Here is a 113471-nt window from a genome sequence, read left to right as displayed (position 1 = left end):
GGAGGCCGCGGAAATGCTGGAATCTATCGTGCTTGCGCACGGCGGCGAAACGTTCGGCGTGGTCGGTTCATCGCTGGGCGGGTACTACGCCACCTGGCTCTCGCAATGCTTCATGCTGCCCGCCGTGGTGGTGAATCCGGCGGTACGGCCATTTGAGCTGCTGCGGGACTTTCTTGGCGAAAACGAGAACCCCTACACCGGCCAGCAATATGTGCTAGAGTCACGCCATATTTACGATCTCAAAGTTATGCAGGTCGACCCGCTTGAGGCGCCGGATCTCATCTGGCTGCTGCAGCAGACGGGTGATGAAGTGCTGGATTACCGCCAGGCAGTGGCGTATTACGCCTCCTGCCGCCAGACTATAGAAGAGGGCGGAAACCATGCTTTCACGGGCTTTGAGAATCATTTCACCCAGATTGTCGATTTTCTTGGACTGCACAGCCACTGACAATCAATGCGAATTGCTAGTTTAAATCATGACGCAAACCTATAACGCTGATGCCATTGAGGTCCTCACCGGGCTTGAGCCGGTTCGCCGCCGCCCGGGGATGTACACCGATACGACGCGCCCAAACCATCTGGGCCAGGAAGTTATTGATAACAGTGTGGACGAAGCGCTGGCGGGACACGCCAAACGCGTCGACGTTATCCTGCACGCCGATCAGTCGCTGGAAGTTATCGACGACGGGCGCGGCATGCCGGTGGATATCCACCCGGAAGAGGGCGTCCCGGCCGTTGAGCTGATCCTCTGTCGTCTGCACGCGGGCGGTAAGTTCTCCAACAAGAACTACCAGTTCTCCGGAGGCCTGCACGGCGTGGGCATTTCCGTGGTGAATGCCCTGTCCAAACGCGTGGAAGTGAACGTCCGTCGCGATGGTCAGATCTATAACATCGCGTTTGAAAACGGCGAGAAGGTGCAGGATCTGCAGGTTGTCGGCACGTGCGGCAAACGCAACACCGGCACCAGCGTCCACTTCTGGCCTGACGAGAGCTTCTTCGACAGCCCGCGTTTTTCCGTTTCTCGTCTGACGCACCTGCTGAAAGCGAAAGCGGTGCTGTGTCCGGGCGTGGAAATCACCTTTAAAGACCACGTTAATAACACTGAACAAAGCTGGTGCTACGCCGATGGTCTGAACGACTACCTTTGCGAAGCGGTCAACGGCCTGCCGACGCTGCCGGAAAAACCGTTCGTGGGTAACTTTAGCGGCGACACCGAAGCGGTTGACTGGGCGCTGCTGTGGCTGCCGGAAGTCGGCGAGCTGCTGACGGAAAGCTACGTTAACCTGATCCCCACCATGCTCGGCGGTACTCACGTCAACGGCCTGCGCCAGGGGCTGCTCGACGCGATGCGCGAGTTCTGTGAATACCGCAACATTCTGCCGCGCGGCGTGAAGCTGTCGGCGGAAGATATCTGGGACCGCTGCGCCTACGTGCTCTCCGTGAAGATGCAGGACCCGCAGTTTGCCGGCCAGACCAAAGAGCGCCTGTCGTCACGCCAGTGCGCGGCGTTCGTCTCCGGCGTGGTGAAAGATGCGTTTACGCTGTGGCTGAACCAGAACGTTCAGGCGGCGGAGATGCTGGCCGAAATGGCGATCTCCAGCGCCCAGCGTCGTCTGCGTGCCGCCAAGAAAGTGGTGCGTAAAAAGCTGACCAGCGGCCCCGCGCTGCCGGGCAAGCTGGCGGACTGTACCGCGCAGGATCTCAACCGTACCGAGCTGTTCCTCGTGGAAGGGGACTCGGCGGGCGGATCGGCCAAGCAGGCGCGCGATCGTGAATATCAGGCGATCATGCCGCTCAAGGGTAAGATCCTGAACACCTGGGAAGTCTCTTCTGATGAAGTGCTGGCCTCGCAGGAAGTGCACGATATCTCTGTCGCGATCGGCATCGATCCGGACAGCGACGATCTCAGCCAGCTGCGCTACGGCAAGATCTGTATCCTCGCGGATGCGGACTCCGACGGTCTGCACATCGCCACGCTGCTGTGCGCGCTGTTTGTGAAGCACTTCCGCACGCTGGTGAAAAACGGTCACGTCCACGTGGCGCTGCCGCCGCTGTACCGTATCGACCTCGGCAAAGAGGTTTACTACGCGCTGACCGAAGAAGAGAAAGCGGGCGTGCTGGAGCAGCTGAAGCGTAAGAAGGGCAAGCCTAACGTGCAGCGCTTTAAAGGGCTGGGCGAGATGAACCCGATGCAGCTGCGCGAAACGACGCTGGATCCGAATACCCGCCGTCTGGTGCAGCTGACCATCAGCGACGAAGATGAACAGCAGACCAACGCCATGATGGATATGCTCCTTGCCAAGAAACGTTCGGAAGACCGACGTAACTGGCTGCAGGAGAAGGGCGATATGGCGGATATTGAGGCCTGATGCCCTCACCCTAACCCTCTCCCACAGGGAGAGGGAATGGATCGTAGGCCCGGTAAGCGTGAGCGCCACCGGGCTTTTTTACATCAAAACTCCATCTTCACCGTAAACTGCACTTCGCGTGGGTCGCCAATCTGGTTGCCCAAATTATTGGTCGCGATAGATGACGTGTAATAGGTCTTATCAAACAGGTTCTTCACGTTGACCTGCAGCGTTACCGGATACTGCAGCTTCATCTTATACGCCGCAAACGCATCCGCCACGAAATAGCCCGGCAGATAATAATCCGCGCCGTTGGTCGCTGAGCGACGGCTCACGCCGTGCCCGCCGCCGCCCAGCGTCAGGGTATTCCCGGCAAACGCATTATGAATATCGTAGGTGAGGAACAGCGAGCCGGTATGGCGCGGCACGTTCGGCAGCGGTTTGCCCGCGTAGTCCGGGTCTTCCAGCACCTTCGCGTCGGTATAGCCGTAGCTGGCGATGATGTTGGTGTTCTCGGTCAACGATCCGGCAAGATCGACCTCCACGCCCTGAGAGCGCACGCGGCCCGCGGTTTTAGCGACGGTTTCATCGCCTACGCTCTCCGTGTACAGCACGTTGCGCTTGTGGATATCAAACAGCGCGATGTTGGCGGTAATGCCGTCGAATAGGTCAAACTTTGCGCCTATTTCATACGCGTTCGACGTTTCCGGCGGCAGGTCGCCGATGTAGCTCGCAATGGACGACTGCGGCATAAACGTCTGGGAGTAGTTGGCAAACAGCGAGACCGCCGGGGTGAGCTTATAGACCAGCCCCAGCTTTGGCGTCCACTGGTCGTCGCGGCTGTCGGTGTTCACGTTAAACGGACGGCCTTTCCCCGCGTACTGGGTGTAATACTGATAGCGCAGCCCGGCGACGGCGATCCACTTATCGGTCAGGTACAGCGCGTCCTGCGCGTAGGCGGAGTAGCTCTCCTGCTTGATGGTTTGATCGCTGTCGGATGCCGAGACGGTAGTGCACTTGCCGAGGCTGCCGTAGCTCGGGTTGTAAATATTGAAGTCCTTCACGTTCTTGCAGCGGATCATGTCCGTGCGCAGCAGATCGTAATTCTCATACGACACGCCGGTCAGGATCTCATTGTAAAAGCCCGCGATGTCCACGTTCCCCTGCAGATCCGCTCGCGTCGAGTGCATGCGCTGGGTCGACCCCTGGGTGGCATCCACGCGGCGGGTCAGGTTGCCGGTTTTTGAGTCATAGGCCATCACGCGGGCCTGATTATCGCTGTACTTGTCCTGGCTGTAGCTGTAGTCGAACTTCGCGGTCCACTGGCTGTTAAGGCGGTATTCCGCGTTAAGCTGGGCGAGATCGGACTGCCCGTCGGTGATGTTAAACGGCTCGTCAAAGCGGGTTTTGCGATCCACGTTCACCGGCTGTTTGGTGTTGAGGTCGAAGATCGTGCCGCGATCGAACGGCGTTTTATAGTCGCGATGCGAATAGAGCACGGTCACGGTGGCATCGTCGCCGAACCAGGTGAGCGACGGGGCAATAAAGGTGCTGCGCTCGTTGCCAAAATTACGCGAGTAATCCTCGTCCTGATACTCGCCCGTCAGGCGATACGCCAGTCGCGTGCCGTCAATCGGGCCGGTGACGTCAACCTGTCCGGTACCGCCGCCAAAGCTGGAGGAGGTGGCGGATATCGAGCCGCCGAAGGCCTTCTCCGGGCGCTTGGTGACGACGTTAATCAGGCCGCCCGGATCGAGAATGCCGTACAGCGTTGAGGCCGGGCCCTTCAGCACCTCCACGCGCTCGGTGGCGGCGTTAAAGCTGCGCGGCAGGACGGTGCGCAGACCGTTGGTCATGATCGAGCCGTCGCGGTTCGCGCCAAACCCGCGACGCACGAAGGCATCCTGCGTGCCGCCCAGGGTGTTGGTCTGCACCACGTTGCTAACGTTATAGAGCGCTTCATCCAGCGTGGTGGCGTGCTGATCCTCCAGCACTTTATCGCTAACGGTATTTACCACCTGCGGGATATCCAGCATCGGCATGGTGGTCAGCGTCGCGGTGGAGGTATTCAGCGGCTGATAGCCGTTGGTGGCCTCCACCGTCGTATTTGGATTGGTGGTGACGGTAAGCGTTTCGCCGTCCTTAGCGGCATTGGCGTCTGCTGCCTGCGCCAGCGGCGCCATAAACAGCAGTGAAAAGAGCGCGCGCCCTTTTACCCCAGAGAGTGAAGGTGTGAACGTAGCCATTACATCTGTTATCCCGAAATATCCCGCGAATGACGTTTCGCAGAAAAATGTGTGAGTCATTGCCCTTAATGGTCTGCTCGTTAGCCAAAATCGGCATCGAACATGTAATTGAGAATCATTCAATCATGTGCGAATGTAGTAGTAAATGGAAAAAAGAAAAAATCGGCTACAGGATTAAGTCGTGAATATAAGCGCAACGGCATGACGTTTAACTTATTAAAAATAATGCATTTTTAAGCGTTACTTTGTCCCTCTTCCTTCTGGCTTATCCCTGGTTTTTTCAGGGTGTTTCTTCTCTTGACTACTACATGGCGGGGCGTCAAACTCTCAAAAGAGAATGATTTTTATTTATATTTATTGCTGTTTTTTATTACGTTGGCGTTCACGTGGCTCACAACACCCAAAAACCGGGACTGGTTCTGGAGAACCTCTCTGCGGGCTATCAAAAAAAAATCATCGTTGATGATATCTCTCTTGCCATCCCTCAGCAGAAAATGACGGTGCTGGTAGGGGCGAACGGCTGCGGCAAATCCACGCTGTTGAGCACTATCGCGCGCTTGCTCCAGCCGCTGGGGGGAGCCGCGCTGCTTGATGGCAAAGTCATTCATGCGCAGCCGACCAAAGCGGTCGCCCGTCAGCTTGGCATTCTCCCGCAGTCTCCGCTGCTGCCGGAAGGGTTAACCGTTTTTGAACTGGTCTCGCGCGGGCGTTTTCCCTGGCAAAATTTCATGCGCCAGTGGAGCGACGAGGACGAGCGGGCCGTGGAAGAGGCGCTGCGTCTCACCGGCACGGCGGAGTTTGCCCATATGCCGGTGGAAAGCCTGTCCGGCGGCCAGCGTCAGCGCTGCTGGATCGCCATGGCGCTGGCGCAGCAGACGCCCTATATCCTGCTGGATGAACCGACAACCTTCCTCGATCTCCGCTACCAGGTGGAGATCCTGGAACTGCTGCATACCCTGACCCGCCAGCACGGGCGTACCGTCGTGGTGGTGCTGCACGACCTTAACTTCGCCGTGAACTACGGCGATTCGCTGGTCTTTTTACGTCAGGGGAAAGTGGAAGGCGTCTTGCATGAGGGCGACGTCTGCACGCCTGAGTTGATTAAAGCGGTATTTGATGTCGACGTGCATATGTCCATTAACCCGTTGACCGGCAAGCCGTTCTTTATGCCGTTTCGCCAGGGCACCGTTCAGCCATGATGCGCTCCTCTCTGGCCTTCCTGCTCTTCGCCTTGCTGCTGGCACTGGGTGCGATTCTGCATCTTGGGATCGGCGCACGCTTTATCGCCCCGCAGACGGTGGTAGAGGCACTCTTTCATTTCGACCCGCGCAATTTCGACCATAACGTCATTATCAAATTAAGGCTGCTGCGCCTCTGCGCCGCGACGGTGACGGGCGCCGCGCTCGGCGTCGCGGGCGTCCTGCTGCAGTCCGTGATTCGCAACCCGCTCGGCGAGCCGCATATTCTGGGGCTCAACGCCGGGGCGGCGCTGGCGGTGGTACTGACGAGCGCGCTTGGGCTGTCGCTGCCGTATGGCCGCCCGCTCGTTGCCGCCGCCGGTGCCGCCGCGCTGTTTCTGCTGGTGCTGACGTTCTCCTCGTCCGGCCGCACCGGGCTTACGCCGATGAAGATTACCCTGTGCGGCGTGGCGATGTCGGCGTTTGCCTCGTCGATTACCGCCGCGGTATTAATCCTTGATGAGCAGACGCTGCTCGCCATGCGCACCTGGCTGGCGGGGGATCTGGCCGGGGTCAGCGTGCAGACGCTTCAGGGGGCGCTTTGGTCTGCAGCCGCCGGGTTTGTTCTCGCTATCGGGCTGTCGCCCTCGCTCAACATGCTGGCGCTGGGAGACCGAATGGCGCAGGGGCTCGGCGTGTCGCTGCTGAAAACCCGCCTGCTCGCCCTGCTGGCCATCGCGCTGCTCTGCGGTGCGGCCGTCTCAATCGCCGGGCCGATTGGCTTTATCGGCCTGGTCGTGCCGCAGTTTATTCGCCGTCTGGCGTCGGTCGATTTACGCGTGATGGTGCCGCTGTCCGCCCTGTGCGGCGCGCTGGTTCTGCTGCTGGCGGATATCGCCGCCCGCACGCTGTTTACGCCCTGGGAGCTGGCAACCGGCATCATGACGGCCCTGGTCGGTGCCCCCGTGTTCATCCTGATGGCCGCGAGGATGTTCAAATGAACCGGGCCGGACTGCGTGCGTTACGCGTGGGTGCCTGCTCGACGCTGGTTCGTCCAAAAGCGCTGGCGTGTCTGGCCGTGCTGATGCTGGCGGCCTGCGTGCTGACCGCTTTTGGCCTGACGCACGGCTCATTACCCCTTCCCGCCTCTGCCATCGGGCGCGCGCTTTTTTCGCCTGAAAGTCTGACGGCGGAGACGCGCTACATCGTGATGGATATCCGCCTGCCGCGCCTGCTGATGGCGGTGCTGTGCGGCGCGATGCTCGGCATGGCGGGGGCGGCAATGCAGTCAATCACCCGCAATGGCCTGGCCGATCCGGGGCTAATCGGCGTGAAGGAGGGCTGCAGCGCGGCGGTACTGCTGCTGATTTTTCAGTTTCCGGCGCTGGGCCTGGCCTGGCGACCGCTGGTCGGCATGGCCGGCGGGCTGCTCACCGCGCTGCTGGTGATTGCCCTGGCGCGCGACATCTCGCGCCCGCGGTTCATCCTGATCGGCATCGGCGTGTCCTGGGCCTTCGCTGCGGCAATGGGCGTTTTTATGACCACCGCCGACGTGCGCGACGTGCAGACGGCGATGCTGTGGCTGGCGGGAAGCCTGCACGCGGCGAGCTGGACGCTGGTGGGCCTGGCCGCACTCTGGGCAGCCCCCGCGTTTGCGCTGCTGCTCTTTACCGCCCGGGCCGCAGACGTGGCGCTGCTCGGCAACCACGCCGCGGCGGGCCTCGGCGTGCGCACAACCCGGCTGGCGCTGCTGCGGGTTCTCGCCCCGGTGGTGCTGACGGCGGCCTGCGTCTCCTGCGTGGGCAGCATTGGCTTCGTGGGGCTGATTGCCCCGCACATGGCGCGCCTGCTGCTGCGCGGCGGGCAAACCGCGCTCCTGACGGGAAGCGCCGTGCTGGGCGCGCTGCTGGTGCTGCTGGCGGATAACGTCGGACGCCTGGCATTCCTCCCGCTGCAGCTGCCGGCGGGGATTGTGATTTCACTGATTGGCGGACCTTTTTTCCTGCTGCTGCTCTGGCAGCGTCGGGACAGATTTTAGGGGACTATGATGCGCGTACTGTTTTCGATGCTGTTGCTGGTGGGCTTTGCGGCGAGCGCGGCGGAGCCGACCCGGACGTTTACCGACGATCTTAACCGCAAGGTGGTGGTGCCGGAGCACCCGAAGCGGATCGTCTCGTTACACGATCTGGATATCACCATTCCGCTGATTGAGCTTGGCGTGCCGCCGGTGGCGAGCCATGGCCGCACGCGGCCGGACGGCAGCCACTTTCTGCGCTCCAGCGGCATGCTGACCGGCGTCGACTTTGATAATTCCGACATCAAATTTATCGGCACGGCGGATATCGACATAGAGGCCATCGCCGCCGCAAAGCCTGACCTGATTATCACCGAGCCGACGCGCAACACCCCGGTGGAACAGCTGGCGAAAATTGCCCCGACGGTGAGCATCGATCATCTCGACGGCGGCGCGCCGGAGATCTACCGCAAGCTGGCGCAGCTCACGGGCACGCAGGCAAGGCTAAAAATCCTGGAGCGCCGCTATCAGGAGCAGATCAAGGCGCTGAAGGCGACCCTCGACACGCGCAAAATTTCCGTGTCGGTGATTCAGGCCAATCAGGGGAAAATCAACGCCATGCACAGCTACCACTCGCTGGGCCGCGTCCTGCGCGACGCCGGATTCAAATTCCCGCCGCTGATTGAGTCCATTACGGAGGGCGGACGGATTGACGTCAGCGCCGAGCGCCTGCCGGAGCTGGACGCCGATTTCGTCTTCGCCACCTGGCGCGGGGATACGGGCGGTAAACCGCAGGACGAGCTGGCGGCGATGGATGCGGTCATGCCGGGCTGGTGCCAGTTCCTGAACGCCTGCCGCACCGGGCATTACGTGCTGATCTCGCGTGAAGAGGCGATCTCGAATTCGTTCGCGTCTTTAGGGCTGATGGCCGCGCAGGTGCAGTCGCAGATTGCCGGGCGTCCGCTGCCGGAGGCATCACGGTGAGTCGAAAAGTCGACGTCTTTGGCGACCGCCTCCGCTCGCGAGCGCACCAGCTGACGCCGCGGGTGCTGCAGGTGGCGAGCTACATCAACGAGAATCGTGAAGCGGTAATGGAGCAGACGGCGATGGAGATCGCGACGTTGCTGAAAACCTCCGATGCCACCGTCGTTCGCGCCATTCAGGCGCTGGGCTTCGCCGGGCTGCGCGATCTCAAGCAGACGCTGGAGCAGTGGTTTGGTCCGGTGGTCACCTCCAGTGAAAAGATCTCCACTACGGTGAACACGCTCGCCAGCGACGTGAACGCGAGCATTGATTTTGTGCTGGAGGGGCATCAGCACACCTGCGAGGTGTTATCCGAGCCCCACAACCGCTTCGCGATGGCGCAGGCGGTCTCGCTGCTGGCGCAGGCGAGGCAGGTTGCCATCTTTGGCATTGGCGCCTCCGGCATTCTGGCCGAGTACACCGCCAGGCTGTTCAGCCGCATGGGGTTACCCGCCACGCCGCTTAACCGGACCGGAATCGGGCTTGCCGAGCAGCTGATTGCGCTTCAGCGCGGCGACGTGCTGGTGATGATGGCGCAGAAATCCGCGCATCGGGAAGGGCAAACCACGCTCCGTGAAGCAAAACGTCTGGGGATCCCCACCATCCTGCTGACCAATGCCCTCGATTCGCGCTTCAGCAAGGAGGCCAGCGTGGTCATCCACGTTCCGCGCGGCGGCGAAAAGGGCAAAATCCCGCTCCACGGCACGGTGCTGCTGTGTCTGGAGATGATTATTTTATCCGTCGCCTCCACCGAGCCGCAGCGCACCATCAAGTCGATGAAGCGCATCAACGAGCTACATCGCGGATTAAAGCCGGGGAAGAAGAGCAGCTAAAAGAAAGCCCGGTGGCGCGAGCGCTTACCGGGCCTGGATTTGTTCTCCCTCTCCCTTCGGGAGAGGGCTGGGGTGAGGGGAAACTTACGCCCCTTGCTCCAGAATGCGAATATGGGTTTCCAGCACGTCACCTTTCACCGCGTCGCTCCACGCTTTCATGTGAGGGGTCTGCAGGTGCGCTTCAAGATGCGCGACGGTTTCCCACTGCTCAACCATGATGATCGAGTCCGGCGCGGTCGCCTGGAAGCTGGCGTCAGTGGCGGCATCCACCATCGGCGCGTAGCCGTGGCAGCCTTCTTCTTTCAGTACGGTCGGGATAATTTTCGCGAACTGATCCAGCACCGCCTGACGGTGATGTTGACCTGGACGAGTACGGATTTCTGCGATTACGGTAAGCATGTTGACTACTCCTTTAATTCCAGGCTACCAGTTAAGCAAAAATTTCCGCGAGATGCTTGCGATATTCTGCGATATAGCGCGGGACGTCAGGCATTTTAATCACGTCGTTGACGATAAAGGTCGGAAGCGGATCCATGCCCAGGAACTGATTCGCCTTGTGGAACGGCAGGTATGCGCCGTCCACGCCCACGCCTTCGAAGAACTGGTCTTTCTCGGTAAAGGCTTCCAGCGGGGCGTTCCAGGTCAGGGAGAGCATATATTTTTTACCCTGGATCAGGCCGCCGGAACCGTATTTCCTGGACGCGTCGGAGCGGGTGCGGCCATCGCTGGCATACAGTGAGCCATGGCCTTCGGTGAACACGTCGTCCATGTATTTTTTCACGGTCCACGGCGCGCCCATCCACCAGCCCGGCATCTGCCAAATCACCACGTCGGCCCACAGGAAGTTCTGCACTTCGGCCTTCACGTCATACTCGCTGTCCGCACGCACGACCTTAACATCATGCCCGGCGTCGCGCAGGAAACCGTCCGCGACCTCGGTCAGGGTGTCATTCAGCTGGCCTTTAGAGTGCGCAAATTCTTTTGCGCCGTTAATAATCAGAATGTTGCTCATTTTTTGTCCTCGACGATGAGAGTATGGCGGGTATTCTACGCGCGAGGACGGAGCGGAAAAATGAGCAAAATGTGCAAAGTCTTTTGCGCTAGATGCAATAATCCCTCACCAGCTGACCTTCACTTCAAAACCGCCTTCAGGAGCATTGCCCAGCGCGACGTGCATCCCGTGCAGGGCGGCGATGCGTTTCACAATGGATAACCCCAGCCCGCTGCCTGTGGCATCCTGGCCCGGCGGACGGTAAAAGCGCTCGCCGATGCGCGCCAGCGCGTCGGACGAAATGCCCGGGCCGTTGTCGCGCACGGTAAAGCGATGCGCGTCCAGCGTCACGTCCACCACGCTGCCGCGCGGGCTGTAGCGAATCGCGTTATCCAGCAGGTTGCGCACCAGCAGGCTCAGGAGCAGCTGCTGTCCCGTGCGCGTCACCCCGGGCGCGTTGAGGTTCAGACGCATATCAATGCCCGCCTGCTGCGCCGGAGGGTAGATATCCATTACCGCGGACTGGAGCAAATCGGCCATCGCGATCTGTTCCACACCGTCGAGGCTATCGAGCGATTCCAGACGCGACAGGGTGAGGAGCTGGTCCACCAGACGGGAAGCGCGGTCAATCCCCGCGTGCAGCTGTATCAGCGCCTTTTCCCGCGCCTGCGGATCGTCATGAGAAAGCTGCGCCACGTCGGTTTGCACCTTCAGGGCCGCCAGCGGGCTGCGCAGCTCGTGGGCGGCATCAGAGGTGAAGCGGCGCTCGCGGGTCATCATCTCCTGGGTACGCGCGAAGAGATGATTCAGCGCGTCGAGCAGGGGGCGCACTTCCGTGGGAACGCCCTCAAGGGGCAGCGCATCGGTGGCGTCCGGCGAGCGGGAGCGCAGGGTCTGCGCCAGCTTTTTCAGCGGCTTCAGCTCCCGGCTGAGGAGGAGAACCAGCAGGAGCAACATCACGGGCAGCGCCACCAGCCACGGCGTGAGCTGCGAGCTGACCACGTCGAGCGCCATGTCCTGGCGGTACTCCCACTCCTGGCCGACCACCACGCGGTATTTCCCGTCTGGCGAGGTCAGCCATAAAAAGCGCCATTCGTCGTTATCATCCTGAAGCCGTCCGTCGTCAAAGCCGTCACGGCGATAGTGATACGGGATATCGCGGCCGTTTTCCCCGTCGTTCAGGAGCATCCTGCCGTCGACGGCGTAAATGGCGAAAGCCAGCGCGTCATCATCCAGACGACCGTGCTTCACTTTTTTGGGGATCTCACGCATGCGTTCGGGGGCGCGGATCTCGTTAAGATCCATCGTCAGCAGCCGTTTAGCAAACAGCATCTGCTGGGTATCGAACAGCTTATCGAGCTTGTGGGTCGTTTGCTGCCAGGCCACCAGGCTGGCGGCAAACCAGGCCGTCAGCGAGAGCAGCAGGAAGAGAAGCGTCAGGCGCAGCTTCAGGCTCAGTTTCATGCATCCCCCAGCGTATAGCCGATGCCGTGCACGGTGCGGATAAACTCGCTGCCGAGCTTGCGGCGCAGGTGATGAACGTGGACTTCTACCGCGTTGCTGGAGACGTCGTCGTCCCAGGTATAGAGTTTTTCCTCGATCAGCTTGCGCGGCAGCACCCGGCCCGCGTTGCGCATCAACAGCTCCAGCAGGGCGAACTCTTTCGGCTTGAGCGTCAGCGGCTCGCCGTCCAGCGTGGCGATGAGACGGGTCGGATCGAGCGTCACCTTCCCGTGGTGCAGCTCGCTGCGCGCCTGGCCGTGGCTGCGGCGGACCAGCGCTTCGAGGCGGGCACCCACTTCGATCAGCGCGAACGGCTTACAGAGATAATCATCCGCGCCGAGACGCAGCCCCTCGACGCGCTGGCTAAGCGCATCCCGTGCCGTCAGAATCAGTACCGGCTCGCTGCGCCCGCTCTCGCGCCAGGCGCGCAGGATCTCCAGCCCGTCAATTTCCGGCAGCGTCAGATCCAGCACCACGGCATCATAGGGCGCAGACGAAAGCGCAGCCTGACCGGTTTTGCCGTCGGTAAACCAGTCCACGCTAAAGCCCATTTTGCCTAAACCCGCCCTGATACCGTCGCCGATTAACCTGTCGTCTTCTACCAGTAAAATGCGCATATTCCCTCCTTGATGCCGCCAGTAAACCTCCTGCGCCCGTGCGCTGTACAGAAAAAATAAATAAATTTTCCCCTTAAGAAGTTGTTAAGGATTACCCTGTTAAATGGACCGCGAAACCATATTAAAGGGAGAGATTAAGATGAAAAAATTCGCTGCACTTGCTGCCATCATGATGATGACCACTGCCCCCGTTTTTGCCGCGCAGGGCGGATTTAACGGCCCGTCTGCCGCACAGACCCAGACCCAAACGCAGGCAGGCGGTTTTGTCGATAACGACGCCAACCTCACCACCGCGGTGAAGGTAAAAGAGATGAAGGACGACAGCTGGGTGAAGCTGCGCGGGAACATCACCGAGCGCCTGTCCGATGACCGCTACACCTTCCGCGATGAAACCGGAACGGTGGTGGTTGAGATTGACCACAAGCGCTGGAACGGCGTGACCGTCAGCCCGCAGGATAAGGTCGAACTCCAGGGTAAAGTCGATAAAGACTGGAACGAGTTTGAAATCGACGTGAAGCAGGTCATCAAGCTGAACAAATAACCCGAAAAGGGCCGCCTGTGCGGCCCTTTTTCTTTGTGACTCAATTCGTCAGATGAGGTAGTATCTGCGGCAATATTGCCTGAAACCCTTCGGTTTCTGAGTTGAGGAATCACACGTAATGAGCGATATGGCAGAGCGCCTCGCGCTACATGAATTCACGGAAAACGCCTACCTGAACTACTCCATGTACGTCATCATGGACAGGGCGTTGCCGTTTATCGGAGATGGCCTGAAGCCCGTTCAGCGCCGCATCGTCTATGCGATGTCCGAGCTGGGGCTGAACGCCACCGCCAAGTTCAAGAAATCCGCCCGTACCGTCGGTGACGTGCTGGGTAAATACCATCCGCACGGCGACAGCGCCTGTTATGAAGCGATGGTGCTGATGGCGCAGCCGTTCTCTTACCGCTATCCGCTGGTGGACGGGCAGGGGAACTGGGGCGCGCCGGACGATCCTAAATCCTTCGCGGCGATGCGTTATACCGAATCCCGCCTGTCTAAATATGCCGAAGTGCTGCTGGGCGAGCTGGGTCAGGGAACCGTTGACTGGGTGCCAAACTTCGACGGTACGCTGCAGGAGCCGAAGATGCTGCCTGCGCGTCTGCCGAACATCCTGCTGAACGGCACCACCGGTATCGCGGTCGGTATGGCGACGGACATTCCGCCGCACAACCTGCGTGAAGTGGCGAAAGCCGCCATCACCCTGATTGAACAGCCGAAAACCTCGCTGGACGAGCTGCTGGATATCGTGCAGGGGCCGGACTACCCGACCGAAGCCGAGATCATCACCTCGCGCGCGGAAATCCGTAAAATCTACCAGAACGGCCGTGGCTCCGTGCGCATGCGCGCGGTGTGGAATAAAGAGGACGGCGCCGTGGTCATCACCGCGCTGCCGCATCAGGTTTCCGGTGCCAAAGTGCTGGAGCAGATCGCCGCCCAGATGCGCAATAAAAAGCTGCCGATGGTGGACGACCTGCGCGACGAATCCGACCACGAGAACCCGACCCGTCTGGTGATCGTGCCGCGTTCTAACCGCGTGGACATGGAGCAGGTGATGAACCACCTGTTCGCCACCACCGATCTGGAAAAAAGCTACCGCATCAACCTGAACATGATCGGCCTCGACGGACGCCCGGCGGTGAAAAACCTGCTGGAGATCCTCACCGAATGGCTGACGTTCCGCCGCGATACGGTCCGCCGTCGTCTGAACCATCGTCTGGAGAAAGTGCTTAAGCGCCTGCATATCCTCGAAGGTTTGCTGGTGGCGTTCCTCAATATCGACGAGGTGATTGAGATCATCCGTACAGAGGACGAGCCGAAGCCCGCCCTGATGTCGCGTTTTGGCATCAGCGAAACCCAGGCCGAAGCGATCCTCGAGCTGAAGCTGCGCCATCTCGCCAAACTGGAAGAGATGAAGATCCGCGGCGAGCAGAACGAGCTGGAAAAAGAGCGCGATCAGCTGCAGGCGATCCTCGCGTCCGAGCGCAAGATGAACACCCTGCTGAAGAAAGAGCTGCAGGCCGATGCCGACGCGTTTGGCGACGACCGTCGTTCTCCGCTGCACGAGCGTGAAGAAGCGAAGGCGATGAACGAACACGACATGCAGCCGTCCGAGCCGGTGACCATTGTCCTGTCGCAGAGCGGCTGGGTGCGCAGCGCCAAAGGCCACGATATCGACGCCCCGGGGCTCAGCTACAAGGCGGGCGACAGCTTCAAAGCGGCGGTGAAAGGCAAGAGCAACCAGCCGGTGGCGTTCATTGACTCCACCGGCCGCAGCTACGCCATTGACCCGATCACGCTGCCTTCCGCGCGCGGGCAGGGCGAACCGCTCACCGGCAAGCTGACGCTGCCGCCGGGCGCGACGGTTGACCATATGCTGATGGAAGCCGATGACCAGAAGCTGCTGCTGGCGTCCGATGCGGGCTACGGGTTTATCTGTACCTTTAACGATCTGGTTTCCCGTAACCGTGCGGGTAAGGCGCTGATTAGCCTGCCGGACAACGCCCGCGTGATGGCACCGCTGGTGATTGAGAACGAAAGCGACATGCTGCTGGCGATCACCACCGCCGGTCGTATGCTGATGTTCCCGGTCAGCGATCTGCCGGAGCTGTCGAAAGGCAAGGGCAACAAGATCGTCAACATCCCGTCGGCGGAAGCCGCGAAAGGCGAAGATGGCCTGGCGCACCTCTTCCTCCTCCCGCCGCAGAGCACGCTGACCATTCACGTCGGCAAGCGCAAAATCAAGCTTCGTCCGGAAGAGCTGCAGAAGGTGGTGGGCGAGCGCGGTCGCCGCGGCTCGCTGATGCGCGGCCTGCAGCGCATCGACCGCGTGGAGATTGACTCTCCTGCACGCGGCGCGGCGGGTGACAGCGAAGAGTAATGTCGTGATATCCCCCTCTGCCCGGAGGGGGAATTTCAAGAAAATTTCCCGTAAAATCGTTGTTAATTCGTGCGTTGCGATTAACAATACGCGCTCGTAATAAAGTCCTTACCTGGCCACAGGTGAAGTATAATTGTCAGCTGTTGGGGCTTCAGAGGTCGCTATGCTATATCTTGTTCGTCTTATTCTTACCGTTATCTACTGTATTCTGGTCTGTATTTTCGGCTCTATTTATTGCCTGTTCAGCCCGCGAAACCCGAAGCATGTCGCCACCTTTGGCCATATGTTCGGTCGTCTTGCGCCGCTGTTTGGCCTGAAGGTTGAAAAACGTCTGCCGGAAGGGGCGGAGAACTTCGGTAACGCCATCTATATCGCCAACCATCAGAACAACTACGATATGGTCACGGCCTCTAATATCGTGCTTCCACCGACCGTGACGGTGGGCAAAAAAAGCCTGCTGTGGATCCCGTTTTTTGGCCAGCTGTACTGGCTGACCGGTAACCTGCTGATCGACCGTAACAATCGTGCAAAAGCGCACAGCACCATTGCGGAAGTGGTGAACCATTTTAAAAAGCGCAAAATCTCCATCTGGATGTTCCCGGAAGGAACGCGCAGCCGCGGTCGCGGCCTGCTGCCGTTTAAAACCGGTGCGTTTCATGCCGCAATTGCGGCAGGTGTTCCAATTATTCCTGTGTGCGTTTCGAATACTTCGAATAAGATTAATCTTAACCGCCTGAATAACGGGCTGGTGATTGTCGAAATGCTGCCGCCCGTCGATACCAGCAAATACGGTAAAGATCAGGTGCGCGAGCTGGCCGCGCACTGCCGCGATCTGATGGCTGAGCATATTGCGCTGCTCGATAAAGAAGTCGCAGAGAGAGAAGCCGCCGGTAAAATTTAACCCGGCGCTGAAGGGAAAACGAATTCCCGCGTTGTTAGTCGTTTCAGATGGAGCTTATATGTCACTCAGTCGGCGTCAGTTTATTCAGGCTTCAGGGATCGCCCTCTGTGCGGGTGCGATGCCGCTGACAGCCAGCGCCGCCGGGCAGCAACAGCCGCTGCCCATTCCGCCATTAATTGAATCCCGTCGCGGTCAGCCGCTTTTCCTGACGCTGCAGCGCAGCCACTGGTCCTTCACCCAGGGGACGCGTGCGCCGGTCTGGGGGATTAACGGACGTTATCTTGGGCCGACCATCCGCGTGTGGAATGGCGATGACGTAAAGCTTATCTACAGTAACCGCACCCCTGAAAACGTCGCCATGACCATCAGCGGTTTACAGGTACCCGGCCCGCTGATTGGCGGCGCGGCGCGAATGATGTCACCCAGCGCCGACTGGGCGCCCGTGCTGCCCATTCGCCAGAGCGCGGCCACCCTGTGGTATCACGCCAACACGCCTAACCGCACGGCGCAGCAGGTCTATAACGGCCTGGCCGGCATGTGGCTGGTGGAAGATGAGGTCAGCAAATCCCTGCCGATTCCCAACCATTACGGCGTGGATGACTTCCCGATTATCATCCAGGACAAACGTCTGGATAATTTCGGTACGCCGGAATACAGCGAGCCGGGCAGCGGCGGCTTCGTCGGCGATACGCTGCTGGTTAACGGCGCGCAAAGCCCGTATGTGGAAGTGTCTCGCGGCTGGGTGCGCCTGCGCCTGCTGAATGCCTCCAACTCGCGCCGCTACCAGCTCCAGATGAGCGATGGCCGTCCGCTGCACGTGATCTCCGGCGATCAGGGCTTTTTACCGGCGCCGGTCTCCGTGAAGCAGCTGGCGCTCTCGCCGGGTGAGCGTCGCGAAGTTCTCATTGATATGACCAACGGGGATGAAGTTTCTGTCACCTGCGGCGAAGCGGCCAGCATCGTTGACCGTATTCGCGGGTTCTTTGAACCGTCGAGCATTCTGGTCTCAACCCTGGTGCTGACCCTGCGCCCAACCGGCCTGCTGCCGCTGGTGACCGATAGCCTGCCCATGCGCCTGCTGCCGCAGGAGATCGTGAGCGGCTCGCCGGTGCGCAGCCGTGATATCAGCCTGGGCGACGATCCTGGCATCAACGGCGCGCTGTGGGACGTCAACCGCATCGACATCACCGCCCAGCAGGGCACCTGGGAGCGCTGGACCGTGCGTTCAGACATGCCGCAGTCGTTCCATATTGAAGGGGTGTCATTCCTGATCCGCAACGTTAACGGCGCGATGCCGTTCCCGGAAGATCGCGGCTGGAAAGATACCGTCTGGGTGGACGGCCAGGTGGAGCTGCTTGTCTACTACGGCCAGCCTTCGTGGCCGCACTTCCCGTTCCTGTTCCACAGCCAGACGCTGGAGATGATGGACAGGGGCTCCGTGGGGCAGATGCTGATCAACCCTGCGCCATAATCCTGACATTCCCGGTTCGCCGGGAATGGTTTATGCCCGCCAGAAAAAGCGCGAAAACAGAATCAGCACCGGGTAAATTTCCAGACGCCCTAAGATCATCGCCGCGCACATCAGCAGTTTTGCCCCTTCGGTTAAGGTACCAAACGTTGAGGCCGTCTCGCCAAACCCTAGCCCCATGTTGTTTATGCAGGCGGCAACCGTGGCGAATGACGTAAACAGGTCGTAGCCCATCAGATTGAGCGACCAGACAAAAAAGCCGGTAATCATCACGTAGAGAAAAAAGAAGCTCCATACCGAACGCAGGACGCGTTCATTCACCACGCTTTTGCCAACCTTAATACTCAGCAGCGCGCGCGGATGGGCCAGCTGATTCATCTCCTGAATACTCTGCTTGAACATAATGAGAAAACGCAGGGCTTTGATCCCGCCGCAGGTCGAGCCGACGCAGCCGCCAAAAAAGCTGGCGCTCAACAGCAGGAAGATAGTGTGGGTGGGCCATTGGGCGTAGTCGGCCGTCGCGAGACCGTTATCGGTCATCATTGAGCTGGCAAGGAAGAAGGCGTGCACCAGGCTATCCGTGGGGTTGTACATTCCCGCATGCCAGACCTGCCAGGCGGTGATGAGGATAATCACCGCGGCGGCACCGAGAAAGAATTTGACCTCCGGGCTGCTAAGGATCGGTTTCAGCGTGCGTCTGACAATGGCGACGTACCAGAGGGTAAAGTTAAAGGCAGAAAGCAGCGAAAAGGCCCCGGCAACCAGCTCTATTGCGTGGCTGTCATAAAAACCAATGCTCTCGCTGCGGGTGGAGAACCCGCCCAGCGACACTGTCGAAAGCCCGTGACAGAGGGCGTCAAAAAAGGACATTCCCGCCAGCCAGTAGGCCAGGGTGCAGGCCACGCCCAGCGCGAAATAGGTCAACCACAGCGTGCGCGCGGTATCGGCAAGGCGGGGCGTAAGACGCTCCTCCTTGAACGGCCCCGGCATTTCTGACTGATAGAGCTTCATGCCCCCGATGCCCAGCAGCGGCAGGACCGCGACGGCCAGCACGATAACGCCTAACCCGCCAATGAAATTGAGCTGAGCGCGGTAATAAAGGTAAGATTTAGGCAGGGCGCTGACGTCCCCGATCACCGTTGCCCCGGTGGTGGTGATCCCGGAAACCCCTTCAAAGAGCGCGTCGGCAAAGGAGAGCTGTAACCCGTCATCCATCCAAAGCGGCATGGCGCTTATTACTGAAAACAGTAGCCAGAACAGCACAATAATCACGAAACCGTCACGGGTGCGCAGCTGTATCCCGGCGTGACGGGTCGCCCGCCAGGCTAACCCCCCGAGAGTAAAAAAGGTTAAAAAGGTGGTCAGGAAGGCAAAGTAGGTCCGCTCTTTATTCAGTAGGGCGACAACCATCGGCGGCAGCATGGAAAGGCTGTACAGCAGAACCAGAAAACCGCAGAGGTGAAGGACAACCCGCAGCTGGGATACATGTAACGAATCGTTGGACGTCACAACAGAACTCCGCGCAATAACACGTTCCGGGGCAAATCACCGGAAAATATAGTGAATATTATGATTCAAAATTTTCAGGGCGCCGTATTTTAACGGCTTCCACGAATATCTGCCTGCTTCCTGCATCCTTTTCTTCAAATTGGACGGATGAACAGCGTATAATCCCGCTCCTTTTGTCTATTTTTTCTTCGGAAGCATTATGAGCGCAATTTCCCTGATCCAGCCGGATCGTGACCTCTTCTCCTGGCCCCAGTACTGGGCGGCCTGCTTTGGACCGGCGCCGTTCCTGCCGATGTCCCGGGAAGAGATGGACCAGCTGGGCTGGGACAGCTGCGACATCATTCTGGTTACGGGCGACGCGTACGTTGACCATCCGAGCTTCGGCATGGCCATCTGTGGCCGTATGCTTGAGGCGCAGGGCTTCCGTGTGGGGATCATCTCCCAGCCTGACTGGAACAGCAAAGACGACTTTATGCGTCTGGGTAAACCGAACCTGTTCTTCGGCGTGACCGCAGGCAACATGGACTCAATGATCAACCGCTACACCGCCGACCGTAAGCTGCGTCATGACGATGCCTACACGCCCGATAACGTGGCGGGTAAACGCCCTGACCGCGCGACCCTGGTGTATACCCAGCGCTGCAAAGAAGCCTGGAAAGACGTGCCGGTGATCCTGGGCGGCATCGAAGCGAGCCTGCGCCGTACCGCGCATTACGACTACTGGTCTGATACCGTGCGCCGCTCGGTGCTGGTGGATTCCAAAGCCGACATGCTGATTTACGGCAACGGCGAGCGTCCGCTGGTGGAAGTGGCGCACCGTCTGTCGCAGGGCGAGCCGGTGAGCAGCATCCGCGACGTGCGCAATACCGCCATCATGGTGAAAGAGGCGCTGCCGGGCTGGCGCGGGGTGGATTCCCGCATCATCGATATGCCGGGCAAAATCGACCCGATCCCACACCCGTACGGCGACGATCTGCCGTGTGCCGATAACAAGCCGGTAGAGCCAAAGAAAGCGGAAGCGAAGGCTATCGTCGTGCAGCCGCCGCGCCCGAAGCCGTGGGAAAAGACCTACGTGCTGCTGCCGTCCTACGAGAAGGTGAAAGCCGACAAGGTGCTCTACGCCCATGCCTCCCGAATTCTGCACCACGAAACCAACCCGGGCTGCGCCCGCGCGCTGATGCAGAAGCACGGCGAGCGCTTTATCTGGATCAACCCGCCGGCCATCCCGCTCTCCACCGAAGAGATGGACAGCGTCTTCGCGCTGCCGTACAAGCGCGTGCCGCACCCGGCGTACGGCAACGCCCGTATTCCGGCGTATGAGATGATCCGCTTCTCGATCAACATCATGCGCGGCTGCTTCGGCGGCTGCTCGTTCTGCTCTATTACCGAGCACGAGGGGCGTATTATCCAGAGCCGATCTGAAGATTCGATCATCAACGAGATCGAAGCGATTCGCGACTCGGTACCGGGCTTTACCGGCGTGATCTCCGATCTTGGCGGCCCAACTGCGAACATGTACATGCTGCGCTGCAAGTCGCCGCGCGCGGAGCAAACCTGCCGCCGTCTCTCCTGCGTCTATCCGAGCATTTGCGAGCACATGGACACCAACCACGAGCCGACGATCAACCTCTACCGCCGCGCGCGCGATCTCAAGGGCATCAAGAAGATCCTCATCGCTTCCGGGGTACGTTACGACATCGCCGTGGAAGATCCGCGCTACATTAAAGAGCTGGCGACCCACCACGTTGGCGGCTACCTGAAGATTGCGCCGGAGCACACCGAGGAAGGCCCGCTGTCGAAGATGATGAAGCCGGGCATGGGGAGCTACGATCGCTTTAAAGAGCTGTTCGACACCTACTCAAAGCAGGCGGGTAAAGAGCAGTACCTGATCCCGTACTTTATCTCTGCGCACCCGGGCACGCGTGATGAGGACATGGTGAACCTGGCGCTGTGGCTGAAGCAGCGTCGCTTCCGTCTGGATCAGGTGCAGAACTTCTATCCGTCACCGCTCGCCAACTCGACGACCATGTATTACACCGGCAAGAACCCGCTGAGTAAGATTGGCTACAAGAGTGAAGAGGTGGTGGTGCCGAAAGGGGATAAACAGCGTCGTCTGCACAAGGCGCTGCTGCGCTATCACGATCCGAAAAACTGGCCGCTGATCCGCCAGGCGCTGGAAGAGATGGGTAAAAAACACCTGATCGGCTCGCGCCGCGACTGCCTGGTTCCGGCCCCGACGCTGGATGAGATGCGCGAAGCGCGCCGCCAAAACCGCAATACGCGCCCGGCGCTGACCAAGCACACCCCGATTGTGCATCAGCGTTCGAACGGTGGAGCGGGAATGAAGAAGAACGTAAAACGTAAGATCGGTTAAACCTGTAACAAAGCCCGGTGGCGCTAGCGCTTACCGGGCCTACAGGTCAGCGCGTAGGCCGGGTAAGGCGCAGCCGCCACCCGGCTTTTTTCTGCATAAGGGTAGGAGGCCCAAAATGAAAATTAGGAAGTTAACAGGAGCGATGCTGATTGGCCTTACGTTATGCGGTTGTGTAATGCACCGCCAGACACAGCCAGAAGTGGAAGGACGTCTAATCGACAGCGCAGGTAAGCCAGTCCCGGGCGCTAAAATAACATTAGAGAGGGAGCAAACGCTTTCTGACGACAACGGTCGTTTTGCTTTTCAGAGCCAGCATGAGTGGATCTTTTTTCTGCCAATAGGTCCGATGGACTGGATTTATCACACCCCGCTCCAGATAAGCGTCAACGGAAAGGAATATGGTGCAGAAGTAGGCGGCGGTCTCGGTGGGCCACATAAACTGGAAGGGAAAGCGTACAACGTTATTTGCACATTACCTGATCTTCCCGGAGAAGCGAGATGTCAGTCCGGTTTATAAATTAAAACGAGCCCGGCGGAAGACCGGGCTCGTTTTAAGTATTATCCGCCAAACTGATCCGGGTCTGGCCCAAGCCGCACGCCCTTATCCAGCTTCGCAATCTCGCCCAGCTCATCTTTGTCCAGCCGGAAATCCCAGACGTCGAAATTCTCGGCGATGCGCGATGGCGTGACCGATTTCGGGATCACCACCAGGCCGTTGTCCAGATGCCAGCGAATGACGATTTGCGCCGGGCTTTTGCCGTATTTATCCGCCAGTTCACGGATAATTTTTTGATCGAACACGCCCTGGCCACCCTGCGCCAGCGGACTCCAGGACTCGGTCTGGATTTTATGCGTGGCGTTCCAGGCGTGAAGCTGACGCTGCTGCATCAGCGGGTGCAGCTCGATCTGGTTAATGACGGGCGCGACGCCGGTCTCGTCAATCAGCCGCTGCAGGTGATGAACCTGGAAGTTACAGACGCCGATGCTTTTCACCAGCCCCTCTTTTTGCAGCGCAATCATCCCTTTCCAGGCCTCGACATAATGGTCGATGGCCGGAACCGGCCAGTGCATGAGATACAGGTCGACGAAGTCGAGCTGGAGTTTTTCCAGACTCTCCTGCAGGGCTTCGCGGGGGCGCTTTTGATCGTCATTCCACAGCTTCGTGGTGATGAATAGCTCATCGCGAGGAACGCCGGCGCTGGCCAGTGCCTTACCCACGCCGTCCTCATTTTTGTAGGCGGCGGCGGTATCAATCGACCGGTAGCCGACTTCCAGGGCTTTATGAATGGCGGAGACGACCTCGTCGTTACCGGCTTTCCATACACCTAGCCCCAGCTGGGGCATCACGTTGCCGTCCTGCAGCTTGATTACGGTTTGGTTTGCCATTTTTCCTCCTTCAGGTGCGCATCGCCGGAGGGGAACTCCGGCGATGGGGTGTGCATTAAGTCTGGACGAAATGTCAAAAAACGAAAGGCGAGAGGCAAAAAGGCTTAGCGTGCCGCCTCGTAAATACGACGGCTAACGTCCAGCGTAATGTCGCCGTGCTCGCCCAGCTGGGTCATGCCGTGCTCTTCGAGTTTCGCCAGCAGAGCAGGGATGGAGCTACCGTCCAGACCATAGCCAGACAGGCGCGTTGGCACGCCCAGGCTTTCAAAGAAGCTGCGCGTCGCTTCGATAGCCGCGTCAATACGCGCGTCGTCAGAACCCTCGGTGATATTCCACACGCGCTCGGCGTACTGCAGCAGCTTGCCGCGTTTGGTATCCCGTTTTTCGTTCCACAGCGCGGGCAGCACGACCGCCAGCGTCTGGGCGTGATCCAGACCGTGCATCGCCGTCAGCTCGTGGCCCAGCATGTGGGTCGCCCAGTCCTGCGGCACGCCAGCGCCGATCAGGCCGTTCAGCGCCTGCGTTGCGGCCCACATGACGTTGGCGCGAACGTCATAATTTTCCGGCTCTTTCAGCGCTTTCGGACCTTCTTCAATCAGCGTCAGCAGAATGCCTTCCGCGAAGCGATCCTGAATTTTGGCATTTACCGGGTAGGTTACGTACTGCTCAACGGTATGAACAAAGGCATCGACCACGCCGTTCGCCACCTGACGCGCAGGGAGAGTGTAGGTGTAAACCGGATCCAGGACCGCGAAGACCGGCTGAACGTGTTCGTTCATGAAGGCCTGTTTGTCGCCGGTGGTTTTACGGGAGATCACCGCGCCCTTGTTGGATTCAGAACCGGTCGCTGGCAGGGTCAGCACGGAGCCCATCGGGATAGCGCTTTTGATGTCGCTGCCGCGGGTTTCCAGAATGTGCCACGGATCGATGCCGTCAGCGTAGTGCGCTGCCGCCGCGATGAATTTGGTGCCGTCCAGCACGGAACCGCCGCCGACCGCCAGCAGGAAGGTGATGTTGTCTTCGCGGGCGATTTTCACCGCGTTCATCAGCGTCTCATAAGACGGGTTTGGCTCGATGCCGCCGAACTCGCGCACGTCCAGACCGTCCAGGGCGCTGTAAACCTGATCCAGCACGCCGGTTTTTTTCACGCTGCCGCCACCGTAGGTGATCAGCACGCGGGCGTCAGCGGGGATCTGCGCGCGCAGGTCAGCGATAGCGTCTTTACCAAACAGAATGCGGGTGGGGGTGTGAAGATTAAAGTTGTTCATTGCTCGTTCCCTTTAGTGGGTGAAAAACCGTGGCGGCACTGATGGCTACCTGATGCTGCACATTGTGGCGGTCCGGGGCTATGCCCTCAATGCACATTCCTGCCGATGTCTTGCCCATTTCTACAGAGCGCTGGAGAAAGCGCGGAAAAGCACGCACACTGTCAGCGTCGAAAACCGTACCCGGAGTAACGCAAGATGAACCGTGAGGCTATCTGCCAGCAGCTCACTGCGCAGATTAAGAGATTGATTGATAATGAAAATCGTGCAGGCGATCTGCTGCCGGACATTCGCCTGCTCTACGGCACGCAGCCCGGGACGCGCACGCCGGTTATGTACCAGCCGGGGATCGTTTTTCTCTTCTCGGGCCATAAAATTGGCTATATCAACGAGCGCGTGTTCCGCTACGACACCAATGAATATCTGCTCCTGACAGTACCTTTACCCTTTGAATGTGAAACTTTCGCGACAGAGGCCGTTCCGCTGGCGGGAATTCGCGTCAACGTCGACATCCTTCAGCTGCAGGAGCTGCTGATGGAGATTGGCGAAGATGAGCTCTTCCAGCCGTCGATGGCGTCGAGCGGAATCAACTCGGCGACGCTGTCGGAAGAGATCCTCTGCGCCATCGAGCGTCTGCTGGACGTAATGGAGAGGCCGCTGGACGCGCGCATTCTCGGCAAGCAGATCGTCCGCGAAATTCTCTACCACGTGCTGCTGGGGCCGGGCGGCGGGGCGCTGCTGGCCCTGGTGAGCCGTCAGACCCACTTCAGCCTGATAAGCCGCGTGCTCAAGCGTATCGAAAGCCAGTACACGGAAAACCTCAGCGTCGACCAGCTGGCGGCGGAAGCGAATATGAGCGTCTCGGCCTTTCACCATAATTTTAAGTCGGTGACCAGCACCTCGCCGCTGCAGTACCTCAAAACCTACCGGCTGCACAAGGCGCGGATGCTGATGATCCACGACGGCATGAAGGCCAGCGCGGCGGCGATGCGGGTGGGTTACGAAAGTGCCTCGCAGTTCAGTCGGGAGTTTAAGCGCTATTTCGGCGTTACGCCGGGAGAGGATGCGTCACGTATCAGAACGATGCAGGGAGCTTAGGCTTTTTTCCCTCTCCCCTATGGGGAGAGGGTCAGGGTGAGGGGATCACGCGCTGCAGTACTTCTTCTTAATCACCACCGCAATGGTTCCCACCAGACCCGCCACCAGCAGGAACATCGGCAGCACCATCAGGAAGGTCATCACCTGATCTTCGTGGTGTTTCACAAAGGGGATCATATTCAGCGCGTAGCCGAGCGTCGTTACCACGCCAACCCACAGCAGGGCGCTCAGCCAGTTGAAGAACTGGAAGCGGCGGTTCGACAGGCCGGAAATGCCCGCCATCGTCGGCAGAAGAGTGCGAACGAACGCGAGGAAACGCCCCGCCAGCAGTGCCAGCAGGCCGTGTCGGTCGAACATGCAGGTCGCACGCTGATGGTATTTATGCGGTAACTGCGCCAGCCAGCCCTTCACGACGCGGGTATTCCCCAGCCAGCGGCCCTGCAGATAGCTCAGCCAGCAGCCGAGGCTGGCGGCGGAGGTGAGAATCACCATCGTGGGCGTGAAGTCCATGACGCCTTTACCGATTAACGCCCCGGCAAGTAAAAGGAGGCTGTCACCGGGTAAAAAAGAGGCTGGCAGTAATCCATTTTCCAGAAACAGCGTTGCGAACATCACCAGATAGACGATACCGACGACGTGAGGATCCGCCAGCGCGGCAAAGTCGTGTTGCCAGAGCGCCGCGATAATATCTTGAATAACAGCCATGGACTTTCCTGTGGAACAGCAGATATGAAGCTATTGTACTCCCTAATTCGCCCGTTGGGTTTGATCCCGGGCGCAACTCATACAGACTTTTCTGCTTGCGGTGTTCACAAAAGCGTCCAGGGAGTACATTTCAGCCTGCACTCTACACGATACGTTCAAACCCTGCTGACAAATCCGCAATTAAATCGTCAACATTTTCTAAACCGATATGCAGTCGAATCAGGGTGCCGGTAAAGTCCACCTCGCCGCCGGGGCGCAAAGCCGCAACCTGTTCCGGCTGGTTGGGCAGAATCAGGGATTCAAAACCGCCCCAGGAGTAGGCCATGCTGAAAAGGGTAAAATTATCCAGATAGCTCGCCAGCTCGTCGTTATTCAGCCGTTTTTTCAGCACGAACGAGAACAACCCGCTGCTGCCCGTAAAGTCACGCTGCCAGAATTCGTGCCCTTTGCTGCCCGGTAACGCGGGGTGATTCACGCGCTCAACCTGCGGATGCTGCGCCAGCCACTCCGCCACCTTCAGGCTGCTTTCATGGTGCTGACGCAGGCGAACGCCCAGCGTGCGGAGTCCGCGGCTGGTCATGTAGGCCGTGTCGGCATCCACCATCTGGCCCATCAGGTAGGCATTCTCACGCAGCCGATCCCAGCAGCGCGCGTTGGAGACCGCCGTGCCAATCATGCCGTCAGAGTGGCCAATCAGGTATTTCGTCGCCGCCTGAATCGAGATATCAATGTCGAATTCCAGCGCCTTAAACAGCACGCCCGCCGCCCAGGTGTTGTCAATCATGATGATGGCTTCCGGCGCTTTGCTGCGCACGGCCTTTACGATTGCGGGCACGTCGTGCACTTCCATGGTGAGCGACCCCGGCGATTCCAGGAACACAATGCGCGTGTTTGGCTGAATAAGTTCAGAAATACCTTCACCAATCAGCGGGTCGAACCAGCCCGTCGTCACGCCGAGCTTGCTGAGGATTTTGGTGCAGAAGTCCTGGCTGGGTTCATAGGCGGTGTTGGTCATCAGGATATGGTCGCCCTGTTCCACAAACGCCAGAATGGTGTTGGCGACCGCCGCCGCCCCGCACGGGAACAGCGCGCAGCCTGCGCCGCCTTCCAGCTCGCACATCGCTTCCTGCAGAGAAAAATGGGTTAGCGTGCCGCGACGGCCATAAAACAGCCCGCCTTTTGCGCGGTTGCGCGTGGCGATTTTTTTCTCCTCAACGGTGTCAAACACCAGCGAGGAAGCGCGTTGAATCACGCTGTTAACCGATCCTTGCGTATATTTTTTGCTGCGTCCTGCCTGTACCAGCGTGGTATCGAGATGCTTCTTAGTCATGTTCGCCAACCCTGTTTTTATACGTCTGGACGTCCAGACTACCACGATTGCAAAAAACTGCACCCGCAGGCTTATCGAATAAGCAGAAAATATTAGCAAAAATCCGCATAAGAAATTTTTACTGCGTAAGCGCAAGGAAAGTGAGCGAAAATTACGGCACCATGCAAATACTAATGAGAACTACTATCAATTCGACGACGTTTTGATATTATTACGTTCAGATTTTGTGATTTGCGTCCTGGAGATACAGAGTGGGTAATAATTTGATGCAGACGGATCTCTCCGTTTGGGGCATGTATCAGCATGCTGACATCGTGGTTAAGATTGTGATGATCGGCCTGATTCTGGCGTCCGTTGTCACCTGGGCTATCTTCTTCAGCAAAAGCGCCGAGCTGCTTTCGCAGAAGCGTCGCCTCAAGCGTGAGCAGCAGCAGCTGGCTGAAGCCCGCTCTCTGGATCAGGCTTCAGACATGACCTCATCTTTCCACGCGAAAAGCCTGACGACCCTGCTAGTGAATGAAGCCCAAAACGAGCTGGAACTCTCCGCGGGCAGTGAAGATAACGAAGGCATCAAAGAACGTACCGGTTTCCGCCTGGAGCGTCGCGTCGCGGCCGTTGGCCGACACATGGGACGCGGCAACGGTTATCTGGCAACCATCGGCGCGATCTCACCGTTCGTGGGTCTCTTCGGTACGGTGTGGGGCATCATGAACAGCTTTATCGGTATTGCGCAGACCCAAACCACCAACCTGGCGGTCGTGGCGCCGGGTATCGCAGAAGCGTTGCTGGCGACGGCAATCGGCCTGGTTGCCGCTATCCCGGCGGTGGTTATCTACAACATCTTCGCGCGCATGATTGGCAGCTATAAAGCGACGCTCGGTGACGTTGCCGCGCAGGTCCTGCTGCTGCAAAGCCGCGATCTCGACCTGAATGCCAGCTCGGTTAAGCCGGTGCACGCGGCGTCCAAACTGCGCGTGGGTTGATACTATGGCGATGCGTCTAAACGAAAATCTGGACGATAACGGCGAAATGCATGAGATCAACGTGACGCCGTTTATCGACGTCATGCTGGTTCTGCTGATTATCTTTATGGTTGCCGCGCCGCTGGCGACGGTTGATGTGAAGGTGAATCTGCCAGCCTCATCGAGCCAGCCGCAGCCGCGTCCGGAAAAGCCTATTTATCTTTCCGTGAAAGCCGATAAATCGATGTTCCTGGGCAACGACCCGGTAACGGACGCTTCGGTTATTCCAGCCCTGGATCAGCTTACCGGCGGCAAGAAGGACACCACCGTCTTCTTCCGTGCGGATAAAACCGTTGATTATGAAACCATGATGAAGGTAATGGACACGCTGCATCAGGCGGGGTACCTGAAGATTGGGCTGGTCGGCGAAGAGAAAGCGGCCTCAAAATGATAAAGAAGCTGGCGAAAGCCGGCTTTTTTTATGCCTGGCGGATTATGGGTTTTGGTTACCCGTCGGTGCTGTAGAGGACGTTGCCAGCGCGTCCTCATCAAGCGCAACGCAGGTGACGTTTGACGTACGGTACTCACCGTCTGACAGCTTGCGGGTCAGACGAAGGGTGGCGATTTCTCTGGCAAGCAGATACTGATAGTTGGCCTCGAGGCGCCCGAGAAGCTTCTCTTTCAGTTCTGGCCGCTGTTCGATGATGGCGTTCATCACCGCACCGTAAATTTCTTCTTTGACCTGTAGCGGATAAATTTCACGGCGATTCTGCCACTTTAGCCGCACCAGCGTCGCCGGGATCGATACCAGGTCTTGCGTTATACGCGTCATCTCGTCATTTTTTGTGTTTCGTAGCGCATCGAGATTTTGCTTTAAGATAAATTCATCACTTTTTTTATCATCTAAAGTCAAATAAACGTCATTATTGTTAATTTCTTTCACGTTAATCTTCCCCCAGGCTATAAAAAATGGGATTGTTTTTTTCGCGCGTAATTAAGTTAAGCCAAATTTCATTGCCCGCTTCGTTTATTTCTTTGGTTTTTTCGGCCAATATTTGACTTAGTTTCTGGGCATCTATTTCGCCTTCGGCCTGCAGATCATTCAGCAGGTGAACGAAGGCCTCAATTTTTATGGCGCGAAATAAGCGGTCTTTTATATGGCGATCGTGCTCTTCCAGCAACATATTACGGGATTTGCCGGTACGGGAAACACCAATTAATATATCAGGCTCAAAATCGGAGAGCTTTCTTTTCCCCTGAGTGAAACTGACCTCTTTTTCTACTTCCGTCGGTTGCTGTTCCACAGGCGTAATGTGGTACTTAGCCGGGACGAGATAGTCGGGCAGCATTTTTAATTTCCTTTAATTTCAACAGGGTGGGGTTGGTAAAGGCGTGAGATTCGTTGACAATATCATGAGGCAAATTTAAAATCAAAAAAAATGGAGCCTACCCATGAACAGCATCTTTTTTACGGTCATCACATTACTATTTCTGACCGCTGGTGTGCTTTTATTGATGCAGGAGTTCAATAAAACGAAAGTGTCGAAAGACACCAGTGAACCGCCGTTACCGGAACTCATGACCAAAGAGGAAGGGGAAGACCATTTCTCTGTATTGATGAACTCCGTTACGCCCGTCTGGTACTGGCGGGTGAACCATGAATATATCGACTTTTTACACGCGACAATTAAGCGGATGAAAATGTCGGAAATTAATGACACGCCTGGATTATTTGAGGCACAGCGTCGCTGTAGCGACCTGAATTCAGCCGTGTATAAATATTATGACAATATCAAAAAGCGCTGCCTCAACGGCGAGAAAGTCTCTTATTCCGATCTCGACGTATTAAATTTACGTCAGTGTTTTCGCGAGTTCAGCCTGGAAGCCTATCCGGAGCTGGTGGCGCTGGTCTGGCCGGAGTTCGCTCGTCCGGAGGTTAACCCCGACAACGTCTGAGTGAACCTACTGGTGAGCTATTGCAAACTGCCAGCGCCATTGGGATATACTGAGCGCTGGTTTCTTTTGCAAACAGGACTTTATGGAACGCTTTTTTGAAAACGCCATGTACGCTTCGCGCTGGATACTGGCCCCCGTCTATTTTGGCCTTTCGCTGGCACTTATCGCGCTGACGATTAAGTTCTTTCAGGAAATCTGGCACGTTCTGCCGAACATATTTTCAATTGCCGAAGCGGATTTGATTCTGGTTCTGCTGTCGCTGGTGGATATGACCCTGGTGGGGGGACTGCTGGTGATGGTGATGTTCTCCGGCTACGAGAATTTTGTCTCACAGCTTGATATCGACGAACGTAAAGAGAAGCTCAGCTGGCTGGGAAAAATGGATGCCTCGTCGCTGAAGAATAAAGTGGCCGCGTCGATTGTGGCAATCTCCTCTATCCACCTGCTGCGCGTGTTTATGGACGCGAAGAACGTGCCGGATAATAAGCTAATGTGGTACGTCATTATCCACCTGACGTTTGTGCTGTCGGCGTTTGTGATGGGGTATCTGGATAAGATCAGTAAGAAATAAAGTACACCTTGCCCCTCACCCTAACCCTCTCCCCAAAGGGGAGAGGGGACTGCCCGGAGCGGCTTTTCTCCCTCTCCCCTTTGGGGAGAGGGCAGGGTGAGGGGGGGAAATAACGCGCTATTTATCCGACGACGCCTGCCACAGATTCAACTCCCCATCCGCAACATGCCTGTCGATTCTTTCCAGTTCATCTTCGCTAAAGTGCAGGTTATCCAGCGCCCGCACGTTCTCCTCAATCTGTTCCGGGCTGCTTGCGCCGATCAGCACTGAGGTCACGCGCGCATCTTTCAGCAGCCAGCTTAGCGCCATCTGCGCCATGGACTGACCGCGCGCCTGCGCCATTTCACTCAGCAAACGCAGGCTGTTCAGGTTGGCTTCGGTCAGCATTTTTTCGTTCAGACCGCGGACTTTCTTCCCTTCACGCTGCATGCGTGAATCTTCAGGAATTCCGTTCAGGTATTTTCCGGTCAGCAGCCCCTGCGCCAGCGGGGTAAAGGCGATGCAGCCGGTACCGTTTGCCGCCAGCGCGTCCAGCAAACCGGTCTTATCGACCCAGCGGTTGAGCAGGTTGTAGGACGGCTGGTGGATCAGCAGAGGGATCTTCCACTCGCGCAGCAGCTCGGCCATTTTTTGCGTGCGCTCGGTTGAGTAGGAGGAGATGCCCACATAAAGCGCTTTTCCGCTTTGCACGGTGTGGGCCAGCGCGGCGGCCGTCTCCTCCATCGGCGTGTTTTCATCCACGCGGTGAGAATAGAAAATATCCACGTAGTCGACGCCCAGGCGTTGCAGGCTCCGATCGAGGCTGGCGAGCAGATATTTGCGCGAGCCGCCCGAGCCGTATGGCCCCGGCCACATGTCGTAGCCCGCCTTGGTGGAGATAACCAGCTCGTCGCGATACGCGGCAAAGTCCTCACGCAGCAGACGGCCAAAATTCTCTTCCGCGCTGCCTGCCGGCGGGCCGTAATTGTTGGCAAGGTCGAAATGGGTAATGCCGAGATCGAAGGCTTTGCGCAGCAGCGCCCGCTGGGCATCAAGAGGCTGTACGTGGCCAAAGCTGTGCCATAAACCCAGCGACAGCGCGGGCAGGCGCAGGCCGCTCTTTCCGCAGTAGCGGTACTGCATATGTTCATAGCGGGCAGCGTCAGGGTACCAGGACATGATGTCTCCTTTCTTATCGATGAATTTTCGAAACAACGTTTTCATTCTGAACTTACCACATCACAAATGACATCATGAAGCGTGGGGATAGGGTTAAGAGTCGCTGTGTGACCAGTGAAGCCCTGCTAATTAAAAATGATCACAAAACGTTATAATTTCCCTCTTTCCTGCCGATAACGAGAGAAGCACTCGCCTCTGGGCGAACTCACCCTCACGGCAAGGAAGACTTATGAATATGCTTCGTAATTTCACGATCCGTTTCGTCATGCTGGCGATTCTCGGGATCTTTTGTTTAATGTGGGCGGGCGTTGGGCTGTACAGCTCCTGGTCCCTGTCTCGCGTTTCAGATGGCAATGAAGTGGACCGCCAGCTGGTCAAACAGATGACGGTGCTCAGCCAGGGCAACGACCAGTATTTCCGCTTTGTGACCCGCCTGAGCCGCGCAATGGAAGTCAAAGCCGCAGGGGGCACGCCGGATCTCTCCTCTGCCCAGCAGGCGCTGGATAACATGGGCAAGAAGCTCGCCGAGATGAAGGCGATCTCCCCAGGCCCGATGGATGAGGAGATCGCTTCCCGGGTAATCGGCTCCTGGCAGGCGCTGCTCGAACAGGGCGTGACGCCGCAAATGCAGCAGGCGAAAGAGGGAGCGCTGGACGGCTATCGTCAGCAGGCCAATAACGTCACTCCACCGCTGAGCCGCGCGTTCGGTGCGGCGGCTGAAGCGTTCAACAATGCTGCCGCGAAGTCGCTCGACAGCACCCGCGTGGTGGTGGACGGCCTGACCAGCATGACCCGCACGGTGATTATCGTCGCCACCATCGTCGGCCTGCTGATCCTGCTCTTCACCGACCGTTACCTGGTCGCGATGCTGGTCAAACCGCTGGACCGCATTCGCCACCAGTTCCGCCAGATTGCCCAGGGCGATCTCAGCCAGCCCATTGAGCCGTTTGGCCGCAACTGCGTGGGGCAGTTGGTGCCGCTGCTGAGCGCCATGCAGGACAGCCTGCGCGAAGCGGTCAGCACGATCCGCTCCGGTAGCGAAAATATCTGGCGCGGGGCGACGGAAATTTCCAGCGGTAACAACGATCTCTCATCCCGTACCGAAGAGCAGGCGGCTGCGCTGGAAGAGACGGCAGCCAGCATGGAACAGCTGACCGCAACGGTGAAGCTGAACGCGGAGAGCGCGCGCCAGGCCAGCCAGCTGGCCGATGTGGCCTCAACCACCGCCAGCCGCGGCGGCTCGCTGGTGGAAGAGGTGGTGACTACCATGAGCGGTATTTCGCAAAGCTCGAAGAAAATTGCTGAAATCACCAACGTGATCAACAGCATTGCCTTCCAGACCAATATTCTGGCCCTCAACGCGGCGGTTGAGGCGGCGCGCGCGGGCGAACAGGGGCGCGGTTTCGCCGTGGTGGCAGGGGAAGTTCGCAACCTGGCAAGCCGCAGCGCCAACGCGGCGAAAGAGATTGAGGGGCTGATTACCGACTCCGTGTCCCGCGTAGAGCAGGGTGCGCAGCTGGTGAGCGACACCGGCACCACCATGGATGCGATTTTGCGCGACGTGACGGAAGTGACGACCATTATGAAGCAAATCGCCTCTGCTTCTGAGGAGCAAAGCAAGGGCATTTCGCAGGTCGGGATTGCCATTACGCAGATGGACGGCGTCACCCAGCAGAACGCCTCGCTGGTTGAAGAGGTTTCCGCTGCGGCGGCGGCGCTGGAGCGTCAGACCGAAGAGCTTCAGCGCTCGGTGCAGAAGTTCCGCCTGACGGCATAACGCAACGTTGCAAGGCCGCCCTGTGCGGCCTTGCTTTATTCACGAATTTTGTGTTCAGCGCGCGCCGTCTATTTTTTAATAGCGCGGGTCAATATATTTAAAGTATTAAATTATTCTCTTGTGCCAATATATTTGGCATTTTCTGCACATTCCAGAACATGAAAATTAATATTGTCTTAAGATTCAGCCGACATAATGAATTATCTTCTTGTTACCGGAAATAATTCAATTTATGAAAAACCGTATTATTTTATTTGCTGCCCTGGCAGGTTTTGCAGTGGTCAATACCGCGATGGCTCAGAGCGTTACGGTCGATGTCCCTTCGGGATATAAGGTCGTGCTTGTTCCGCAGTCAGCCACGGTTCCGCAGGCGGTAACCGTCGCCCCTGCACCCGCCCAAACCGTTTATGCGGCACCTGCTCCGGTTTATCACCCGCGTGCACGCCATGTGGCGAGCGTGGCGGAAGGGATGGTGATTGAGCATCAGTATGACGATCATCACCATTGATAAGATGGTGAAGGGTTTCAAAAAGCCGGGCGAGCACACGGACGCCCGGCAAAGTCTATCAGTGCGTCGCTTCACCAATCAGCGCGCCCGTTCCCGCGCCAACGGCTGCACCTTTCAGCACGCTCTTGCCGGTCACCGCCGCGGCACCTGCGCCCACGGCAGCCCCTACCGCGCCGCCCTTACGCGCGGCTTTACCTTTATCGCCGTTTTTGAACATGGCACCGGTGCCTGCGCCCACAACGGCACCGCCCACGGTGGATTTCAGATCTTTGCCCGTGGCCGCGCCAATAGCGGCGCCTGCGACCGCGCCAGCGGCGGTTTTGTCGATGGCCATTCCCGAGGTGGAAAAAATGAGGGCGCTGATAACCAGCGTTGTTTTAATGAGTTTCATAACAGATCCTTTGTGACTGCTGTTGGTTGATACGTCATTTCTCTGCGTCTGAAAGGAGAGAAACGGCCAGATAGTGCCAGCAAACCGGCTCAACCTTTAGGCTAATCATGCCCTGGGAAAGGATCTGTTCTGCCGGGCGGCGTACCGCCCGGCCAGTCGTCATGCCTGACGCTTGTCTTCCGTATTGGTATCAAAGTCGCTCGCGGCGTGGCGCTCGTGAAGCTGCTCGTTCAGCTCGCCGCTGGTGCGGTTGACGATGCGTCCGCGCTTGACGGCATGGCGGTTCGCCACGTCCTTCGCCCAGCGCTGCACGTTTGTGTACTTCTCTGCGTCAAGGAACTCGGCGGCGTTATAGACGCTGCCCAGCGCCACGCAGCCGAACCACGGCCAGATGGCGATATCCGCGATGGTGTACTCCTCACCCGCCACGTAGCGACCGCGCGCCAGCTGTTTATCCAGCACGTCGAACAGGCGTTTGGCTTCCATAGTGAAGCGGTCAATCGCGTACTCAATTTTCACCGGCGCATAGTTGTAGAAGTGGCCAAAACCGCCGCCGAGGAACGGCGCCGCGCCCTGCAGCCAGAACAGCCAGTTCAGCGTCTCGGTGCGTCCCGCCGGATCTTTCGGCAGGAAGTGACCGAATTTCTCTGCGAGGTAAAGCAGGATATTACCGGATTCAAATACGCGCGTTGGCGGGTTCGTGGAGTGGTCACGAAGCGCCGGAATTTTCGAGTTCGGGTTCACCTCAACAAACCCGCTGGAGAACTGATCGCCCTCGCCGATGCGGATCAGCCACGCGTCGTACTCCGCGCCCGTCACGCCCAGCGCCAGCAGTTCTTCGAGCATGATCGTCACCTTCTGGCCGTTCGGCGTGCCCAGCGAATAGAGCTGCAGCGGGTGCGAACCGACAGGAAGATCTTTCTCATGCGTTGCGCCGGAAATTGGGCGGTTGATGTTGGCGAACGCGCCGCCGCCGTTCTTTTTCCATTCCCACACTTTCGGTGGCTGATAGGTGTTTTCGTCTGACATGTTGGCCTGCCTCTTTGGTGTTGTGTTGAGGCAGTGTAGCAGTTGGCAGGGGAACCGTTTAACGATGCGAGCGTAATGTGCAGGGCAGGTGTATGATAAATCACCCTCTGTCAGGTTAATTACAACGTGCAGACGACGACAACCTCTAAGAAAATTGCCGCCTGCCTGTTTTAGGTTGGATACATGCGTAAAGGAACGTTAAGCAGTGACGCGCCATTCGGGACGTTGTTAGGCTATGCGCCGGGTGGCGTGGCGATTTACTCTTCAAATTACGGCAGCCTGGACCCGCGAAAATACCCGGAAGACGCGGATTTTCGCAGCTATATCGGCAACGAATACATGGGCCACAAGTGGCAGTGCGTGGAGTTCGCCCGCCGTTTCCTGTTCCTCAACTATGGCGTCGTGTTTACCGACGTCGGCATGGCGTGGGAGATTTTCTCTCTGCGCTTTTTGCGCCAGGTGGTGAACGATAACATTCTGCCCCTTCAGGCGTTTGCCAACGGTTCGAAACGCGCGCCGCGCGCCGGGGCGCTGCTGGTTTGGCAAAAGGGCGGCGAGTTCCACGAGACCGGCCACGTGGCGGTGATCGCCCAGCTTCTGGACGATAGGGTGCGCATTGCGGAGCAGAACGTGATTCACTCCCCGCTGCCGCTCGGGCAGCAGTGGACCCGCGAGCTGCGTCTGAGCGTGGAGAACGGGTGTTACACCCTCCATGACACCTTCAGCGACACGGAAATTCTCGGCTGGATGATCCAGACCGACGACACGGAACACAGCATTCCCCAGCCGGAAATCGACGGCGAGCTGCTGAAAATCAGCGGCGCGCGGCTGAAAAACACGCGTCAGTTCGACGGAAAATGGCTCAACGAAAATGACGTGCTGCAGCAGGCGTATATCCGCGCGAACGGTCACGTGATCAATAAAGATCCCTGCCAGTACTTCACCATCACCGAAAGCGCCGAGCAGGAGCTGATCAAGGCCACCAACGAGCTGCACCTGATGTACCTGCACGCCACCGATAAGGTGCTGAAAGACGACAGCCTGCTGGCGCTTTTCGATATCCCGAAAATCCTCTGGCCGCGCCTGCGCCTCTCGTGGCAGTGGCGTCGCCACCATATGATCACCGGTCGTATGGATTTCTGCATGGACGAGCGCGGCATCAAGGTTTACGAGTACAACGCCGACTCCGCGTCATGCCATACCGAGGGCGGGCTTATCCTTGAGGAGTGGGTGAAAAACGGCTATCGCGGCAACGGGCATAACCCGGCGGAGGGCCTGCTGGAAGAGCTAACCGGCGCGTGGAAGCATAGCCATGCGCGGCCGTTCGTCCACATCATGCAGGACAACGATGTCGAAGAGGACTATCACGCGCTCTTTATTCAGCGCTCGCTGATGCAGGCCGGGTTCGAGACCAAAATTCTCCACGGGCTGGGGGCGCTCAGCTGGGATGCCGCCGGACAGCTGGTTGACGACGAAGGTCGCCACGTCAACTGCGTGTGGAAAACCTGGGCGTGGGAAACGGCGATAGAGCAGATCCGCGAGGTCAGCGAAACCGAATATGCCGCGGTGCCGATTCGGACCGGACATCCCGAAGGCGAAGTCCGCCTCATTGACGTCCTGCTGCGCCCCGAGGTGCTGGTCTTCGAACCGCTGTGGACGGTGATACCGGGCAACAAAGCCATTCTGCCGGTGCTGTGGCAGCTCTTCCCGAACCACCGTTACCTTCTCGACACCGATTTTGAGGTTAACGAACTGCTCAAGCAGACCGGCTATGCCGTCAAGCCGATAGCCGGACGCTGCGGCAGCAATATCGATCTCATCAGCGCTCAGGACGAGCTGCTGGATAAATCCAGCGGCAAGTTTGTCGACCGTAAAAACATCTATCAGCAGCTGTGGTGCCTGCCGAAGGTTGACGGCAAGTACATACAGGTTTGCACCTTTACCGTGGGCGGGAACTACGGGGGAACCTGCCTGCGCGGCGATGACTCGCTGGTGGTGAAGAAAGAGAGCGATATTGAGCCGCTGATCGTGGTGAAGGACTCGCTATAAAATAATGTCGGCACCGACGACCCCCTCTCCCTTGAGGGAGAGGGCTGGGGTGAGGGGGAACATACGGCTCTGGTGGGCATTCCGTTCACTTTATGTTCCTTGCTACTCTTTAACGACATGGCCTGTGAACGTGCCAGGGTGGCTCAGTCGCCACCACCCTGGCGACCCGGGCTCCCGGCGGTAAATCGCCGCTACGCGGTACCTTCGGCTCATTCCTTCCGGCTTATCGGGGACGGGCGGAGGTAACGTCCCTGTAAAGCCCGCCCTCTCGGCGCATCCATGCGCCTCGCCCCGACCTGCAGGAAACGCCTCAGCGATTTACAGCCGGACCAGGGCATCGCTGAAAGCCTTTAGTCGTTCTGAAACAAGGTCATTGCTTCTGCTTAAAAAATACTGTGGATCCCTCAGCCCGCAGGGCATCCTGCGGGGGCTTTTCGCTACTGTTCTTCCTCTTCCAGCTGCTCGCTGATCTTCAAATCGATGATGCGGCCAATCTGGTCATGGTACACCGTCAGCAGGTTGTACTGGCTCATCTCGGAGATGATCTGCGGTGAAACATTAAAGCTGCGGGCCAGCTCCTCCTGGTGAAAATAGCCCGGCTGGCGCCGCCTCACGTGGGCCCGGCGGCGATTGTACTGATACCACAAAATCAGCAGCCAGCCGTTGAGCGCGGCGAACAGCAAATAAACCAGCACCGTATTAAAGGAGGCAATAATCACGCCCCATCGGTGGTCGCTCTCATCGGTGAGCTGCATCCAGAGCCGGGCATACAGGAAAAACAGAAATCCTCCCCACGCCGCCAGTGTCAACGCGGCATCGAAAAGACGCGGCAATAGCCGATGTTCGGTCAAAATTAAGGTATTTTCATTCATTGAAGGCTTCCTTTTCCCCGGTCCGGACTGATCCAGCGCGCGCGGGCGCGCTGGCGTTTAAGCATGACTTTTGGAAACGCGACGAGGGTGGTGAACAGGCCGATCATCCAGTACACCATCGGGAACCAGATCACCCAAAACAGCGAGCTGGCCACCTTCCGCTCATAGCGCCGCTCGATGTACAAGCTGACCAGGAACTGCAGCAGGCACATCACCCCCAGCAGCAGCCCGGTAAACTCCGGTGGAAACAGGCTCTCCACGGTCAGCCTGGCGGGAACAGGCGCAACCTGGCTGAGGAGGAACAGCAGCACCGTCATCGCGTACGCGAAGGCCCACAGCGTTGACAGCGCGTACTCCATAAACAGGGGCCACATGCGGTGATGCTCCCAGCGCACAATCCTGCGCAGGTTGACCAGAAACACCTCCGCGCCGCCCTGGGCCCAGCGCAGACGCTGTTTCCACAGACCCTTCAGCGTCTCCGGCATCAGGATCCAGCAAAGCGCCCGCGGCTCGAAAAAGATATCCCAGTGGCGCAGCTGGAGCTTCCAGCTGATGTCGATATCTTCGGTGATCATGTCCGGGCTCCAGTACCCAACGTCCGCCAGCGCCTGTCGGCGAAAGGCGGCGATGACGCCGGAGACGGTAAATACTCGGCCATAGATCCGCTGCGTCCGCTTGATGAGCCCAATGATGGATGAGAACTCGCCCACCTGAATGCGGCCAATCAGCGTGGAACGGGTGCGAATACGCGGATTCCCGGTAACCGCGCCGACGTGGGGATAATGAATCAGCGGTGCCACCAGATACGCTGCCGTATCGCGATCGAGCAGGGCATCGCCGTCAATGCAGACCAGCAGATCGCCCCGGGCCGCCGCCGCCCCGGCTTTAAGCGCCAGCGCTTTCCCCTGGTTCTCCGCGAGGTTAATCACCCGCAGGCGCGGCTGCTCCAGCGCCAGGGCCTGCAATACCTCCGCCGTGTTGTCAGACGACCCGTCGTTGATGGCGATAACTTCGATATTTTCATACCGCTGATCCAGCGCGGCGCTGATGGTCTCCCGGGCATTCCTGCCCTCGTTGAAGCAGGGGATAAGAATGGAGATGAGCGGCTCGCCGGGCAGCGCGGGCGGCGGGGTTTCTTTATCCCACGACCAGTGGCGTTCAAGCTGAAACCAGAAATAGAGCCCGCCGGTTATCCAGAGCACCGACATAAACAGCGGCCAGAAGAAGACAAAATCCAGAATCAGCTCGCCGGTAAAGAGGGCGGCCACGCCTAACGGCAACCCGAATACCAGACATAAAATAGAGAATGCGATAATGCGATCAGTCATTGTCAGGGTACCAGTAGGAAGAAAATTCAGGCCTGATGCGGGAGATAGCAGGCTGGTTGTTGATGAAATCGTCGGGGTAGTAACCGTAGTGTTTGACGCCGTTCAGCTGGAGCACGCGCATCCACTGCGCAAGCTGGCTGTCGGAAACGGCGCGCTGCGGTTGCCGATCCCAGTCTTTCGCCTGCAGTTCAAAAATGGTTTTATCGAGCGCGCCGGGGCGGGCGGCAACCGCGTTAACCAGACGGGTCAGCCAGGCGTCGCTCTCGTCTACCGGGACGGACTCCATCAGCGGCATGGCCATCGGTACCGTCCAGTCATACTCCGCCAGAAAATCGTCAAGATTCTGCGCGAACCACGCTTCGCTCTCCGGCTGCAGAATGGGTAAGGCGAACATATTGCGGGCGGTTTTTATCTGCGGGCCGCGGATATGCTTCACCGCCAGGCTCAGGGCGTGGGTAAACCCGATAAGCGTCTGGCTTTTCTGGCGCGTGCTGTTCTGAGCGGTATCGTCCACGTCCGTCAGCACCGCATCGTCATGGAACAAGATCCCGTTGAAGCTGGCATAGCGGGCCAGATCTTGATAGATGTCCGTCACCTGCTGGCGCACCTGCGGGTCCCACGGTGAGAGCCGGATATAGGGCTCGGTGGCCTCCCGCAGCTGGCCGGTTTGAGGATCCCTGCGCTGCACGCGCGGCAGGGCAGGATCGAGATCGAACGAGAGCACCGGCATCCACGCGAAGACTTTCACCCCCGCGCGGGTTTGCAGCTGCCAGGAGACGAAGTTGAATAGATCGGCCCGAACCGGCAGCCAGCGGTTGGGAAAATAGAGCGCCTTGATCCTGCCGTCGCCCTGCGGGTCGGCAAACGCCTGCAGGAAAACGTGGCTGATTTTCATGTCGTAGACCCGCTGGATCAGCCTGTTGATGTTTTGGGTTTGCTGGGCCGGATCGGGATCGTAAACGTAGTCGAGATCGACGTGCATGACGCGCGCGGGATCGCGCTCCTGAACCTGGCTGACCGTACTGGCAAAGGTTTTGAGCGAAGGATTACCGGCGATCAGCAGGCGGGGGATGTTGCCCAGATCCTGCACGTTTCCGAGCCCGTCCTCAAGGGTAAAGGCCAGCTGGTAACCCTGCCGTCTGGCGATGGCGAGCGACGTACCGTTAGCGGCGCCGTAAGGCCAGACCCAGGCGCGCGGCGCTTTGCCCGTCACCTGCGCGATCTTTTCAGTCACCTTGCGAATGTCATCGCCGATCCGCTGGCTGAACTGCGGGTCCGTTTCATAGCGGCCCGTGGCATTGTCATAAAAGCGGTTGGCGATCGCCGGTTCCCGGCTGCCCTGCGGGTTAGCCGGAATGCCGTAATGCGAGGCCCAGGTATGCGATCCGATCTCAATCAGCGGAGACTGGCCGAGCTCGCGCACCATGTCCCACGTCGCGAAGCGATCGCGGGGCGTCATCAGGCCGCCAAAATTGACCTTTTGATCCGCCGGCGTGTCCACCCAACTGCCCACCGGCGCCCAAAGGGCAGGGACGTTCCACGCCTGCAGCAGCGGCCAGACGCGGGTGTAAAAGCTGCTGTAGCCGTCGTCAAAGCTGAGCAGAACGGCTTTGGGCGGCAGCGTTTTTTTCCCGTCATGGGCATCCAGAATGTCCTGCACGCTGATGGCGTGATAGCCGTTGTGCAGCAGCCAGCTTATCTGCTCGTTTAACGCGCTGGTGCGAACCGAGAGGTAGCGCTGATCGGCTGCATCATCTTCTACGTCGTGGTAGGCCAGCACCAGAAACTGGTTCTGCGGCCAGGGCTTGCTCGCCTCCAGCTGTGGCCGCGCTTTGGGCGCAATAAACGAAAATGCCTGCGCGCAGACGCTCGCGCTGAGGCAGAGCCAGCCGATGAGCATCAGGCTCGCGGAAAAACGTGTGTTCAGCATAGTCATCCTTAAAAGCGTAAAGTCGCATCAAACGTGACGGAGAGGTTGCTCTCGCGTTTGCCGTCGTAAGGGCGCTTGTCCCAGTTCAGCATCACGCCGGTATCCATGACGTTGTTCCACTGAACGCGTTGCCCGTAGCCCAGCAGGGCGATGGCGCCAGCGGACTGATTTTTTTGCCAGTAGCTGCCGCCTCCCGCCACGAACTGTTGGCTCCAGAGGGTGTCGTAATGGCGGACCATCTCATGGTCAACGGTCAGGGCCGCCGTCACGGAAAGATCCCGCGCCGGGTTGTAGTAGAGCGTGTCGCGCAGGCTGTTTTTGCTGGCGGCGATCCCCGGTTCGAGATCCAGCGTCAGGGACGGGGTCTGCCAGAGGCGCTCCTTACCCGTGAGGGTGTATTCCTGGCGGCGGTTGTGGTCTGAGAAGCGGCTGAGGGCGGCATTGAACTGATACTCTCGGCGCTCGTTTTGATACCAGCGCACGCCGGCTTCGCCCCGGTTGGCGCTAATCCCGTTGCGTAACGCCCGCAGGGGCGTGGTGCGCGATAAGCGCTCAAGGCTGCCGCTGACCTGCCAGCTATCCGTCAAAGCGTACGCTGTTGTGAGGCGGGCCCCCGGCTTGTTCGCGCCGTGATAGCGGTTGCTGGAGAGCTCGGCTTCGAGCTGGAGGTCGCGTGGCCGCCATTCCACGCCGCCCAGCAGGTGGCGGCTGGTGCCTCTGCCTTCATCGAAAAGGCCCTCTGCATAGCGGGTGCCGGCAAACAGCCGCCAGTTGTCCGCAACCGGCGGGCCATAGATCGTGGCGTCCCAGTTGAGATCGTGCGTCCCGCTGACGGGGTTATCGGAGTGCAAACCCTTGCTCGCGTTGAGGCGCAGTTCGGACATGTGGTGGACGGCGCGAAGCCTGTCCAGACGCCTGGCGCTGCGATCGGCGGGCGCGCGGGCAAGCACGTCGTCGGCCAGTAAATCCATCTGCCGCCACTCCTGCAGATCCATGGCGACGTAAGCCTGCTGCTGCTCAAGTTCCAGATTCGAGGGCTCCAGCGCCTCCGCCATTTTTAGCCTTTGCTCGGCCGCGCGCGGCAGGCCCCGCGCCTGAAGCAGGGTGGCGTAGTCAATCTGCAATCCCTGGTTGCCCGGCGCCGTTGCCGCCAGATGCTGAGACAGCTTTTCGGCTTCCGGCAGGGCGTTGGTCGCCAGCAGATAGTTAAAGCGCAGAGACTGCCCGGTAAGCCACCGATCGTTCGGCTGCGGGGTAGGGGAGCCGAAATCGTACCGGGTCCAGGGGACGTTGCGGGTCTGGCGCGCTACGTACCGGCGGGCGGATTCATACTCTCCGGTATCCAGCCAGGCGTAGAAAAGCGCGTGCTCCTCGTCCTGCGGATCGGACGCGTATTGCGGATAGCGTTGCAGAAGCGAGAAGGCGGCAGCGGCATTTTTCTCCTGCAGATACGCGGAGATGACCCAGCCGATTGCCCAGTTCGGCACCGGATGCCGGGCGGCCGTCAGATCCTGATATTCGCTAACCACCTGTGGGTAATCAGCATGGGCGTACAGCGCGCCGAGCCTGTCGATACGCGCAAGGATAATGTCCTGCGCCGCCTGCGGCTCGCTTTGCCAGCGAGAAAGCAGCGCGTCGTAACGATTCAGCGCAGCTTGCGCAAGCTGCAGACGCTCCTTTTCCGTCCTGCCAGGCACATCGGCAAGGCGAACGCTTTCGGCTGCGGCATTCAGCTCAAGGCGACGACGCTCCGCCGGGGACAGCGCCACCTTTTGTGAAAGCAGGAGCGCAGGGGTATTCACCCGGTTATCCGTTAGCGCGTCGATCTGCTCGCGGAGAAGCGCGTGATTTTCTGGCGCGAGATTGAGCGCGCGCGCGTCGGCTAAAAGCCGATCCCAGCCTTTGCCCTGGCGTGACCAGACGTACGCCAGCGTCTGAAGATGCGCCAGAGTGGGGTTTTCGGTGACCAACTGCCGGGCTTCCTGCAGCGCGAGTGCATCCATGCGGGCATCGGCCAGGGTTTTGATATAGCCGATACGATAATCGTCGTTATCCCGCGCAAGGCTACGCGCCTCTTTCCAGAGCGCCAGCGCGGGCTGCCACGCCTTTTGGTTTCTTCTGGCCTGCGCGACGGCCGCAACGCCGCGGGCGGGCAGCGGCATGTAAATGCTGTAGCGCTGCCAGACCTGAATAACCTCGTCATCATGACCTGCCCAGGAAGCCACCTGTAACCAGTCCGCAACGTTTTCAGGCGTCAGGGCATGCTGCTGCTGATAACGCTGGAGATAATCAAGAAACGAGGTGTAATTACCGTTACGCGCCTGTTGAATCTGTTGTTCATAAACGGATTCCGTCGCCTGAACCAGAACAGGAAAGAGGAATAACAGAAACAATAATGTTGGGGTGCGATAAAAGAATAACGTACTGACGCGAAGCGATCTTTCCATATCTATTTGCCATTTGTTTATCATTAATCCATTGCATAACACGGCCGCCTTTAAGCTCAGCGTAAAAGGCCATAAATGAGAACATTAAATCTGAACACGGTGCTGTTACGGGGTACTTACTTAAAGGTAATTATGGAGCCTCATCTTAGTGGACCGGATGGGAGGTAATGTACACCTGATATGTTGCCGGATAAATATGCTGAAAAGCGGCTATATCGTTTTGAGATAATTCTGTATTGAGCGACGTTTAGTGATTATTTTTAATTGGTAATTTAATTGTAAATGGTTGATTTTAATTGTTTTTATTTTTGTTGTGACAAGATTGTATATATTTCTAATGACGTTTATTTGTCTCAATTAAAGTACTTTCTGGTGCATGTTTGGGAAGTTTCATGACAAAAATTCTTAATGTTTAGGGAGGTGTCTTTTCTGAAAATGTTTTTTATTTATAATTAATGCCGGGCATTGAATGATGGTCTACAGGAAGTCTTATCCATCAATGTCTGTATTGAGGGATGTCCAAAGCCAGAATACATTTATCGTTAATATTACAGCGCTATAAAACGAAGGCGGTCTGCTTTGCACAGGATCGTTCTTGCTTTAATCTAAAAGGGATGGTTAGTGGCAACTTCAATAGTGTTAGTGACGCAGGACCGCTACCTTGTCAGGGGCATGCGGATATTTTTTCCGGATATTATTCTGCTCGATTCGATTGACAGAAACATATTTGATAGCGGTGCAGATGAATATTCTGTATTGATTGATAGCCGTTCTCCGCTCCGTTTATATGATTACCTGATACGCCATCCGGCCAGAACGAAAAAAACAATCTGCTGCGTTATGCTTGATATGCGACACCGCGAGGAGAATCTGCTCAGCATGAAGCTGTTTATGAACACGTCGCTTACGGCGCCGGACATGGCCTCGCTGTTCAACCTGGTGCTCAATATGAAGGGCCGTCGCCTGACCACGAAGTGGCTGCTGAATTTACGGCTGAGCACGCACGAAGCGATCATGCTGCGGTTGCTGAGGGCAGGGATGTCGATGGAAGCCATTGCCGATGAGCTGAATACGTCGGTGAAAAGCCTCTACCGCAAACGAACGGCGCTCTCGGAACGCCTGGGGGCGGAGAACTTTAACGAGGCGTGTTTGTTTATCTTCAAAAACAAACTGCTGGACGCGGTTGGGAACGATCCCTAGGTTGGGGAGAGACCAAAAGCAAAAACCCGCCACGAGGGCGGGTTCTTTAAATAGTGGTGCCCGGACTCGGAATCGAACCAAGGACACGGGGATTTTCAATCCCCTGCTCTACCGACTGAGCTATCCGGGCAACGGGGCGCATTAAACCCGATCTGCCCGGTGGCGTCAACGAAAAATGTTGTTTTCGTTACGGACTGCGCAATCTCTCACCATTTCGCCGCATCCTTAAGCGAAAAAGTGCGTCCAGAGCGCGGAGAGCGGCATGGCGAGCAGCAGCGCGGGCAGCATGTTCACCACGGCAAACATCTTGATCCCACAGATGCGCAGCCCGGTAGCCAGCAGCAGCAGGCCGCCGACGGCGGTAAAGTCTGCCATCATCGCCGGCGTGGTGAGCGGGAGAATTAACGTGGCGCAGGTAGCCAGTGCCAGCTGAATAAGCAGCATCGGGACGCAGATCGCCGCCACGGCGATACCGAGGGTAGTGGCGAAAATGGTGGCGGTGAAGAAATCCAGAAACGCTTTTGCAATCAAAATGCTCGGGTCGCCCGTCATCCCTTCCTGCATTGAGCCGAAAATCCCGGTGCCGCTGGCGCAAAACAGAATAATGATGGCGACATAGTTCTGAATAAACGTCTCGTGCGTGCCGTGCTTCGCCTTGCCCGGTCGGGTTATCAGGTTTTTGGCTTTGCTCACCGCGCCGTTAATGCCTTTTTCCAGATAGCAAAATTCGCCAATCAGCGCGCCGAGCAGGGTAGCCAGCACCATCACGGGCAGGTTGGCGCATTTGATCACTAAAAGAATGCCGATACCTAACGATGCCAGGCCGAATATTGAGGGCATGGAGGTGCGAATACGCTCCGGCAGCCGCTGGCTCAGCACGGCGCCGAGTACGCCGCCCAGCAGTACGGCTCCTGCGTTGATAAATGGCCCGATAACCACGCTTAACTCCTGTTATTTAATCATTGATATTGCATTATTATGGCACGTCAGCGCCTCGCGGGCCTTAGCTTTGGGTGATATCAGTGCATACTGATTCCTTCTTGCACCTCAAAATAAAAGGTGACATTATTGCGCGAATTTTCTCCTCCCTGTCTCACCGCCCGGTGAGGGTAATTGCGCTTATGAAAACCATGAAAATCGCCGTCAGCCGCGAGCTGCTCTCAACCGTGTCTACGCACCGCGAAAAGGTGACGCTGGACAGCACGGACTTTACCGATGTGGCGGCCGTCGTCATGACGGTGACAGAGAGTCGCAGCGGCATCCTTGGATTACTGAAACGCACGGGCTTTCAGTTACCGGTGTTTATTTTCTCGCAGGAGCCAACGGACGTGCCTGACGGCGCTACCGGGGTCATCTCGGGCAAAGCTCAGGAGTTTCTGGAACTGGAGACCGCTGCCAGCCGTTACGAAGAGAACCTGCTGCCGCCGTTTTTCGACACCCTGAGTCAGTACGTGGAGATGGGTAACAGCACCTTCGCCTGTCCGGGCCACCAGCACGGGGCGTTTTTCAAAAAACACCCGGCGGGACGACAGTTCTATGATTTCTTCGGTGAGAACGTGTTTCGCGCCGACATGTGCAATGCCGACGTGAAGTTGGGGGATTTGCTGATCCACGAAGGGTCCGCCAAGCATGCGCAAAAGTTTGCGGCGAAGGTGTTCAACGCGGACAAAACCTACTTCGTGCTGAACGGCACGTCGGCGGCCAACAAGGTGGTGACCAACGCGCTCCTGACGCGTGGCGATCTGGTGCTGTTCGACCGCAACAACCATAAATCTAACCACCACGGGGCGCTGATCCAGGCGGGTGCGACGCCGGTGTATCTTGAGGCCGCGCGTAACCCGTTTGGCTTTATTGGCGGGATTGACGACCACTGCTTTGACGACGCGTATCTGCGCGATCTTATCCGCGAGGCGGCGCCGGAGAAGGCCGACGAGGCGCGTCCGTTCCGCCTCGCGATCATCCAGCTTGGCACCTATGACGGCACGATCTACAACGCCCGTCAGGTGATCGACAAGATCGGCCATCTCTGCGACTACATTCTCTTTGACTCCGCGTGGGTGGGTTACGAGCAGTTTATTCCGATGATGGCGGAAACGTCCCCGCTGTTGCTGGAGCTGAACGAGAACGATCCGGGCATTTTTGTGACCCAGTCGGTGCACAAACAGCAGGCCGGGTTCTCGCAAACCTCGCAGATCCATAAGAAGGATAACCACATTCGCGGTCAGGCGCGTTTCTGCCCGCACAAGCGGCTGAACAACGCGTTTATGCTGCACGCCTCCACCAGCCCGTTTTACCCGCTGTTCGCCGCGCTGGACGTGAATGCCAAGATCCACGAAGGCGAAAGCGGCCGCAGGCTCTGGGCGGAGTGCGTTGAGCTGGGGATTGAAGCGCGTAAGGCAATCATTGCCAACTGTCATATGATCAAACCGTTTATCCCGCCGGTTGTGGCAGGGCGGCCGTGGCAGGATCATCCCACGCACGCCATCGCCAGCGAGCTGCGCTTCTTCAGTTTCGAGCCGGGGGCAAAATGGCACGGGTTTGAGGGCTATGCCAGCGAGCAGTACTTTGTCGACCCGTGCAAGCTGCTGCTGACCACGCCGGGCATTGATGCCGAAACGGGGGAATACACCGATTTCGGGATCCCGGCGACGATTCTGGCGCACTACCTGCGTGAAAACGGCATCGTGCCGGAGAAGTGCGATCTTAACTCGATCCTGTTCCTGCTGACGCCTGCCGAAAGCCGCGAGAAGCTGGCGCAGCTGGTGGCGATGCTGGGCCAGTTTGAACAGCATATTGAAGACGATACGCCGCTCGCGGACGTGCTGCCGACGATCTTCCAGAAATACCCGGTGCGCTACCGGGATTACACCCTCCGCCAGCTGTGCCAGGAGATGCACGATCTCTACGTCAGCTTCGACGTGAAGGATCTGCAGAAGGCGATGTTCCGCAAGGAGAGCCTGCCTGAGGTGGTGATGAACCCGCAGGATGCAAACCGGGCCTATATTCGCGGAGACGTGGAGCTGGTGCGCATCCGGGACGCCGAAGGGCGGATTGCTGCCGAAGGGGCGCTGCCCTATCCGCCGGGCGTGCTGTGCGTGGTGCCGGGTGAAGTCTGGGGCGGGGCGGTACAGCGTTACTTCCTGGCGCTGGAAGAGGGCATCAACCTGCTGCCGGGCTTCTCGCCGGAGCTGCAGGGCGTTTACAGCGAGAAGGATCCCGACGGGATTAAGCGGCTGTATGGGTATGTATTAAAGTAGCCCCCTCACCCTAACCCTCTCCCCAAAGGGGAGAGGGGATTGCACGGAGCCGTCTTTTCTCCCTCGCCCCTTTGGGGAGAGGGCCGGGGTGAGGGGAGTTAAGCCGCACTACGCTTGTACATCCTCCTCGGATGCCCAATCTTGCCGTACAGCATTTCCACCGTCAGAAAACCCGCCTCCACGCAGTGCTCCAGATAGCGACGGGTGGTGGTTTTACTCAACCCCGTCTCGCTCACCACCTCATCAACGGTAAAGCAGTGTGCCGCCTTTTCGTTAAACAGCGTCTGCACCCGCGCCAGCGTATTTTCCTCTATGCCTTTACTGCCGTTGTCCTGGCGGTAGTTCTTCGCCTGGAGCTGATACAGCGAATCGACGTTCTGCTGGTCGACAATCTTCCAGACGCGCTGCTGCTCGGCAAACTGCACAAACCGCTCAAGCGACTGGCTGAGCCGCTTCCAGGAAACCGGCTTGAGGATGTAGTCGAACGCGCCGTTGCGGATGGCCTGGCTGCAGGTGTCCATATCGCTGGCGGCGGTGATGAAAATTACCGAGCAGTTGGCGCGGGTCAGCATTGGGTTGCTGATCAGGGTGATGCCTTTGCCGTCCGGCAGATAGTTATCCAGCAGCATCAGCTGCGGCTGTTTACGCTCAAGCTGAACCTGCGCGTCGGCCAGGGATGAGGCAATCCCGACCAGCCTCAGGCGCGGATGTTTGCTTATCAGCTCCGCGTGCAGCTGGGCCAGTTCGTTCTCGTCTTCAACAATCAGTACGTCGATAAGTTCATGTTGCATAGTCGGTGTCTTCCAGTTGCCGGGCGGTTCCCGCGGCCGGGATAAACAGTGAGAAAATGGCGCCGCGCGGCGTATTATCGGCAACTTCTATCGCGCCGCCAGCCTGCGTGACATAGCTTTCGATCAGATACAGACCAATCCCATGATCGCCGCGCGTTTTGGTGGTGATGCCGCGTTCAAAGATGCGCTCACGGATCGCCGGGTGAATACCCACGCCCTGATCCGCCACTTCAATAATTAGCTCCTGTTCGCTGAGCTTTATCAGCACCTCCACCGGCGCGTGGGGAAGCGGCGACCGCTGCGTCGCTTCGATGGCGTTATCCAGCAGGTTGCCAATAATCGAAACCAGCTCTTGCTCCCCCAGCGGCAGGAACGGCCTGTCCAGCCTGCAGGCCGGGTCGAAACTCAGCTCGACGCCTTTCTCCCGCGCGCGGGCGGCTTTCCCCAGCAGCAGGCCGCACAGGGTCGGGGAGCTGAAGCGCGACGAGATAAAGTCCAGCAGTTCCTGGGCGTGTTCCGACTGCGCCTGAATGTAGCCAATGGCTTCCTCGTAGCGGCCCATATGCAGCAGGCCGGAGAGGGTGGTCATGCGGTTTAGCTGCTCGTGGCGCATAATGCGCAGGTTATCAACATAGCGTTTGACCTGGCTGAGCTGGGCGCTCAGCGAGTCGATCTCGTTGCGATCGCGGAAGGTGATCACCCAGCCCTGCAGCGACCCCTCAAGCATGATGTGCACCCGGCTGGCAATCACCGTGAGATCGTTAAAACGGCAAATCTCATCGTGGGTATCTTTCGCCAGCATCGTCTGCGTGTCGAAGAACGGAACCGGATCGATCACCTGGCTTATCAGCTGCCCGCGCAGCTCCCGGGCCGGCTGGCTCAGGCCGAGCAGCTTGCGCGCCGCCTGGTTGATGACCTCAATTCGCCGCCGATCGTCAATGGCAATCACCCCCTCATAAATAGACTCCATCATCGCCTTCTGCTGGCGCACCAGCAGGCCGATCTCGCGCGGCTCAAGGGAGAAAATCTGCTTCTTGATGCTGCGGGTAAAGAACCAGGAGAAGATAAAAAGCGCGATCAGCAGCAGCACGGCGGCAATCAGGATATTCACCACTTTACTGACGGTAATGGTGTCCAGGTAGCTGGTGAGATAGCCGACCGAAACGATGCCGACTACCTGTCCGGCAGCGTTGAAAATGGGGGCTTTGCTGCGCAGCGAAATGCCCAGCCCGCCTTTGCGGATGGTGGTGGTGCTCTTACCCTGCAGTACGGCTTCGTTGTCTCCGCCCACCAGCGTGGTGCCCACTCTGTCGGCAAACACCGAGTGAAAAAGATGCTGGCCCTTATTATCACCAATCACAATAAAGCTGGCGTCGCTGTGCGCAGAAATCTTCTGCATAAAATCATGGATGGCGGTGATATTCTTTTGTTCAACTTCATGACGCAGCGTTGGAATAAGCGCAATCTCTTCCGCCTGTATTTTAGCTCGCGTACTCATTTCCTGATAAAGCTGTTTCCCAACATCGGCATAATAATATCCGCCCAGTAGCGCAAAAAGCACTGAGAAAAAGGCAACCAGCGAAATAAACAGCTTAATCTGGAAAGAGACTTTCATAACTATCACGCAGGGTAGCGACAAAGATCGCCAATATATCATCTTTTCTCGCGCGGACGTCCGCTTTGCCGAAAACTTGTGATCCCTTGCACAGCGGGCGTTGTAAAAGCGTTGCCCTGAAGGGTAACGTCCCTCAGGCTGCACGAATAAATGTTATTTGTTTGTTCAGTTCGGAAAAGAAACCATAAAAACCACAATAATAAATAAGGCATAAATCACATTAAATAAAAGAAACCATTAAAACCATAGCGGCCATTAAAACTTCGCTTTTAATATGCCATCCCTCACATAAAGTAAGCCTTTGTGACTCTAAGCTGAACGCACAAAATAACCAAGGGGCTTATTATGAGCACAACTGACGATTCTTTCTCTGTTACCCACGACCCGATTGAAATTCAGCGACCTTCGCTCAAAGAGCGCTGGTGGCATATTATGGATACCTGGAAAATTGGGATTATTCCTCTGCCGCTGTTCGTTCTGGCGGGCGCGCTGATTGCCATTGATTGCCTGGGCGGAAAGCTGCCGAGCGATATCGTGGTCATGGTCGCCACGCTGGCCTTCTTCGGCTTCGCCTGCGGCGAGTTTGGCAAACGCCTGCCGATTGTCGGCAAGCTCGGGGCAGCGGCGATTTGCGCCACCTTTATCCCTTCCGCGCTGGTCTATTACGGCCTGCTGCCGGACGTGGTGGTCGAGTCCACCACCAAGTTCTACAAATCCACCAACATTCTCTATCTCTACATCTGCTGCATTATCGTCGGCAGCATCATGAGCATGAACCGCACGGTGCTGATTCAGGGCTTCCTGCGCATCTTCTTCCCGATGCTGTGCGGTGAAATCGTCGGCATGCTGGTGGGCATGGGCGTCGGCCTGGCGCTGGGTCTTGAGCCGTTCCAGATCTTCTTCTTTATCATTCTGCCGATCATGGCGGGCGGCGTCGGGGAAGGGGCGATCCCGCTTTCCATCGGCTATGCCACCCTGCTGCACATGGACCAGGGCGTGGCGCTCGGCCGCGTGCTGCCGATGGTGATGCTCGGCGGCCTGACGGCAATCATCATCTCCGGCTGCCTGAACCAGCTCGGTAAACGCTACCCGCACCTGACCGGCGAAGGCCAGCTGATGCCTAACCGCGCGAATGCCGATGCCGCCGTTTCTCAGCCCGCGTTTTCCGGCAAAGCGGACGTGACCACGATCGCCTCCGGCGCGCTGCTGGCGGTGCTGCTCTACATGCTGGGCATGCTCGGCCACAAGCTGATTGGCCTGCCTGCCCCGGTCGGCATGCTGTTTATGGCGGTGCTGGTGAAGCTCTGCAACGGCGCCTCTCCGCGCCTGCTGGAAGGTTCCCAGGTGGTGTACAAATTCTTCCAGACCTCGGTGACCTACCCGATTCTCTTCGCCGTTGGCGTGGCCATCACCCCGTGGCATGAGCTGGTGGCGGCGTTCACCGTCAGCAACCTGCTGGTGATTGTCAGCACCGTCTCCGCGCTGGTGGCGACCGGGTTCTTCGTCGGCAAAAAGATCGGTATGCACCCGATTGATGTCGCCATCGTCTCCTGCTGCCAGAGCGGGCAGGGCGGTACCGGCGACGTGGCGATCCTGACCGCAGGCAACCGCATGAGCCTGATGCCGTTCGCCCAGATTGCTACCCGTATCGGCGGCGCGATTAACGTCTCTATCTCTCTGCTGATTCTGGGCAACTTCCTCGTTTAAGTTTTCAGGAAAGAACAATGAAACTCGCAAGCTTTTTATACCAGGGAAAACGCAGCTACGGCATCGTCCAGGCCGACGGCGTGATTGATTTAGGCCGCCGCCTGGGCGACCGCTACGGCGACCTCAAGGCGCTGCTGCAGGGCAACGGGCTGGCGCAGGCCACCCGCTACCTGAACGACGCGGTGGACGTGCCGCTGAGCGCCATCACCTTCTTACCGGTGATTGAGCAGCCGGAAAAAATCCTCTGCGTGGGCATGAACTACGCCGACAAGCGCAAGGAGTTTGACCAGCATAACCCGGCCCCGACGCTGTTTGTCCGTTTCCCGGATTCACAGACCGGCCACAACGAGCCGGTGCTGAAGCCGCGCCACTCCAGCGAATTCGACTATGAAGGCGAGCTGGCGGTGATCATCGGCAAAGGCGGGGAGAACATCAGCCGCGACGACGCCCTGCGCCACGTGGCGGGCTACAGCTGCTACATGGACGGCTCCGCCCGCGACTGGCAGCACACCTGGTTTACGGCCGGCAAAAACTGGCGTCAGACCGGCGCGTTTGGCCCGTGGATGGCGACGGCGGATGAGATCCCGGATCCGCACCAGCTGGCGATCCGCACCTGGCTGAACGGCTGCATGGTGCAGGAAGACAACACCAGCAGCATGATCCACAAGGTGGCGGAGCTGATCGAGTACATCAGCACCTTTACCCGCCTCAGCCCGGGCGACGTGATCATCACCGGATCCCCGGGCGGGGTGGGTAAAAAGCGAAACCCGCCGCTGTTTATGAAGGAGGGCGATCGCATTGAGGTGGAGATCGAGCATATCGGTCATCTGAGCAACGTGATCGTGGAAGCGCCAGCCGTCGGGCTTGCGTCAGCACATTAAGTAAGGCGGCAGCATGCACTCGCAACCCATCGATTTTCGCCACACCCTCGTGGCGAAGCATCCGGAGCGCTTAAGCCAGATCCGCTACCTGCTGGCAGACAGCGGCCTTGGCCTGGACAACGACATCACGCTGTTCGTCGAGGCCTGGTCCGGCCCGCAGCTGGTGGGGTGCGCAGGGCTTGCCGCCAACGTCATCAAATGCGTGGCGGTCAACGAGCAGCTTCGCGGTGAGAACCTCAGCGCCCGGCTGCTGGCAGAAGTGGAAAATGCGGCGCTGGAGCGCGGCCATTTTCACCTCTTCCTCTGTACGCGTCCGTGCAACCGGGAGCGCTTTGCCCGCAGCGGCTTCTGGCCGATTGCCCAGAGCGGAAACAACGCGGTGCTGATGGAGAACACCCCGCAGGGAATTGAGCGCTACTGCCGCTCCCTGCGCGCGAAGCGCAAATGCGGGGAGAACATCGGCGCGATAGTGATGAACGCCAATCCGTTCACCCTCGGCCACCGCCATCTGGTGGAGCAGGCGGCGGCGCGGTGCGATGCCCTGCACCTGTTCGTGGTGCGTGAAGACGCGTCGTTCTTCCCGTTTAGCGCGCGCATTGAGATGGTGCGGGCGGGCGTGGCGCATCTGCCGAACGTGGTGGTGCATGAAGGCTCGCAGTACATCATCTCCCGCGCCACCTTCCCGGCCTACTTTCTGAAGGAGACCGGCAAAGTGCAGCAGGCGTGGAGCGAGATCGACGTGCTGATCTTCCGGGATTTTATTGCCCCGGCGCTCGGCATCACGCACCGCTTCATCGGCTCGGAGCCGTTTTGCGACATCACCCGGCAGTACAACCAGACGCTGCACGACCTGCTGGCCTCGCATATTGAGGTGGTGGAAATGCCGCGCATCAAGGCCACCGGCAACGCCATTTCCGCGTCCGAAGTGCGCCGCTTACTCAAGACACAGCAGTTTTCCCGGATCCGGGAGATTGTCCCGGACTCCACCTTCGCGCATCTCGAAACGCATTACCGTGCGAGTGCCGAAGTCGCTTAACTACCAGGAATTTATCATGAAAATTGTAAGGGAGGCGCTGGCCGGCACGCAGGAGTCCAGCGACCTGATGGTGAAAATCGCGCCCGCTCACGGCGAGCTGGAGATCGTCATCCACAGCGAAGTGATTAAGCAGTTTGGCGAGCAGATCCGCCAGGTCGTCAATGACACCTTGCGCGCCATGAACGTGCACCAGGGACTCATCATTATTGAAGATAAAGGGGCGCTGGACTGTGTTATTCGCGCCCGCCTGCAAAGCGCGCTGATGCGTGCCGCCGATGATCAGACCATCAGCTGGGGGGCGCTGAAATGAGCAAACTTCGCCGCAGCATGCTGTTCCTGCCGGGCGCTAACGCCGCCATGCTCTCCACCGCCTTTATCTACCGCCCCGATTCCATCATGTTTGACCTTGAGGACGCCGTTGCCCTGCGCGAGAAGGACACCGCACGCATGCTGGTGTTCCACGCGCTTCAGCACCCGATGTATCAGGATATCGAAACCGTGGTGCGCATTAACCCGCTGAGCACGCCGTTTGGCCTGCTGGATCTGGAGGCCGCCGTGCGGGCGGGCGTGGACGTGATTCGCCTGCCGAAAACCGACACCCCGGACGATATCTACGAGCTGGAAGGCCACCTCGAGCGTATCGAGCGCGAGTGCGGGCGCGAGGTCGGCTCCACCCGCGTGATGGCCGCGATTGAGTCGGCCATTGGCGTGATTAACGCCGTGGCGATTGCCCGCAGCTCTGTGCGCCTCATCGGCATCGCGCTGGCCGCCTTTGACTACGTGATGGACATGCAGACCGAGCGCGGCGACGGCACCGAGCTGTTCTACGCCCGCTGCGCCGTGCTGCACGCCGCCCGCGCGGCGGGCATCGACGCCTTCGACGTGGTGTGGTCCGACGTTAACGACGAGGCCGGGTTCCTGCGTGAGGTCGATCTGATCCGCAAGATGGGCTTTAACGGCAAATCGCTGATCAACCCGCGCCAGATAGACCTGCTGCACAACGCCTACGCCCCGACCCAGGAAGAGGTGGAACACGCCAAAAGGGTGATTGAGGCGGCAGAAGAGGGCGAGCGTAACGGCCTGGGCGTGGTGTCGCTTAACGGCAAAATGGTGGATGCACCGATTATTAACCACGCGCAGGTGGTGCTGGAGCGCGCGGCGGCCTCCGGCGTGCGTCGGTAAGGATAAGACAATGAATCAAACTGAACTTCTTCACGTGAATTTTCCCCATCTGCGGGACTTAACACCCTTTGATACCGCCCACACCGCCACGCCGTGGCTGGCGGACAGCGACGCGAAGCACAGCCGTAAACTGTGCGCCTCCGTTGAAGAGGCGGTGAAGCGCTGCGGCCTGCAGGACGGAATGACCATCTCTTTCCACCACGCGTTTCGCGAAGGCGACCGGGTGATCAACACCGTCGTGGCGCTGCTGGCGCAGATGGGCTTCAAAAACCTGACCCTGGCCTCCAGCTCGCTGATGACCTGTAACGACGCGCTGATTGAGCATATTGAAAGCGGCGTCATCACCCGAATTTACACCTCGGGCATGCGCGGCAGGCTGGCGGACGCCATCTCCCACGGGCTGATGGACGAGCCGGTGCAAATTCACTCCCACGGCGGGCGCGTGAAGCTGCTCCAGGACGGCGAGCTGAATATCGACGTGGCGTTTCTCGGGGTGCCGTGCAGCGATGAGTTTGGCAACGCCAACGGCACGCACGGCAAATCGTGCTGCGGCTCGCTGGGCTACGCCATGGTGGACGCGCACTTTGCCCGCAAGGTGGTGCTGCTGACCGAAGAACTGGTGCCGTTCCCCAATATGCCCGCCAGCCTGGTGCAGGACCAGGTGGACTACATCGTGCAGGTTGAAAGCGTGGGCGACCCGGCGAAAATCAGCGTCGGCGCGGCCCGCGTCACCAGCAACCCGCGCGAGCTGATGATCGCCCGCTACGCGGCGGACGTGATCGAGCACTCCGGCTACTTCAAGCCGGGCTTCTCGATGCAGACCGGCTCCGGCGCGGCGGCGACCGCCTGCACGCGCTTTATGGAGGAGAAGATGGAGCGCAGCGGCGTGAAGGCGCGCTTTGCGCTCGGCGGCATCACCGGCAGCCTGGTGGATCTGCACGAGAAGGGGCTGATCGAAAAGCTGCTCGATACCCAGTGCTTTGACGGCCAGGCGGCGGCCTCGCTGGCGCGCAACCCTAACCACGTGGAGATCTCCACCAACGTCTACGCCAACCCCGGCAGCAAGGCGGCAAGCTGCGACCAGCTCGACGTGGTGATCCTTAGCGCCCTGGAAATCGACGTCGATTTCAACGTCAACGTCATCACCGGCTCCGACGGCGTGATGCGCGGCGCGTCCGGCGGGCACTGCGACGTGGCCGCCGCGGCAAACCTGACCATCGTCGTCGCGCCGCTGCTGCGCAGCCGCATTCCGACGGTGGTGAAGCGCGTCACCACGCGCCTCACGCCGGGTGAAAGCATTGACGTGCTGGTCACCGATCACGGCATTGCGGTCAACCCGGCGCGCCCGGAGGTCCGCGAGCGGCTGATGGCCGCCGGACTGAAGGTGGTGGATATCAACGCGCTGTACGAGCGGGCGATTTCCCTGACCGGCGTACCGAAGCCAATTGAATTTACCGACAAAATCGTCGGGGTGATCCGCTACCGCGACGGCAGCGTGATCGACACCGTGCGACAGGTGAAGGAGGAAGTATGACGTTAGCGACACCCGTGCGGGCGGGTGTCAGCCTTGATGAACTGCTGGCGGCGAAAGATCGCCGCGCAGCGCGTCAGGCTGACATGCTCGAGCACTATCAACAGCCGGTGATATCCCTCACGCTGGTTACGCCAGGGGAAATTAAGGATAGCCTGCGCTATCGCAACACCATGGGCGTGGCGCTACAGACGTGCGACCAGCTGCTGTGGGAGAACCGCTGGCAGGTGCTGGACCGCCAGGTGCTGTGGCTCCCGACCGGGCCTGAAGCCCTGTGGTGCGTGGCCCATCCGGCGGCGGAAATCAAAGCGCACTGCGCGGATCTGGAGCAGACGCACCCGCTCGGCAGGCTGTGGGATCTGGACGTGATCTGCCCTCAGCACGGCCACGTTGGGCGTCAGTCGCTGGGGGCAAATCTCCGGCGCTGCCTGATCTGCGACGCGCCCGCGCACGCCTGTTCCCGCTCGCGCAATCACCCCGTTGAGCAGGTGGTTTCCCGCGTGGAGAAGATGATTGATGACTGGTTTGCTCGCGACTAAGCCCCGCATTGCGGACGTGCCCGCGCTTGCCGAAGCGGCGCTGTGGCAGGAGCTGGAGCTGACGCCCAAGCCGGGGCTGGTGGACACGCTCAACAACGGTTCCCACCGCGATATGGACCACGCGCTGTTCGTCCGCAGCATCGCGGCGATTACGCCGTGGTTTGCGCGCTTTGCCGAGCTGGGCAGCGCGCATGCGGATAAGGCCGCTGGCGAACAGCTACGAATTATCCGCCCAATGGGGATGGCCTGCGAGCAGGCGATGTACGCCGCGACGAACGGGGTGAACACGCATAAAGGCGGGATTTTTGCCCTCGGTTTACTCTGCTTCGCCGCCGGACGTGTGAAAAATATCTCCGCAGACAGCCTCTGTTGTGAGGTGAGTAACATCTGCCGCGGGCTGGTGTCGCGGGAGCTGGCCGCGCGCAGCGGACAGGCGACGGCGGGCGAGCGGCAGTTTCAGCGGTACGGCTTAACCGGCGCGCGCGGCGAGGCGGAAAGCGGCTTTGCCACGGTGCGCAAGGCGCTGGCGCAGTGGAACGGGCGGTCGCTTCACGGCCTTCTGCTACGCCTGATGGCTGTTAATCAGGACAGCAACCTGGTATCGCGCGGCGGCATGGAAGGGCTGCGCTACGTTCAGGGCTATGCTCGGGAACTGCTGGCTAACGGCTGGGACCGCGAGGCGTTGCTTAAGATGGATAACGCATTGATAGAACGAAACCTGAGTCCGGGCGGCAGCGCGGATTTACTGTCGGTGGGGTGGGTGCTGTCTGCAATAAAATAGCCGGGTGGCGCTAACGCTCACCCGGCCTGCTTGCTGTGCTTTGTAGGCCCGGTAAGGCGTAGCCGCCACCGGGCACAACACACCAAAGATTAGTGCGCGATCGGCTGCGCACCGTTCGGCACGCGCACGTGCTTGTACTTGAACAGCGCGATGAACGCGAAGAACAGCACCAGCGAGTACGCCGCGAAGATCAGCCACACCGGCTGCCAGTTGGTGATGCCGTTGGTGGTGTACATCTCAACCACCTTACCGCTCACCACGCCGCCCAGAATACAGCCGAAGCCGTTGGTCATCATCAGGAACATGCCCTGCGCGCTGGCGCGGATCTCAGGCTTCACCTCTTTCTCGACAAACACGGAACCGGAGATGTTGAAGAAGTCGAAGGCGCAGCCGTACACGATCATCGACAGCACCAGCAGCACGGTGCCGAACGGGCTTGGGTCGCCGTAGGCGAACAGGCCGAAGCGCAGCATCCACGCCGCGATACTGATCAGCATGACGTTCTTGATGCCGTAGCGGCTCAGGAAGAACGGGATGGTCAGGATGAACAGCGTCTCAGAAATCTGAGAGATGGACATCATCACCGACGCGTGCTCAACGATAAAGCTGCCGGAGAACAGCGGGTTGTTGTCGAAGCTGTGCAGGAAGGTGTTGCCGAACATGTTGGTGATCTGCAGCTCAGCGCCCAGCAGCATGGAGAAGATAAAGAAGATCGCCATGCGCTTGTTTTTGAACAGCGCGAACGCGTCGAGACCGAGCATGGTGCTCCAGCTCTGGTTTTTCTGCTGGTTAGACACCGGAATGGTCGGCAGCGTCAGGGTGAAGATTGCCAGCAGCACGGAGAGCGCGGCACCGATGTAGAGCTGCATATGGCTCAGTTCAAAGCCCGCGAAGCTCACGCCCCACATTGCCATGATAAAGCCGATGGTGCCCCAGATACGGATTGGTGGGAAATCGGTCACGATGTCCATATCCGCAGACTTCAAGCGGTAGTAGGAGATGGTGTTGATCAGGCCAAGCGTTGGCATATAGGCCAGCGAGTTAAGCAGGATCACCATAAACATCGCCCCCGGCGTGGTTACCTGGGCTGCCATAAACAGCGTCCCCGCCCCCACCAGATGGCAAAGCATGTACAGCCATTTAGCGCTTAGCCATTTATCCGCCACGATGCCCAGCAGCGTTGGCATGAAGACCGCCGCAATACCGAGCGAGCTGTATACGGCACCGATTGACGCACCGTCGAACTTGAGCGTCACAAACATATAGGAGCCGAGTGTAGTCAGCCAGCTACCCCACAGGCAGAACTGCAGAAACGACAATATTTTAAGCTGCAGCTTAAGGTTCATGTTACTTTCCTCACAAGTGAGCGGGAGATATGTTGTTTTGGGAACATTCAGGGTTGTTATTTGATGCAATTCTATCAGTTGGCAACGATATGTTTTGTTACCTCCCGCAAAAAAATGCAATCCACATTAATTTGCAGTTTGGATTGTGATGCAAATAACATTTTCGTATGGGTGGGGTGAGATGGGTGCGGACTGATGTCCCCTCACCCTAACCCTCTCCCCAAAGGGGAGAGGGAACTTGAACACCCTCTCCCCTTTGGGGAGAGGGCAGGGTGAGGGGGATGTTGGTTTTAGCGACGACGGTAGTTCTTCTGCGCCGTGTTCACCTTATACAGATACCGGCGGGACTCCGCTGAAGGGTGGCGGGTGGTGAGGGTGGAGTAAACATCCCCCGGCGCCATGCTGTTGATGATGTTTGCGGCCTGCACTTTGTCGTTCGAGAAGACGCGCAGCACGCTGCCCGCGCCGCCGTTATAGGCGGTGATCACCGCATAGCGGCGTGAGGTCGGGTTATCGATGCCGCCGAGATAGACATTGTTCAGCATCGCCAGATAGGCCGTGCCGGTATCAATGTTGCTCTGCGGGTCGAACAGATAGCTGCGGCTCGGCGTGCCGGATTTCCCCTGCGCGCGGAAGACGTCTTTCCCGGCGCTATGCTGCACAACCTGCATCAGGCCCAGGGCGTCGGAACGGCTTACCGCGTACGGGTTGAACGAGGATTCGGTCTGCATAATCGCCAGGATCAGCGACTCGTCCACGCCGTACTTGCGCGAGGCCTGGCGCACCATGCCAATGTACTTATGCGCACGCTTGTCGAGGTGGTTCGGAACGAGGTTGATGGTGACGCTGTAGATAATCTTCAGGCCGTTAGAGCGGCTCTTCAGGCGCGTCTGCAGCAGGTAGTCGGCAAACTTCGTGGCGCGGCCTTCCCAGCGGATCGGCTGGCCGGTCTGATCGACGACCTGGCCGTACAGGAACGGCTCTTTCGAGATGGTGATATCGTCGGCATCGGAGTAGAGATCGATTGAGCCCGGATCGTCACCCATCAGCAGGGTTTTGATAATCGCCTGACGCAGTCGTGCCGCAGGATCGGTGCCTGCGATGGTCTCAATGGTGATCGTACCCTCATCAAAGTTGATGTGGCTACGGGTCAGATAGGCGTCGGTGTACTTAACGTAGTCCTTCGGTCCGGCAATAAGAACTTCGTTAAATCCCCATATGTTCTCGATGTTGTGGGCAAACTGCCCCATCAAAATGTCAAAACCGTTGGTGTCCTTGATCCAGGCTTCGTTGAAATCCTCGCCTTTTTTTGACGAACACGAGACAAGCAACGGCGCAACAAGGGCTAGCGCTAAAAGTTTTTTCATCATTCCGGGAGTGCGTGTTGTGTTTGCTTAGTCGTTGCTTTCGCCGGGTAAGCGAAGCGCCACCCGGCAACAGCGGCGCGATACTATTTTTCCGGTGGCGTATAGCCTTCGATGTGCACGTCTTTACCTTCAAACAGGAAGCTGACCATCTCCTGCTCCAGCAGCTTGCGGTGTTCCGGGTTCATCATGCTGAGCTTTTTCTCGTTGATCAGCATGGTCTGCTTTTTCTGCCACTGTCCCCAGGCCTCTTTGGAGATTTCATTGTAGATGCGTTTACCCAGCTCGCCCGGATAAAGCTGGAAATCCTGGCCTTCAGCGTCGCGCTGCAGGAAAGTACAAAAAATCGTTCTGGCCATACTCATTCCTCTTTTTCTTGTCGATGCTAAACCATTGCACCGGCACGTAATTGCTGTAACAGGCGCTCCACGGGAGCCGCCAGCCCGACTGATGGCGGTTGCGCTAAGTTATACCAGAGAGCGGTGCCTTCATCCATGCACGAGGCAAATGAGGACACGGGAAGCCACATGGGGACAATATCCAGGTGGAAATGGCTGAAGGTATGGCGAAACGCGGTTAGCTGCGTCAGGTTATCGGCAGCAATCCCGCGCTGTTTAAGCCATTCACGCAGCAGGTCTTCATCTTCAAACTGTGGGAAGCAGTATAGACCACCCCACAGGCCGCTCGGCGGACGTTGGGCCAGGAAGACCTCGTCGCCGTGCTGCATCAGCAGCATATAGCCGGTGCGCTCCGGCAGCGTCTGTTTGGGTTTCTTACCCGGATACTGCGCCCACGAATGGTTGGCATACGCTACGCAGAGATTATTCACCGGGCAGAGTTCGCACTTCGGCTTTGAGCGCGTGCAGACCATCGCGCCGAGATCCATCATCGCCTGGTTAAAACGCTCGACGCCGTTCGCCGGGGTGACCGCTTCACTGATTTCCCAAAGGCGTTTTTCGACGTCCTTCTTCCCCGGCCAGCCGTCGACGGCGTAGCAGCGTGCCAGCACGCGCTTCACGTTGCCGTCGAGGATTGGGAAATGCTTGCCTAAAGAGAGGGAGAGAATGGCGCCCGCGGTTGAGCGTCCTACGCCGGGTAGGTCTGCTACTTCATCGAAGGTTTCCGGGAATTTTCCGTTGTGGCGCATGGCGACCTGCTGCGCCGCCTTGTGAAGGTTGCGCGCGCGGGCGTAATAGCCAAGACCGGTCCACAGATGCAGGACCTCGTCGAGCGGGGCGTTGGCGAGATCGGTCACCGTCGGGAAGCACGCCATAAAACGCTCGAAGTAAGGGATCACCGTGGCAACCTGCGTTTGTTGCAGCATCACCTCGGAGAGCCATACTTTGTACGGCGTTTTTTCAATTTGCCAGGGCAGGGTTTTGCGCCCGTATTTGTCGTACCAGTCCAGCACCTGGGCTGAAAATTGAGAGGCTTGCATGGTCATCGATTCGCATAATCAGGGACGCAGATTGCAGCACAGCGTCAATCTGCTGTAAACCGGATCTTTCCCATGCTTGCATAGACGCCTTAACTTTGGATAATGCCCGTTTCCCGAACATTCTCACAAGCAGACAACTCTTTTATGAAAAACGACGTCATTTCACCGGAATTTGATGAAAACGGTCGCCCGCTGCGCCGTATTCGCAGCTTTGTCCGCCGTCAGGGCCGCCTGACAAAAGGGCAGCAACACGCGCTGGACAGCTACTGGCCGGTGATGGGCGTTGAGTTCAGCGAGCAGCCTCTGGATTTTAGCGAACTGTTCGGCCGCGAAGCACCCGTCACGCTGGAGATCGGTTTTGGTATGGGCACCTCGCTGGTGGCCATGGCGAAAGCCCGCCCGGAGCAGAACTTCCTCGGTATTGAAGTCCACTCCCCGGGCGTGGGTGCATGCCTGGCAACGGCCCATGAAGAGGGCGTTGAGAACCTGCGCGTGATGTGTCACGACGCGGTGGAAGTGCTGCACAAAATGATTCCTGACAATTCTTTAACCATGGTTCAGCTCTTTTTCCCTGACCCGTGGCACAAAGCGCGTCATAATAAACGCCGTATCGTTCAGGCACCGTTTGCCGAGCTGGTGAAAAGCAAGCTGAAGCTGGGCGGTGTCTTCCATATGGCGACCGACTGGGAACCGTATGCGGAACATATGCTGGAAGTGATGTCGTCGCTGGACGGCTATAAAAACCAGTCTGCGAGCAACGACTATGTACCGCGTCCGGAATCGCGTCCGGTAACGAAATTTGAACAGCGTGGCCATCGTCTTGGTCACGGTGTATGGGACTTAATGTTCGAGAGGGTGAAATAATGGCAAAGAATCGTAGCCGTCGTCTGCGTAAAAAAATGCACATCGAAGAATTCCAGGAAGTGGGCTTCTCCGTTGCGTGGCGTTTCCCGGAAGGCACCAGCGTTGAGCAGATCGATCGGGACGTGGACGCGTTCATCAACGAGGTGATCGAGCCTAACAAGCTGGCCTTCGACGGTAGCGGCTACCTGGCCTGGGAAGGTCTGATCTGCACCCAGGAAGTGGGTAAATGCACCGAAGAACATCAGGCCCTGGTTCGTAAATGGCTTGAAGACCACAAGCTCGAAGATGTCCGCGTCAGCGAACTTTTCGACGTTTGGTGGGACTAATAAAGCAGTAAGGGGCCAGCATTAGCTGGCCCATTTTGTCTGAGGGAGTGTTTAAGATGCGCAAAACGTTGCTGGCTGTTGCTTTGATGGCAACCGGATTCACCGCCCATGCGGATTATCAATGTAGCGTCACCCCGCGTGATGACGTGGTGTTGAACCCGCAAACCGTGCAGGTCAAAGGCGAGAACGGCAATCTGGTGATTACGCCGGAAGGAAACGTCACCTTTAACGGCAAGCAGTACAACCTGACCGCCGCACAGCGTGAGCAGGCGAAAGACTATCAGGCCGATTTGCGTACCGCGCTGCCATGGATTAATGACGGCGCGCTGACGCGCGTCGAAAAGAGCCGCGTCGCGCTGGATAAGATCATCACCAAAGAGGTGGGAGAGAGCAGCAACATGCGCACCCGCCTGACCAAGCTGGACAAGCAGCTTAAAGAGCAGATGAACCGGATTATCGAGACGCGCACCGACGGCCTGACGTTCCACTACAAGGCGATCGATCAGGTGCGAGCTGACGGACAGCAGCTGGTGAACCAGGCGATGGGCGGCATCCTGCAGGACAGCATCAACGAGATGGGCGCCAAAGCGGTGCTGAAGGGCGGCGGTAACCCGCTGCAGGGCGTGCTGGGAAGTTTAGGTGGCCTGCAGACCTCCATTCAGAACGAGTGGAAGAACCAGGAAGCTGATTTCCAGCAGTTCGGCAAAGACGTGTGTAAACGCGTGGTATCGCTTGAAGATAGCCGGAAGGCGCTGGTGGGAACGCTGAAGTAATCCTCTGCGCGCAGGGCCCCTCACCCTAACCCTCTCCCCAAAGGGGCGAGGGGATGGTTTGCTCCCTCTCCCTTTTAGGGTGTACAGTCCGGGGACATAGTAGACACTTACAACTAAGGCATAAGAACCCGCTAATGGAGTCGCTTATGCCCTGGGATGCGAGAGATACCATGTCATTACGTACCGAGTTTGTTTTGCTCGCCTCGCAGGACGCATCCGTTTCCTTTGCCGTCGCTTCGGCATTTCACCTGCTACCAGCTACAAGTGGCTTCAGCGCTGGGCTGTCGAGGGTGAACCCGGCCTGCAGGACCGGCCCCGTGACGCCACCGGAATACGATGATGGTGTGGTGGTACAGCACGAAGGTGGGGGTGATCGACCTGAAGAAAAAGTGTTCACCATGTCCCCGAACACCTGTCAACTATGTCCCCGGACCGTACAAGGGGCGAGGGGATGGTTTGCTCCCTCTCCCTTTTAGGGAGAGGGCCGTGGTGAGGGTAGCAGCATTTGCAATGTTTCAAGGATCTTTTCTAATACCGCTTCTTCGTTACTCCAGAGTTCGTTGTTCCAGAAACGAATGACATACCAGCCCTTTTGGTTTAACCACTTCGACCTTTGGCGATCGTATTCCTGATTTTCATCATGCTATCCGCCATCCAGTTCGATGGCCAGACGGGCCGCACAGCATGCGAAATCCAGGATGTAGTTTCCTACCGGATGCTGTCGGCGAAATTTATAATTCTCGAAACGGCGGCTGTGCAGTAAATACCAGAGTCGTCTTTCTTCTTTTGTCAGCTCGCGTCTGAGCTGTTTTGCGTATGAGCGAGTCATTTCCATCCCCACACTCTGCCAGCCTTTCCCTCAGCCGGCAGAACGGGATGCAAAATCCTGAATCAGCCTTCAGGATTCTTCGGCGAGGAACAGCTCAAGAAGAGAGTTTAAGAACAGTTTGCCGTGCTCGGTGATCTGCCAGTATTCCTCGCTCTCGGTGAGATACCCCTGCGCCAGCGCTTCGTCAATCTGCGGGCGAATCACTGACTCCGGCAGACCGGTGTAACGCGCAAATTCCGCGCGCGGCGCGGCTTCCAGCAGGCGGAAGCGGTTCATAAAGAACTCAAACGGCTTATCCGCCGCCTCGACGTCGTGCTGGCGCTCCAGATAGCGGCCCTCCATATACCCGCGCGGGTGGCGGGTTTTGGCGGTACGCAGAATGCGCCCATCCGGGAAGGTCACCTTGCCGTGCGCGCCGCAGCCAATCCCCAGGTAGTCGCCAAAACGCCAGTAGTTCAGGTTGTGCTGACACTGATACCCCGGTTTCGCATACGCAGACGTCTCGTACTGCTGATAGCCCGCGGCAGTTAACAGCCGGTGGCCCTGCTCGAAGATATCCCACAGCGCGTCGTCGTCCGGCAGCACCGGAGGACGGGAACCAAACAGGGTGTTGGGCTCGATGGTGAGCTGATACCACGACAGGTGCGGCGGGTTCAGTTCAATCGCCTGGCGCAGGTCGTTCAGCGCCTCTTCGAGCGACTGGTCCGGCAGGCCGTGCATCAGATCGAGGTTAAAGCTGCGAAGATTAAGCCCCGTCGCCAGGTGTGCCGCGCGCTTTGCCTCTTCCGGGCCGTGAATGCGCCCCAGGCGCTTCAGCTTCGGCTCGCTAAAGCTCTGCACGCCGATGGAGATACGGTTCACGCCCGCGCGCTGATAGTCGACAAAACGGTCGGCCTCAACGGTGCCGGGGTTGGCTTCCATCGTAATTTCCGCATCCGCGGCCAGGTTCAGGCGCGCACGCACGCCGTCCAGCAGCGTTTGCATCGCCGGGCCTGACAGCAGGCTCGGCGTACCGCCACCAATGAAAATGGTCTTAACTTCACGTCCCTGTGCGTAAGGTACATCGGCGTCCAGGTCGGCCAGCAGATGCGCAACGTAGTCATCGTGCGGCACTTTGCCCTTCAGCGCGTGCGAGTTGAAATCGCAGTACGGGCATTTCTGCACGCACCACGGGATGTGAATATAAAGACTCAGAGGTGGCAAATTAGCCATTACGCAGTGCTTCCAGTAACAGTTTCAGCGCGCGTCCACGGTGGGAAATCGCGCTTTTCTCTTCGCGGGTCAGTTCCGCGGCGGTTTTGCCCTCGGTCGGGACAAAGAAAATGGGGTCGTAGCCAAAGCCGCCGTTGCCCGCCGCTTCACGGGTAATGACGCCCGGCCAGCTGCCGTGGCAGACGATTGGCGTTGGATCTTCTGCATGACGCAGATAGACCAGCACGCAGTGGAACTGCGCGGTGCGCTGTTCGTCGGGCACGTCCTTCAGGGCGACAAGCAGCTTTTCCAGATTCTGCTGGTCGGTGGCGTCAACGCCGGAATAGCGCGCGGAGTAAATCCCCGGCGCGCCGCCGAGAAAATCCACCGCCAGGCCGGAGTCGTCGGCAATCGCGGGCAGGCCGGTAATCTGCGCCGCGTGGCGCGCTTTCAGGATCGCGTTTTCGATAAACGTCAGCCCCGTCTCTTCGGCGGACTCCACGCCAAGATCGGTCTGAGCGACCACATCCAGCCCAAAATCATTTAATAGCGAGGCCAGCTCGCGTACTTTACCGGCGTTGCCGGTCGCGAGAACAACTTTCTGCATGGTTTAGTCCTGTTCTTTCAGAGCCGCGACTTCCGTCGGGATAGCTTGCGGATTAAGGATTTTTACCTGTTTATGCCGCCCAAGTTCACCTTTTTCAATGATGACCTGGCTTTTGGCGACGCGAAACTGTTTTGCCAGATATTTGGTCAGATGCGCGTTCGCCTGGCCGTCAACCGGCGGGGCGGTGATGGCGACCTTTAGCTCGTCGCCATGCAGCCCAACAATAGCGTCACGGCTGGCTTTCGGCTGAATATACAGCCGCAAAACCAGCCCGTCAGCGCAGGTGCTTACTGCACTCATAGCGCCATCCACAGCCCCGGCAGCAGCATATTGCCCGTAGACTGCAGCAGTTCAGCGATCCCCATGTTGATCACATAGAGCAGCAGAACCAGGATCATCGGCGAAAAATCGATGCCGCCCATGGACGGAAGCAGGTTACGGATCGGACGCAGCAGCGGCTCGGCCAGCTGAATCAGGGCGTACTCCACCGGGCTACGCCCCTGGCTCACCCAGCTCATGATCGCCATCACCAGCAGCACCCAGAAAATCAGCAGGCCGATGGTTTTGATCAGAATCAGGACGGCAGCAATCCAGATAATCGGCTGGAAGGTGATGACCATAAACAGCACGATGGCTTTGATCACGCTGAGAATAAACGCCACCAGCAGAGACGAACTGTCGATGGGACCCATGGCCGGGATAATGCGGCGCAGCGGTCCGACCACGGGTTGCGTGATTTTCACGACAAACTGGGAGAACGGATTGTAAAAATCACAGCGGGCCCACTGCATCCAGACGCGCAGCAAAAGCGCCATCGTATACAGCTCAAGCACAGTTGAGAGCAGGAAAGTCAACGTCTTCATGGCGTTCCTCAGGTTTCCTTATTATTTTGAGTAGTCGCGCGCACCGAAAATAGCCGTGCCGATGCGCACCATAGTGCTGCCTGCCGCGATGGCGGCTTCCATATCATCCGACATGCCCAGAGAAAGCGTGTCTACCGTTTCATAGCGCGCTTTAAGCGCCTCAAATGCTACAGCCATTTGCTGTGCCACGGCAAACTGCCTTTCATAACTTGACTCAGGCGCCGGGATTGCCATCAAACCACGCAGGGTTAAGCGCGGCAGTTTGGCCACCTCCGCAGCCAGCGCGTCCAGCTCGCTCAGCGCAATGCCGGACTTGCTGTTTTCGTCGCTGATGTTGACCTGAATCAGCACGTTAAGCGCAGGCATCTCCGCCGGACGCTGGTCGTTCAGGCGGGTAGCAATACGCAGACGGTCAATGGTGTGACACCAGTCGAAGTGCTCCGCCACCAGACGGCTTTTGTTCGACTGCAGGGGGCCAATAAAGTGCCACTGCAGATTCGTAATCCCCTGTTCCTGGAAGTCGCGAATTTTATCCACGCCTTCCTGCACGTAGTTTTCACCAAACGCCCGCTGGCCGGCATCGATGGCTTCTGCGATGGCGCTCGCAGGCTTGGTTTTGCTGACTGCAAGCAGCGTAATTTCTTCTGAAGCCCGGCCGCAACGCGTTGCTGCGGCTGAGATTTTGTCCCGGACCTGTGCCAGGTTATGCGCAATGTCGTTCATTTTCCGAGGAGTAGTCTATGGATGTGGAAGAAATTGTGGCCCTTAGTGTAAAGCATAACGTCTCCGATCTACACCTGTGCAGTGATTCGCCACCGCGCTGGCGAAGAACGGGCCGGCTTGAGCCTGCTCCCTTTCCGCCTCCCGACGTGGAGGCATTATTAAAGACGTGGCTCAACGATGAGCAGCAGGGCGCGTGGTGGGCAAACGGTCAGGCTGATTTTGCCGTGACGGTGTCGGGAGGCCAGCGCCTGCGCGGCAGCGCTTTTAGGCAGATGCGCGGCGTTTCTGTGACGCTGCGGCTGTTGCCGCGTACCTGCCCGCAGCTCGCTTCGCTGGGCGCGCCGCGGGCAATCCCGGAACTGTTGACCAACGACGCCGGGCTGATTCTGGTCACGGGGGCGACAGGCAGCGGCAAGTCCACAACGCTGGCGGCGATGGTCGATTTTCTTAACCACCATGCTGACGGGCATATCCTCACGCTTGAGGATCCGGTGGAGTTTATCTACCAGAGCGAACGTTGCCTGATCCAGCAGCGGGAGATAGGTCAGCACAGCCCGTCATTTGCCGACGCGCTGCGCAGCGCCTTACGCCAGGATCCGAACGTGATTCTGCTCGGGGAGCTACGCGACAGCGAAACGATCCGCCTGGCGCTCACGGCGGCGGAAACCGGGCATCTGGTGCTGGCGACGCTGCACACGCGCGGGGCATCGCAGGCGATTGAGCGGCTGGTGGATACGTTTCCGGCGCAGGAGAAAGATCCGGTCCGTAACCAGCTGGCCGGCAGCCTGCGTGCGGTGCTGGCGCAGAGGCTGCTTCCCGATCTTCAGGGCGGACGCGTCGCGCTGTATGAACTGCTGGTGAACACCGCCGCGGCGGCGAATCTTATTCGCGAAGGAAAAACGTGGCAGCTGCCCGGCATTATTCAAACCGGTCAGCAGGCGGGAATGCAGAATTTTGACCAGAGCCTGGCGGAGAGGCGGGCGCAGGGGCGGCTGTAGGCCCCCGCGCTTAAAAACCCTGCTCGAAATAGCTTTCGAGGATGATGACGGCTGAAGCGGAGTCCACGCTGCCTTTGTTGAGCGCCCGGAATCCACCGTGCTCAAACAGGCCCGCACGCGCTTCAACGGTGCTGAGACGTTCGTCGTGCAGCTTCACGGAGACGCCAAAGCGGCCGTGGATTTTATTGGCGAACTTACGCGCCCGGGCGGTCAGCGGCTGTTCCGTGCCGTCCATGTTGAGCGGTAACCCGACAATCACGTCATCCGGCTGCCACTCTTTGAGCAGGCGTTCGATAAGGTTCCAGTCCGGCGTGCCGTCGTTGGCCTTCAGGGCCGCGAGCGGACGCGCGGTACCGGTGATGCGCTGACCCACGGCGACGCCAATGCTTTTGGTACCAAAATCAAAGGCCAAAAGTGTTCCGCTCATCAGGCGTGCCCCGCTACGCCAGGCATGGTCAGGATATCAATGCCAATCAGCTTCGCCGCGTCACGCCAGCGATCGGCAATAGGAGTTTTAAACAGGATATTCATGTCCGCAGGAGCGGTCAGCCAGGCGTTATCGAGGATCTCTTGCTCAAGCTGGCCTTTCTCCCAGGACGAATAGCCCAGCGCTACCAGCACTTCAGAAGGCTGCTCTGCGGTGCCCAGCGTTTCGAGCACGTCGCGCGAAGTGGTGATGACGGTGTTATCCGAAATGCGAATGCTGGAAGAGAATACCGGCGGCGTATGCAGGATAAAGCCGCGATCTTCTGCAAGAGGACCACCCAGCATCACGGGTTTATCAAGCCGGATTTCCGGCAGTCGCGCTTCCGCCGGGATTTTCAGCTTGTCCAGAATGCCTTCAACCTGAAGATTTTCGAGCGGTTTATTGATGATAATGCCCATCGCGCCGTCTTCATTGTATTCACAGATATAAACCACGGCGCGGCGAAAAATCGGGTCCTGGAGAGCAGGCATGGCAATAAGAAAGTGATGCTGTAAATTCATTGTCAGAGGTACTGTTTCCTGGTTTAAAAAGCGACAGCGCCCAGTATGGGGACAAACTCAGGCGCTGTCACTAATAGAGTATTGTTAGGTTATTTCTGTAAACGTTTTTCGATAGCGTCCATCAGCATTCCGGTGATCGAGATCGGGAATTCCGCTTCAATTTCACGAATGCAGGTTGGGCTGGTGACGTTCACTTCGGTCAGACGATCGCCGATGATGTCCAGACCGACGAAGATCAGGCCTTTGGCTTTCAGCGTCGGGCCAACGCGGCGGGCAATCTCCCAGTCGCTTTCGGTCAGCGGGCGCGGCTCGCCGCGGCCACCGGCGGCCAGGTTACCACGGGTCTCGCCACCCTGCGGGATACGCGCCAGGCAGTAAGGAACCGGTTCGCCATCCACCACCAGCACGCGCTTGTCGCCGTCTTTGATCGCCGGAATATAGTTTTGCGCCATGCAGTAACGCGTGCCCAGCTCGGTCAGCGTTTCGGCAATCACGCCAATGTTCGGGTCGCCTTCCTTCACGCGGAAAATCGACGCGCCGCCCATGCCGTCCAGCGGCTTCATGATGATGTCGCCGTGCTTCTGCCAGAATGCTTTCAGCTGCGCTTTGCTGCGGGTCACCAGCGTTTCCGGCGTCAGGTCAGAGAACCAGGCGGTGTAGAGCTTTTCGTTGCAGTCGCGCAGGCTCTGCGGCTTGTTGACGATCAGCGTGCCTTTCTCTTCGGCACGTTCAAGAATATAGGTGCAGTAGATGTATTCGGTGTCGAACGGCGGATCTTTACGCATCAGGATGACGTTGAGATCGGCAAGCGCAATGTCCTGCTCGGTGCCGAATTCGTACCATTTGTCGTAGTTCTGCTCGACGTTAACGAGGCGGGTGCGCGCGCGTGCTTCACCGTTGATCAGGTAAAGATCGTTCATCTCCATGTAGTGGAGTTCATAGCCGCGACGCTGCGCTTCCAGCAGCATGGCGAAGCTGGAATCTTTCTTGATGTTAATGTTTGCGATGGGGTCCATCACGATGCCGAGCTTGATCATGTTCTTCTCCGTTAATGCTTCAACCCAGATCGCCAAACCGTACCTGTAGCGCGGTAATGGCCGTGAGTGCCGTTGTCTCAGTGCGCAGAACGCGAGGTCCCAGCAGAATATCAGTAAACTGGTAACGTGCCGTCATCGCAATTTCATCCGCCGACAGGCCGCCTTCGGGGCCAATCAGCAGGCGTACGCGCTCAACGGGCAGGGGCAGCGTATTGATGCTGGCGCTGGCGCGCGGATGAAGATTGAGCTTCAGCCCGCTGTCCTCTTCTGCACACCAGTCCTCCAGATCCATCGCCGGGCGAATCTCCGGAATACGGTTGCGGCCGCTCTGCTCGCACGCCGCAATAGCAATTTTCTGCCACTGCTGGATCTTTTTGTTCAGACGTTCCGCATCCAGTTTAACGCCACAGCGTTCAGAAAAAAGTGGCGTAATGAGGCTTACACCCAGTTCAATGGATTTCTGGATCGTGAACTCCATTTTCTCGCCGCGCGACATCACCTGCCCCAGATGGATGTGCAGCGGTGATTCACGATCGTCCACTTCACCGCGCAGAACGTTAACGTGGACGCTTTTTTTATCAGACCGCGTGATTTCCGCGTCGAAAACCTGGTTCGATCCGTCGAACAGCTGTATGGCCTGACCGGCCCCCATCCGCAGCACGCGGCCAACGTGGTTGGCGGCGTCATCGGTGAGGGCGATTTCGCGGCCTGCGGTAATCGGTTCAGGATGGTAAATGCGGGGAATGCGCATAGTCAGAAATTCCATGTGTCATGCGAGATAAGCGAATTGCCGTAGTGTAGGTTAGCTCTTTTGCGCCTGGCAAGCCCGCTGGACGTAAGGGTTGTGATTCCCCTGGACTCTGGCGATACGTTCGTCGCGCTGGCATTCCCACTCCGTCACCGGGTATTGCTTGTCCCAGGCGTTGAACAGCTGCGTCTGCTGGCGGGAGAGGTTGAGGTCGTAACGGTCACGCATGTAGAAATAGGTGCGGGCGATACTGCCGCGCGCGCGGGCAGGGGGCTCGGCCACTTTTTCTTTGAAATCTACCTTCATGCCGCACTGGCCGTACTGGCCTTCGCCACCGTTCCACTGGCCGTACATAAAGTTGCCGCGATCGCCGTTCACTTCACCCACGGCAGGCTGCAGGTTATGCATATCGCTTTCCATCTGGCGATAAACCGGATCTTTGGCGCAGTTTTTACGGCCACCATCCTGCCAGCACTGGCGCTGGTGGCCGAACTGCCATGCCGGAACGACATGCTCCCATTCGATGCGGCTGGCGCGGTTTTCGTTTTTACGCACCTTATAGCCGCAGGACTCAAGGTCGACGACCCCTTTTTTACCCTGCCAGTTAATTTTACAGCCGCAGTAGAAATCGCCAGGCACGTCGGCGTTCACCTTCACGCCTGCTGCCTTAGCCTGGGAAAAACTGTTGATACCGTCGGCCAGGGCGTGGCCGGAAAGCGCCGTCGTCAGAAAGGCGACCGCGAGAGAAATATTACGGGACATCTTACACTCCGTGTCAAAACGAGCCCGCAACGTAACGAATGTTGTTCCTGTATGCAATCAGTCAGATCAGGAAAGTTCCTGAAAGTTCAGGTGATTATTCCGCCACCAGCGGCTCGCCGCATTTGACGCAGCGGTAGGTCGCCTCGCCACGCACCACGCGATTATGGCGGCGGACGGTAAGCTGGTGCTGCTGACACTGGCAGCGATAGGGGAAGGTATTGCGGCGCACCGATTCCAGCTCGAACTGATGGGTACGGCGTGCCGGAACGCCGAGCACTGCCTCCATCATCCACTTCCACTCTTTTCCATGCGGCGCGACGCGGCCAAAGTGTTTCCACACCAGCAGATGTGCCAGCTCGTGCGGTACCACTTCCTCGATAAACGCCTGCTGGTTTTCCATCATCAGCACCGGGTTAAGGCGGATCTCATACGACTCGAGCCAGGCGGTACCGGCCGAGGTTCCACGCTGCTGGTAGACGAGTTTGGGTTCAGGATAATTGCGACCGAGCTTCAGGTTCGCCTGGGCGAGTTTTTCCCGCAGGCTGCGCATAACGGCCTGCTGAATGGCGATGGGGAGACGGGGTGCTTTCATAGGGGCAGAGCATAAAGCGCGAAGCGGGGAGGCGCAAGAGGCGCCTCCCGCAAGATAATTAGTCGTGAGCGCCGATTTCGCGCAGAGGACGACCTTTCATCAGGTTACGTTCAATATGTTCCAGTGAAACGTGTTTGGTTTCTGGAACCAGCCAGATGGTCAGCACAATAAAGAAGATGTTCAGACCGGCGTAGACCCAGAAGGTATTCGCGTTGCCCAGGGTATTGAGCATGGTCAGGAACGTTGCGCCGACGATCATGTTGGCAATCCAGTTGGTTGCGGTAGAGCAGGTGATGCCAAAATCACGCCCCTTCAGCGGCTGGATCTCAGAGCACAGTACCCAAATCAGCGGACCGGCGCTCATTGCAAACCCGACGATAAACATCAGCAGCATGCCAACGGCAAAGTACTGGGCGGTTGGTGAGTGAATGCCCACATGCATCATGGTCCCGAGCACGCCCATACCGGCCGCCATCACCAGGAAGCCCAGCGTCAGGGTAGGCTTGCGTCCCCAGCGGTCCACCAGGCCGATGGCGATAAAGGTCGCCAGCACGTTGGTCAGGCCGACGATAACGGTGCCCCACATCTGCTCGGTGGTGTTGGTATAGCCGGCCAGCTCAAAGATTTTCGGCGCGTAGTACATGATGACGTTCATCCCGGTGAACTGCTGCATGACCTGCAGCAGCACGCCAAGGAACACCGCGCGGCGGAAGTTGCTGTTCTCTTTAAACAGCGCCCAGCCGGACTGTTTGACCTTCAGGCTTTCGCGGATCTCTTCCAGCTCGTTTTTCGCTTCGGCGCTGGTGTCGCGCAGGCGCATCAGGACGCGTTCGGCATCGTGGAAACGACGTTTCGCGGCGAACCAGCGCGGGCTGTCCGGCAGGAAGAAGACGCCAATCAGCAGCAGAATAGCCGGGATGATGATGACGCCAAGCATCCAGCGCCATGCGCCGCTGTAGCTGAACGCGGTATCGGAAAGGTATGCACCCAAAATACCGATGGTGATCATCAGCTGGTACATCGAAATCATGCTGCCGCGAATTTTCTCCGGCGCGATTTCAGACAGGTAAAGCGGGGCGGTATAGGACGCCACGCCCACGGCCAGGCCGAGCAGCACGCGGGAAATCAGCAGGACCTCAACGTTAGGCGCTGCGGCTGAGAAGAGTGAACCGGCAACGAACAGGATCGCGCCGATCATCAGGCTTTTTTTGCGCCCGAGCTTGAAGGAGAGCCAGCCGCTGCCGACGGCCCCGACGGCCGCGCCAAACATCATCGAGCTGACCACCCACTCCTGGGTGTGTGCGCTAATCTGGAATTCGTCAGTGATGAAAGGTAATGCACCGGCAATCACGCCGATATCCAGGCCAAAAAGTAATCCTGCCAGGGCTGCAAGGAAACAGACGAAGAATGTCATCGCCTTGTTGGACGTACGCCCCTGTTTTTTATTGTCAGGCATTATGCCCTCCAGTTGGGTTATCAGTTTTATTGATGTTAAGGGTAGGTGAGTGACCCGTAAAAATATGTGAGATTAATCACATAGGTGTAATCGGTTACACTAATGTGCAACCGTAAATAAAATTAAAGCTTTGAAAATATAGAGGTAAATGAGGTGATGCGCATCGCGAAAGAACACATTTCAGACTTAACTGAAAGGGAATGTAACAGCAGAAGAAAGGCGATCATGCAAAGAGAAAATTCTGAAAGCGGGATATATTCGGCATGGTGTAAGCGGTTTCAAACATAAAAAAAAGCCAGCACAAAGGCTGGCTTTTTTAACGCTCGTGTCAGGCGATTATTTCAGACCGGCAGCTTCACGCAGCAGCGCCGCTTTGTCGGTTTTTTCCCATGGGAAATGTTCACGACCAAAGTGACCGTACGCCGCGGTTTCTTTGTAGATTGGGTGCAGCAGATCCAGCATCTGAATCAGGCCGTACGGACGCAGGTCGAAGAACTCGCGCACCAGCAGGGTCAGCTGTTCTGAAGGCACTTTCTCGGTACCGAAGGTTTCCACCATGATGGAGGTTGGCTCAGCCACGCCGATGGCGTAGGAAACCTGAATCTCACAGCGGTCAGCCAGGCCGGCAGCAACGATGTTTTTCGCCACATAACGTGCCGCATACGCCGCAGAGCGGTCAACTTTAGACGGGTCTTTACCAGAGAACGCACCGCCGCCGTGACGCGCCATGCCGCCGTAGGTATCAACGATGATTTTACGACCGGTCAGGCCGCAGTCACCCATTGGGCCGCCGATAACGAAGCGTCCGGTTGGGTTGATGAAGAATTTGGTCGCTGAGCTCAGCCATTCGGTCGGCAGAACCGGCTTGATGATCTCTTCCATCACCGCTTCCTGCAGGGATTTCTGATCGATATCTTCGGAATGCTGGGTAGACAGCACCACCGCATCGATGCCAACGATTTTGCCGTCGTCGTACTGGAAGGTGACCTGGCTTTTCGCATCCGGACGCAGCCACGGCAGGGTGCCGTTTTTACGCACTTCAGCCTGACGCTGCACCAGACGGTGTGCGTAGGTGACCGGGGCTGGCATCAGCACGTCGGTTTCGTTGGTTGCATAGCCGAACATCAGGCCCTGGTCGCCCGCGCCCTGTTCCAGCGGATCGGCACGGTCAACGCCCTGGTTGATGTCTGGAGACTGTTTGCCAATCGCGCTCAGCACCGCGCAGGAGTTGGCATCAAAGCCCATATCAGAATGCACATAGCCGATCTCACGCACCGTGTTACGGGTGATCTCTTCGATATCAACCCATGCGCTGGTGGTGATCTCACCGCCAACCAGAACCATGCCGGTTTTGACATAGGTTTCACACGCGACGCGCGCTTTTGGATCCTGCGCCAGGATCGCATCCAGCACCGCATCGGAGATTTGGTCAGCAATTTTATCAGGATGTCCTTCTGATACGGACTCGGACGTAAACAGGTGTTTTGCCATGTTTTATTTCACCTAAGAGGAATTTGGTTAGCTCAAGCTGCTGTGTGGATTAGCCAAAGGAGATAATTCTACCAAGGCCTGCAGGTTTTTGACACTGGCAGTATGAGTGTTAATCAGTATAGATGGATTAACATCTGGATGGCTATTTTAGGTCACTTCTTCGCCCGATTTCCAGTTTTTTTTGACTCACCTCTCACTCAGTTGAAATTGCTGCTGGCAACAATTCCTGACGGCACCGGCAACGCGCACATTTATGTTTTGCTTTTTACCCCTGTTCTCGGTATAAAACGCGGCGCGCGGCTCATACAAAAAAAGCGCTCGATGAACTCATCGTGTCGCCACTTCCAGCCGGGTTAAGCAGTGAACTTTTAGCTTTGGCTTGGGGTCCGTTTCAGCAGAGGCGGCCGTGGAGGTGATACGAGATAATGAACCATCGTTTTCCGCTAATTCAGCGCAGCCGTTCTGGCGCGCATTTGATTCCCGCAACCCGCATTTCTAGTCTGCAAACCTGCCGATGTTATACCCATCTCGGCGCTTCTCAGGATTCCAGGGCCGGTCACGCTCTGTGAAAACTGAACAAGGGCGCTCTTGTTAATACAAGAGTTTTCTCGTGGTTTCGCCGAACCTTGTCATACAGAGTTCGGATACGTGTTTTACAATGATATGAATAAGAAACCGGTCGCACGGTCTGGATTTCAGCATACTCTGCTGGGAAACGGAGCCGTTTATGGGTTGTTATCGCCGTTTAACGCTGCGATAGTAGTCAACTGTTTTACACTTAATACAAAGAGTTGAGGTTCGCTATGTCTGACGACATGTCTTCTTTTTCGCCTTCGTCAGCGGGCGAACAGGGTGTACTACGTTCTATGCAGGAGGTTGCGATGAGCTCCGAGGAAGCCAGCAAGATGCTGCGCACTTACAATATTGCCTGGTGGGGCAATAACTACTACGACGTCAACGAACTGGGCCACATCAGCGTCTGCCCGGATCCGGACGTCCCTGAAGCGCGCGTGGATCTCGCTAAGCTGGTGAAAGCCCGTGAAGCTCAGGGCCAGCGTTTGCCTGCACTGTTCTGCTTCCCGCAGATCCTGCAACATCGCCTGCGTTCTATTAACGCGGCGTTCAAGCGCGCGCGTGAGTCCTACGGCTATAAAGGCGACTACTTCCTGGTTTACCCGATAAAGGTGAACCAGCACCGCCGCGTGATTGAATCGCTGATCCACTCCGGCGAGCCGCTGGGGCTGGAAGCGGGCTCTAAAGCAGAGCTGATGGCGGTTCTGGCGCATGCGGGCATGACCCGCTCGGTGATCGTCTGTAACGGCTATAAAGACCGTGAATACATTCGCCTGGCGCTGATTGGCGAGAAGATGGGCCACAAGGTCTATCTGGTTATCGAGAAGATGACTGAAATCGCGATCGTGCTGGAAGAGGCTGAACGCCTTAACGTAGTGCCGCGCCTCGGCGTGCGTGCGCGTCTGGCGTCCCAGGGTTCCGGTAAATGGCAGTCCTCCGGCGGCGAAAAATCCAAGTTCGGCCTCGCGGCGAACCAGGTACTGCAGCTGGTGGAAATCCTGCGCGAGCGCGGTCGTCTGGACAGCATTCAGCTGCTGCACTTCCACCTCGGTTCGCAGATGGCCAACATTCGCGACATCGCCACCGGCGTGCGTGAATCCGCCCGTTTTTACGTTGAGCTGCACAAGCTCGGCGTGAATATTCAGTGCTTCGACGTGGGCGGCGGCCTGGGCGTGGACTACGAAGGGACCCGCTCGCAGTCTGACTGCTCGGTGAACTACGGCCTGAACGAATACGCCAACAACATCATCTGGGCGATTGGCGATGCCTGTGAAGAGAACGGCCTGCCGCACCCGACGGTGATCACCGAATCCGGTCGCGCGGTGACCGCGCACCATACGGTGCTGGTCTCTAACATTATCGGCGTTGAGCGCAGCGAAACCACCGAAGCGACGCCTCCGGCAGACGATGCCCCGCGTTCCCTGCAGAGCATGTGGGAAACCTGGCAGGAGATGCACGAGCCGGGCACGCGTCGTTCCCTGCGCGAATGGCTGCACGACAGCCAGATGGATCTGCATGATATCCACGTCGGTTATTCCTCAGGCACCTTCAGCCTGCAGGAGCGCGCGTGGGCGGAGCAGCTCTATCTGAACATGTGTCACGAAGTGCAAAAGCAGCTCGACCCGAGCAACCGCGCGCACCGTCCGATTATTGACGAGCTGCAGGAACGTATGGCGGATAAGATTTACGTCAACTTCTCGCTGTTCCAGTCGATGCCGGATGCCTGGGGTATCGACCAGCTGTTCCCGGTTCTGCCGCTGGAAGGGCTGAACCACGCCCCGGAACGTCGCGCGGTGCTGCTGGACATCACCTGTGACTCCGACGGCGCAATCGACCACTACGTTGACGGCGACGGTATTGCCACGACGATGCCAATGCCGGAGTATGACCCTGAGAACCCGCCGATGCTGGGCTTCTTTATGGTCGGTGCGTATCAGGAGATCCTCGGCAACATGCATAACCTGTTCGGTGATACCGAAGCGGTTGACGTGTTCGTCTTCCCTGACGGCAGCGTGGAAGTTGAGCTGTCCGATGAAGGGGACACCGTGGCGGACATGCTGGAATACGTTCAGCTGGATCCGAAAACCCTGCTGACGCAGTTCCGCGACCAGGTGAAAAACACCGGTCTGGACGACGCGCTGCAGCAGCAGTTCCTGGAAGAGTTTGAAGCGGGTCTGTACGGGTACACTTATCTGGAAGACGAGTAAGAAATCCTCCCTCTCCCCGTGGGAGAGGGTTGGGGTGAGGGCATGAGACCGCACAATGCCCTATACTCTCTTGAACCCGTATGCATTACCGGCGATAATTCGCCCCAATAAGCGATTTACGAATCAATCCCTTCCTCGTCGGGTTTAACGACGCGGAGGGGATTTTTTTTCATCTGTTTTTAATGTATCGACTTTAAAAGAGGTCAGGACATGAGCACTTTAGGTCATCAGTACGACAACTCTCTGGTATCTAACGCGTTTGGTTTTTTACGCCTTCCGATGAACTTCCAGCCGTACGACAGTGACGCGGACTGGGTGATCACCGGCGTGCCGTTCGATATGGCAACATCTGGCCGCGCGGGTGGTCGTCATGGCCCGGCGGCGATCCGTCAGGTTTCTACCAACCTGGCATGGGAGCACAACCGCTTCCCGTGGAACTTCGACATGCGCGAGCGCCTGAACGTGGTTGACTGCGGCGACCTGGTGTATGCCTTTGGCGACGCGCGTGAGATGAGCGAGAAGCTGCAGGCGCACGCCGAGAAGCTGCTGGCTGCCGGTAAGCGCATGCTCTCCTTCGGCGGTGACCACTTCGTGACCCTGCCGCTGCTGCGCGCCCACGCGAAGCACTTCGGTAAAATGGCGCTGGTACACTTCGATGCGCATACCGACACCTACGCGAACGGCTGCGAGTTCGACCACGGCACCATGTTCTTCACCGCGCCGAACGAAGGTCTGATCGACCCGAACCACTCCGTGCAGATTGGCATTCGTACCGAGTTCGACAAAGACAACGGTTTCACCGTGCTGGATGCGGGCCAGGTTAACGATCGCGGCGTCGATGACATTATCGCGCAGGTGAAGCAGATCGTCGGCGATATGCCGGTGTACCTGACGTTCGACATCGACTGCCTGGATCCTGCCTTTGCACCGGGAACCGGTACGCCGGTGATCGGCGGCCTGACCTCCGATCGCGCCATTAAGCTGGTGCGCGGCCTGAAGGATCTGAACATTGTCGGGATGGACGTGGTGGAAGTGGCGCCTGCCTACGATCAGTCCGAGATCACCGCGCTGGCCGCAGCGACCCTGGCACTGGAAATGCTCTACATTCAGGCAGCCAAAAAAGGCGAATAAGCCTCGCCAGGCGTGAAAAAAACCTCTCTCAGGAGAGGTTTTTTATTGCCTTTAGAACACGTTAAACGGGTATTCCACGTAGGCGCGGATCTCGTCTCCACCCACGTTGTACTCGCTGGCGTTGCTGGAAACGCGCAGCACGGAGTAGCGCAGTTTCAGCTTCAGATCTTTTGCCGGGCCATCCTGCACCTGGTACTGGATCTGGTTGAACCACTCGTGCTCTTTACCGTTGCTGGTTTCAGAGGTTTTGATGTTGTCGCCGCGCACGTAGGCGGTGGTCCAGCTCAGGCCCGGCAGGCCAAGGCCGCCAAAGTCCAGACCGTAGGATGCCTGCCAGGAGCGTTCATCCTCGCCGTTAAAATCAGACCAGTAGGAGTTCGCCAGCCAGATGGTGTTACCGCCGTCACCCACGCCGCCCTTGTCGCGATAGCCGCCGTAGTTATAGCCGGTGCTGCCGCTGCTCTGCTGGTAGGCCACTTTGAACGTATGAATATCCCAGATGTAGCTCGCCGCCAGGCTCCAGATGGTGTTGCTGCGGCCCGTGTCGAGGCTGTCCGCGTAACTCTGGTCGAGACGGGAGTTATAGCCGTTGAAGTCGAGTACGAGCTGCTGCCCGGTGCTGAACGGCTGCCTGAAGTTCATGCCCAGGTACTGCTTGTTCATCACCTCTTCGTTATGCGAGGCGTACAGCGCGCCGCTGAACTGGTCGTTGAACTGATAGCTCGCGCCGCCGAAGGAGAGGCTTTTCAGCCCGCTGTCGTGGCGGTCATCGCTTTTACGCTGCTCGTCGGTGAAGTAACCGGCGTTGATTTCCAGACCGTCGATCTCTTTTGAGGTCAGCATAGCGCCGGTGTAGCTTTCAAACAGCAGGCGGGAGCTGTCGGCATTCACGATAGGCAGCTCAGGACGCTGGTTCCCGTAGCTCAGCACGGTATTCGAGATACGCATTTTGGCGGTTGCGCCAAATTTCGCTAAATCGGATTTGGCCCGGCCATCGTCTTCCTGTTTGAAGAAGTCGATGCCGCCTGCGCCGCTTTTGCCACGGCCGCCGTCCAGGCGCACGCCGTATTGAGCAATACCGTCCAGGCCAAAGCCCACAGGCCCTTCGGTATAGCCGGATGCAAACGTGGCGATAATCCCCTGGCCCCACTCGGCCTTGTCCTGCTGGCCCTGATGGTAGTCGCGGCTGATATAGGCATTGCGTAAAAACAGATCCAGATGGCTGTCGTCAATAAAACCCTGGCTGTCGGATTGCTGGCTTGCAGCGGCAGGTAAGGCGGCAAATAAGCTTAAGGCAATTAATGATAATTCTTTTTTCACGGAGGGAACGTCTCTGTCTGGATATATTAATTGAATAACTGCGGGGGTGATAATTACCGGAAAAAGTGACCTTTGCAATAATTATGTGACCAGACGTTTCAATGTGAAAGGGCAGATTTGGCGCGGCTTTCAGCGGTGTTATCGATACGTGCTGTTAAGTTAACAATTCATGCGAAATAAAAAGGAGGCAAAACTGCCTCCCTCTAAAATTATTTAATTCCGTCTGCGGCCATACGGTCGCGAATATGCTGTGCGCGCGCTTCTGAAGCTGGGTGATCGTCAAACATGGAGCTTTGGCGTCCCGCTTCCAGCTTGGCCAGTTTTTCGAAGCTGGTGGCTAAACCGGATGGATTGATGCCGCGTTTGCGCAACAGATCGTAGGAGTAGTCATCCGCCTCTGACTCCTGACGCTGGGAGAACTGGGAGTTAACCAGCTTTTCGCCCACGTCGCCAAGCTGTGACTGCGACAGGCTGCCAACGATACCGCCCGCCGAGGCTGCCGCAGCGCGGATGGCATTGGTCCCCAAAGCAACCTGCATCCCTTTCTTCACGTGGCCCAGTGCAACGTGGCCCATTTCATGGCCGATGACCGCTTCCACTTCGTTGTCGGTCATCATGTCCATCAGCCCGCTGTAAACGCGAATACAGCCGTTCGCCATCGCGAAGGCGTTCACGTCTTTCGCCATGTACACCTTGTAGTTCACCGGCTGGCCGTTGATGTTATCGCCCAGCGCGGAAGCAATCTTATTCAGACGCTGCGTGTAGGTACTGTCAGCCGGCGCAAGCGTGGCTTTTCCATCCATATCTTTACAGGCCTGGTCGCTCAGCGCTTTCACCTGCGCGTCGCTCAGGGAGTAGGCCTGAAAGGCTTCTGCGCCAGACGTCATCAGACCGTTAGAATCCATATTCTGACAGCCGCTCAGCAGGAGCGTTGTACCCAGGGCCAGCACTATTGCACGCATTTTCATGAGGTTGCTTCCGTACTCGTTAATCTGAATAAAATCTGAAAAGTGCACCGTCAGCGAAGCCGGTGTCGGGCTAAGTATAAGGAATATCCACAGGGCCGGGCGAGCAGATTGCGCAACATGCGAGCATGATCCAGAGATTTCTTAACAAGCAAAAGAATGCTCCATGTACATGACTTGCGGCTTGGGTTACATTGTTGGCACTTTTTTCCGGCGTAGCCCAAAACGCGCTGTCGTCAAGGGCATGGCCTTTAACAGTCCGATCTGGAGTTAAAATGTCCTCACGTAAAGAGCTTGCTAATGCTATTCGTGCGCTGAGCATGGACGCAGTACAGAAAGCCAAATCCGGCCACCCAGGGGCCCCTATGGGTATGGCTGATATCGCCGAAGTCCTGTGGCGTGATTTCCTGAACCACAACCCGCAGAACCCGGCATGGGCTGACCGCGACCGCTTCGTGCTGTCCAACGGCCACGGCTCTATGCTGATCTATAGCCTGCTGCACCTCACCGGCTACGATCTGCCTATCGAAGAGCTGAAAAACTTCCGTCAGCTGCACTCCAAAACTCCAGGTCACCCGGAAGTGGGCTACACCGCTGGCGTAGAAACCACCACCGGCCCGCTGGGTCAGGGTATTGCTAACGCTGTGGGTATGGCGATTGCTGAGAAGACCCTGGCGGCGCAGTTCAACCGTCCTGGCCACGACATCGTTGACCATTTCACCTACGCGTTCATGGGCGACGGCTGCATGATGGAAGGCATTTCTCATGAAGTGTGCTCCCTGGCAGGTACCCTGAAGCTGGGTAAACTGGTGGCGTTCTATGACGACAACGGCATCTCCATCGACGGTCACGTTGAAGGCTGGTTCACCGACGACACCGCAGCACGTTTCGAAGCCTACGGCTGGCACGTTGTGCGCGGCGTTGATGGCCACGATGCTGACTCGATTAAACGTGCAGTGGAAGAAGCGCGCGCGGTGACGGACAAACCGTCCCTGCTGATGTGCAAAACCATCATCGGCTTCGGTTCGCCGAACAAAGCGGGTACGCACGACTCCCACGGTGCGCCATTGGGCGATGCGGAAATCGCACTGACCCGCGAAGCGCTGGGCTGGAAACACCCTGCATTCGAAATCCCGTCTGAGATCTACGCTCAGTGGGATGCAAAAGAAGTAGGCCAGGCGAAAGAAGCGGCATGGAACGAGAAGTTCGCTGCCTATGCGAAAGCCTTCCCGCAGGAAGCGGCTGAATTCACCCGTCGTATGAAAGGTGACATGCCGTCTGACTTCGACGCGAAAGCGAACGAGTTCATCGCCAAGCTGCAGGCTAACCCGTCTAAAATCGCGAGCCGTAAAGCGTCTCAGAATGCGATTGAAGCGTTCGGCCCATGGCTTCCGGAATTCCTGGGCGGCTCCGCTGACCTGGCGCCATCTAACCTGACCCTGTGGTCTGGTTCTAAGCCAATCAACGAAGACGCTGCCGGTAACTACATCCATTACGGTGTGCGTGAATTCGGCATGACCGCGATTGCCAACGGTATCTCCCTGCACGGCGGTTTCCTGCCGTACACCTCTACCTTCCTGATGTTCGTCGAATATGCGCGTAACGCCGTGCGTATGGCGGCGCTGATGAAGCAGCGTCAGGTGATGGTTTACACCCACGACTCCATCGGTCTGGGCGAAGACGGTCCAACTCACCAGCCGGTAGAGCAGGTGGCTTCTCTGCGCGTAACCCCGAACATGAGCACATGGCGTCCATGTGACCAGGTTGAATCCGCGGTGGCGTGGAAATACGGCGTTGAGCGTCAGGACGGTCCAACCGCGCTGATCCTCTCCCGTCAGAACCTGGCGCAGCAGGAGCGTTCGTCTGAGCAGCTGGCGAACATCGCTCGCGGTGGTTACGTGCTGAAAGATTGCGCGGGCCAGCCTGAGCTGATCTTCATCGCTACCGGTTCTGAAGTTGAGCTGGCGGTTGCCGCATGGGAAAAACTCACTGCCGAAGGCGTGAAGGCGCGCGTGGTCTCCATGCCGTCTACCGACGCGTTCGACAAGCAGGATGCCGCTTACCGTGAATCCGTGCTGCCTAAAGCGGTTTCCGCTCGCGTGGCAGTGGAGGCGGGTATCGCTGACTACTGGTTCAAGTACGTGGGCCTGAACGGCGCTATCGTCGGCATGACCACCTTCGGTGAGTCTGCTCCGGCAGAGCAGCTGTTCGAAGAGTTCGGCTTCACCGTTGAGAACGTTGTCGCGAAAGCGAAAGAACTGCTGTAATTGCCGTTTTGCCCGGTGGCGCTTACGCTTACCGGGCCTACAAATGGCACGAAAGTAGGCCGGGTAAGCGCTAGCGCGCCACCCGGCTTTTTTGTAGACACTATTCCACCGAAAATGTGACGCAAGTCATATAGCTCGCTTATTCATCTGGACAGACATTCCTTTTATTCCCCGATTCGCTTATTCTTGCTGAAGCGTTTCAGTCGATTAAATGTTCGACAATTGACCAATCAATCGCAGTTTGTGACAGCAAGGATTCCCCTTCAGGCGTAGCTGGATTACTCTTTCAGCCACCTCAAACTCAGGGATTGCTTTGCAGGAGATCTATGACCGTACGCGTAGCGATTAATGGCTTCGGTCGCATCGGGCGTAATGTGGTTCGTGCTTTGTATGAATCCGGACGTCGGGCGGAAATAACCGTGGTGGCAATCAATGAACTGGCGGATGCTGCGGGCATGGCGCATTTGTTGAAATATGACACCAGCCACGGGCGCTTTGCCTGGGACGTGCGGCAGGAAAGGGAGCAGTTGTTAGTCGGTGACGATGTCATCCGCGTACTGCATGAGCGCAGTATTACCGCGCTACCCTGGCGTGAACTGGGTGTGGATGTGGTGCTTGACTGTACCGGCGTGTACGGCAGCCGCGAACACGGCGAAGCGCATCTGGCTGCAGGCGCGAAAAAAGTCCTGTTTTCTCATCCCGGCAGTAACGATCTCGACGCGACCGTCGTGTTTGGCGTCAACCAGCATGAGCTGCAGGCCGAACACCGCATTGTCTCCAACGCCTCCTGTACCACCAACTGCATTATTCCGGTCATCAAACTGTTAGACGATGCGTATGGCATTGAGTCCGGCACCGTGACCACGATTCATTCCGCCATGCACGATCAGCAGGTTATCGACGCCTATCATCCGGATTTACGACGCACGCGCGCAGCGAGCCAGTCAATCATTCCGGTGGATACGAAACTGGCGGCAGGCATTACACGAATTTTCCCGCAGTTTAATGACCGTTTTGAAGCGATTGCCGTGCGTGTCCCGACGATTAACGTTACCGCCATCGACCTTAGCGTGACGGTGAAAAAATCGGTAAAAGCCTGTGAAGTCAACCTGTTGCTGCAAAAAGCGGCACAGGGAGCATTTCATGGTATAGTTGACTATACGGAATTACCGTTGGTCTCAGTAGATTTTAACCACGACCCGCACAGCGCCATCGTCGATGGCACGCAAACCAGGGTCAGTGGCGCACACCTTATCAAGACGCTGGTCTGGTGTGATAACGAATGGGGCTTTGCTAACCGAATGCTCGACACCACGTTAGCAATGGCCGTTCAAGGTTTCAGGTAAGACGCATCGTGCGTCTGCAAAACTTTAAGAATCAACGAGAGGATTCACCATGTCTGTAATTAAGATGACCGATCTGGATCTGGCTGGTAAACGCGTTTTCATCCGTGCCGATCTGAACGTACCGGTTAAAGATGGCAAAGTGACCAGCGACGCGCGTATCCGTGCATCTCTGCCAACCATCGAACTGGCTCTGAAGCAGGGCGCTAAAGTGATGGTCACCTCCCACCTGGGTCGTCCAACTGAAGGCGAGTACAACGAAGAGTTCTCTCTGCTGCCAGTGGTTAATTACCTGAAAGACAAACTGTCCAACCCGGTTCGCCTGGTGAAAGATTACCTGGACGGCGTTGACGTTGCAGCGGGTGAGCTGGTTGTTCTGGAAAACGTTCGCTTCAACAAAGGCGAAAAGAAAGACGACGAAACCCTGTCCAAAAAATACGCTGCACTGTGCGACGTATTCGTGATGGATGCATTCGGTACGGCTCACCGCGCACAGGCGTCTACCCACGGTATCGGTAAATTCGCAGACGTTGCGTGTGCCGGTCCTCTGCTGGCTGACGAACTGGAAGCGCTGGGTAAAGCACTGAAAGAACCTGCTCGTCCAATGGTGGCTATCGTTGGTGGTTCTAAAGTTTCTACCAAGCTGACCGTTCTGGATTCCCTGTCTAAAATCGCTGACCAGCTGATCGTTGGCGGTGGTATCGCGAACACCTTCGTTGCCGCTCAGGGCCACAACGTGGGTAAATCCCTGTACGAAGCAGACCTGGTTGACGAAGCCAAACGCCTGCTGAGCACCTGCGATATCCCGGTTCCAACTGACGTTCGCGTCGCGACCGAGTTCTCCGAAACCGCAACCGCGACCCTGAAATCTGTTAACGACATCAAAGACGAAGAGCAGATTCTGGACCTGGGCGACGTTTCTGCACAGAAACTGGCTGAGATCCTCAAAAACGCAAAAACTATCCTGTGGAACGGTCCTGTTGGCGTGTTCGAATTCCCGAACTTCCGCAAAGGTACTGAAATCGTTGCTAACGCGATCGCAGACAGCGAAGCGTTCTCTATCGCAGGCGGTGGTGACACCCTGGCAGCAATCGACCTGTTCGGTATCGCTGACAAGATCTCCTACATCTCCACTGGTGGTGGCGCATTCCTCGAATTCGTGGAAGGCAAAGTACTGCCAGCAGTAGCAATGCTCGAAGAGCGCGCTAAGAAGTAAGCCATTCAAGGGCAGGGAAACCTGCCCAATTTTCAGCGCGCTTATAAGAGCCCGCACCTTTTCTAACGGCCGAAGATACAGGACTAAGCAACATGTCTAAAATTTTTGATTTCGTAAAACCTGGCGTTATCACTGGTGATGACGTACAGAAAGTGTTCCAGGTAGCTAAAGAAAACAACTTCGCTCTGCCAGCAGTTAACTGCGTGGGTACCGACTCCATCAACGCCGTACTGGAAACCGCTGCAAAAGTTAAAGCACCGGTTATCGTTCAGTTCTCTAACGGCGGCGCTGCGTTTATCGCAGGTAAAGGCGTGAAAACTGACATTCCTCAGGGTGCTGCAATCCTGGGCGCTATCTCTGGTGCGCACCACGTACACCAGATGGCTGAGCACTACGGTGTTCCAGTTATCCTGCACACTGACCACTGCGCGAAGAAGCTGCTGCCGTGGATCGACGGTCTGCTGGACGCGGGTGAAAAACACTTCGCGGCCACCGGTAAGCCACTGTTCTCTTCTCACATGATCGACCTGTCTGAAGAGTCACTGCATGAAAACATCGAAATCTGCTCTAAATACCTGGCGCGCATGGCCAAAATGGGCATGACCCTGGAAATCGAACTGGGTTGCACCGGTGGCGAAGAAGACGGCGTGGACAACAGCCACATGGACGCTTCTGCCCTGTACACCCAGCCAGAAGACGTTGATTACGCGTACACCGAGCTGAGCAAAATCAGCCCACGCTTCACCATTGCAGCGTCCTTCGGTAACGTGCACGGCGTTTACAAACCAGGCAACGTGGTTCTGACCCCAACCATCCTGCGTGATTCTCAGGAATACGTTTCCAAGAAACACAACCTGCCGCACAACAGCCTGAACTTCGTCTTCCACGGCGGTTCCGGTTCTTCCGCTCAGGAAATTAAAGACTCCGTTAGCTACGGCGTTGTGAAAATGAACATCGATACCGACACCCAGTGGGCAACCTGGGACGGTATCCTGCAGTACTACAAAGCGAACGAAGCTTACCTGCAGGGCCAGCTGGGCAACCCGAAAGGCGAAGACCAGCCGAACAAGAAATACTACGATCCACGCGTATGGCTGCGCGCAGCGCAGACGTCCATGGTGACCCGTCTGGAGCAGGCTTTCAAAGAACTGAACGCGATCGACGTTCTGTAATTTGAGCTGCTAACAGCATCAGAAGGCCCGCAAATGCGGGCCTTTTTTTATGCTTTTTCAATACCCTGCCAGGCCGGTTTTTGTGATCTGTTTGGCAAAGCCGGCGCTTTTTGTTTACCCTTTACTGACCTGCCTGTCTCCATGGGGGATGGATTTTGTGTTTTGGTTTAACAAAAGGACGAATAAATGGAACAACTCGATGTTGTAGACAGCATCAATAATGCCGGTAACTGGCTGGTGCGCAACCAGGCCCTGCTGCTGAGCTATGCCGTGAACATCGTCGCGGCAATTGCCATCATCATCGTCGGGATGATCGTGGCGCGTATCGTATCGAACGCGGTTAATCGCGTAATGCTGGCCCGTCACATCGACGCCACGGTAGCTGACTTCCTCTCCGCACTGGTGCGTTACGGCATTATCGCCTTTACGCTGATTGCTGCCCTTGGCCGTGTAGGCGTGCAAACGGCATCCGTTATCGCCGTACTCGGTGCCGCCGGTCTGGCCATTGGTCTGGCGCTGCAGGGCTCGCTGTCCAACCTCGCGGCAGGCGTGCTGCTGGTGACTTTCCGTCCGTTCCGCTCCGGCGAATACGTTGATCTTGGCGGCATTGCCGGCACCGTGCTGCAGGTGCAAATTTTCTCAACGACCCTGCGTACCGTCGATGGCCGTATCGTGGTGGTGCCGAACGGGAAAATTATTGCAGGCAATATCATCAACTTCTCCCGTGAGCCGGTCCGTCGTAACGAGCTGATTATCAGCGTGGCGTACGACTCGGACATCGATCAGGTGAAGTCGCTGATTACCAACATTATTGCGTCAGACGATCGCATTCTGAAAGACAAAGAGCAGACGGTTCGCCTGAACGAACTCGGCGCTTCCTCGATTAACTTTGTGGTGCGTATCTGGAGCAAAAGCAGCGATCTGCAGACCGTATACTGGGACGTGCTGGAGCGCATTAAGCGCGACTTCGACGCCAACGGCATCAGCTTCCCGTATCCGCAGATGGACGTAAACGTTAAAAAAGTCAAAGAAGCAGAATAAGGTCACCCTTAGGCCCGGTAAGCGCCAGCGCTACCGGGCTTTACGCCTATAAGCCCCGCTAATACCCAATTAATATTATCCATTTCCTCTAATGTGATTCGCGCAGTATAGTCTGCTTCCAGAACAACTCTGCGAGAAAATCGTTATGCTATCTTATTATTTTCAAGGGCTTGCCTTAGGTGCGGCCATGATCCTTCCGCTCGGCCCGCAAAATGCGTTCGTGATGAATCAGGGCATCCGCCGCCAGTATCATCTGATGATTGCCCTCTTGTGCGCGGTAAGCGATTTACTGCTGATCTGCGCCGGGATTTTTGGCGGCAGCGCGCTGCTGATGCAGTCTCCGTGGCTGCTGGCGCTGGTGACCTGGGGCGGCGTGGCGTTTCTGCTCTGGTATGGATTCGGCGCCCTGAAAACGGCGATGAGCAGCAACCTCGAGCTGGCGAGCGCGGAGGTCATGAAGCAGGGCCGCTGGAAGATTATCGTCACCATGCTGGCGGTGACCTGGCTAAACCCCCATGTCTATCTCGACACCTTCGTGGTGCTGGGCAGCCTCGGCGGACAGCTGGACGTTGAGCCAAAACGCTGGTTTGCGCTTGGCACGGTCAGCGCCTCTTTCCTGTGGTTCTTCGGTCTCGCCATTCTGGCAGCGTGGCTGGCACCTCGCCTGCGTACCGCCAAAGCCCAGCGCATCATTAATACGCTGGTCGGTCTGGTGATGTGGTTTATCGCTTTCCAGCTGGCAAAAGAGGGGATTCACCACGTTCAGGAATTGTTCAACTAATCCTTGTCTTATGGACATCTGAACAAGACCCGCTAAGCTTGCTGGCATGCGCCCTGTTAATGGGCTCTCTTCGCAACATGGAGGAATAACAGTGAAGTTTAAGGTGATGGCCCTGGCGGCATTAGTGAGTTTAGGTGCGGTGTCGGCGCAGGCAAATGAACTGCCGGACGGCCCGCACATCGTCACGTCAGGCACCGCAAGCGTGGACGCGGTACCCGATGTTGCAACCCTGGCAATTGAAGTGAATGTGGCTGCGAAAGATGCGGCGACGGCCAAAAAGCAGGCTGACGATCGCGTTGCGCAATACCTCTCATTCCTCGAGCAGAACGGTGTCGGTAAAAAAGATATCAGCTCTGCGAATCTGCGTACTCAACCGGATTACGACTACCAGAACGGCAAAAGCATCCTGAAAGGCTACCGCGCCGTGCGTACGGTTGAAGTGACCGTGCGTCAGCTGGATAAGCTTAACTCGCTGCTGGACGGCGCGCTGAAGGCGGACCTGAACGAGATCCGCTCCGTGTCGCTGGGCGTTGCGCAACCGGAGAAATACAAAGACGAAGCGCGTAAAGCGGCGATTGACGACGCTATTCATCAGGCTGAACAGCTGGCGTCCGGCTTCAAGAGCAAGCTCGGCCCGGTTTACAGCGTGCGTTACCACGTCTCTAACTACCAGCCAAGCCCGATGGTGCGGATGATGAAGGCTGATGCAGCCCCGGTGTCCGCACAGGAAACTTACGAGCAGCCAACCATTCAGTTCGACGATCAGGTGGATGTGGTCTTCCAGCTCGAGCCCGTTGCAGCACAGCCGAAACCGGCTCAGTAACCTGTAAGCCGGGTAAGGCGTAGCCGCCACCCGGCTTTTTCTTTTTAATCCTGTCTCAACACCTTGTGCCCGTACGCCAGCAGCGCGTCGGTGACGTTGCGCATCATGCGGCTTTCCGGCGCAAAACGGTGCCAGTAGAGCATCCGGCGCTGATACAGCCCCGGCGTCAGGTCAATCAGCTCACCGCTTTTCAACTCTTTTTCAATCTGCAGATGCGGGATCATGCAGCAGGTGGTGCCCTGGCGCGCAAGCTGCACGAAGGCTTCAGACGAGTTGACGATATGGCACGGCACGCTGCCCGGCGGCAGATCGAAGTTTTGCTGCAGGAACGCCTGGTGCATATCGTCCAGATGGTCGAACGCCACGGCAGGGGCCTTCAGCAGCGCCGCGCGGGTGACGCCGTTCGGGAAGTAGCGCTCGGCAAAGGCTTTTGAACCCACAAACAGGTAGTCCAGAGCACCCAACTGATCGACAAGGCAGCTCGGTAGCGCCTGGGGCTGGATACTGACCGCACCAACCACTTCGCCGCGACGCAGGCGCTCCTGGGTGCGGGTTTCATCTTCAACCTGTAAATTCAGGCGGATAGGGGAATCGGCCAAAACCGGCGCAAGGGCCGGCAGCAGCCAGGTTGCCAGACTGTCGGCGTTGACCGCCAGAGAGAGCAGCAGCGGCGTAGAGCCCGTTTGTTCGTCACCCAGCCATTCGTCTTCCAGCAGCTCAACCTGGCGCAGCAGGGCGAGAAGCTTTTGCCCTTGCTCGGTTGGGCGTGGCGGCACGGTACGTACCAGCAGCGGCTGGCCGAACATATTTTCAAGCTGTTTGATACGCTGTGATACGGCGGACTGGGTGATGCAAAGCTTTTGCGCCGCGCGCTCAAAACCGCGTTCACGAATAACTGCATCAAGTGCCTGTAGTGTTCTGTAGTCCGGACGTTTCATTGCTCTGGGTGGCTCCTAAATTTTGCTTATTCTGCACTATGACACAATTTTCCCTTCGTGGCAGACGAATTCCATTCGACGTGTTCTATAATGCGCCCTGAGTTTTCACACCACAGGCAAAACGATCATGACGCAGGATGAACTGAAAAAAGCAGTAGGATGGGCCGCTCTCCAATACGTACAGCCGGGTACCATTGTCGGTGTCGGTACGGGATCGACCGCGGCACACTTTATCGATGCGCTGGGCACGATGAAGGGGCAGATCGAGGGCGCGGTTTCCAGCTCTGATGCGTCCACGGAAAAGCTGAAAAGCCTCGGCATTACCGTTTTCGATCTCAACGAAGTGGATCGTCTGGGGATTTACGTTGATGGCGCGGATGAAATCAACGGCCACATGCAGATGATCAAAGGCGGCGGCGCGGCGCTAACGCGCGAAAAAATTATCGCCTCCGTTGCGGACAAGTTCATCTGCATCGCGGACGCTTCCAAGCAGGTCGACATTCTGGGGAATTTCCCGCTGCCGGTCGAAGTGATCCCGATGGCGCGCAGTGCGGTTGCCCGTCAGCTGGTGAAGCTGGGTGGTCGTCCGGAATATCGTCAGGGCGTCGTCACCGACAACGGTAATGTGATCCTCGACGTACACGGTCTGGAAATTCTCGACGCAGTTGCGCTGGAAAATGCCATCAACGCTATCCCAGGCGTAGTGACAGTAGGGCTATTCGCCAACCGAGGCGCGGATGTGGCGCTCATTGGCACCGCTGACGGCGTGAAAACCATCGTAAAATGATCTGACGGGGGGACGCCTCCCCCCGCTTAAAAATTTTTGAAAAGCTAAATTCGGTGACTTGTGTCACGTTTTTCCACCTCTTTTGACGATCCTGCCACGTTTGTAAATTTCCATAGCATTTTCCTCTGACATTTTGCTCTGTATGACTTTTCTTCAGAGAGCCGACGCAAACGTTCATATTGCTGCAATAGTTTTTTTTGATATGTTGGCTACAGCGGATTCAAATCCAGCACAACATCAGTTCAGACAAAAACAGGGTCGGGTAAATGGCAAAGGTATCACTGGAGAAAGACAAGATTAAATTCCTGCTGGTCGAGGGCGTGCATCAAAAAGCAATCGATAGCCTTCGTGCGGCAGGTTACACCAACATCGAATTTCACAAAGGCGCGCTCGATACCGAAGAGCTGAAAGCGTCCATCCGTGATGCCCACTTCATTGGCCTGCGATCCCGCACTCACCTGACTGAAGACGTTATTGCCGCGGCGGAAAAGCTGGTGGCTATCGGCTGCTTCTGCATCGGCACCAACCAGGTTGATCTGAATGCTGCTGCGAAGCGCGGTATTCCCGTCTTCAACGCCCCGTTCTCCAACACCCGTTCCGTGGCGGAGTTGGTGATTGGCGAACTGCTGCTGCTCCTGCGAGGCATTCCGGAGGCGAACGCCAAGGCGCACCGCGGCGTGTGGAACAAGCTGGCGGCGGGCTCATATGAAGCGCGTGGTAAAAAGCTGGGGATTATCGGCTACGGCCACATCGGTACGCAGCTCGGTATTCTGGCGGAATCCCTGGGCATGCACGTGTTTTTCTACGATATCGAAAGCAAGCTGCCGCTGGGCAATGCGACCCAGGTACAACACCTCTCTGACCTGCTGAACATGAGCGACGTGGTGAGCCTGCACGTGCCGGAAAATGCCTCCACCAAAAACATGATGGGCGCGGAAGAGCTGGCGCTGATGAAGCCGGGTTCACTGCTGATTAACGCCGCGCGCGGTACGGTTGTCGATATTCCTGCCCTGGCGGATGCGCTGAAGCGTAAGCATCTGGCGGGCGCGGCCATCGACGTCTTCCCGACGGAGCCTGCCACCAACAGCGATCCGTTTACCTCTCCGTTGTGCGAGTTCGACAACGTGATCCTGACGCCGCACATCGGCGGTTCTACCCAGGAAGCGCAGGAAAATATCGGTCTGGAAGTGGCGGGTAAACTGAGCAAATATTCCGACAACGGCTCTACGCTCTCTGCCGTGAACTTCCCGGAAGTGTCTCTGCCGCTGCACGGAGGCCGTCGTCTGCTGCACATCCACGAAAACCGTCCGGGCGTGCTGACCGCGATTAACCAGATCTTTGCCGAGCAGGGCGTCAACATTGCCGCGCAGTATCTGCAAACGAACTCGCAGATGGGCTACGTGGTTATTGATATCGAAGCGGATGACGATGTTGCCGAGAAAGCACTGCTGAGCATGAAGGCCATTCCGGGGACGATTCGCGCGCGTCTGCTGTACTGATGGTGCGAGGTAAATGCAAAACGGTAACCATCGTTACCGTTTTTTATGTTTTCACCCTCTCCCTGTGGGAGAGGGCTAAGGTGAGGGCATCAGGCTGCACGCCTGTTTCACCACTCCCACAACGTCGATGGCGTCACTACCGCCGGTAACGGCACATCCCATTTCTCCACCGGCAACGCCTCCACGCCCTGGCAATCATGCGCGTAACCCACCGGCTGCAATCCGTACCGCTGCCAGTTTTGCAGCGTCCTGTCATAGAAACCGCCGCCCATACCGAGGCGCTGGCCCTGTTCATCAAACGCCACCAGCGGCGTAATCAGCACGTCCAGCTGTGACAGCGGCAGCACGTCGCGCACGTCGAGCTTCGGCTCGGTGATTTTCAGACGATTCACCACCAGCTCGCTGTGCGGGTGGTAGTGTAAAAACAGCAGATTGCCTGCGCTAAACGGGTGCAGCACCGGCAGATAAACCTTCTTCCCGGCGCGCCAGAGCTGCTCTATCAGCGGCTGGGTATCCAGTTCGCCATCAAACGATAGAAACAGGGCAACCGTATGCGCCATCACGACTGGCGGGTACGCCATCATGCGGGCGGCGGCCTGCTGGGCAAAATGCGCTTGCTGAGCGGGGGTTAACGCACGGCGGCGTTGACGAATAAGCTGACGGATGTCCTGGCGTGAAGCTGAAACTTCAGGGAATTGAGTCATGGTAGCTGGTAGAAGAAAAGAGAGGGAATCTCCGAGATGCCGCCGCAGGCTGTAACCCTTGAACCCTTGGTTCAAGGTGAATGTGTCGTCATAGTTTTAAGGCTTCTCGGACGGACCGAGCATGCTCACCAACCATGGAGCGCCACATTCTTGTGGTATGAAATATCGGCTCAGGGGACTGGCCCGCTTGCGAACATCTCAGAGAAATTTTGTCTTCACAGTTACTCTACCATAGTCAACTGAGAAGTGTTATTCAAACTTGGGTCCCGGTCTTTCGGGATTGCGACCTTGATCAAGCAACGCCTGTTCTATGGTCTGCTGGAGCATTTTAATGCGCTGCTCCATGCTTGCCGCGTAGTCGCGGGTCTTCGCTTTTTCCTGAGTCAGTTCATAGCTGATGTTCAACGCGGCGATGAAAACCAGCTGCTCAGTATTTGTGACTCTAGTGCGTTCTTTTAGATCTTGCAACCGCTGATTCAAATCGTCCGCTGCCTGATTCAAAGCATCCCTTTGTTCAGGCGGACAATTCACTCGCAGTGAACGGCCAAAAATCTGGAGATCGACGGGTTGTGCAGACATGCCACCTTCCTGCTGATTGACTGCGCTACCTTCGCTCACTGCCCAGGGGGCTGCGAAGGGGCGACACTATAGCTACCCTGATATGAAGATACAAGCCCTTTTCTGGTATCACCAGGGTCCAAAGTGGTAGCATATCATGAAACTTCCCCCCTTTGACGACGAATGCTCATGTCTATACAGAACGAAATGCCTGGTTACAAGGATTTAAACCAGTTACTGAACCAGCAGGGAGTAGGACTTACCCCTGCCGAAATGCACGGTCTGATCAGTGGCATCCTTTGCGGCGGAAACAGCGACAGCTCATGGCAGCCGCTGATCCACGACCTCACGAATGAAGGGCTGGCGTTTGGTCACGAGCTGGCGGAAGCGCTGCGTAAAATGCACGCCGCAACCAGCGATTCGCTGGAAGACGATGGCTTTCTTTTTCAGCTTTATCTGCCTGAAGGCGACGACGTCAGCGTGTTCGATCGCGCCGATGCGCTGGCGGGCTGGGTAAACCACTATCTGCTGGGTCTGGGCGTGACGCAGCCTAAACTGGATAAAGTGACCGGTGAAGCGGGTGAGGCGATCGACGATCTGCGTAATATCGCCCAGCTTGGCTACGATGAAGACGAAGACCAGGAAGAGCTGGAAATGTCGCTTGAAGAGATTATCGAGTACGTGCGCGTAGCGGCGCTGCTGTGCCACGACAACTTTACGCGCTCGCAGCCGACCGCGCCGGAAGTCCGCAAGCCAACCTTACATTAAGAAAAATAACGCACAGGAGGGTGTCATGGTTATCTCGCAACAAGAGTATTCGCGCCGCCGTCAGGCGCTGCTGGCGAAAATGCAGCCGGGAAGCGCCGCGCTGATTTTTGCAGCGCCCGAAGTGACGCGCAGCGCCGACAGCGAATATCCCTATCGCCAGAGCAGCGATTTCTGGTACTTCACCGGCTTTAACGAGCCGGAAGCGGTCCTGGTGCTGATTAAAAGCAATGACACCCACAACCACAGCGTGATGTTCAACCGCGTACGCGATTTAACCGCCGAAATCTGGTTTGGCCGCCGCTTAGGGCAAGAGGCCGCACCGGAAAAGCTGGGCGTCGACCGCGCGCTGGCGTTTAGCGAAATCAACCAGCAGCTCTATCAGCTGCTTAACGGCCTCGACGTGCTCTATCACGCGCAGGGCGAATATGCCTACGCGGATGAGATTGTCTTCACCGCGCTGGACAAGCTGCGCAAAGGCTCGCGGCAGAACCTGTCCGCGCCGGCCACGCTGACGGACTGGCGTCCGGTGGTGCATGAGATGCGCCTGTTCAAATCTGAAGAAGAGCTGAACGTGATGCGCCGCGCGGGCGAAATCAGCGCCCTGGCGCACACGCGCGCCATGGAAAAGTGCCGTCCCGGGATGTTCGAATACCAGCTGGAAGGCGAAATTCACCACGAATTTAACCGCCACGGCGCGCGTTATCCCTCCTACAACACCATCGTTGGCGGCGGTGAAAACGGCTGCATTCTGCACTACACCGAAAACGAAAGCGCCCTGCGCGACGGCGATCTGGTGCTCATTGACGCCGGCTGCGAATATCAAGGCTACGCGGGGGACATCACCCGTACCTTCCCGGTGAACGGCACGTTTTCCCCCGCGCAGCGCGCGATTTACGACATTGTTCTCGAATCCCTGGAAACGGCGCTCGGGCTGTATCGTCCGGGTACCTCCATTCAGGAAGTGACCGGCGAAGTGGTGCGCATCATGATTACCGGCCTGGTCAGGCTCGGGATCCTGAAAGGGGAGATCGACACCCTGATCGCTGAAAATGCGCATCGACCGTATTTCATGCACGGCCTGAGCCACTGGCTGGGGTTGGATGTGCATGACGTGGGCGCGTACGGCACCGACCGTTCGCGCGTGCTGGAGCCGGGCATGGTGTTAACCGTGGAGCCGGGTCTGTATATCGCCCCGGATGCCGACGTGCCCGAAGCGTACCGCGGGATTGGCATTCGTATTGAAGACGATATCGTCATCACCGAAACCGGTAACGAAAACCTGACCGCGAGCGTGGTGAAAAGCGCTGACGATATTGAGGCGCTGATGGCAGCGGCGCGCGTATGAGCGTGATTATCGTTGGCGGCGGCATGACCGGCGCCACGCTGGCGCTGGCGATCTCGCATTTGACGAAGGGCCAGCTTCCGTTGCATCTCGTCGAGGCGGTTGCGCCACAGGCGAAGAATCACCCCGGCTTTGATTCTCGCGCCATTGCCCTGGCGCAGGGAACCTGTCAGCAGCTGTCGCGCATTGGGATCTGGCAGGCGATAGCCGATTGCGCCACGGCCATTAAAACCGTTCACGTCAGCGATCGCGGTCATGCCGGGTTCGTCACGCTGGACGCGCAGGATTACCGAATAGATGCCCTGGGTCAGGTTGTTGAACTCCATGATGTTGGCCTGCGCCTGTTCCGCCTGTTGCAGGACGCGCCAGGCGTGACCCTGCATTGTCCGGCACGCGTTGCGAGCTTTACCCGCAGTGAAGAAGCGGTCAGCGTGACGCTGGATAATGGCACCGTTCTCGACGGCCAGCTTCTTGTGGCGGCGGACGGGTCGCGTTCGGCGCTCGCAACCCAGTGCGGCGTGGAGTGGCAGCAGCAGCCTTACGGGCAGGCTGCGGTCATTGCCAACGTCTCTACCGCCGCAGAACACAACGGCCGGGCGTTTGAGCGCTTCACGCAGCACGGCCCGCTGGCGATGCTGCCGATGTCGGACGGGCGCTGCTCCCTGGTCTGGTGCCATCCGCAGGAAAAGGCGGAAGAGGTTAAGGCCTGGTCCGACGAACGTTTTTGCAGCGAGCTGCAGAAAGCGTTTGGCTGGCGGCTGGGTCGCATTACCCATGCGGGAAAACGTGCGGTATACCCGCTTTCGTTAACTACCGCATCACAGTCTGTTTCGCACCGCGTGGCGCTTGTCGGCAACGCCGCGCAAACGCTTCACCCCATCGCGGGTCAGGGTTTTAATCTGGGTCTGCGGGATGTGATGAGTCTGGCCGAAACCCTTTCGCAAGCGTGGAGCGAACAGAAAGACTGTGGCGCATATACGGTACTCAGCCATTATCAGAAGCGCCGTCAGGCGGATAAAGAGGCGACGATTGGCGTCACCGACGGCTTAGTCCATCTTTTTGCCAACCTCTGGGCGCCGCTGGTTGCGGGCCGCAACCTCGGGCTGATGGCGATGGAATTATTCATTCCGGCACGTGACGTGCTGGCGCAGCGGACTCTTGGTTGGGTCGCGCGTTAAGGAGTTATCACCGTGCAAAATGTTGATGTCGCTATCGTTGGCGGCGGTATGGTCGGACTGGCGCTAGCCTGTGGTTTACAGGGCAGCGGCCTGCGCGTGGCGGTGCTTGAGCAAAAGCAGCCGCAGCCCGTTGCGCCCGATGCCCCGCCGGAACTCCGCGTCTCGGCGATCAATGCCGCCAGCGAGAAATTGCTGACGCACCTTGGCGTCTGGGCGGATATTGTGGCCCAGCGCGCCAGCTGCTATCACGGCATGGAAGTGTGGGACAAAGACAGCTTTGGTCATATTGCTTTTGATGATGAAAGCATGGGCTATAGCCATCTGGGTCACATCGTTGAAAACGCGGTGATCCACCACGCGCTGTGGCATAAAGCACGGCAGTGCAGCGACGTGACGCTGGTTGCGCCCGCGCAGATCCAGCAGGTAGCGTGGGGCGAAAACGAGGCGTTTATCACCCTGCAGAGCGGCGACATGCTGACCGCGCGTCTGGTGGTCGGTGCCGATGGCGCTAACTCCTGGCTGCGCAATAAAGCGGATATTCCGCTGACCTACTGGGATTACCGCCATCATGCCATGGTGGCGACGATCCGTACCCAAGAGCCGCACGGCGGCGTGGCGCGGCAGATTTTCCACAACGACGGCATTCTGGCGTTCCTGCCGCTTGCCGATCCGCACCTGTGCTCGATTGTCTGGTCCCTGGTGCCGGAAAAAGCGCAGCAGATGCAGGAGGCGACGCCGGAGGCCTTTAACCAGGCGCTGTGCGTGGCGTTTGATAACCGCCTTGGCCTGTGCACGCTTGAGAGCGAGCGTCAGGTGTTCCCGTTAACCGGCCGCTACGCGCGTCAGTTTGCGGCGCACCGTCTGGCGCTGGTGGGTGATGCGGCGCATACCATTCATCCGCTGGCCGGACAGGGCGTTAACCTCGGCTTTATGGACGCGGCGGAGCTGGTCGAAGAGCTGCGTCGTCTGCATCGCGAAGGTAAAGATATTGGGCAGCATTTGTATCTGCGTCGCTACGAGCGCAGCCGCAAGCACAGCGCGGCGATGATGCTCGCAGGCATGCAGGGCTTCCGCGAGCTGTTTGCCGGTGCCAATCCGGCGAAAAAATTGCTGCGCGATATCGGCCTTAAGCTTGCCGACACGCTTCCTGGCGTCAAACCTCAACTCCTGCGTCAGGCGATGGGTCTTAACGACCTACCGGACTGGCTACGCTAATTTAGACCCCTGTCACACTTTCTTTTCCCGGCCTCTGCGCCGGGGAAATTTCCTCGTTTGAAATAATCTAATTTCACGTCATTTTTCGCATTAGATAATCTAATGTCGTGTATTTCGCGTTACGGAAATTCGGCCCGATTTTCCGCACGAAATATCACCATGTGCTAAATCCTGTTAGATCATTGTTAATTTTGTGCGGGGTTAATCGCATTTTTCCAGTGAATAACTCTGTAGGCTTTTTAGCGTTTTTTGGTCATAAGCTAATGTGATGACCCGTTTTACCTTATGGTTAACCGCCGGTTTCGGTGGTAAGTTCAGGTAAAAGAGAACGTTTGCGTCGGCATTCGGGAACGAGGCCGATACCGGGTTTCACGGTGAATTTTTCAACGAGGACAAGATGGCTCAACAGACTCCTTTGTACGAACAGCACGTGTTATGCGGTGCCCGCATGGTGGACTTCCACGGCTGGATGATGCCGCTGCACTACGGCTCGCAGATTGATGAGCACCACGCGGTGCGCACCGACGCCGGTATGTTCGACGTGTCCCACATGACGATTGTCGATCTGCGCGGCAGCCGCACCCGGGAGTTTTTGCGTTATCTGCTGGCAAACGACGTCGCCAAACTGAAGACGCCGGGTAAAGCGCTCTATACCGGCATGCTCAATGCCTCGGGCGGCGTGATTGATGACCTTATCGTCTACTACTTCACTGAAGATTTCTTCCGCCTCGTTGTTAACTCCGCCACCCGCGAAAAAGACCTCTCCTGGATCACCCAACACGCCGAACCTTATGCCATCGACATCACCGTCCGTGACGATCTGTCGCTGATTGCCGTGCAGGGGCCGAACGCGCAGGCGAAAGCCGCGTCTCTGTTCAGCGACGAGCAGCGTAAAGCCACCGAAGGGATGAAGCCCTTCTTTGGCGTGCAGGCGGGCGATCTGTTTATCGCCACCACCGGCTATACCGGTGAAGCGGGCTACGAAATTGCGATGCCAAACGAGAAGGCCGCTGATTTCTGGCGCGCGCTGGTGGAAGCGGGCGTGAAGCCAGCGGGTCTGGGCGCGCGCGATACGCTGCGTCTGGAAGCGGGGATGAACCTTTACGGTCAGGAGATGGACGAAGGCGTCTCTCCGCTGGCCGCCAATATGGGCTGGACCATCGCGTGGGAACCGGCCGATCGTGACTTTATTGGCCGTGAAGCGCTGGAGATGCAGCGCGAAAAGGGCACTGAACAGCTGGTTGGCCTGGTGATGAAGGAAAAAGGCGTGCTGCGCGGCGAGCTGCCGGTGCGCTTTACCGATACCGACGGCAATCCGCGCGAAGGCGTGATCACCAGCGGAACCTTCTCCCCGACGCTGGGCTACAGTATTGCACTGGCACGCGTGCCGGCGGGCATTGGCGAGACGGCGGTGGTGCAAATCCGCAACCGTGAAATGCCGGTCAACGTAACCAAACCGATTTTTGTTCGCGCCGGTAAGCCGGTCGCCTAATCATTTTTATCAGGAGAACTTCAATGAGCAATGTGCCAGCAGAACTGAAATACAGCAAAGAACACGAGTGGCTGCGCAAAGAGGCGGACGGCACTTACACCGTAGGGATCACCGAGCACGCGCAGGAGCTGCTGGGCGACATGGTGTTTGTTGACCTGCCGGAAGTGGGCGCAACCGTGAGCGCGGGCGACGACTGCGCCGTGGCGGAGTCCGTTAAAGCGGCATCCGATATCTACGCCCCGGTAAGCGGTGAAATTGTTGCCGTTAACGACGCGCTGAGCGATTCGCCGGAGCTGGTGAACAGCGAGCCTTATGAAGGCGGCTGGATCTTCAAGATCAAAGCCAGCGACGAATCTCAGGTTGCCGCGCTGCTGGATGCGACCGCGTACGAAGCATTACTGGAAGACGAATAACCGTTTTTCTCCCTCTCCCTTTGGGAGAGGGCCGGGGTGAGGGTGCCCATTTTCCCCTCACCCTAACCCTCTCCCAAAGGGAGAGGGAATCTCAATTCACTGCACGTTTCAGGAACCATCGCTCATGACACAGACTTTAAGCCAGCTTGAAAACCGTGGCGCCTTCATTGAACGTCACATCGGGCCGGATGCTCAGCAACAGCAGGAGATGCTGAAGACGGTTGGCGCGGATTCATTAAACGCTCTGATCGGCCAGATTGTGCCAAAAGACATCCAGCTTGCCACGCCGCCTCAGGTGGGGGAAGCCACCACGGAATTCGCCGCGCTGGCGGAGCTGAAGGCCATCGCCAGCCTGAACAAGCGCTATAAGTCTTACATTGGCATGGGCTACACCAACGTGCAGCTGCCGCCGGTGATCCTGCGTAACATGCTGGAAAACCCGGGCTGGTACACCGCTTACACCCCTTATCAGCCGGAAGTGTCTCAGGGCCGTCTGGAAGCGCTGCTGAACTTCCAGCAGGTGACGCTGGACCTGACCGGCATGGATATCGCTTCCGCCTCGCTGCTGGATGAAGCCACCGCCGCCGCCGAAGCGATGGCAATGGCCAAGCGCGTGAGCAAGCTGAAAAACGCCAACCGCTTCTTCGTGGCGGCGGACGTGCATCCCCAGACGCTGGACGTGGTGCGCACCCGTGCGGAAACCTTCGGCTTTGACGTGATCGTCGACGACGCCGACAAAGTGCTGGATCATCAGGACGTCTTCGGCGTGCTGCTGCAGCAGGTTGGCACCACGGGTGAAGTGCACGACTACGGCGCGCTGATTGCCGAGCTGAAGTCCCGCAAGGTAGTGGTCAGCGTTGCCGCCGATTTTATGGCGCTGGTGCTGCTCACCGCACCGGGCAAACAGGGCGCGGATATCGTCTTCGGCTCGGCCCAACGCTTCGGCGTGCCGATGGGCTACGGCGGCCCGCACGCGGCGTTCTTCGGCGCGAAAGATGAATTTAAACGCTCCATGCCTGGCCGTATTATCGGCGTCTCAAAAGATGCCGCCGGCAACACCGCGCTGCGCATGGCGATGCAGACCCGCGAGCAGCATATTCGCCGCGAGAAAGCGAACTCCAACATCTGTACCTCTCAGGTGCTGCTGGCAAACATCGCCAGCCTGTACGCCGTGTTCCACGGCCCGGCTGGCCTGAAGCGTATTGCCAGCCGCATTCACCGCCTGGCCGATATTCTGGCCTGCGGCCTGCAGCAGAAAGGCCTTAAGCTGCGCCATGCCCACTACTTCGACACGCTGTGCGTGGACGTGGCGGACAAAGCGGCCGTGCTGGCGCGCGCGGACGCGGCAAAGATCAATCTGCGCAGCGACATCCACAACGCCGTCGGCATTACGCTGGATGAAAGCACCACCCGCGACGATATCCTGAACCTGTTCAACGTCCTGCTGGGTGACGCGCACGGTCTGGACATTGATACGCTCGACAAAGAGGTCGCGCTCGACAGCCGCTCCATTCAGGAAAGCATGCTGCGCAATGACGCGATCCTGACCCATCCGGTGTTTAACCGCTATCACAGCGAAACCGAGATGATGCGCTACATGCACTCTCTGGAGCGCAAGGATCTGGCGCTGAACCAGGCGATGATCCCGCTGGGCTCCTGCACCATGAAGCTCAACGCTGCAGCAGAGATGATCCCCATCACCTGGCCTGAATTCTCCGAGCTGCACCCGTTCTGCCCGCCAGAGCAGGCGGAAGGGTATCACGTGATGATCAACCAGCTTTCCGACTGGCTGGTGAAGCTGACCGGTTATGACGCGCTCTGCATGCAGCCGAACTCCGGCGCGCAGGGCGAATACGCGGGCCTGCTGGCGATCCGCCACTATCACGAAAGCCGCAACGAAGGCCATCGCGATATCTGCCTGATCCCAAGCTCCGCCCACGGCACCAACCCGGCGTCTGCCCAGATGGCGGGCATGGAAGTGGTGGTGGTGGCGTGCGATAAGAACGGCAACATCGATCTGGCTGACCTGCGTGCGAAAGCCGATCAGGCGGGCGACAAGCTCTCCTGCATCATGGTGACCTACCCGTCCACCCACGGCGTATACGAAGAGACCATCCGCGAAGTGTGCGAAGTGGTGCATCAGTTCGGCGGTCAGGTGTATCTCGACGGCGCGAACATGAACGCTCAGGTGGGCATTACCTCTCCGGGCTTCATCGGCGCGGACGTGTCGCACCTCAACCTGCACAAAACCTTCTGCATTCCGCACGGCGGTGGCGGCCCGGGCATGGGTCCTATCGGCGTGAAAGCGCACCTGGCGCCGTTCGTGCCGGGCCACAGCGTGGTGCAGATTGAAGGGATGCTGACCCGTCAGGGCGCGGTCTCCGCGGCACCGTTCGGCAGCGCCTCAATCCTGCCAATCAGCTGGATGTACATCCGCATGATGGGCGCAGAAGGGCTGAAGCAGGCGAGCCAGGTGGCGATCCTGAACGCCAACTACATTGCGACGCGCCTGAAGTCTGCCTTCCCGATCCTCTACACCGGCCGTGACGGTCGCGTAGCGCACGAGTGCATCCTCGATATTCGTCCGCTGAAAGAGCAGACCGGTATTAGTGAACTGGATATCGCCAAGCGCCTGATCGACTACGGCTTCCACGCGCCAACCATGTCGTTCCCGGTGGCGGGCACGCTAATGGTTGAGCCAACCGAGTCGGAAAGCAAAGCCGAGCTTGACCGCTTTATCGACGCGATGCTGGCCATCCGTATGGAGATTGACCGCGTGCAGGACGGCGAGTGGACGCTGGAAGATAACCCGCTGGTTAACGCCCCGCACACCCAGCACGAGATGGTGGCCGAGTGGAACCACGGCTATTCCCGCGAGCTGGCGGTCTTCCCGGCAGGCGTGGCAAACAAATACTGGCCGACCGTGAAGCGTCTTGACGACGTCTACGGCGACCGTAACCTGTTCTGCTCCTGCGTACCGATGAGCGAATACCAGTAATATTATTGGTGTCGTAACGTAGGCCGGGTAAGGCGAAGCCGCCACCCGGCTTTTTTATTGGGAGACGAAGATGGCAATAGCACTGGTCACCGGCGCCAGCCGCGGCATTGGCAAAGCCACCGCGCTGCAGCTGGCGCGCGAAGGCTACACCGTGGCGGTGAACTTTCACCACAACATCAAGGCCGCGACGGACGTTATCAAGCAGATTGGCGAGGCGGGCGGCAACGCCTTTGCCGTACGCGCCGACATCAGCGATGAAGCACAGGTGCTGGCGATGTTCGACAGCATCGATCGCGAAGGCGAGCCGCTTGTCGCGCTGGTCAATAATGCGGGGATTCTGTTTGAGCAATCCACGATCGAGAATCTCTCCGCCGAGCGCATCAACCGCGTGCTCGCCACCAACGTCACGGGCTACTTCCTCTGCTGCCGGGAAGCGGTAAAGCGCATGTCCTTCAAACATGGCGGGAAGGGTGGGGCGATAGTGAATGTCTCGTCCGCCGCATCTCGTCTGGGGGCGCCGGGTGAATATGTCGACTACGCGGCCTCTAAAGGCGCGGTGGATTCGCTGACAATCGGGCTATCGCTGGAGGTGGCGGCGCAGGGCATTCGCGTCAACTGCGTACGTCCGGGGCTGATCTATACCGATATTCATGCGTCTGGCGGAGAGCCGGGGCGAGTGGATCGCGTTAAGTCATTGCTGCCGATGCAGCGCGGCGGCCAGCCGGAAGAGGTGGCGCAGGCGATTGTCTGGCTGCTGAGCGAGAAGGCGTCGTACGTCACGGGCAGTTTTTTAGAACTGGCGGGCGGGAAATAAAAAGCCGGGTGGCGGCTTCCGCCTTACCCGGCCTACTGTTCGTGCAGGCCCGGTAAGCGCAGCGCCACCGGGCAAAAATTACAGCGTCTCGCCGTTGCTGGCAATCACTTCTTTATACCAGTTAAAGCTCTTCTTACGGGAACGGGACATGTCGCCCGTGCCGTCGTCGTGCTTGTTCACGTAGATAAAGCCGTAGCGCTTGCTGTACTGGCCGGTGGTGAACGACACGCAGTCGATGCAGCCCCACGGCGTATAGCCCATCAGATCCACGCCGTCGTGCGTCACGGCTTTGATCATCTCTTCCACGTGGGCGCGCAGATAGTCGATGCGATAGTCGTCGTTGATGCTGCCGTCTTCTTCCACCTTGTCGTAAGCGCCGAAGCCGTTCTCCACGATAAACAGCGGTTTCTGATAACGCTCGTACAGTTCGCACAGGGAATAGCGCAGGCCCACCGGATCAATCTGCCAGCCCCAGTCGGAGGCCTTCACGTGTGGGTTCGGCACGCTGCCTTCGAAGCCGGAAATCGCATCGCCGGTACCGCCTTCCGCTTTCACCGCGTTGGTCATGTAGTAGCTAAAGCCTAAGTAGTCGCAGGTACCTTCACGCAGGATCTGCTCGTCGTCTGCCTCCATTTTGATGGAGAAGCCGCGGCGCTCCCACTCGTTCAGCACGTAGGACGGGTAGTAACCGCGCAGCTGGACGTCGGTAAAGACGTAGCGTTCGCGCATGGATTCCTGGGCGAACATCACGTCTTCCGGTTTGCAGGAGAACGGGTAGAGCGCCACCATGGCCAGCATGCAGCCGACCTTCATCTCCGGGTTAATGCGGCGCGCGGCTTTCACCGCCAGGGCGCTGGCCACAAACTGGTGGTGAAGGACCTGATACATGGTCTCTTCCGGATTGTCATGTTCGGTATAAACCACGCCAGAGCAGCAGTAGCCGAACAGCGGCGCGCGCCAGTTGCGCTGGTTGTTGATTTCGTTGAAGGTCATCCAGTATTTGACCTTGTTTTTGTAGCGCTCAAAGACCACTTCCGCGAAGCGCACAAAGAAATCGACCACTTTACGGTTGGTCCAGCTGCCGTATTCCTGCACCAGGTGCAGCGGCATTTCGAAGTGGGAGAGGGTGATCACCGGTTCGATGTTGTATTTCAGCAGCTCATCGAACATGTCGTCGTAAAACTTCAGCCCTTCTTCGTTTGGCTGGGTTTCGTCACCGTTCGGGAAGATGCGCGTCCAGGCGATAGAGGTACGGAAGCACTTGAAGCCCATCTCGGCAAATAGCTTGATGTCTTCTTTGTAGTGGCCGTGGAAGTCGATGGCTTCGTGGTTTGGGTAGTATTTCCCCGGCACCACGTTCTGCGTGATTTCGCGCGGCACGCCGTGCGCACCGCCGGTTAATACGTCGCAAATACTTGGCCCTTTGCCGCCTTTGTTCCAGCCGCCTTCAACCTGATGAGCGGCAACCGCGCCACCCCATAAAAAATCTTTTGGTAAGGTCAATTTTTTCATCGCTGCTATTCTCAATAAATGGCTTATTGACATCGAGTCTAGCAAAGCGAAATTAAATGTCACGATATAACAATTCACGGCAATTGTGATTTGTTACATCAAAAAAACAGGGTGTTTTATTCTGTGAGTTTCTTCGCCAGTTTACGTCCGAGAGACTCCAGAATATAAATGACGGGAATTTGCGTGGTAATGTCGTATACGCCTGCAATACGCGTCTGGGGCACATGCCAGGAGAGGTTAAAGTCCGCCAGTTTTGCCAGGCGCGAGTGCTCGTGGCTGGTAATGGAGAGCACCTTGCAGTGATGCAGGCTGAACTGGCTGGCAAAGCGCAGGATCTCCTCGGTCTCGCCCGAGACGGAAAGCACGATCGCCAGCGCATTTTTTGCCATATCATTGGTAACCGGGAAATAAGGATCATCAATATGGTTACTGAATTTCCCAATATTCGAGAAGAAACGCGCGCCGTATTTTGCCAGCGATCCTGAGGTTCCTGCACCGACAAATATAATTCGCTCGGAAGATATTATAATATCCACCGCCTGATCTAATAATGTATCGAACTCTTCATTGTTAACGCTTTTAAAGAAGCTGATAATTTCACTGGCACCGAAATTAGCCTGCTGGGGCTCATTCTGCTCTAAATAGAGCTTAAAGCGCACGCGAAACTCCGAGTAGCCTTCACAGTTGAGTTTGCGGCAAAAGCGCAGGATAGTGGTGGTCGAGACGCCCGCCGCATCCGCCAGTTCGCGGATGGTCATGTACATCACTTTGTCGCGGTTTTTGATGACGTAGTTGTAGACCATCATTTCCAGATTATTGAGACTGGCAATGGCCGCGTGGCTGAACATACTCACAATGGCATAACTCTCATTCTGACCTCATCGTCACATCATAACATGCAGCCAGAGGGCAGGATCCATTTTTATGCCCTTGATTCATAATGATTAAATTTTTATGTGAACAATTGTTAGGTGAAAAATTTATTTATATCTATGATTTTTAGGTATAAATCCTGAAGTGAAATTATTTTAGCTAACAGGTGTTCACTGGAATCATTCTCAGTTAGCATAGCTTTGCGATGAATAATCATCTTTTGTTTTCCCGGAGTTTTGTATGGTGAGCAGACCATTAATCGCACAGGGATATTCGCTGGCTGAGGAAGTAGCCAACAGCATCAGCCACGGCATTGGCCTGGTGTTTGGGATTGTCGGTTTAGTGTTATTGCTGGTTCAGGCGGTGGACGCCAATGCCAGCGCGATGGCGATTACCAGCTACAGCCTGTATGGCGGGAGTATGATCCTGCTGTTCCTGGCCTCTACGCTGTATCACGCCATTCCGCATCAGCGGGCCAAGATGTGGCTCAAGAAATTTGACCACTGTGCTATCTATCTTCTTATTGCAGGCACCTACACGCCGTTTCTGCTGGTGGGGCTCAACTCACCGCTGTCGCGTGGCCTGATGATTGTGATATGGAGCCTGGCGCTGCTGGGGATCCTGTTTAAGCTCACCATCGCGCACCGGTTTAAGGTGCTGTCGCTGGTCACCTATCTGACCATGGGCTGGCTGTCGCTGATTGTGGTGTATCAACTGGCCATCAAACTGTCGGTAGGGGGCGTGACGCTTCTGGCCTTAGGCGGCGTGGTGTATTCGCTCGGCGTGATTTTCTACGTTTGCAAGCGTATCCCCTATAACCATGCCATCTGGCACGGCTTTGTGCTGGGCGGCAGCGTGTGCCACTTTCTGGCGATTTATTTGTATGTGGGGCAGGTGTAGCTTTTACACCGTGCGGACGGTTGCCCTCACCCCGGCCCTCTCCCACAGGGAGAGGGAGGACACCTGTAGACGATTACTCTTCTAACGAATACGGCAGCGGCTCAATACTCAACGTATTCGCATCGTCACGCACGCGGAACACGCTGTCGGCTTCCATGTCGTTGTTCATCACCGCCTGCACCAGCAGACGGCCATCATCCAGCTGAACGGCAGCTAACACGGTGCCGGTACGGCGCCAGTTATCGCCCATCTTCAGCTCTAAATCTTCACCCGCTTCAGGTACGCGGCTGGCATGGCCCGCCAGCGTCCATAATGCTCGCTTATTTGCGCCGCGGAATTTTGCGCGCGCGACCATCTCCTGGCCGGTGTAGCAGCCTTTTTTAAAGCTGATGCCCCCCAGCGCCTGCAGGTTGGTTGCCTGAGGAATAAACTGCGCGCTGTTGGCGGCGTCAATGATCGGCAGACCCGCTTCGATATTCAGCGCCAGCCACTGCTGGCTGTTGTTGAACTGCGCTTCGCCGCGCAGCGCCTCGGTCACGCGTTCGGCGGTGTCGGCATCCGTGACTAGCAGAAAACGCTCCGCCGGGTGCTCAAACCACAGGATGGAGGTTGCGCCTTCGCTGACCACCTGCTTTTCGGCATCCGGCAGTTCGCTGAAGAGATTTTTCAGCGCGGCACGCGCCTGGAAACCGGCCACACCCAGCAGGACATGTTTGTCGTCAGGGACGATGGTCACTTTGGAAAAGACCGCGTACTTTTTCAGCTCTTTGAGCTGAGCCTCCTGCAGGCTGCGGCGCTCGATAAAGGCAAAACCGTCCTGACGGCGGAACAGACGCAGGTTGCTCCACATTTTGCCTTTTGGGTCGCAGTGGGCGGCCAGCAGGTGCTGATGTTCGGTCATCTGGCTGACGTCGGCGGTCACCTGGCCCTGCAGATATTTTTCGGCGTCGGCACCGGTGAGCGTTGTCAGCGCCCAGTCATCAAGAGAAATAAGCGTCAGCGGCAGACGCGCAGAGGCGGCGGGCTGGCGAGGAGAAAATGGTGTAAAGGCCATAACGATATCCTGAATTGCTTAACGCTTTGATAATGCCTAATGGTAAAAGAGCCTGCAGGCAATGCAAGCGCTTTCAGCAGGCCATTTGTGCCATCAACCGGTTATGCGTAGCGCTACGCAAAATAATGCAATCCGCTGTCTTTGCAGGGATTATTCTGGAAGCCAGCTCGGCGATCGCAATATTCCAGTAATGAAACGGTCAAAAACACGTTACACTAGCTGGTGTTCCCGTAGAGAAATAAAGAACATTGAACGGGGTACCGACTGTGCCAAACGTAATGCAGGAAACTGAACATGGATATTAACAACAAGGCCCGTATTCACTGGGCGTGCCGCCGCGGCATGCGTGAACTTGATATCTCCATCATGCCTTTCTTCGAATATGAGTACGACACCTTAAGCGATGACGATAAGCGTCTGTTTGTTCGCCTGCTTGAGTCTGACGATCCGGATTTGTTCAACTGGCTGATGAACCACGGCAAACCCGCCGACACCGAGTTGCAACGGATGGTGCAATTAATTCAAACACGGAATCGGGAACGTGGTCCTGTGGCAATCTGATCTTCGCGTCTCGTGGCGCTCGCAGTGGATGTCTTTATTGCTCCACGGCCTGGTTGCGGCCTTTGTGTTACTGATGCCGTGGCCGCTGAGCTATACGCCGCTGTGGCTGCTGTTACTGTCGTTTGTCGTTTTTGACAGCGTGCGCAGCCAGCGTCGCATTAATGCTCGTCAGGGAGAAATTAAGTTACTGATGGATTCCCGCCTGCGCTGGCAGGGGAAAGAGTGGGATATTCTCGGTATGCCCTGGATGCTCAACTACGGCATGATGCTACGGTTACGCAACGTAGAGGGTGGGCGTTGCCAGCACCTGTGGCTGGCGGCTGACAGTATGGACGCTGCCGAATGGCGAGACCTGCGCCGGATGCTGTTGCAACAGACGACGCAGGGGTAATGTGCGTTAGCTAAACTTTTCAGCCATTTCGCCCAGAATCTGCTCGCACCAGCTTTGCAGGCGCTCATCGCTGAGATCGTACTGGTTGGTTTCATCCAGCGCGAGTCCAACAAACAGCTCGCCGTCGGCAATAATCGGTTTTTTACTGGTGAACTCGTAACCTTCGGTTGGCCAGTAGCCGATAAACGACACTCCTTTTGGCGCCAGCTTGTCGTGCAGCATGCCGAGCGCGTCCAGGAACCATTCCCCGTAACCCAGCTGATCCCCCATGCCGTACATGGCAATGATTTTGCCGTCGAGGTTGAGCGCATCAAGCTGGTCCCAGATAGCCTCCCAGTCCTCTTGTATCTCACCGAAATCCCAGGTCGGGATGCCGAGGATCAGTACGTCATACTGCTCCATCAGCGTAACCGCGTCATCTTTCAGGTTATGCAACGTCACCAGTTCCGGACCAATGATGTCGCGAATTTTCTCTGCCGCCATTTCGGTGTAGCAGGTGCTGGAACCATAGAACAGACCAATATTCATCGCGTAACTATCTCAATTCTTGCGTTGACTTTGCGCGTAGTGTACCAGAAACCGGTCGCAATCAGGCATAATGGCCTGACTGCAGAATCAAAGGGGCTGATGTGGAAAAGGATCTCGCACTGATCGAACAGTTTCTCGACGCGCTGTGGCTGGAGAAAAATCTGGCCGAGAATACCCTCAGCGCCTATCGTCGCGATCTCACCATGCTGGTGGAGTGGCTGGCACACCGGGGGTTATCCCTTGCGAGTGCACAGCATGACGACCTGCAGGCGCTGCTTGGGGAACGTATCGCGGGGGGCTACAAAGCCACCAGTTCCGCACGCTTGCTCAGCGCCATGCGTCGGCTGTTCCAGCATCTCTACCGCGAGAAGATTCGTGAAGACGATCCCAGCGCGCTGCTGGCATCCCCTAAGCTCCCGCAGCGGCTGCCGAAAGATCTCAGCGAAGCACAAGTTGAGAGATTATTACAGTCACCGGCAGTTGACCTGCCGCTGGAGTTACGCGATA

General features: G+C 57.7%; 110 protein-coding genes, 1 tRNA gene, 1 other RNA gene and 2 pseudogenes (2 of these 114 cut by a window edge). 62 read left to right on the top strand and 52 right to left on the bottom strand.

What is annotated here, in order from left to right; translation table 11 throughout:
- Together yqiA and parE are read left to right on the top strand one after the other, a co-directional pair.
- Positions 1–448 carry the 3' portion of an esterase YqiA gene (gene yqiA, locus L6R44_RS07445; protein ID WP_008502976.1) on the top strand. 134 nt of this gene lie to the left of the window's left edge, so 448 of the gene's 582 nt are visible here — the last part of the coding sequence; its start codon lies off the left edge, out of view; its stop codon occupies positions 446–448.
- 28 nt (positions 449–476) lie between these two features.
- Complete coding sequence (parE, locus tag L6R44_RS07440) at positions 477–2369, top strand: DNA topoisomerase IV subunit B (RefSeq protein ID WP_237423724.1); 1893 nt, start codon at positions 477–479, stop codon at positions 2367–2369.
- Between the two features lie 83 nt (positions 2370–2452).
- On the opposite strand, the gene L6R44_RS07435 is transcribed toward parE, so the two are convergent.
- Entirely contained in the window at positions 2453–4594 is a 2142-nt protein-coding gene (locus L6R44_RS07435) for a TonB-dependent siderophore receptor (protein WP_237423723.1), read from the bottom strand.
- A gap of 386 nt (positions 4595–4980) precedes the next feature.
- Between L6R44_RS07435 and L6R44_RS07430 the strand changes: the two genes are divergently transcribed.
- The 5 genes from L6R44_RS07430 to L6R44_RS07410 are packed head-to-tail and all read left to right on the top strand — an operon-like array spanning position 4981 to position 9642.
- On the top strand, positions 4981–5793 hold the full coding sequence (locus tag L6R44_RS07430) for an ABC transporter ATP-binding protein (protein WP_237423722.1): 813 nt from the start codon (positions 4981–4983) through the stop codon (positions 5791–5793).
- Positions 5790–6773 (top strand): FecCD family ABC transporter permease, encoded by a 984-nt coding sequence (locus L6R44_RS07425; RefSeq protein ID WP_237423721.1) that lies wholly within the window; start codon positions 5790–5792, stop codon positions 6771–6773. The genes L6R44_RS07430 and L6R44_RS07425 overlap by 4 nt, the downstream gene beginning before the upstream one ends.
- A complete protein-coding gene (locus L6R44_RS07420) occupies positions 6770–7810 on the top strand; it encodes a FecCD family ABC transporter permease (RefSeq protein WP_237423720.1) in 1041 nt (346 codons plus the stop codon). The genes L6R44_RS07425 and L6R44_RS07420 overlap by 4 nt, the downstream gene beginning before the upstream one ends.
- Positions 7811–7819: 9 nt before the next feature.
- Complete coding sequence (locus L6R44_RS07415; RefSeq protein ID WP_237423738.1) at positions 7820–8770, top strand: iron-siderophore ABC transporter substrate-binding protein; 951 nt, start codon at positions 7820–7822, stop codon at positions 8768–8770.
- The gene (locus L6R44_RS07410) at positions 8767–9642 is read left to right on the top strand and encodes a MurR/RpiR family transcriptional regulator (RefSeq protein ID WP_237423719.1); all 876 of its coding nucleotides are present in this window, start codon (positions 8767–8769) and stop codon (positions 9640–9642) included. Before L6R44_RS07415 ends, L6R44_RS07410 begins: the two co-directional genes overlap by 4 nt.
- An 84-nt stretch (positions 9643–9726) precedes the next feature.
- On the opposite strand, the gene L6R44_RS07405 is transcribed toward L6R44_RS07410, so the two are convergent.
- The 4 genes from L6R44_RS07405 to qseB form a co-directional block, all read right to left on the bottom strand.
- Complete coding sequence (locus L6R44_RS07405; RefSeq protein WP_237423718.1) at positions 9727–10041, bottom strand: putative quinol monooxygenase; 315 nt, start codon at positions 10039–10041, stop codon at positions 9727–9729.
- A 31-nt stretch (positions 10042–10072) separates the two neighbouring features.
- A complete protein-coding gene (locus tag L6R44_RS07400) occupies positions 10073–10654 on the bottom strand; it encodes an NAD(P)H-dependent oxidoreductase (protein ID WP_237423717.1) in 582 nt (193 codons plus the stop codon).
- A gap of 105 nt (positions 10655–10759) precedes the next feature.
- Positions 10760–12097: a quorum sensing histidine kinase QseC gene (qseC, locus tag L6R44_RS07395; RefSeq protein WP_237423716.1), complete on the bottom strand. Its 1338-nt coding sequence runs from the start codon at positions 12095–12097 to the stop codon at positions 10760–10762.
- Positions 12094–12753 (bottom strand): quorum sensing response regulator transcription factor QseB, encoded by a 660-nt coding sequence (qseB, locus tag L6R44_RS07390; RefSeq protein ID WP_237423715.1) that lies wholly within the window; start codon positions 12751–12753, stop codon positions 12094–12096. The genes qseC and qseB overlap by 4 nt, the downstream gene beginning before the upstream one ends.
- Before the next feature lie 139 nt (positions 12754–12892).
- Between qseB and L6R44_RS07385 the strand changes: the two genes are divergently transcribed.
- The 4 genes from L6R44_RS07385 (at position 12893) to ftsP (ending at position 18043) form a co-directional block, all read left to right on the top strand.
- On the top strand, positions 12893–13294 hold the full coding sequence (locus L6R44_RS07385; protein WP_237423714.1) for a YgiW/YdeI family stress tolerance OB fold protein: 402 nt from the start codon (positions 12893–12895) through the stop codon (positions 13292–13294).
- Positions 13295–13412: 118 nt separating this feature from the next.
- Positions 13413–15671: a DNA topoisomerase IV subunit A gene (gene parC, locus L6R44_RS07380; protein WP_237423713.1), complete on the top strand. Its 2259-nt coding sequence runs from the start codon at positions 13413–13415 to the stop codon at positions 15669–15671.
- 163 nt (positions 15672–15834) lie between these two features.
- Positions 15835–16572 (top strand): 1-acylglycerol-3-phosphate O-acyltransferase, encoded by a 738-nt coding sequence (gene plsC, locus L6R44_RS07375; protein WP_237423712.1) that lies wholly within the window; start codon positions 15835–15837, stop codon positions 16570–16572.
- Positions 16573–16630: 58 nt separating this feature from the next.
- The gene (gene ftsP / locus L6R44_RS07370; RefSeq protein WP_032642049.1) at positions 16631–18043 is read left to right on the top strand and encodes a cell division protein FtsP; all 1413 of its coding nucleotides are present in this window, start codon (positions 16631–16633) and stop codon (positions 18041–18043) included.
- Between the two features lie 30 nt (positions 18044–18073).
- Here ftsP and L6R44_RS07365 read toward each other — a convergent pair whose 3' ends face one another.
- On the bottom strand, positions 18074–19549 hold the full coding sequence (locus L6R44_RS07365) for a TrkH family potassium uptake protein (protein WP_237423711.1): 1476 nt from the start codon (positions 19547–19549) through the stop codon (positions 18074–18076).
- Positions 19550–19748: 199 nt separating this feature from the next.
- On the opposite strand from L6R44_RS07365, the gene L6R44_RS07360 reads away from it, so the two are divergent.
- Positions 19749–21923, top strand: coding sequence for a YgiQ family radical SAM protein (locus L6R44_RS07360; RefSeq protein ID WP_237423710.1), 2175 nt, complete (start codon positions 19749–19751; stop codon positions 21921–21923).
- A 115-nt stretch (positions 21924–22038) separates the two neighbouring features.
- The gene (locus L6R44_RS07355; protein ID WP_025912494.1) at positions 22039–22440 is read left to right on the top strand and encodes a carboxypeptidase-like regulatory domain-containing protein; all 402 of its coding nucleotides are present in this window, start codon (positions 22039–22041) and stop codon (positions 22438–22440) included.
- Positions 22441–22481: 41 nt separating this feature from the next.
- Here L6R44_RS07355 and dkgA read toward each other — a convergent pair whose 3' ends face one another.
- Positions 22482–23309: a 2,5-didehydrogluconate reductase DkgA gene (gene dkgA, locus L6R44_RS07350; protein ID WP_237423709.1), complete on the bottom strand. Its 828-nt coding sequence runs from the start codon at positions 23307–23309 to the stop codon at positions 22482–22484.
- 104 nt (positions 23310–23413) lie between these two features.
- Positions 23414–24577, bottom strand: coding sequence for an alcohol dehydrogenase (yqhD, locus tag L6R44_RS07345; RefSeq protein ID WP_032643402.1), 1164 nt, complete (start codon positions 24575–24577; stop codon positions 23414–23416).
- Between the two features lie 195 nt (positions 24578–24772).
- On the opposite strand from yqhD, the gene L6R44_RS07340 reads away from it, so the two are divergent.
- Positions 24773–25672: an AraC family transcriptional regulator gene (locus L6R44_RS07340; RefSeq protein WP_237423708.1), complete on the top strand. Its 900-nt coding sequence runs from the start codon at positions 24773–24775 to the stop codon at positions 25670–25672.
- Between the two features lie 45 nt (positions 25673–25717).
- On the opposite strand, the gene yghB is transcribed toward L6R44_RS07340, so the two are convergent.
- On the bottom strand, positions 25718–26377 hold the full coding sequence (gene yghB / locus L6R44_RS07335; protein WP_023309176.1) for a DedA family general envelope maintenance protein YghB: 660 nt from the start codon (positions 26375–26377) through the stop codon (positions 25718–25720).
- A gap of 142 nt (positions 26378–26519) precedes the next feature.
- A complete protein-coding gene (gene metC, locus L6R44_RS07330) occupies positions 26520–27707 on the bottom strand; it encodes a cystathionine beta-lyase (protein ID WP_237423707.1) in 1188 nt (395 codons plus the stop codon).
- Positions 27708–27958: 251 nt separating this feature from the next.
- On the opposite strand from metC, the gene exbB reads away from it, so the two are divergent.
- Both exbB and exbD read left to right on the top strand, forming a co-directional pair.
- Positions 27959–28690: a tol-pal system-associated acyl-CoA thioesterase gene (gene exbB / locus L6R44_RS07325; protein ID WP_032643394.1), complete on the top strand. Its 732-nt coding sequence runs from the start codon at positions 27959–27961 to the stop codon at positions 28688–28690.
- 4 nt (positions 28691–28694) lie between these two features.
- Entirely contained in the window at positions 28695–29120 is a 426-nt protein-coding gene (gene exbD, locus L6R44_RS07320; protein WP_032643392.1) for a TonB system transport protein ExbD, read from the top strand.
- A gap of 42 nt (positions 29121–29162) precedes the next feature.
- On the opposite strand, the gene L6R44_RS07315 is transcribed toward exbD, so the two are convergent.
- Together L6R44_RS07315 and L6R44_RS07310 are read right to left on the bottom strand one after the other, a co-directional pair.
- On the bottom strand, positions 29163–29612 hold the full coding sequence (locus L6R44_RS07315) for a cytoplasmic protein (protein ID WP_237423706.1): 450 nt from the start codon (positions 29610–29612) through the stop codon (positions 29163–29165).
- Between the two features lies 1 nt (position 29613).
- Positions 29614–30018 carry a hypothetical protein gene (locus L6R44_RS07310; RefSeq protein ID WP_032643389.1) on the bottom strand — a complete coding sequence of 135 codons (405 nt, stop codon included), beginning with the start codon at positions 30016–30018 and terminating at the stop codon, positions 29614–29616.
- A 103-nt stretch (positions 30019–30121) separates the two neighbouring features.
- Between L6R44_RS07310 and L6R44_RS07305 the strand changes: the two genes are divergently transcribed.
- Together L6R44_RS07305 and L6R44_RS07300 are read left to right on the top strand one after the other, a co-directional pair.
- Positions 30122–30625: an ESA_00282 family adhesion-associated protein gene (locus L6R44_RS07305; protein WP_237423705.1), complete on the top strand. Its 504-nt coding sequence runs from the start codon at positions 30122–30124 to the stop codon at positions 30623–30625.
- A gap of 82 nt (positions 30626–30707) precedes the next feature.
- A complete protein-coding gene (locus tag L6R44_RS07300; RefSeq protein WP_023309169.1) occupies positions 30708–31196 on the top strand; it encodes a TIGR00645 family protein in 489 nt (162 codons plus the stop codon).
- A 117-nt stretch (positions 31197–31313) separates the two neighbouring features.
- Here L6R44_RS07300 and L6R44_RS07295 read toward each other — a convergent pair whose 3' ends face one another.
- Positions 31314–32354: an aldo/keto reductase gene (locus tag L6R44_RS07295; protein ID WP_237423704.1), complete on the bottom strand. Its 1041-nt coding sequence runs from the start codon at positions 32352–32354 to the stop codon at positions 31314–31316.
- A 229-nt stretch (positions 32355–32583) separates the two neighbouring features.
- On the opposite strand from L6R44_RS07295, the gene L6R44_RS07290 reads away from it, so the two are divergent.
- Together L6R44_RS07290 and L6R44_RS07285 are read left to right on the top strand one after the other, a co-directional pair.
- Positions 32584–34131: a methyl-accepting chemotaxis protein gene (locus L6R44_RS07290; RefSeq protein ID WP_032643386.1), complete on the top strand. Its 1548-nt coding sequence runs from the start codon at positions 32584–32586 to the stop codon at positions 34129–34131.
- Positions 34132–34363: 232 nt separating this feature from the next.
- Entirely contained in the window at positions 34364–34639 is a 276-nt protein-coding gene (locus L6R44_RS07285; RefSeq protein ID WP_032643385.1) for a hypothetical protein, read from the top strand.
- Between the two features lie 58 nt (positions 34640–34697).
- Here L6R44_RS07285 and L6R44_RS07280 read toward each other — a convergent pair whose 3' ends face one another.
- The 3 genes from L6R44_RS07280 to yghU are packed head-to-tail and all read right to left on the bottom strand — an operon-like array spanning position 34698 to position 36059.
- The gene (locus L6R44_RS07280) at positions 34698–35030 is read right to left on the bottom strand and encodes a glycine zipper domain-containing protein (RefSeq protein ID WP_008499797.1); all 333 of its coding nucleotides are present in this window, start codon (positions 35028–35030) and stop codon (positions 34698–34700) included.
- 34 nt (positions 35031–35064) lie between these two features.
- Positions 35065–35193: a hypothetical protein gene (locus L6R44_RS24880; protein WP_256932455.1), complete on the bottom strand. Its 129-nt coding sequence runs from the start codon at positions 35191–35193 to the stop codon at positions 35065–35067.
- A complete protein-coding gene (gene yghU, locus L6R44_RS07275) occupies positions 35190–36059 on the bottom strand; it encodes a glutathione-dependent disulfide-bond oxidoreductase (protein WP_237423703.1) in 870 nt (289 codons plus the stop codon). The genes L6R44_RS24880 and yghU overlap by 4 nt, the downstream gene beginning before the upstream one ends.
- A gap of 183 nt (positions 36060–36242) precedes the next feature.
- Between yghU and gss the strand changes: the two genes are divergently transcribed.
- Entirely contained in the window at positions 36243–38108 is a 1866-nt protein-coding gene (gss, locus tag L6R44_RS07270; protein WP_237423702.1) for a bifunctional glutathionylspermidine amidase/synthase, read from the top strand.
- 437 nt (positions 38109–38545) lie between these two features.
- Here the strand turns inward: gss and pgaD are convergent, their stop codons facing one another.
- Genes pgaD through pgaA form a run of 4 tightly spaced genes read right to left on the bottom strand, consistent with a single transcriptional unit; the run spans position 38546 to position 44685 of the window.
- Positions 38546–38980 (bottom strand): poly-beta-1,6-N-acetyl-D-glucosamine biosynthesis protein PgaD, encoded by a 435-nt coding sequence (gene pgaD, locus L6R44_RS07265; RefSeq protein WP_237423701.1) that lies wholly within the window; start codon positions 38978–38980, stop codon positions 38546–38548.
- Positions 38977–40308, bottom strand: coding sequence for a poly-beta-1,6-N-acetyl-D-glucosamine synthase (gene pgaC / locus L6R44_RS07260; RefSeq protein WP_237423700.1), 1332 nt, complete (start codon positions 40306–40308; stop codon positions 38977–38979). The genes pgaD and pgaC overlap by 4 nt, the downstream gene beginning before the upstream one ends.
- Entirely contained in the window at positions 40301–42238 is a 1938-nt protein-coding gene (gene pgaB, locus L6R44_RS07255) for a poly-beta-1,6-N-acetyl-D-glucosamine N-deacetylase PgaB (RefSeq protein ID WP_237423699.1), read from the bottom strand. Before pgaB ends, pgaC begins: the two co-directional genes overlap by 8 nt.
- Positions 42239–42246: 8 nt before the next feature.
- Complete coding sequence (gene pgaA, locus L6R44_RS07250) at positions 42247–44685, bottom strand: poly-beta-1,6 N-acetyl-D-glucosamine export porin PgaA (RefSeq protein WP_237423698.1); 2439 nt, start codon at positions 44683–44685, stop codon at positions 42247–42249.
- 672 nt (positions 44686–45357) lie between these two features.
- On the opposite strand from pgaA, the gene L6R44_RS07245 reads away from it, so the two are divergent.
- Positions 45358–45885 (top strand): helix-turn-helix domain-containing protein, encoded by a 528-nt coding sequence (locus L6R44_RS07245; RefSeq protein WP_045331891.1) that lies wholly within the window; start codon positions 45358–45360, stop codon positions 45883–45885.
- A 54-nt stretch (positions 45886–45939) separates the two neighbouring features.
- On the opposite strand, the gene L6R44_RS07240 is transcribed toward L6R44_RS07245, so the two are convergent.
- Both L6R44_RS07240 and L6R44_RS07235 read right to left on the bottom strand, forming a co-directional pair.
- Positions 45940–46015 (bottom strand) — tRNA-Phe (locus tag L6R44_RS07240).
- Between the two features lie 95 nt (positions 46016–46110).
- The gene (locus L6R44_RS07235; protein WP_032643372.1) at positions 46111–46824 is read right to left on the bottom strand and encodes a DUF554 domain-containing protein; all 714 of its coding nucleotides are present in this window, start codon (positions 46822–46824) and stop codon (positions 46111–46113) included.
- Between the two features lie 182 nt (positions 46825–47006).
- Here L6R44_RS07235 and L6R44_RS07230 point away from each other — a divergent pair, with 182 nt between their 5' ends.
- A complete protein-coding gene (locus L6R44_RS07230) occupies positions 47007–49142 on the top strand; it encodes an ornithine decarboxylase (RefSeq protein ID WP_237423697.1) in 2136 nt (711 codons plus the stop codon).
- Between the two features lie 98 nt (positions 49143–49240).
- On the opposite strand, the gene L6R44_RS07225 is transcribed toward L6R44_RS07230, so the two are convergent.
- The gene (locus tag L6R44_RS07225) at positions 49241–49933 is read right to left on the bottom strand and encodes a response regulator (RefSeq protein ID WP_032643370.1); all 693 of its coding nucleotides are present in this window, start codon (positions 49931–49933) and stop codon (positions 49241–49243) included.
- Positions 49923–51548: an ATP-binding protein gene (locus tag L6R44_RS07220; RefSeq protein ID WP_237423696.1), complete on the bottom strand. Its 1626-nt coding sequence runs from the start codon at positions 51546–51548 to the stop codon at positions 49923–49925. The genes L6R44_RS07225 and L6R44_RS07220 overlap by 11 nt, the downstream gene beginning before the upstream one ends.
- A gap of 345 nt (positions 51549–51893) precedes the next feature.
- Here L6R44_RS07220 and L6R44_RS07215 point away from each other — a divergent pair, with 345 nt between their 5' ends.
- The 8 genes from L6R44_RS07215 to citG are packed head-to-tail and all read left to right on the top strand — an operon-like array spanning position 51894 to position 59205.
- Positions 51894–53255, top strand: coding sequence for a 2-hydroxycarboxylate transporter family protein (locus L6R44_RS07215; RefSeq protein WP_237423695.1), 1362 nt, complete (start codon positions 51894–51896; stop codon positions 53253–53255).
- Positions 53256–53272: 17 nt separating this feature from the next.
- On the top strand, positions 53273–54136 hold the full coding sequence (locus L6R44_RS07210) for a fumarylacetoacetate hydrolase family protein (protein ID WP_237423694.1): 864 nt from the start codon (positions 53273–53275) through the stop codon (positions 54134–54136).
- A 13-nt stretch (positions 54137–54149) separates the two neighbouring features.
- Positions 54150–55172, top strand: coding sequence for a [citrate (pro-3S)-lyase] ligase (gene citC / locus L6R44_RS07205; protein ID WP_237423693.1), 1023 nt, complete (start codon positions 54150–54152; stop codon positions 55170–55172).
- Positions 55173–55188: 16 nt separating this feature from the next.
- Positions 55189–55482 (top strand): citrate lyase acyl carrier protein, encoded by a 294-nt coding sequence (gene citD, locus L6R44_RS07200; RefSeq protein ID WP_237423692.1) that lies wholly within the window; start codon positions 55189–55191, stop codon positions 55480–55482.
- Entirely contained in the window at positions 55479–56354 is an 876-nt protein-coding gene (gene citE, locus L6R44_RS07195) for a citrate (pro-3S)-lyase subunit beta (RefSeq protein ID WP_237423691.1), read from the top strand. Before citD ends, citE begins: the two co-directional genes overlap by 4 nt.
- A 10-nt stretch (positions 56355–56364) precedes the next feature.
- On the top strand, positions 56365–57888 hold the full coding sequence (citF, locus tag L6R44_RS07190; RefSeq protein WP_237423690.1) for a citrate lyase subunit alpha: 1524 nt from the start codon (positions 56365–56367) through the stop codon (positions 57886–57888).
- Entirely contained in the window at positions 57885–58424 is a 540-nt protein-coding gene (gene citX / locus L6R44_RS07185; RefSeq protein ID WP_032643353.1) for a citrate lyase holo-[acyl-carrier protein] synthase, read from the top strand. Before citF ends, citX begins: the two co-directional genes overlap by 4 nt.
- Positions 58402–59205, top strand: coding sequence for a triphosphoribosyl-dephospho-CoA synthase CitG (gene citG / locus L6R44_RS07180; protein ID WP_237423689.1), 804 nt, complete (start codon positions 58402–58404; stop codon positions 59203–59205). Before citX ends, citG begins: the two co-directional genes overlap by 23 nt.
- Positions 59206–59294: 89 nt before the next feature.
- Here the strand turns inward: citG and L6R44_RS07175 are convergent, their stop codons facing one another.
- The 4 genes from L6R44_RS07175 to mutY form a co-directional block, all read right to left on the bottom strand.
- Positions 59295–60551: a nucleoside permease gene (locus L6R44_RS07175; protein ID WP_023618641.1), complete on the bottom strand. Its 1257-nt coding sequence runs from the start codon at positions 60549–60551 to the stop codon at positions 59295–59297.
- 290 nt (positions 60552–60841) lie between these two features.
- Positions 60842–61918 (bottom strand): membrane-bound lytic murein transglycosylase MltC, encoded by a 1077-nt coding sequence (mltC, locus tag L6R44_RS07170; protein ID WP_237423737.1) that lies wholly within the window; start codon positions 61916–61918, stop codon positions 60842–60844.
- An 83-nt stretch (positions 61919–62001) separates the two neighbouring features.
- Complete coding sequence (locus tag L6R44_RS07165; protein WP_008499765.1) at positions 62002–62274, bottom strand: oxidative damage protection protein; 273 nt, start codon at positions 62272–62274, stop codon at positions 62002–62004.
- 26 nt (positions 62275–62300) lie between these two features.
- Positions 62301–63353, bottom strand: a complete 1053-nt coding sequence (gene mutY, locus L6R44_RS07160) for an A/G-specific adenine glycosylase (RefSeq protein WP_237423688.1) — start codon at positions 63351–63353, stop codon at positions 62301–62303.
- 144 nt (positions 63354–63497) lie between these two features.
- Between mutY and trmB the strand changes: the two genes are divergently transcribed.
- From trmB to L6R44_RS07140, 4 genes and pseudogenes are all read left to right on the top strand, one after another.
- Complete coding sequence (gene trmB, locus L6R44_RS07155; protein WP_237423687.1) at positions 63498–64217, top strand: tRNA (guanosine(46)-N7)-methyltransferase TrmB; 720 nt, start codon at positions 63498–63500, stop codon at positions 64215–64217.
- A complete protein-coding gene (locus L6R44_RS07150) occupies positions 64217–64543 on the top strand; it encodes a YggL family protein (protein ID WP_045329295.1) in 327 nt (108 codons plus the stop codon). The genes trmB and L6R44_RS07150 overlap by 1 nt, the downstream gene beginning before the upstream one ends.
- Before the next feature lie 56 nt (positions 64544–64599).
- A complete protein-coding gene (locus tag L6R44_RS07145) occupies positions 64600–65316 on the top strand; it encodes a DUF2884 domain-containing protein (RefSeq protein WP_237423686.1) in 717 nt (238 codons plus the stop codon).
- A 146-nt stretch (positions 65317–65462) separates the two neighbouring features.
- Positions 65463–65635 (top strand): annotated as a pseudogene (locus L6R44_RS07140) (helix-turn-helix domain-containing protein); the annotation flags it as partial.
- Positions 65636–65788: 153 nt separating this feature from the next.
- Here the strand turns inward: L6R44_RS07140 and L6R44_RS07135 are convergent.
- From L6R44_RS07135 to L6R44_RS07110, 6 genes and pseudogenes are all read right to left on the bottom strand, one after another.
- Positions 65789–66151: pseudogene (locus tag L6R44_RS07135) on the bottom strand (endonuclease domain-containing protein).
- Between the two features lie 63 nt (positions 66152–66214).
- Positions 66215–67357, bottom strand: a complete 1143-nt coding sequence (gene hemW, locus L6R44_RS07130; protein ID WP_237423685.1) for a radical SAM family heme chaperone HemW — start codon at positions 67355–67357, stop codon at positions 66215–66217.
- Positions 67350–67943, bottom strand: coding sequence for an XTP/dITP diphosphatase (locus L6R44_RS07125; protein ID WP_032643339.1), 594 nt, complete (start codon positions 67941–67943; stop codon positions 67350–67352). The genes hemW and L6R44_RS07125 overlap by 8 nt, the downstream gene beginning before the upstream one ends.
- A gap of 3 nt (positions 67944–67946) precedes the next feature.
- A complete protein-coding gene (gene yggU / locus L6R44_RS07120) occupies positions 67947–68243 on the bottom strand; it encodes a DUF167 family protein YggU (protein WP_237423684.1) in 297 nt (98 codons plus the stop codon).
- Complete coding sequence (locus L6R44_RS07115) at positions 68240–68806, bottom strand: YggT family protein (RefSeq protein WP_045890332.1); 567 nt, start codon at positions 68804–68806, stop codon at positions 68240–68242. Before L6R44_RS07115 ends, yggU begins: the two co-directional genes overlap by 4 nt.
- A gap of 21 nt (positions 68807–68827) precedes the next feature.
- Complete coding sequence (locus tag L6R44_RS07110) at positions 68828–69529, bottom strand: YggS family pyridoxal phosphate-dependent enzyme (RefSeq protein ID WP_237423683.1); 702 nt, start codon at positions 69527–69529, stop codon at positions 68828–68830.
- 17 nt (positions 69530–69546) lie between these two features.
- On the opposite strand from L6R44_RS07110, the gene L6R44_RS07105 reads away from it, so the two are divergent.
- Positions 69547–70527, top strand: coding sequence for a type IV pilus twitching motility protein PilT (locus tag L6R44_RS07105; RefSeq protein WP_237423682.1), 981 nt, complete (start codon positions 69547–69549; stop codon positions 70525–70527).
- Between the two features lie 10 nt (positions 70528–70537).
- Here L6R44_RS07105 and ruvX read toward each other — a convergent pair whose 3' ends face one another.
- From ruvX to metK, 8 genes are all read right to left on the bottom strand, one after another.
- The gene (gene ruvX, locus L6R44_RS07100; RefSeq protein ID WP_008499753.1) at positions 70538–70954 is read right to left on the bottom strand and encodes a Holliday junction resolvase RuvX; all 417 of its coding nucleotides are present in this window, start codon (positions 70952–70954) and stop codon (positions 70538–70540) included.
- Positions 70954–71514 carry a YqgE/AlgH family protein gene (locus L6R44_RS07095; protein ID WP_008499752.1) on the bottom strand — a complete coding sequence of 187 codons (561 nt, stop codon included), beginning with the start codon at positions 71512–71514 and terminating at the stop codon, positions 70954–70956. Before L6R44_RS07095 ends, ruvX begins: the two co-directional genes overlap by 1 nt.
- A gap of 89 nt (positions 71515–71603) precedes the next feature.
- Positions 71604–72551, bottom strand: coding sequence for a glutathione synthase (gene gshB, locus L6R44_RS07090; RefSeq protein ID WP_237423681.1), 948 nt, complete (start codon positions 72549–72551; stop codon positions 71604–71606).
- A gap of 19 nt (positions 72552–72570) precedes the next feature.
- A complete protein-coding gene (gene rsmE / locus L6R44_RS07085) occupies positions 72571–73302 on the bottom strand; it encodes a 16S rRNA (uracil(1498)-N(3))-methyltransferase (RefSeq protein WP_237423736.1) in 732 nt (243 codons plus the stop codon).
- Between the two features lie 51 nt (positions 73303–73353).
- Positions 73354–74061, bottom strand: a complete 708-nt coding sequence (gene endA, locus L6R44_RS07080; RefSeq protein ID WP_032643327.1) for a deoxyribonuclease I — start codon at positions 74059–74061, stop codon at positions 73354–73356.
- Between the two features lie 94 nt (positions 74062–74155).
- A complete protein-coding gene (locus tag L6R44_RS07075; protein WP_032650144.1) occupies positions 74156–74653 on the bottom strand; it encodes a SprT family zinc-dependent metalloprotease in 498 nt (165 codons plus the stop codon).
- Between the two features lie 58 nt (positions 74654–74711).
- Positions 74712–76109 (bottom strand): galactose/proton symporter, encoded by a 1398-nt coding sequence (gene galP, locus L6R44_RS07070; RefSeq protein ID WP_237423680.1) that lies wholly within the window; start codon positions 76107–76109, stop codon positions 74712–74714.
- A 336-nt stretch (positions 76110–76445) separates the two neighbouring features.
- Positions 76446–77600, bottom strand: a complete 1155-nt coding sequence (gene metK / locus L6R44_RS07065) for a methionine adenosyltransferase (protein WP_010435443.1) — start codon at positions 77598–77600, stop codon at positions 76446–76448.
- Positions 77601–77738: 138 nt separating this feature from the next.
- On the opposite strand from metK, the gene L6R44_RS07060 reads away from it, so the two are divergent.
- From L6R44_RS07060 to speB, 5 genes are all read left to right on the top strand, one after another.
- Positions 77739–77957, top strand: a complete 219-nt coding sequence (locus tag L6R44_RS07060) for a hypothetical protein (protein WP_143349523.1) — start codon at positions 77739–77741, stop codon at positions 77955–77957.
- A 68-nt stretch (positions 77958–78025) separates the two neighbouring features.
- Entirely contained in the window at positions 78026–78169 is a 144-nt protein-coding gene (locus L6R44_RS24990; RefSeq protein ID WP_418250466.1) for a hypothetical protein, read from the top strand.
- A gap of 94 nt (positions 78170–78263) precedes the next feature.
- Positions 78264–78395 carry an acid stress response protein YqgB gene (yqgB, locus tag L6R44_RS07055; RefSeq protein WP_131657971.1) on the top strand — a complete coding sequence of 44 codons (132 nt, stop codon included), beginning with the start codon at positions 78264–78266 and terminating at the stop codon, positions 78393–78395.
- Positions 78396–78403: 8 nt separating this feature from the next.
- A complete protein-coding gene (speA, locus tag L6R44_RS07050; RefSeq protein WP_008499744.1) occupies positions 78404–80380 on the top strand; it encodes a biosynthetic arginine decarboxylase in 1977 nt (658 codons plus the stop codon).
- A 210-nt stretch (positions 80381–80590) separates the two neighbouring features.
- Complete coding sequence (gene speB / locus L6R44_RS07045) at positions 80591–81511, top strand: agmatinase (RefSeq protein WP_014071686.1); 921 nt, start codon at positions 80591–80593, stop codon at positions 81509–81511.
- Between the two features lie 51 nt (positions 81512–81562).
- On the opposite strand, the gene L6R44_RS07040 is transcribed toward speB, so the two are convergent.
- Both L6R44_RS07040 and L6R44_RS07035 read right to left on the bottom strand, forming a co-directional pair.
- The gene (locus tag L6R44_RS07040) at positions 81563–82831 is read right to left on the bottom strand and encodes an OprD family outer membrane porin (protein WP_237423679.1); all 1269 of its coding nucleotides are present in this window, start codon (positions 82829–82831) and stop codon (positions 81563–81565) included.
- Positions 82832–83040: 209 nt separating this feature from the next.
- The gene (locus tag L6R44_RS07035; protein WP_032643307.1) at positions 83041–83799 is read right to left on the bottom strand and encodes a M48 family metallopeptidase; all 759 of its coding nucleotides are present in this window, start codon (positions 83797–83799) and stop codon (positions 83041–83043) included.
- A 272-nt stretch (positions 83800–84071) separates the two neighbouring features.
- Here L6R44_RS07035 and tkt point away from each other — a divergent pair, with 272 nt between their 5' ends.
- The 7 genes from tkt (at position 84072) to L6R44_RS07000 (ending at position 92439) form a co-directional block, all read left to right on the top strand.
- Positions 84072–86063 (top strand): transketolase, encoded by a 1992-nt coding sequence (gene tkt / locus L6R44_RS07030; protein ID WP_237423678.1) that lies wholly within the window; start codon positions 84072–84074, stop codon positions 86061–86063.
- A 326-nt stretch (positions 86064–86389) separates the two neighbouring features.
- Complete coding sequence (epd, locus tag L6R44_RS07025; RefSeq protein ID WP_237423677.1) at positions 86390–87409, top strand: erythrose-4-phosphate dehydrogenase; 1020 nt, start codon at positions 86390–86392, stop codon at positions 87407–87409.
- A 49-nt stretch (positions 87410–87458) separates the two neighbouring features.
- Complete coding sequence (gene pgk, locus L6R44_RS07020; RefSeq protein ID WP_024906565.1) at positions 87459–88622, top strand: phosphoglycerate kinase; 1164 nt, start codon at positions 87459–87461, stop codon at positions 88620–88622.
- 92 nt (positions 88623–88714) lie between these two features.
- Positions 88715–89794, top strand: a complete 1080-nt coding sequence (fbaA, locus tag L6R44_RS07015) for a class II fructose-bisphosphate aldolase (protein ID WP_237423676.1) — start codon at positions 88715–88717, stop codon at positions 89792–89794.
- A gap of 186 nt (positions 89795–89980) precedes the next feature.
- Entirely contained in the window at positions 89981–90835 is an 855-nt protein-coding gene (gene mscS, locus L6R44_RS07010; RefSeq protein WP_237423675.1) for a small-conductance mechanosensitive channel MscS, read from the top strand.
- A gap of 145 nt (positions 90836–90980) precedes the next feature.
- Positions 90981–91616 (top strand): arginine exporter ArgO, encoded by a 636-nt coding sequence (gene argO, locus L6R44_RS07005; RefSeq protein WP_021242063.1) that lies wholly within the window; start codon positions 90981–90983, stop codon positions 91614–91616.
- A gap of 91 nt (positions 91617–91707) precedes the next feature.
- Positions 91708–92439: an oxidative stress defense protein gene (locus L6R44_RS07000; RefSeq protein ID WP_237423674.1), complete on the top strand. Its 732-nt coding sequence runs from the start codon at positions 91708–91710 to the stop codon at positions 92437–92439.
- A 44-nt stretch (positions 92440–92483) separates the two neighbouring features.
- Here L6R44_RS07000 and argP read toward each other — a convergent pair whose 3' ends face one another.
- Complete coding sequence (gene argP / locus L6R44_RS06995) at positions 92484–93377, bottom strand: DNA-binding transcriptional regulator ArgP (protein ID WP_008499727.1); 894 nt, start codon at positions 93375–93377, stop codon at positions 92484–92486.
- Positions 93378–93504: 127 nt separating this feature from the next.
- On the opposite strand from argP, the gene rpiA reads away from it, so the two are divergent.
- Together rpiA and serA are read left to right on the top strand one after the other, a co-directional pair.
- Positions 93505–94164, top strand: coding sequence for a ribose-5-phosphate isomerase RpiA (gene rpiA / locus L6R44_RS06990; RefSeq protein ID WP_010435366.1), 660 nt, complete (start codon positions 93505–93507; stop codon positions 94162–94164).
- A 266-nt stretch (positions 94165–94430) separates the two neighbouring features.
- A complete protein-coding gene (gene serA, locus L6R44_RS06985) occupies positions 94431–95663 on the top strand; it encodes a phosphoglycerate dehydrogenase (RefSeq protein WP_237423673.1) in 1233 nt (410 codons plus the stop codon).
- 107 nt (positions 95664–95770) lie between these two features.
- Here the strand turns inward: serA and L6R44_RS06980 are convergent, their stop codons facing one another.
- From L6R44_RS06980 to zapA, 3 genes are all read right to left on the bottom strand, one after another.
- Positions 95771–96367 carry a 5-formyltetrahydrofolate cyclo-ligase gene (locus L6R44_RS06980; protein ID WP_237423672.1) on the bottom strand — a complete coding sequence of 199 codons (597 nt, stop codon included), beginning with the start codon at positions 96365–96367 and terminating at the stop codon, positions 95771–95773.
- A gap of 24 nt (positions 96368–96391) precedes the next feature.
- A non-coding RNA gene (gene ssrS, locus L6R44_RS06975) (6S RNA) lies at positions 96392–96575 on the bottom strand.
- A gap of 41 nt (positions 96576–96616) precedes the next feature.
- On the bottom strand, positions 96617–96946 hold the full coding sequence (zapA, locus tag L6R44_RS06970) for a cell division protein ZapA (RefSeq protein ID WP_006811891.1): 330 nt from the start codon (positions 96944–96946) through the stop codon (positions 96617–96619).
- Positions 96947–97114: 168 nt separating this feature from the next.
- Between zapA and L6R44_RS06965 the strand changes: the two genes are divergently transcribed.
- From L6R44_RS06965 to L6R44_RS06930, 8 genes are all read left to right on the top strand, one after another.
- Complete coding sequence (locus tag L6R44_RS06965; protein ID WP_072265689.1) at positions 97115–97693, top strand: YecA/YgfB family protein; 579 nt, start codon at positions 97115–97117, stop codon at positions 97691–97693.
- A 31-nt stretch (positions 97694–97724) separates the two neighbouring features.
- The gene (pepP, locus tag L6R44_RS06960; RefSeq protein WP_237423735.1) at positions 97725–99038 is read left to right on the top strand and encodes a Xaa-Pro aminopeptidase; all 1314 of its coding nucleotides are present in this window, start codon (positions 97725–97727) and stop codon (positions 99036–99038) included.
- Positions 99035–100213: a 2-octaprenyl-6-methoxyphenyl hydroxylase gene (gene ubiH / locus L6R44_RS06955; protein WP_237423671.1), complete on the top strand. Its 1179-nt coding sequence runs from the start codon at positions 99035–99037 to the stop codon at positions 100211–100213. Before pepP ends, ubiH begins: the two co-directional genes overlap by 4 nt.
- A 12-nt stretch (positions 100214–100225) precedes the next feature.
- A complete protein-coding gene (gene ubiI / locus L6R44_RS06950; protein WP_237423670.1) occupies positions 100226–101428 on the top strand; it encodes an FAD-dependent 2-octaprenylphenol hydroxylase in 1203 nt (400 codons plus the stop codon).
- Positions 101429–101825: 397 nt separating this feature from the next.
- A complete protein-coding gene (gcvT, locus tag L6R44_RS06945) occupies positions 101826–102920 on the top strand; it encodes a glycine cleavage system aminomethyltransferase GcvT (protein WP_237423669.1) in 1095 nt (364 codons plus the stop codon).
- Positions 102921–102943: 23 nt separating this feature from the next.
- Entirely contained in the window at positions 102944–103333 is a 390-nt protein-coding gene (gene gcvH / locus L6R44_RS06940) for a glycine cleavage system protein GcvH (protein ID WP_014885143.1), read from the top strand.
- 124 nt (positions 103334–103457) lie between these two features.
- Positions 103458–106331: an aminomethyl-transferring glycine dehydrogenase gene (gene gcvP, locus L6R44_RS06935; RefSeq protein ID WP_237423668.1), complete on the top strand. Its 2874-nt coding sequence runs from the start codon at positions 103458–103460 to the stop codon at positions 106329–106331.
- A gap of 70 nt (positions 106332–106401) precedes the next feature.
- Positions 106402–107145, top strand: coding sequence for an SDR family oxidoreductase (locus L6R44_RS06930; protein ID WP_237423667.1), 744 nt, complete (start codon positions 106402–106404; stop codon positions 107143–107145).
- Between the two features lie 78 nt (positions 107146–107223).
- Here the strand turns inward: L6R44_RS06930 and bglA are convergent, their stop codons facing one another.
- Both bglA and L6R44_RS06920 read right to left on the bottom strand, forming a co-directional pair.
- Entirely contained in the window at positions 107224–108657 is a 1434-nt protein-coding gene (bglA, locus tag L6R44_RS06925; protein WP_032643272.1) for a 6-phospho-beta-glucosidase BglA, read from the bottom strand.
- Between the two features lie 116 nt (positions 108658–108773).
- Positions 108774–109505, bottom strand: coding sequence for a MurR/RpiR family transcriptional regulator (locus L6R44_RS06920; protein ID WP_237423734.1), 732 nt, complete (start codon positions 109503–109505; stop codon positions 108774–108776).
- A 265-nt stretch (positions 109506–109770) separates the two neighbouring features.
- Here L6R44_RS06920 and trhA point away from each other — a divergent pair, with 265 nt between their 5' ends.
- A complete protein-coding gene (trhA, locus tag L6R44_RS06915) occupies positions 109771–110430 on the top strand; it encodes a PAQR family membrane homeostasis protein TrhA (protein ID WP_033146591.1) in 660 nt (219 codons plus the stop codon).
- Positions 110431–110503: 73 nt separating this feature from the next.
- On the opposite strand, the gene ygfZ is transcribed toward trhA, so the two are convergent.
- Positions 110504–111484 (bottom strand): tRNA-modifying protein YgfZ, encoded by a 981-nt coding sequence (gene ygfZ, locus L6R44_RS06910; protein ID WP_237423666.1) that lies wholly within the window; start codon positions 111482–111484, stop codon positions 110504–110506.
- A gap of 294 nt (positions 111485–111778) precedes the next feature.
- On the opposite strand from ygfZ, the gene sdhE reads away from it, so the two are divergent.
- Both sdhE and L6R44_RS06900 read left to right on the top strand, forming a co-directional pair.
- A complete protein-coding gene (gene sdhE, locus L6R44_RS06905; RefSeq protein ID WP_006178375.1) occupies positions 111779–112045 on the top strand; it encodes an FAD assembly factor SdhE in 267 nt (88 codons plus the stop codon).
- Complete coding sequence (locus tag L6R44_RS06900; protein ID WP_032643262.1) at positions 112026–112436, top strand: protein YgfX; 411 nt, start codon at positions 112026–112028, stop codon at positions 112434–112436. Before sdhE ends, L6R44_RS06900 begins: the two co-directional genes overlap by 20 nt.
- Before the next feature lie 6 nt (positions 112437–112442).
- Here L6R44_RS06900 and fldB read toward each other — a convergent pair whose 3' ends face one another.
- Positions 112443–112964: a flavodoxin FldB gene (gene fldB / locus L6R44_RS06895; RefSeq protein WP_237423665.1), complete on the bottom strand. Its 522-nt coding sequence runs from the start codon at positions 112962–112964 to the stop codon at positions 112443–112445.
- A gap of 101 nt (positions 112965–113065) precedes the next feature.
- On the opposite strand from fldB, the gene xerD reads away from it, so the two are divergent.
- Positions 113066–113471, top strand: partial view of a site-specific tyrosine recombinase XerD gene (gene xerD / locus L6R44_RS06890; protein WP_032643259.1) — the 5' portion only. The gene runs 491 nt beyond the window's last position; only the first 406 of its 897 coding nucleotides appear in the window; the start codon lies at positions 113066–113068; its stop codon lies beyond the right edge, outside the window.

The sequence above is a fragment of the Enterobacter cloacae complex sp. ECC445 genome, assembly GCF_021892025.1.
GTDB lineage: Bacteria > Pseudomonadota > Gammaproteobacteria > Enterobacterales > Enterobacteriaceae > Enterobacter > Enterobacter chengduensis.
Note: the sequence above shows the minus strand (reverse complement) of the source record. Positions and strands in the feature narration are given on the sequence as shown.

What these genes read in the sequence shown, in the direction of transcription:
- L6R44_RS06965 (WP_072265689.1), top strand. Translation starts at nt 97,115, where the DNA reads ATGTCTATACAGAACGAAATGCCTGGTTACAAGGATTTAAACCAGTTA.
- parC (WP_237423713.1), top strand. Translation starts at nt 13,413, where the DNA reads ATGAGCGATATGGCAGAGCGCCTCGCGCTACATGAATTCACGGAAAAC.
- tkt (WP_237423678.1), top strand. Translation starts at nt 84,072, where the DNA reads ATGTCCTCACGTAAAGAGCTTGCTAATGCTATTCGTGCGCTGAGCATG.
- metK (WP_010435443.1), bottom strand. Translation starts at nt 77,600, where the DNA reads ATGGCAAAACACCTGTTTACGTCCGAGTCCGTATCAGAAGGACATCCT.
- metC (WP_237423707.1), bottom strand. Translation starts at nt 27,707, where the DNA reads ATGACTAAGAAGCATCTCGATACCACGCTGGTACAGGCAGGACGCAGC.
- citG (WP_237423689.1), top strand. Translation starts at nt 58,402, where the DNA reads ATGACTGGTTTGCTCGCGACTAAGCCCCGCATTGCGGACGTGCCCGCG.
- L6R44_RS24990 (WP_418250466.1), top strand. Translation starts at nt 78,026, where the DNA reads ATGAACCATCGTTTTCCGCTAATTCAGCGCAGCCGTTCTGGCGCGCAT.
- mscS (WP_237423675.1), top strand. Translation starts at nt 89,981, where the DNA reads ATGGAACAACTCGATGTTGTAGACAGCATCAATAATGCCGGTAACTGG.
- yqgB (WP_131657971.1), top strand. Translation starts at nt 78,264, where the DNA reads ATGAATAAGAAACCGGTCGCACGGTCTGGATTTCAGCATACTCTGCTG.
- L6R44_RS06920 (WP_237423734.1), bottom strand. Translation starts at nt 109,505, where the DNA reads ATGTTCAGCCACGCGGCCATTGCCAGTCTCAATAATCTGGAAATGATG.
- zapA (WP_006811891.1), bottom strand. Translation starts at nt 96,946, where the DNA reads ATGTCTGCACAACCCGTCGATCTCCAGATTTTTGGCCGTTCACTGCGA.
- L6R44_RS07125 (WP_032643339.1), bottom strand. Translation starts at nt 67,943, where the DNA reads ATGCAGAAAGTTGTTCTCGCGACCGGCAACGCCGGTAAAGTACGCGAG.
- pgk (WP_024906565.1), top strand. Translation starts at nt 87,459, where the DNA reads ATGTCTGTAATTAAGATGACCGATCTGGATCTGGCTGGTAAACGCGTT.
- trhA (WP_033146591.1), top strand. Translation starts at nt 109,771, where the DNA reads ATGGTGAGCAGACCATTAATCGCACAGGGATATTCGCTGGCTGAGGAA.
- L6R44_RS07150 (WP_045329295.1), top strand. Translation starts at nt 64,217, where the DNA reads ATGGCAAAGAATCGTAGCCGTCGTCTGCGTAAAAAAATGCACATCGAA.
- pgaB (WP_237423699.1), bottom strand. Translation starts at nt 42,238, where the DNA reads ATGCTGAACACACGTTTTTCCGCGAGCCTGATGCTCATCGGCTGGCTC.
- serA (WP_237423673.1), top strand. Translation starts at nt 94,431, where the DNA reads ATGGCAAAGGTATCACTGGAGAAAGACAAGATTAAATTCCTGCTGGTC.
- yggU (WP_237423684.1), bottom strand. Translation starts at nt 68,243, where the DNA reads ATGAGTGCAGTAAGCACCTGCGCTGACGGGCTGGTTTTGCGGCTGTAT.
- L6R44_RS07300 (WP_023309169.1), top strand. Translation starts at nt 30,708, where the DNA reads ATGGAACGCTTTTTTGAAAACGCCATGTACGCTTCGCGCTGGATACTG.
- gcvP (WP_237423668.1), top strand. Translation starts at nt 103,458, where the DNA reads ATGACACAGACTTTAAGCCAGCTTGAAAACCGTGGCGCCTTCATTGAA.
- epd (WP_237423677.1), top strand. Translation starts at nt 86,390, where the DNA reads ATGACCGTACGCGTAGCGATTAATGGCTTCGGTCGCATCGGGCGTAAT.
- L6R44_RS07060 (WP_143349523.1), top strand. Translation starts at nt 77,739, where the DNA reads ATGGCTATTTTAGGTCACTTCTTCGCCCGATTTCCAGTTTTTTTTGAC.
- L6R44_RS07035 (WP_032643307.1), bottom strand. Translation starts at nt 83,799, where the DNA reads ATGAAAATGCGTGCAATAGTGCTGGCCCTGGGTACAACGCTCCTGCTG.
- yghU (WP_237423703.1), bottom strand. Translation starts at nt 36,059, where the DNA reads ATGTCAGACGAAAACACCTATCAGCCACCGAAAGTGTGGGAATGGAAA.
- argP (WP_008499727.1), bottom strand. Translation starts at nt 93,377, where the DNA reads ATGAAACGTCCGGACTACAGAACACTACAGGCACTTGATGCAGTTATT.
- ftsP (WP_032642049.1), top strand. Translation starts at nt 16,631, where the DNA reads ATGTCACTCAGTCGGCGTCAGTTTATTCAGGCTTCAGGGATCGCCCTC.
- endA (WP_032643327.1), bottom strand. Translation starts at nt 74,061, where the DNA reads ATGTCCCGTAATATTTCTCTCGCGGTCGCCTTTCTGACGACGGCGCTT.
- L6R44_RS07280 (WP_008499797.1), bottom strand. Translation starts at nt 35,030, where the DNA reads ATGAAACTCATTAAAACAACGCTGGTTATCAGCGCCCTCATTTTTTCC.
- galP (WP_237423680.1), bottom strand. Translation starts at nt 76,109, where the DNA reads ATGCCTGACAATAAAAAACAGGGGCGTACGTCCAACAAGGCGATGACA.
- yghB (WP_023309176.1), bottom strand. Translation starts at nt 26,377, where the DNA reads ATGGCTGTTATTCAAGATATTATCGCGGCGCTCTGGCAACACGACTTT.
- L6R44_RS07405 (WP_237423718.1), bottom strand. Translation starts at nt 10,041, where the DNA reads ATGCTTACCGTAATCGCAGAAATCCGTACTCGTCCAGGTCAACATCAC.
- L6R44_RS07425 (WP_237423721.1), top strand. Translation starts at nt 5,790, where the DNA reads ATGATGCGCTCCTCTCTGGCCTTCCTGCTCTTCGCCTTGCTGCTGGCA.
- L6R44_RS07210 (WP_237423694.1), top strand. Translation starts at nt 53,273, where the DNA reads ATGAAACTCGCAAGCTTTTTATACCAGGGAAAACGCAGCTACGGCATC.
- L6R44_RS07290 (WP_032643386.1), top strand. Translation starts at nt 32,584, where the DNA reads ATGAATATGCTTCGTAATTTCACGATCCGTTTCGTCATGCTGGCGATT.
- fbaA (WP_237423676.1), top strand. Translation starts at nt 88,715, where the DNA reads ATGTCTAAAATTTTTGATTTCGTAAAACCTGGCGTTATCACTGGTGAT.
- L6R44_RS07285 (WP_032643385.1), top strand. Translation starts at nt 34,364, where the DNA reads ATGAAAAACCGTATTATTTTATTTGCTGCCCTGGCAGGTTTTGCAGTG.
- L6R44_RS24880 (WP_256932455.1), bottom strand. Translation starts at nt 35,193, where the DNA reads ATGACGACTGGCCGGGCGGTACGCCGCCCGGCAGAACAGATCCTTTCC.
- qseB (WP_237423715.1), bottom strand. Translation starts at nt 12,753, where the DNA reads ATGCGCATTTTACTGGTAGAAGACGACAGGTTAATCGGCGACGGTATC.
- L6R44_RS07225 (WP_032643370.1), bottom strand. Translation starts at nt 49,933, where the DNA reads ATGCAACATGAACTTATCGACGTACTGATTGTTGAAGACGAGAACGAA.
- parE (WP_237423724.1), top strand. Translation starts at nt 477, where the DNA reads ATGACGCAAACCTATAACGCTGATGCCATTGAGGTCCTCACCGGGCTT.
- gss (WP_237423702.1), top strand. Translation starts at nt 36,243, where the DNA reads ATGCGTAAAGGAACGTTAAGCAGTGACGCGCCATTCGGGACGTTGTTA.
- L6R44_RS07435 (WP_237423723.1), bottom strand. Translation starts at nt 4,594, where the DNA reads ATGGCTACGTTCACACCTTCACTCTCTGGGGTAAAAGGGCGCGCGCTC.
- L6R44_RS07245 (WP_045331891.1), top strand. Translation starts at nt 45,358, where the DNA reads ATGCGGATATTTTTTCCGGATATTATTCTGCTCGATTCGATTGACAGA.
- pgaD (WP_237423701.1), bottom strand. Translation starts at nt 38,980, where the DNA reads ATGAATGAAAATACCTTAATTTTGACCGAACATCGGCTATTGCCGCGT.
- fldB (WP_237423665.1), bottom strand. Translation starts at nt 112,964, where the DNA reads ATGAATATTGGTCTGTTCTATGGTTCCAGCACCTGCTACACCGAAATG.
- L6R44_RS07340 (WP_237423708.1), top strand. Translation starts at nt 24,773, where the DNA reads ATGAACCGTGAGGCTATCTGCCAGCAGCTCACTGCGCAGATTAAGAGA.
- L6R44_RS07305 (WP_237423705.1), top strand. Translation starts at nt 30,122, where the DNA reads ATGAACAGCATCTTTTTTACGGTCATCACATTACTATTTCTGACCGCT.
- speA (WP_008499744.1), top strand. Translation starts at nt 78,404, where the DNA reads ATGTCTGACGACATGTCTTCTTTTTCGCCTTCGTCAGCGGGCGAACAG.
- L6R44_RS07385 (WP_237423714.1), top strand. Translation starts at nt 12,893, where the DNA reads ATGAAAAAATTCGCTGCACTTGCTGCCATCATGATGATGACCACTGCC.
- trmB (WP_237423687.1), top strand. Translation starts at nt 63,498, where the DNA reads ATGAAAAACGACGTCATTTCACCGGAATTTGATGAAAACGGTCGCCCG.
- L6R44_RS07310 (WP_032643389.1), bottom strand. Translation starts at nt 30,018, where the DNA reads ATGCTGCCCGACTATCTCGTCCCGGCTAAGTACCACATTACGCCTGTG.
- pgaC (WP_237423700.1), bottom strand. Translation starts at nt 40,308, where the DNA reads ATGACTGATCGCATTATCGCATTCTCTATTTTATGTCTGGTATTCGGG.
- hemW (WP_237423685.1), bottom strand. Translation starts at nt 67,357, where the DNA reads ATGGCTAATTTGCCACCTCTGAGTCTTTATATTCACATCCCGTGGTGC.
- citF (WP_237423690.1), top strand. Translation starts at nt 56,365, where the DNA reads ATGAATCAAACTGAACTTCTTCACGTGAATTTTCCCCATCTGCGGGAC.
- L6R44_RS07145 (WP_237423686.1), top strand. Translation starts at nt 64,600, where the DNA reads ATGCGCAAAACGTTGCTGGCTGTTGCTTTGATGGCAACCGGATTCACC.
- citE (WP_237423691.1), top strand. Translation starts at nt 55,479, where the DNA reads ATGAGCAAACTTCGCCGCAGCATGCTGTTCCTGCCGGGCGCTAACGCC.
- L6R44_RS07115 (WP_045890332.1), bottom strand. Translation starts at nt 68,806, where the DNA reads ATGAAGACGTTGACTTTCCTGCTCTCAACTGTGCTTGAGCTGTATACG.
- pgaA (WP_237423698.1), bottom strand. Translation starts at nt 44,685, where the DNA reads ATGGAAAGATCGCTTCGCGTCAGTACGTTATTCTTTTATCGCACCCCA.
- gcvH (WP_014885143.1), top strand. Translation starts at nt 102,944, where the DNA reads ATGAGCAATGTGCCAGCAGAACTGAAATACAGCAAAGAACACGAGTGG.
- L6R44_RS07095 (WP_008499752.1), bottom strand. Translation starts at nt 71,514, where the DNA reads ATGAATTTACAGCATCACTTTCTTATTGCCATGCCTGCTCTCCAGGAC.
- citC (WP_237423693.1), top strand. Translation starts at nt 54,150, where the DNA reads ATGCACTCGCAACCCATCGATTTTCGCCACACCCTCGTGGCGAAGCAT.
- yqhD (WP_032643402.1), bottom strand. Translation starts at nt 24,577, where the DNA reads ATGAACAACTTTAATCTTCACACCCCCACCCGCATTCTGTTTGGTAAA.
- argO (WP_021242063.1), top strand. Translation starts at nt 90,981, where the DNA reads ATGCTATCTTATTATTTTCAAGGGCTTGCCTTAGGTGCGGCCATGATC.
- speB (WP_014071686.1), top strand. Translation starts at nt 80,591, where the DNA reads ATGAGCACTTTAGGTCATCAGTACGACAACTCTCTGGTATCTAACGCG.
- mltC (WP_237423737.1), bottom strand. Translation starts at nt 61,918, where the DNA reads ATGAAAAAACTTTTAGCGCTAGCCCTTGTTGCGCCGTTGCTTGTCTCG.
- L6R44_RS07230 (WP_237423697.1), top strand. Translation starts at nt 47,007, where the DNA reads ATGAAAACCATGAAAATCGCCGTCAGCCGCGAGCTGCTCTCAACCGTG.
- gshB (WP_237423681.1), bottom strand. Translation starts at nt 72,551, where the DNA reads ATGATCAAGCTCGGCATCGTGATGGACCCCATCGCAAACATTAACATC.
- L6R44_RS07215 (WP_237423695.1), top strand. Translation starts at nt 51,894, where the DNA reads ATGAGCACAACTGACGATTCTTTCTCTGTTACCCACGACCCGATTGAA.
- L6R44_RS07355 (WP_025912494.1), top strand. Translation starts at nt 22,039, where the DNA reads ATGAAAATTAGGAAGTTAACAGGAGCGATGCTGATTGGCCTTACGTTA.
- L6R44_RS07400 (WP_237423717.1), bottom strand. Translation starts at nt 10,654, where the DNA reads ATGAGCAACATTCTGATTATTAACGGCGCAAAAGAATTTGCGCACTCT.
- dkgA (WP_237423709.1), bottom strand. Translation starts at nt 23,309, where the DNA reads ATGGCAAACCAAACCGTAATCAAGCTGCAGGACGGCAACGTGATGCCC.
- L6R44_RS07175 (WP_023618641.1), bottom strand. Translation starts at nt 60,551, where the DNA reads ATGAACCTTAAGCTGCAGCTTAAAATATTGTCGTTTCTGCAGTTCTGC.
- mutY (WP_237423688.1), bottom strand. Translation starts at nt 63,353, where the DNA reads ATGCAAGCCTCTCAATTTTCAGCCCAGGTGCTGGACTGGTACGACAAA.
- L6R44_RS06930 (WP_237423667.1), top strand. Translation starts at nt 106,402, where the DNA reads ATGGCAATAGCACTGGTCACCGGCGCCAGCCGCGGCATTGGCAAAGCC.
- plsC (WP_237423712.1), top strand. Translation starts at nt 15,835, where the DNA reads ATGCTATATCTTGTTCGTCTTATTCTTACCGTTATCTACTGTATTCTG.
- bglA (WP_032643272.1), bottom strand. Translation starts at nt 108,657, where the DNA reads ATGAAAAAATTGACCTTACCAAAAGATTTTTTATGGGGTGGCGCGGTT.
- gcvT (WP_237423669.1), top strand. Translation starts at nt 101,826, where the DNA reads ATGGCTCAACAGACTCCTTTGTACGAACAGCACGTGTTATGCGGTGCC.
- exbD (WP_032643392.1), top strand. Translation starts at nt 28,695, where the DNA reads ATGGCGATGCGTCTAAACGAAAATCTGGACGATAACGGCGAAATGCAT.
- ygfZ (WP_237423666.1), bottom strand. Translation starts at nt 111,484, where the DNA reads ATGGCCTTTACACCATTTTCTCCTCGCCAGCCCGCCGCCTCTGCGCGT.
- L6R44_RS07415 (WP_237423738.1), top strand. Translation starts at nt 7,820, where the DNA reads ATGCGCGTACTGTTTTCGATGCTGTTGCTGGTGGGCTTTGCGGCGAGC.
- L6R44_RS07220 (WP_237423696.1), bottom strand. Translation starts at nt 51,548, where the DNA reads ATGAAAGTCTCTTTCCAGATTAAGCTGTTTATTTCGCTGGTTGCCTTT.
- L6R44_RS07110 (WP_237423683.1), bottom strand. Translation starts at nt 69,529, where the DNA reads ATGAACGACATTGCGCATAACCTGGCACAGGTCCGGGACAAAATCTCA.
- citX (WP_032643353.1), top strand. Translation starts at nt 57,885, where the DNA reads ATGACGTTAGCGACACCCGTGCGGGCGGGTGTCAGCCTTGATGAACTG.
- L6R44_RS06980 (WP_237423672.1), bottom strand. Translation starts at nt 96,367, where the DNA reads ATGACTCAATTCCCTGAAGTTTCAGCTTCACGCCAGGACATCCGTCAG.
- ubiH (WP_237423671.1), top strand. Translation starts at nt 99,035, where the DNA reads ATGAGCGTGATTATCGTTGGCGGCGGCATGACCGGCGCCACGCTGGCG.
- sdhE (WP_006178375.1), top strand. Translation starts at nt 111,779, where the DNA reads ATGGATATTAACAACAAGGCCCGTATTCACTGGGCGTGCCGCCGCGGC.
- L6R44_RS07360 (WP_237423710.1), top strand. Translation starts at nt 19,749, where the DNA reads ATGAGCGCAATTTCCCTGATCCAGCCGGATCGTGACCTCTTCTCCTGG.
- L6R44_RS07295 (WP_237423704.1), bottom strand. Translation starts at nt 32,354, where the DNA reads ATGTCCTGGTACCCTGACGCTGCCCGCTATGAACATATGCAGTACCGC.
- L6R44_RS07105 (WP_237423682.1), top strand. Translation starts at nt 69,547, where the DNA reads ATGGATGTGGAAGAAATTGTGGCCCTTAGTGTAAAGCATAACGTCTCC.
- L6R44_RS07075 (WP_032650144.1), bottom strand. Translation starts at nt 74,653, where the DNA reads ATGAAAGCACCCCGTCTCCCCATCGCCATTCAGCAGGCCGTTATGCGC.
- citD (WP_237423692.1), top strand. Translation starts at nt 55,189, where the DNA reads ATGAAAATTGTAAGGGAGGCGCTGGCCGGCACGCAGGAGTCCAGCGAC.
- L6R44_RS07420 (WP_237423720.1), top strand. Translation starts at nt 6,770, where the DNA reads ATGAACCGGGCCGGACTGCGTGCGTTACGCGTGGGTGCCTGCTCGACG.
- qseC (WP_237423716.1), bottom strand. Translation starts at nt 12,097, where the DNA reads ATGAAACTGAGCCTGAAGCTGCGCCTGACGCTTCTCTTCCTGCTGCTC.
- L6R44_RS07165 (WP_008499765.1), bottom strand. Translation starts at nt 62,274, where the DNA reads ATGGCCAGAACGATTTTTTGTACTTTCCTGCAGCGCGACGCTGAAGGC.
- rpiA (WP_010435366.1), top strand. Translation starts at nt 93,505, where the DNA reads ATGACGCAGGATGAACTGAAAAAAGCAGTAGGATGGGCCGCTCTCCAA.
- ruvX (WP_008499753.1), bottom strand. Translation starts at nt 70,954, where the DNA reads ATGAGCGGAACACTTTTGGCCTTTGATTTTGGTACCAAAAGCATTGGC.
- rsmE (WP_237423736.1), bottom strand. Translation starts at nt 73,302, where the DNA reads ATGCGCATTCCCCGCATTTACCATCCTGAACCGATTACCGCAGGCCGC.